This window comes from Pseudarthrobacter sp. MDT3-1 (assembly GCF_054510755.1).
Genome location: NZ_JBTNDX010000001.1, coordinates 113,713 through 227,774 on the forward strand (window position 1 = coordinate 113,713; position 114,062 = coordinate 227,774).

The window sequence follows — 114,062 nt, forward strand, 5'->3', positions numbered from 1 at the left end:
TACAAGGCGGCCGCGACCAGTTCGGCGTCGTCAATCCGCCGGAAGGCGAAGTCGGGCATCTTGCGCTCGATCAGGCCGGTGTCGAGATGCCCGGCGCGGACATCGTCGTCGTTGATCAGCAGCCTCAGGTACTCAACATTCGTATCGATGCCAAGGGCTGTGTAGCCGGCGAGTGCCGCGTCCAGGGTATCCAGGGCAACGGTGCGGTCCGGGCCCCACGCGATGACTTTGGAGATCATGGGATCGTAGCTGGAGGAGATCTCGAGCCCCTCGAGCAGGGCTGAATCCACCCGGATCATGCCGGCTCCGTGATCGGGCATTTCGTCCAGCAGGAGCACGGTCCCGGTGGACGGCATGAAGTTCCGCTCCGGGATTTCCGCGTAGACGCGGGCTTCGGCGGCGTGCCCGTTGAGTTCGACGTCGGCCTGGCGGAAGGTGAGTTCCTCACCGGCAGCGATGCGGACCTGCCATTCGACCAGGTCCACGCCGGTGACCATTTCGGTCACCGGGTGCTCCACCTGGAGACGGGTATTCATCTCCATAAAGAAGAACTCGTCAGGGGCCTCGTCGGAGACCAGGAACTCCACAGTTCCCGCGCCGCTGTAGTGGACGCTGCGGGCCGCCTGGCAGGCGGCCTCGCCGATCCGGGCCCGGGTGGCCCCGCCGTCGTGCAACGACTCCAGCAGCGGCGACGGCGCTTCCTCAATCACCTTTTGGTGGCGGCGCTGCAGCGAGCACTCCCGCTCCCCCAGATGGATCACGTTGCCGTGGTTGTCCGCCAGGACCTGGACCTCGATGTGCCGCGGCGTGCGGACCAGCCGTTCAAGGAAAAGGGTGTCATCGCCGAAGGCGCTCGCGGCGACGCGGCGGGCGGTGGCCAGCGTGGCTTCGAGGTCCTCGTGGCGCTCCACGATGTGCATGCCCTTGCCGCCGCCGCCCGCTGACGGTTTGATGAGCAGCGGGAACCCGACGGCGGGCGCGGCCTCCATGAGTTGCGCGTCAGTCATGCCCGGTTCGGCGATGCCCGGCACTACGGGGACTCCGTAGCCGGCCACGTGGTTCTTGGACCGGATCTTGTCGCCCATGACGTTCAGGGACTCAACGCCGGGGCCGATGAAGGTGATGCCGGCGGTTTCGAGGGCGCGGGCAAAATCGACGTTCTCGCTGAGGAAGCCGTAGCCGGGGTGGACTGCCTCGGCGCCGGTGTCGCGGCAGGCCTGGAGGATCGCCTCCATCTTCAGGTAGCTTTCTCCCGCGGCGGCAGGGCCAATCCGCACGGCGGTGTCAGCCTCGCGAACGTGGCGGGCCCCGGCGTCGGCGTCGCTGTAGACGGCTACGGAGCGGATGCCCAAGGCACGCAGTGTGCGGATGACGCGGCAGGCGATCTCCCCGCGGTTGGCGACGAGCACGGTGCTGAACAGCGGCTTCTGCCGGATTGCGGAAGGAACGGCGGGCATGGAAACGGTCATGGCTGGCTCACATCCGGAAAAGGCCGAAGGAGGTCTCCGGCAGGGGGGTGCGGGAGACGACGTCGAGTGCCAGTCCCAGGACGGTGCGAGTATCCGCGGGGTCGATCACGCCGTCGTCCCAGAGGCGGGCGGTGGAATAGTACGGGCTGCCCTGGTCCTCGTATTGCTGTTTGATCGGGGCCTTGAAGGCTTCCTCGTCCTCGGCGGACCATTCCTCGCCACGGGCCTCGTACTGGTCACGCTTGACGGTTGCGAGAACGCCGGAGGCTTGGTTCCCTCCCATCACCGAGATGCGGCTTGCCGGCCACATCCACAGGAAGCGCGGCGAATACGCCCGCCCGCACATGGAGTAGTTGCCGGCGCCGAAGGACCCGCCGATGACGACGGTCAGCTTGGGCACCCGGGCAGTGGCGACGGCGGTGACCATCTTGGCGCCGTTTTTGGCAATGCCACCCTGCTCGGAATCCCTGCCCACCATGAACCCGGAAATGTTCTGCAGGAAAATAAGCGGAATGCCGCGCTGGTCGCAGAGTTCGATGAAGTGCGCGCCCTTGAGCGAGGACTCGCTGAAGAGCACGCCGTTGTTGGCCACGATCCCCACCGGGTGCCCGTGCAGCCTGGCAAAACCCGTGACCAGGGTGGTGCCGTACTCCTTCTTGAACTCGTGGAACCTGCTGCCGTCCACCAGCCGGGCAATGACCTCGTGGACGTCGTATTGCGCGTTGACGTCCGTCGGGAGGGCGCCGTACAACTCCGCCGGATCCGCGAGGGGCTCGACGACGGTGTCCACATCCCAGGCAGGGGCAGCCGGCCTCGGCAGGGTGGAGACGATGTCCCGGACGATCTGCAGGGCATGCTCATCGTTCTCCGCCAGGTGGTCGGTGACGCCGGAGATTTTCGAGTGCACGTCACCGCCGCCCAGTTCCTCCGCCGTGACGATCTCCCCGATGGCAGCCTTCACCAGCGGCGGACCGCCCAGGAAGATAGTGCCCTGGTTCCGCACGATCACCGTCTCATCGCTCATGGCCGGAACGTAAGCGCCGCCGGCGGTGCAGGAGCCCATCACGGAGGCGATCTGCGGGATCTTTGCCGCGGACATCCTGGCCTGGTTGAAGAAGATCCGGCCGAAATGCTCCTTGTCGGGAAAAACTTCGTCCTGCTTCGGGAGGAACGCCCCGCCCGAATCCACCAGATAGATGCACGGCAGCCGGTTCTCCAGCGCTATCTCCTGGGCGCGGAGGTGCTTCTTCACGGTCATCGGGTAGTAGGTGCCGCCCTTGACGGTGGCGTCGTTGGAGATCACGAGCATCTGGCGGCCGTGGACCAGGCCGATGCCGGCAATAACCCCGGCTCCCGGCGAGTCGTTGTTGTACATGCCGTTGGCTGCCAGCGGCGCGATCTCCAGGAACGGGCTGCCATCATCCAGCAGCCGGTCAATGCGCTCCCGGGGCAGCAGCTTCCCGCGCCCCACATGGCGCTCCCGCGACTTCTCCGGCCCGCCCAACGCGGCCTCAGCCAGCCTGGTCCGGAGCTCGGCGGCCAGCGCGAGCTGGGCAGCGTTGTTTGCAGCAAACGCTTCACTTGCGGCATCAAGCCGGCTGGCGAGAGTCTCCATCGACTGCATCCGTTCGTCATCTATTGAAAGCCACCAAGGCTCCGGCGAGAGCCGGAAAAGCGAGCTCGGTTAATGCTTTATAACTGGAATTCAGGTTAGTCTTTATTAACTGTGATGTCCAACACAACAGGACATTGCTAGAATCTGCTGTTCCTAGGAGGAAAAGCGTGCCCACCACCCGACCGGTCAAGCCGTCCGCACCGGCCCAGTCTGAGCATCCGAACTCGGCAACACGACCCGTTTCGGCAGCCCAGGCCGCTTCCGCGACGCCGGCAGCTCCGGGAACACCCGCGGCCGCGGCAGCCCACGCAGCTCCCGGAACGCCCCGCAGCCAGGCGAAGGAGAACCGCCGCCAGGCGCTGCTTGCCGCCGCCGCGGGGCTCTTCGCCCTGCACGGATTCAACCGCGTATCACTGGAAGACCTGGGCGCGGCAGCGGGTGTCAGCGGCCCGGCCGTCTATCGCCACTTCCAGGGCAAGCAGGCGGTGTTGGGAGACCTGCTGCTTACCGTCAGCCGCGAGCTGCTCGACGGCGGCCGGCGCGTCATTGCCGAGACTACGGACCCTCTCGCAGCGCTCCGCCGGCTGGTGGGGTTCCAAGTGGAGTTTGCCCTTGGCAAGCCCGACGTGATCCGGGTGCAGGACCGGGATTTCAGCAACCTCAGTCAGAAGGACCAGTCCGAGGTCCGGACACTGCAGCGGAACTACGTGGAGATTTGGGTGGAGGTCCTGGCGCTGCTGCATCCGGGCACCGACGCCGTCGAACTGCGGATGCGGGCCCACGCTACGTTCGGCCTGATCAACTCCACGCCGCACTCGGTGCGGAACCACGGACGGAAAATCGCGCCCAAAACGGCCCGGCCGCTGCTCGAAAGCATGGCGCTGGCGGCACTCACGGTGAACGTTCCCCCGGCCTCCTGACCGGGACACGATTTCAAGAGCGGGCCCTCAGAGGCTCCCAGCCACAGGAGCGGCCTTGGCCCGCATTAGCGGTGCTGGGCAGCACCGCTAATGCGGGCCAAGACCGCACTTACGAATCACGACATGACGCAGGACGTTGCGCAGGCCCAGACCCGGGAGTTTTTGCCCAGATAAAGCGGTTCAAACGCCCCAAACCCGGATTATCTGGACAAAAAACTCGTGAGTTAGACCATCGTGAGCACCATGCCGGGTTCGGCCAGGATGGCGCCAACGTCGGCGAGGAACCTCGAACCCTGCTCCCCGTCCACCAGGCGATGGTCAAAGGACAGGCTCAGCGTCATGACCTGGCGCAGGGCCACCTCATCCTGGAATTCCCACGGCATTTTCCGCACGGCCCCCATGGCCAGGATGGCAGCCTCGCCGGGGTTCAGGATGGGAGTGCCCGCGTCGATGCCGAAGACCCCGATATTCGTGATGGAGATCGTACCGCCGGACAGGTCTGCCGGCGCGGTCTTGCCGGCCCGTGCCGTCTCGGTCAGCCCGGTCAGGGCTGCGGAGAGTTCCAGCAGCGACAGGGTATCCGCGTCCTTGATGTTCGGCACGGTGAGCCCGCGCGGAGTTGCGGCGGCGATGCCCAGGTTCACGTAGTTGAACTGCACGATCTCCTGGCTGACTTCCTCCCACCGCGAGTTCAGCGACGGGTTCCGCCGCAGCGCGATCAGCACAGCCTTCGCCACCAGCGTCAGCGGCGTGAGCTTGTAGCCGGAAAAGGCCCGGCTCGTCTTCAGCTTGGCCAGCAGGTCCATGGTGGGCGTGACATCCACCGTGAGGAATTCCGTCGCGTGGGGAGCCGTGAACGCACTTGCCACCATCGCGGCGGCCGTGAACTTGCGGACACCCTTGATAGGGGTCCTGACTTCCCGCCCACCCTGTGGCGCCAGTCCCGCGGGGAAAACCGAATCGGATACGGCGGAAAGATGGCGTACCGGTGCCGACAATTCGCCGCCGCCAACAAAATTCTGGACATCCTCCCGCGTGATCAGGCCGCCGGCTCCGGTGCCCGCGACCGCGGCCAGCTCGACGCCGAGGTCCTTGGCCAGTTTCCGGACCGGCGGCGTGGAACGTGGACGCTCCGCGGTGTCGGTTTCGACAGGCTCAAGCACAGGGTTTTCGGGTCTGACAGGCTCGGTTTCGACGAGCTCGGTTTCGACAGGCTCAACCACCGGGCCGCGAACAGGCTCAACCGCCGGGGTTGTGAAGGTGCGGGCCCGGCGGGCGGGACGGCCTGAGCTTTCGACAACGGCGCCGTACCCAACCAGGTTCGGCTCGCGTTTCGCGGTCCCCGCTGCAGCAGTGGCCGCCCCGGCGGGCGCAGCCCCTGAAGGTGAGGCGCCGCCGTCGTCCGCTACTTCGAAGGAGACGATCGGCTTGCCCACCTCCACGATTGTTCCCGGCTCTTCATGGAGCGCAGTGATCACGCCCGCGAAAGGTGACGGCAGCTCCACTACGGCCTTTGCGGTTTCCACCTCGGCGATGACCTGGTTCAGCGTCACCGTGTCCCCCACTGCCACCTTCCAGCTGAGGATTTCTGATTCCGTGAGGCCTTCGCCGAGGTCCGGGAGCCTGAATTCCTTGATCATGGTGGCGCTCATCCTTCCAACCCGCTGAGGGAGTTCGGGCGTCCGAGGGCGCGGTCCACGCCGTCGAGGATCCGGTCCAGGCCGGGCAGATGGTGCATTTCGAGCTTGGAGTACGGGTAGGGAATATCGAACCCGGTGATACGGACGGGGGCGGTTTCGAGGTGATAGAAGCACCGCTCGGTAATGCTGGCCGCAACTTCGGCGCCCAGGCCACCGGACTGGCCGGCTTCATGGGTGACCACCAGCCTGCCTGTTTTCCGGACGGATGCTTCAACGGTGGCGTAGTCCACGGGTGCCAGCGAGCGCAGGTCAATGACCTCGATGGAGATGCCTTCGTCGGCGGCCGCGGTTGCTGCGTCCTTGGCCGTCTTCACCAACGGCCCGTAGGCCACGAGCGTCACATCCGTGCCCTCGGTGACAACGCGGGCGGAGTCCATGGGCAGCGCGGTGCGCGGATCGATGCCCTCATCCACTTCACCCTTGTCGTGGTAGCGGCGCTTGGGTTCGAAGTACAGCACCGGGTCATCGGACAGGATGGCCTGCTGGATCACGGTGTGGGCATCCTGCGGGTTGGAGACGCTGACCACGCGGAGCCCCGACGTATGAGTGAAGTACGCCTCGGGCGACTCGGAGTGGTGCTCGGGTGAGCCGATGCCGCCTCCGAACGGGACGCGGATGGTGATGGGCATCTTCACGGCCCCCTGGGTGCGGTAGTGCAGCTTTGCCACCTGGCTCACGATCTGGTCGAAGGCAGGGTAGATAAAGCCGTCGAACTGGATCTCCACCACCGGGCGGTAACCGCGGTAGGCGAGGCCGACGGCGGTGCCCATGATGGCCGACTCGGCCAGCGGGGTGTCCACCACACGGTGGGTGCCGAAATCCTTCTGGAGGCCGTCGGTCACCCGGAAAACACCGCCGAGGGTACCGATGTCCTCGCCCATGAGGATGACTTTTGGATCGTTTTCAAGGGATTTGCGCAGGCCGGAATTGATGGCGCGGGCAAAGGTCATCTGGGTCATCAGCGTGCACCTTCTTCTGAGGTGGCTCCCGCGGGATCGCCGAAGGAAGCCAGGTAACGGGCGTAGTGGTCCTGCTGCCGGTCCAGCCACGAGTTGGGCTCGCTGTACACGTGCTTGAAGATGTCCATCGGCTCCGGATCCGGCATGCCGATGCAGCCTGAACGGAGTTCGCGGGCGACTGACTCTGCCTTGTTGTGAACGTGCTGTTGGACCTCATCCGTGAGGAGTCCTTTGCGTTCCAGCAGGGCCTTGACCCGCAGGATGGGGTCCTTCGCAGCCCAGTCCTCCAGTTCATTGGCGTCACGGTAGCGGGTGGGATCGTCGGCGGTGGTGTGCGGTCCCATGCGGTAGGTGACCGCTTCGATGAAGGTGGGTCCGCCACCGTGCCGGGCACGGTCCAATGCCACGCGCGTGGCTGCCATCACGGCCAGCACATCATTGCCGTCCACCCGGAGGCTCGGAATGCCGAATCCGGCGGCCCGGTCCGCGATCTGAATGTGGGACTGCAACCGCACGGGCTCCGAAATTGCCCAGTGGTTGTTCGAGCAGAAGAAGACCACGGGTGCCTGGAAGCTGGCGGCAAAGACCATGGCCTCGTTGACGTCGCCTTCGCTGGTGGCACCGTCGCCGAAGTATGTCACCGCCACCGAGTCCGCGCCGTCGTTCTGGATGCCCATGGCGTAACCGGTGGCATGCAGGGTCTGCGCGCCGATAATGATCTGCGGGGTGGCCATATTCACGGAGTACGGGTCCCACCCGGAGGAGGCCGTGCCACGCCACACCCGCGTAATGTCCGTCAGGTCCACGCCGCGGCAGTACGCCACACCGTTTTCCCGGTAGCTGGAGAAGACAAAGTCGTCCTCGCGCAGGGCCCTGCCGGAACCGACTTGCGCCGCCTCCTGCCCCAGCAACGGGGGCCAAAGTCCGAGCTCGCCCTGACGCTGGAGGGCGGTGGCCTCAACATCGATCCGCCGGATGACCGTCAGGTCCTCGTAGAGGGAACACAACTGCTCATCCCCGATGTCCTTCACCCAGGGATCGAACTCCGGGTGGCTGATCCGCTCCCCTGCCGGGGTAACCAGCTGGATCAGGTTCCTGTCTGTAGACACGATGGCACGCAACCTTCTCACGTCGTTTGACCGGAGCCTGGGGACTTGTGGTCCCGCCCGCCGCCGGCCGCCCGGGCGCCGTTGCCCCGGATAATTGTGACCCTACTCACAATGCTCAATGGGTACAACCACCGTGGCGGATACTGCGCATAATGCCCTGTTTGCACTGCCCTCACCGTGCTAACGTTGCGCATTATGCAAGCTTTGGATGGCACAGACACACGGCTGCTCTCGGCCCTTGCCCGCGACCCCCGGCGGACCGTGGTGGCGTTGGCCCAGAAGCTGGGGCTGTCCCGGAACACCGTGCAGGCGCGCATGGCCCAGCTGGAGAAAAAACACGTCTTCCTGTCGTTCGAACGGCGTATCAACCCGGCATCCCTGGGCTATCCGCTCATGGCGTTCATTTCCGTCCACGTCCAGCAGCAGAAACTGGGACAGCTGGCCCATGACCTCGCCGGCATTCCGGAAATCCTGGAAGGCTACGGCCTCACCGGCTCTGCTGACCTCCTGCTCCGGGTAGTGGCCCTGGATGCCGAGGACCTCTTCCGGATCAACGGGAAAATCCTGGCGTGCGATGGAGTGGACAGGACGGACACCGCACTGGCCATGAGCGAACTCATCCCGTTCCGCATCCAGCCGCTGCTCGAGCGGGGATCCGGAGACGCTTAGGGCCAGCGGCCCTTATTACCGCCCCGATACCCAGCCCCGGCGGGCTGGGTTATAGGCTGTTCCAAGGTGAATCCATGGGTGCCGTTCAGCGGGTCCCAACAATAAGGCAGGGCCAGTGCGTTGCCGGAAAGGCTCCATCGTGAGCAATCCTCAGGGACCGTACCAGCCGGTCCAGCCGGCGGCCTGGCCCGCGCAACCAACGGGGCAGCCCGGCAACCCCGGGGAGCATGGCGCGCCACCGCTGCCCGGCAACCCGCCACAGCACGGTGCACCCGGACAATACTCGTCCGAGGGGCCGTTCGGCCTGCCCGGACAAGAGCCCCCGGCACAAAGCCGCCGGAAGCTGTGGACCATCCTCGGCGTTGTGGGCGGTGTCCTGCTGCTGGCGGTCGTCGGCGTCCTCATCCTGGTCAACATTGTCAACGGAGCCACCAACCATGCCCGGGGCCTGGCTGACAGCTTCACCAAGCTGGTGATTGCCGGCGACAGTTCCAAGGCCTACGACGACTATCTTGACCCCGCCCTCCATGAGCAGCTGACCAAGGAGGACTTCATCGCCGGTATCAAGACCCTGGAGATGGACAGCACCTGCAAGACTGCCTATAACGAAGTCAAGGCCAGCACCGAGAACGGCACCAAGGCGGCCGACATCGCCGGCCTCATCACCTGCGACGGCGACAAGAAGATCGACCTCATCTACCGCTTCGAAGGCACCGACGAGCTGAAAATGATCAACATCAAGCTCAAGCCCCAGGCCTAGCGCCACACAACGCAAGCCCGCACCCCATCCGCACGGGGACATGGTCCGAATTGCTTCTACGAGGATCCCATCCGGGATCCCGCAGTTTGGCCGGGACATAACGTTCCCGCCTTACCGGAAGGATTCGGGCCATGCGTACTTCTCCGAACCGCCTTGTCGCCACCGTCTTCGGTGCCGTTTATCTTCTTGTCGGCCTCCTGGGTTTCGTGGTGACGTCCGGCATCGGCTTCTTCGCCACGGAGGGCGCCAACCTCATCATTTTTGAAGTGAATCCGCTGCACAATGTCATCCACCTCGCGATCGGCGGCGCACTTCTGTACGCGGGCCTGAAAAGCACGGCCATGGCCCGTACGGTCAACACCGGCGTGGGTGCCGTCTATCTCCTGGTCGGTGTGCTTGGGCTGTTCCTGCTGACCTCGCCACTGAACATCATCGCGCTCAACGGCGCCGACAACGTCCTCCACTTGGCCAGCGCAGTCCTGCTGCTGGGCGTGGGTCTGTCCATGGACAAGTCCGCAACAGCCGTCCGGGCCTAGCCGGCCATGGCTGCCGAGCCAGGAGAGGGATGGGCCGTCCCGGCCGTCCGGCTCTTCGGCGGCTTCGCAGGATTCGGGGCCGGCTCAGTGAACCTCGCCGTTTCCTCAAGCCTCCTCGCGTTGCCGAAAGTGTCCGGCTCCGTCTGGCAGCCAGCCCTGGCGGTCGTCTCCGGCGGCTGGGGAGCGGCCCTGATCCTCTGGACGGTCCTGGCCTTGCACCGCGGACGGATTGTCGGGTCCGGGCGGACCGTGGCGTTCCTGCTGACGGCATCCGGGGCGCACATGGCGGCCCTTGCCTTCAGCAGCGACACGTCCAGCCTTCACCTCAGCCACCTCGCGGCGCTCCTGCTGACGCTCATGATTGTCGCGTCGGGCGCCTGGCTGAAGGGGCGCCGGCTCCGGGGAATGGACGACGACGGCATGGCGCCCGCCGCTGCCCGCCCGGGAATCCTGCTGCTCACCGCTTTCGCCGGTGCCGTGCTGGTGGCCGGAATCGCGACGCCGGGACTCGCCGCTTCCACAGCGGGCCAGTTTGCGGTGCCGCATGGTCAGCACGGCGGTCCGGCCATGCCGGCGGGCCACCATCAGCGCTGACGCCACCGCCTTTTTGCGCTGACGCCACCGCCTTTTTGCGCTGACGCCACCGCCTTTTTGAACGTCGCCCCCAGCTGAGCGTCGCCTGCGGCTCGCCTGCAGCTGGAACGTCAGAGAGCCCCTGTGCCTTTGCGGCATAGGGGCTCTCTGACTGTCAGCCGGTTCCGAAGTCCCAGTTTGCTCCGGACTGTCGGCTTGTTCGGTACTCAGTCATCAATCAGTGGTCCACGGCTTTCTCCGCACCCACACCGGTCAGGGAGCGTACTTCCATCTCGGCCTGCTTGGCCGCGTCCTCGCGCTTCTTGTCCAGCACCGTACCCAGCCAGCCGAGCAGGAACGCCAGCGGGATGGACACAATGCCGGGGTTGCTCAAGGGGAAGAAGGCGAAGTTGGCCCCCGGGATCATGGAGGTCTTCAGGCCGGAAACCACCGGCGAGAAGGCAATCAGGACAATGGCCGAGCCCAGGCCGCCGTACATGCTCCAGACCGCACCCTGGGTGGTGAACCGGCGCCAGAACAGCGAGTAGATGATGGTCGGGAGGTTCGCCGACGCCGCGACTGCGAAGGCGAGCGCGACGAGGAAGGCCACGTTCTGGCCGTTGGCGAAGATACCGCCCAGGATGGCCATCACGCCGATGACCACCACGGTGCGCCGCGCCACCTTAACCTCGGTGTCGGCGTCGGCCTTTCCCTTGGAGATGACGCTGGCGTAGATGTCGTGGGCAAACGACGCTGCGGCGGTGATGGTCAGCCCGGCCACCACGGCGAGGATGGTGGCGAAGGCGACCGCGGAGATGAAGCCCAGCAGCAGCGGCCCGCCCAGGAAGAAGGCAAGCAGCGGTGCAGCCGAGTTGACCCCGCCCGGTGCGGACTTGATGGTGTCGGCACCCACGAGGGCTGCGGCACCGTAACCGAGCACCAGGGTGAACAGGTAGAAGAGACCGATCAGCCAGATGGACCACACCACGGACTTGCGGGCTTCCTTGGCCGTGGGGACGGTGTAGAAGCGCATGAGCACGTGCGGCAGGGCGGCCGTGCCCAGAACCAATGCCAGGCCCAGGGACATGAAGTCGAGCTTGGAGGTGTCAGACTTGCCGTACTGCAGGCCCGGGTTCAGGACAGCCGGGTTGCCGGCGGTTTCAACAGCCGCACCGAGGAGGCTGGAAAGGTTGAAGCCGTAGATGGCGAGGACCCAGAGGGTCATCACGGCAGCGCCGGCGATCAGCAGGACCGCCTTAATGATCTGGACCCAGGTGGTGCCCTTCATCCCGCCGATCAGGACGTACATGATCATCAGGGCGCCGACGACGATGATTACCAAGGCCTGTCCGCCCCAGTCGCTGATGCCCAGCAGCAGGGAAACCAGGCTACCTGCTCCGGCCATCTGGGCCAGGAGGTAGAAGAAGCAGACGACCAGCGTGGAGATGGCGGCCGCGATGCGGACCGGGCGCTGCTTGAGCCGGAAGGAAAGGACATCCGCCATGGTGAACTTACCGGTGTTGCGCAGGAGTTCCGCCACCAGCAGCAGGGCAACCAGCCAAGCCACCAGGAAGCCGATGGAGTACATAAAGCCGTCGTAGCCGTTGATGGCAATGGCGCCGGTGATGCCCAGGAACGAGGCAGCGGACAGGTAGTCGCCGGCAATGGCCGTTCCGTTCTGGGAACCGGTGAACGACCGCCCCGCAGCGTAGTAGTCGGCCGCTGTTTTGTTGTTCCGGCTGGCGCGCAACACAATCACCATGGTGACAGCGACAAACAGGCCGAAGATGCCCATGTTGAGCAGCGTCGTTTCCTTAAGGTCCGCAACGTCTACGGCCGTGGCAATTCCGATCATTTGGTCACTCCACTCACGGCGTTGCCGTCCTTATCAAACTCATGGCCTTCGATTTCGTTGCGGATCTCGGCCGCGATGGGGTCCAGCTTCCGGTTGGAGTAGCTGACGTACCAGCCGGTGATGGCGAACGTGGAGACGAACTGGAGCAGGCCCAGGATCAGGCCGACGTTGATGTTGCCCCACACTTTGGTGGACATAAACTCGACGGCGTAGTCAGCCAGCAGGACATACGCGAAGTACCACAGCAGGAATGCCACGGCCATGGGGAACACAAAGCTGCGGTGACGTTTGCGCAGTTCCTGGAACCGCTCTGTCGACTGGACCTGTTCGAAGTCCACGGACGCCGCTGCGTCCGGAGTGTGGGCATCGTTACCCATCGTTCCTCCTCATTGAGACTTGCTTGGTTCACACGGGCCAGCCTGCGGGCAGGATGCGGACAATGTGACTGCAATCACTCTGCGGTATGGCGGGTGTACATTCCAGAGCCATGGCCGGAACAGTCGCTCAACGGCTACGATGCTGCGACTAACGGCACCCGCCGCTACGCTGGGCACCATGCCGGACTCCCCCCTCCTGACTGCAGCCGCCGTTGCGGTGATCATCTTGGCGATCGCCGTCGTCGTCGGTGTTGGCATCAAGCTGCTCCGATCCTTCCGTGAGCTTGGCACCGACGCCGAACGCGCCACGTACAACACCCTCCACGCTGCATCGAGTGCCGGGCAGCATCTGCGTACGGGCCTCAATCCGGCGGGCGCCGCCAAGGCGAGCCGGCAGCTCAGGAACTTGCTGGGCTGTGATGCGCTGGCCATCACCGATACGGCCGGCGTGCTGGCCTGGGACGGTGCCGCCGAGGAACTGAAGCCCCGGTTGATGGAACTGGCTGCGGACGTCCTGATCGGCGGGCGGACGGCGGTGCTCCAGGCGCGGGACCTGGGGACGGGCCATGCCTCCGGAAGCTTCGCCGCCGTCATCGCGCCGGTCCGTGCGGGCTCACGGGTGGTGGGCGTCGTGGCGGCGTTTGCCCCGGCGGCGGGCGCAGGCCTGGTCCGTGCCACCAGCGAAGTGGCGGACTGGGTGGCCGTCCAGGTGGAGCTGGCTGAGCTGGACGCATCCCGGACGCTGCTGATGGAAGCCGAAGTGCGGGCGCTGCGTGCCCAGATCAGTCCGCATTTCATCTACAACTCGCTGAACGCGATCGCGTCGTTCATCAACACGGATCCGGAGCGGGCGCGCGAGCTGGTGGTGGAGTTCGCTGATTTTACGAGGTACTCGTTCCGGCGCCACGGTGACTTCACCACGCTGGCGGAGGAACTGCGCTGCATCGACCGGTACCTGCTGCTGGAGCGCGCCCGTTTCGGTGACCGCGTCCAGGTCAGCCTGCGGATCGCGCCTGAAGTCCTGAGCACCGTCATCCCGTTCCTGAGCCTGCAGCCGCTGGTGGAGAACGCCGTCAGGCACGGCCTGGAGGCCAAGGAAGGGGCGGGCCACATCACCATCACGGCCAATGATTCGGGCGCCTATGCGGAAGTGACCATAGAGGACGACGGCGTGGGGATGGACCCTGCCGAGCTCCAGTCGATGCTGGCAGGGCACCACGACGGCGACCACGTGGGGCTGCGCAACGTGGACGCCCGGCTCCGACAGGTTTACGGGGACCAGCACGGCCTGGTGATCGAGACAGCCCCGGGCGAGGGAACGCTGATCACCATGCGCGTGCCCAAGTCCCAGCCCGGCCACGACGCCTGAACGCCTGGTTTCCAAGGCGGCTAATGTAGGACCATGATTAATGTCCTCGTCGCCGACGACGAGTTACCCGCCGTGGAGGAGCTGGCCTATCTCCTGGGCAAGGATGACCGGATCGGGGTCATCCACCGGGCCATTTCGGGCACAGAAGCGTTGCGGGCCCTGAACACCGCAACGGTTGACGCCGTCTTCCTGGATATTCACATGCCCGCCGTGTCCGGCCTTGATGTTGCCCGCGCCATCGCGCGCAGCAGCAAGCCGCCGGTGGTGGTGTTTGTCACCGCGGACGAGGACTGCGCCCTGGAGGCGTTCGAGCTTGCCGCCGTGGACTACCTCCTTAAGCCCGTCCGGGCCGAGCGGCTGTCCCGGACGGTGGGACGGATCAGCGAGCTACTGCGCGACGGCGGCGGCCCCGCCCCCGAGATGATCACCGTTGACCAGGGCGGCACCACCAGGATGATCAGGCGCGACGACGTCACGTACGTCCAGGCGCAGGGCGACTACGCCCGGCTGCACACCGCGGATGCCAGCTATCTCATCCGGGTTCCGCTGGCAGACCTGGAGCAGCAGTGGGCCGAGGCCGGGTTTATCCGGACGCACCGGTCCTACCTCGTGGCGCTGAAGCATGTGCAGTCCATGAAGCTGACGGCGGACAAACCCAGCGTCTCGGTGGCCGGTGCCGGCCTGCCCATCAGCCGCCGCCACCTTCCCACGGTCAGGGAAAAACTGGAAGCCACCCGCATCCGGCCGCAGGCATGACCCGGGTCCGCGTCACCGCTCCGCGCTCGGCACCCCGGCCGGCCCGGGAGTCCCGCGAGGCGGCGGAGGAATCCGAGGTGGGGCAGGTCTTCGTCCGCTCCCTGATCCGTTCCCAGCTGCGGCTGGCCGTGGTGGTGGCCATCGGCTTTATGCTGGTCCTGTGCGCGTTCCCGTTGCTGCTGGCAGCCCTACCGGGCCTCGCCGAGACCCGGATCGCGGGGATCCCGTTCGACTGGATCCTGCTCGGTGCAGGCATTTATCCCGTCATCGGCCTCAGCGCCTGGCTGTATATCCGGACCGCCGCACGGAACGAGGCCCGCTACCGGGACCTGGCCGGGGACGAGTGACCACCTCATGAATCCCGCAGTGGGTGTGATCGCTCTCGTGTTGGTTTCGCTGGCAACGGCCGCTATCGGGTTTTACGGCCTGCGGATTTCCCGGACCACGGGCGATTTCTACGTGGCTTCCCGGACCGTCAAGCCATGGTGGAACGCCTCGGCCATCGGCGGGGAGTACCTCTCGGCGGCGAGTTTCCTGGGCGTGGCCGGACTGATCCTGCTGTCCGGTACCGACGCGCTGTGGTTTCCCGTGGGCTACACCGCCGGCTACCTGATGCTGCTGCTGTTTGTGGCCGCACCGCTGCGCCGCTCCGGCGCGTACACGATCCCGGACTTCACCGAGGCGAGGCTGGATTCGCGCGCGGTCCGCCGTGTGACCAGCGTGGTGGTGGTTGTGGTGGGCTGGCTGTACATAGTGCCTCAGCTCCACGGCGCGGCCTTGACCATCCGGATCACCACCGGGCTGCCGGCCTGGGTAGGCTCCGTGGCCGTGGTGGTTGTGGTGTGCCTGACAGTTGTGGCCGGAGGCATGCGCTCCATTACGTTTGTGCAGGCGTTCCAGTTCTGGCTGAAGCTCACCGCCCTTGCCGTGCCCGTCCTCTTCATCGTGTTCACGCTCGCCGGTGACGGGAGCGCCGCCGTGGCCCCCGCCGTCGTGAATCCCACCGGGCTGGCCCCCGCCGGGCCGTACCAGAACATCTCGCTGCTGGTGGCGCTGCTGTTCGGCACGCTGGGACTCCCCCATGTCCTGGTCCGCTTCTACACGAATCCGGACGGACACTCGGCACGGCGGACCACGCTGATCGTGCTCGGGCTGCTCTCCGTTTTTTACCTGTTTCCCACCGCCTACGGGCTGGTGGGGCGGATGTTCGCGCCCGAACTTGCCCGGTCAGGGCAGGCCGACGCGGTGGTTCTCCTCCTGCCGGGGCAGCTGATCGGTGGAACCGCGGGCGACCTGCTCTCAGCGTTGGTGGTGGCCGGGGCCTTCGCCGCGTTCCTGTCCACCACCTCGGGCCTGGTGGTCTCGCTGGCGGGCGTGATCAGCCAGGACGTCCTGGGCGGCAGCGTGCGGGGATTCCGGGTCGCCGCCGTCGTCTCCGCTGTGGTTCCGCTGGGATTTGCCGTGATGACTGATTCCCTGGCTCTGGCGGGCAGCGTGGGCCTGGTGTTCGCGTTTACCGCCTCCACTGTGTGCCCGGTGCTCCTGCTGGGCATCTGGTGGCGGGGACTCACCGATGCCGGCGCCATTGCCGGAATGGTGACCGGCGGCGTCCTCTGCGGCGGCGCCATGGTGTGGGGAACGGTCCTGGGCGCTGCCGGCACGCCCTTCTGGCTGGCCCAGCCGGCGGCGTGGACGGTTCCCGCCGCCTTCGCCGTGACGGTGATTGTCTCCCGGGGCACAAAACACCGGATTCCGCGGACCATGAGCCGCGTCATGACCCGGCTGCACACTCCCGAACGGCCGTTGGTGACCGAACGGTGAGTCCCGTGATCAGCTAACGGGCAGTCAGTCGATGGCCGCCATGAGTTCAACCACGCGGTCCAGGAAGGCATCAACCTGGGTCTCTTCGTAACCGTCCTTGCCCACGGCGGGACGGAAGACCACCCTGCGGACATTGTCCACGCTGAGCGGCTTGTCCTCTTCGAGGTAGCCGATCAGGTCGTAGCAAAGATTGTCCACGTCCAGGGTGTTGTAACTGCGGGCCTTCTTTTTTGACGGGCGCCGGAAGCGCTCGCCGTCAGGCCGGTGGAGGCGGCCCCGGAGGATCCCGGAGAGGCTGCCGATCTCCCGCAGCCAGGCATCCTCGCCCTTGGCGGCGATCAGTTCGTCCCGTTCGCGGCGGGCGAAGGCGTCTTCGAGCCGGTCCAGCGCTGCGTCGACGACGGCGGCAGCGTAGCCTCCCTTGACCGGGTCAAAGGAGACGCTCCGGACATCGGCGCTGGTGACGGCGTGGATGGCGGCCTTCGGCGTCTCGAGTGCCACCCTGGCCCGCTGGAGGAACTGGTCCACCTGTTTGGCGTTGTACCCGAATTCGTTGCCCCGCACGCGCTCAAACGACGCGGGGATTTTCCGTTGAAAGTCCAATGCCACTGTTGTTCCTTTGTTGCTTCAGCTGGGTCAGGTTACGCACCAGTCTATTGGCGCTGCCGGCGGTCCGGCGAAGATAGTCCGAGAGGGTCGCGTCAGACGCCCGCAACCAGTGCGAACAGCACAAAGGCCACGGGACAGGCGAAGACGATGGAGTCCAGGCGGTCCATGACGCCCCCATGTCCGGGCAGGATGCTGCTCATGTCCTTGATCCCGAGTTCACGTTTGACCATCGACTCGGCCAGGTCTCCTGCGGTGGATGCTGCAACGACGCCCACGGCGAGGACCACACCGACCCACCAGGGTTTGCCCAGCAGGAGAATGCTGGCAAGGATGCCGATCAGCATGGCCCCGGCAATGGAGCCGGCGAAGCCTTCCCATGATTTCTTGGGGCTGATCTTCGGGGCCATGGGGTGTTTGCCCAGCGATGCGCCCACGAGGTAGCCGAACGTGTCGTTCGAGACGACCAGCAGCAGCATCACGGCCACCTGCCAGGCCCCGGGCGGCACGGTTCCGCCAGGCCAGAGACCCACCGGGGTGGCGACGCCGACGGCGTGCAGCGGCAACGTGGCGAAACTGATGAAGAACGGGACCCAGCCCAGCGTGAACACGCCGGCAAAGATGCTGTTCGCTGATCCGGCAGGGTTCTCCACTGAACGCCAGAGGAGGACTGCCACGCAGCTCAGGAGCATGGCGAAAAGCAGGCTCTCAAGACCGCCGAGATAGGCGGCGAACGGCATGGCGACTGTACCCACCATGACCGGGACGATGGGCATCCTGGTCCCGTTCGCCTCCAGGGCACGGAAGATCTCCCAGACTCCGAAGACCGCGAACCCTGTGGTGACAGCCACGAATCCGAGCGGGAGGAAAACCAGGCCGCCCAGCACGCCGATCAGCATGGCCAGGCCCACCACAATGGCTGCCGGAAGATTCCGGCCGGCCTTGGGCGTCGGATTGCTCCGCAACTGTTTCCCCCTGGTGCGCGCCCTTTGGGTGGGCGCCTGCTCTGCCTGGCTCATCAGACTTCGAGCAGCTCTGCTTCCTTGCGCTTGAGCAGCTCGTCGATGCCGTCCACGTGCGATTTGGTCAGGCCATCCAGTTCCTTTTCGGCGCGGCTGCCTTCGTCCTCGCCGGCTTCGCCGTCTTTGACGAGCTTGTCCAGCGTTTCCTTGGCCTTGCGCCGGATGTTGCGGATGGAGATCTTCGCGTCCTCGCCCTTGGTCTTGACGATCTTGACGTATTCCTTGCGGCGTTCCTGGGTCAGGTCCGGGATGGTGATCCTGATGACGTTGCCGTCGTTGGAGGGGTTGGCGCCCACCTCGGAATCACTCAGGGCCCGCTCGATGTCGCGCAGTGCGGTTTTATCGAACGGCGTGATGAGGATGGTGCGCGCGTCCGGAATGGCGAAGGAGGCAAGCTGCTGCAGCGGGGTGGGCGAACCGTAGTAGTCCACCAGGACCTTGTTGTAAAGGCCCGGATTTGCCCGTCCGGTGCGGATCGAGGCGAAGTCTTCCTTGGCTACCTCTACCGCCTTGTCCATCTTCTCTTCGGCTTCGAGCAAGGTTTCTTCGATCACTGTCTCTCCTCAGAAATCAGTGCAGTCCGGGTACCGGTTCCCTGCACAATCTTGGTTCATGGTTCCTGGTTCCATTGTTGCCCGGTTGCGGGCATGGAACCGTGCTCAGATCATCCTAGCTGCAGCTACGGGGTCACCAGGGTACCGAGCTTTTCGCCCAAGATGGCGCGGGTGACGTTCCCTTCGCCTTCCATCCCGAAAACCACCATGGACAGGTTGTTGTCCTTGCACATGGTCATCGCGGTCTGGTCCATGACCCTGATGTCGCGGCGCAGGGCGTCGTCGTAGCTCAGCGTGTCCAGCTTCTCGGCAGTGGGGTCCTTCTTGGGATCCGCGGTGTAGACGGCGTCCACGCCGCTCTTGGCCATCAGAACGACGTCCGCGTGGACCTCCAGGGCGCGCTGGGCGGCCACTGTGTCCGTGGAGAAGTACGGCAGGCCGGCTCCGGCGCCGAAGATGACCACTCGGCCCTTTTCCATGTGGCGGATGGCCCGGCGGGGAATGTACGCCTCGGCGACTTGCCCCATGGTGATGGCGCTCTGGACGCGGGTTTCAACGCCGGCCTGCTCCAGGAAGTCCTGCAGTGCCAGGCAGTTCATGACGGTGCCGAGCATGCCCATGTAGTCGGCGCGCGAGCGGTCCATGCCGCCCTGGGACAGTTCCGCGCCGCGGAAGAAGTTGCCGCCGCCGACGACGATGGCAACTTCCACTTCGGGGACCGCTGCGGCGATCTGCTTGGCGACGTCGCGCACAGTGTCGGGATCAACGCCCAGCTTGCCGCCGCCGAAGACCTCGCCCGACAACTTCAGGAGGACGCGGCGCCTGCTTTTCTCTGGCTGGCTTGAAGAATTGACGGCTTCCATGGGTGCCTTCCCGTTGGTGAACTCTGAAAAAGGTTATCGTGCCGGGTGGCCAAAGGTCTCATCGGACGTTTCGCCGGTGCATGCAAAAGGGGCGGCCACCGAAGTGGCCACCCCTTTGCGGATTCGACTAGGAGCCGACGCGGAAGCGTGCGAAGGACGTGCCCTTGACGCCGGCCTCTTCGAGGACCTGCGCCACAGACTTCTTGGCGTCCTTGGCGAAAGCCTGGTCAACCAGGACCTCACCCTTGTAGAAGCCCGTAACGCGGCCTTCCACAATCTTGGACATTGCGGCCTCGGGCTTGCCTTCAGCCTTGGCGGTCTCTTCGGCAATGCGACGCTCGGACTCGACAAGGTCGGACGGAACGTCTTCGCGGGTCAGGTAGTTCGGGGACATCGCTGCGATGTGCACTGCAATATCGTGTGCGGCGGTGGCAGCGGCTTCGCCTTCACCCTCAACAGCGAACAGGACGCCGACCTGGGCCGGGAGATCCTTGGACGTCTTGTGCAGGTATGCGTCAACAGTGCCGCCCTCAATGCGGGACAGCTTGCGGACAACAACCTTTTCGCCGAGGATTGCGCCTTCTTCGACGACAACCTCGGACAGCGGCTTGCCGTCAACTTCGATGGCCAGGAGGGTGTCGAGGTCGGCAGCGCCGGACTCCACAGCCACGGCCAGGACCTTATCGGCCAGCTGGATGAACTTGTCAGCCTTGGCGACGAAGTCGGTCTCGCAGTTGACCTCGATCATCACGCCGACGCCGTTGCTGACCTTTGCGGCCACCAGGCCTTCGGCGGTGGAGCGGCCTTCGCGCTTGGTAGCGCCCTTGAGGCCCTTGATGCGGATGATCTCGATGGCCTTTTCGGCGTCACCGTTGGCTTCGTCAAGAGCCTTCTTGACATCCATCATGCCGGCGCCGGTGCGCTCGCGCAGAGCCTTGATATCAGCGGCAGTGTAGTTCGCCATGTGAACCCCTCTGTCTAGAAAATGTATGTGGTGTACGGACCGACAGGACAGCGGCTCACCGGGTGAGCCGCCATCCTGTCAGGTGCTCCGGCGCTGCAGGCAGCGCCGGAGAATCCGGATTTACTAGTGTTACTTGTCAGCGTCGGCGGCGGGAGCCTCGGCAGCAGCCGGAGCTTCCTCGGCAACCGGAGCAGCTTCTTCGGCTGCCGGAGCAGCTTCTTCGGCTGCCGGAGCGGCAGCTTCTTCAGCAGCCGGAGCAGCCTCAGCGGCAGGTGCTTCTTCAGTCTTGCTGCCTTCGAGGAGTTCGCGCTCCCACTCAGCCAGCGGCTCTTCCGGAGCTTCCGTGGTGCCCGTGGCGCGGTTGTGGCGGGCGATGAGGCCCTCAGCAACGGCGTCGGCGACAACGCGGGTCAGCAGGTTCACGGAGCGGATGGCGTCGTCGTTGCCCGGGATCGGGAAGTCGACTTCGTCAGGATCGCAGTTGGTGTCCAGGATGGCCACAACCGGGATGTTCAGCTTCTTGGCTTCGTCAACGGCCAGGTGTTCCTTCTTGGTGTCCACGATCCAGAGCACGGAAGGTGCCTTGGTCAGGTTGCGGATACCGCCGAGGTTGGTTTCCAGCTTGGTGAGTTCACGGCGAAGGAGCAGCAGTTCCTTCTTGGTGTACGCGGAACCGGCGACGTCGTCGAAGTCGATCTCTTCCAGTTCCTTCATGCGCTGGATGCGCTTGGAAACGGTCTGGAAGTTGGTCAGCATACCGCCGAGCCAGCGCTGGTTCACGTAAGGCTGTCCAACACGGGTAGCCTGCTCAGCGATGGATTCCTGGGCCTGCTTCTTGGTGCCGACGAAGAGTACGGTGCCGCCGTGTGCAACGGTGGCCTTTACGAACTCGTAGGCGCGGTCGATGTAGGACAGCGACTGCTGAAGGTCAATGATGTAGATGCCGTTGCGCTCCGTGAAGATGAATCGCTTCATCTTCGGGTTCCAACGACGGGTCTGGTGTCCAAAGTGGACGCCGCTGTCAAGCAGCTGGCGCATAGTTACGACGGGCATGCCGGCGCTCCTTCCGGCAGGTCATTCATGAGAGAGCCTTTCAGGCCCTCTTACCCTGCCAATAGTTGACGGTTAATTAGCGTGGCCCAAGGCGGGCCGTGCTCCTGGCATCCATTGCGACTCTCATCAGGACCGCGAGGCCCTGACCGCAAGAGACACAATCCTCCTCATACAAAGCCGGGGCTTCAGATTTGGAGGGCTGGATACGCGTAGTCAGTTGCTGCTCCCCCGCATTCCTGAATGAGGCGTGCCGACGCAAGCGTTGAGGGCACAGCAAACTGCTCCACCAAGTGTACAACAGGAGCCAATAGCCGAAGGACAACCCCAAGGCCTTCGACGGGCGTTTTCCACATGGCCGAAGTGCGCACTCCCGCTGCGGGATCCGGCACGCAAAGCTGGGTTTATGAAAGCAATACTTGCCCTCGCCGCTGTGCTGCTACTACCGGCCGCGGCGGCTCCAGCGCCGCGCGCCTCCTGGGAGTGGCCGCTCTCCCCCAGGCCCGCGGTGCTGCGCGCCTTTGACCCGCCGGACAAGCCATGGATGAGCGGGCACCGTGGCGTGGACCTTGAGGCGACGCACGCCGGCGTCCCGGTCACCTCGCCGGAGTCCGGCACCGTCAGTTTCGTGGGAGTAGTGGTGGACCGCCCCGTGATTACCATCGATCACGGGGGCGGCCTCCGCAGCAGTTTTGAGCCAGTCGGAAGCCCGCTCACGGCCGGGGCCGTGGTGGCGAAGGGCGAGATCATCGGAACGCTGCAACCCGGGCACTGCGGCGCTCTTGCCTGCGTCCACTGGGGCGTGAGGCGGGGGGACGCCTACGTCAATCCGCTCGAATTCGTCACCGACCTCCGCCCGTCCATCCTGCTGCCCCTGGGGCTGGACACTGGCTGACCGCCGAGCGCTGACGGCTGACGGCTGACGGCTGACGGCTGACGGCTCTAGACGATCGCCGAGATCCCGGTGATGGCGCGGCCGGTCACGAGGGTGTTGATCTCGTGGGTTCCCTCATAGGAGTAGATGGCTTCAGCGTCGGCAAATATCTTGGCCATCTCGAAGTCGGTCACGATGCCGTTGCCGCCCAGGAGGCTACGGCCGATCGCCACGCTCTCGCGCATCCCGGCGGTGGTGAATGCCTTGGCAAGGGCGGACTGTTCGTCCTTGGCCTGGCCGGCATCCTCCAGCTGGGAAAGCCGGACCATCATGCCCATGGAGCTGACTGCGTTCCCGAGGATCTGTACCAGCTGGCTTTGGACGAGCTGGAATGATGCCAGCGGGCGGCCGAACTGGTGGCGTTCCACGGCGTAGCGGCGGGCCACGTCGAAGGCTGCCAGCTGCTGTCCGACTGCCTGCCAGCCGACGGACAGCCGCGTGACCTTCAAGACCTTGTTGGTGTCGCGGAAGCTGTTGGCGCCCGCCAGCTTGAAGAAGTCCGGAACCACCACGTTCTCCAGGACGATGTCCGCGTTCTGTACGGTCCGAAGGGAGATCTTGTTTTCAATCTTGGTGGCGCTGAAGCCGGGCAGCGCCGTATCCACAAGGAATCCCTTGACCTGGTTGTCGGCGAGGTCCCGGGCGTAGACGACCACCCAATCCGAGAAAGTAGCGTTGCCGATCCAGCGCTTGGCGCCATTGAGGATCCACGTGTCGCCGTTCCGCTGTGCTGTGGTGCGCGTGCCGCCGGCTACGTCGGAACCTCCCAGAGGCTCCGTGAGGCCGAACGCGCCGATCTTCTTCAGCGAATAGATATCCGGGAGCCAGGCGTCCTGCTGTTCCTGGGAAGCCAGGGCTTCGATGGAGCCGGTAAACAGCCCGTCGTGCACGCCCATGAAGGTGGCGATGGAGGTATCGGCGCGCGTGGCCTCGGCATGGACCAGGCCGGCAAACAGGTTGGAGTAGCCCTGGCGCCGCACAGGGCTCACCAGGTCGATTTCGGCCAGCTTGGGAATGAGCTCCATGGGGAACTCGCCGCGGTTCCAGCAGTCCACGGCAATCGGCCGGACTTCGCGGGCGAGGAAGCCCCGGATCTCGGCGAGCCGGTCCTGCTCCTTGGCGGTGAGAAGCTGCTCGAAGGCGAAGAAGTCGCCGTCGGCGTACGGAAGGTTGTTGATGTCAACAGAGGCTTTGGACATTTGGTTCCCTCGCAAAGATCAGCAGCGCGGACAGGCCAGCCATGGCAGGACAGGCCGGGACTCAGCGGCTCGGTAAGTTACTGGTCAGTAACATACCGCAGATTGCGGGAAAACGAAAGAAACCGCGGCCGACGATCTCTCGTCAGCCGCGGTTCCACGATGGTTTGGTTCCTGCGGTGTCGTGCTTGGGTAGGGCTACTCGGACTTGAACCGAGGACCTTAGGATTATGAGTCCCGCGCTCTAACCAGCTGAGCTATAGCCCCCCTGCCCTTGCCGGCGTGGTCCGCGGAGGACTTCAGCTTCAGCAGGGCAAAAACACTCTAGCAAACAGTGGCGGGCATCAGGACCACACAGTCAGGGCGCCGGGGTCCGGGCAGGCTTGAGCGGGCCACTGCGAGACCGCTGTCAGAGGGCTTTGTCGTCGTAGCTTGCACCCCGGTAGAGGTCCTCGAAGGTCTGTAGCGTGCCCTCGATGCTGTGCGGTTCCACCATCCGCCGGCTGGCCTGGCCCATTGCCGCCCGTTCCTCGGCCGGCAGCTGGAGGATCCGCATGATCTTGGCTGCGAGGTCGTCGCTGTCGTTGGGTGTGAACAGATAGCCGTTCTCGCCGTCGCGCACCAGGTGCGGCAGTGCCATGGCATCCGCCAACAGGACGGGCGTGGAGGCAGACATGGCCTCAAGGGTCACCAGTGACTGAAGCTCCGCGGTCCCCGGCATGCAGAACAGGTCCGCCTTGATGTAGGCCTCCCGGAGGTCCTCATCGCTGGCCAGTCCCAGGAATTTCACCCGCTCCCCCAGTCCGAGCCGTTCCGCCTGCGCTTCAAGAGCGGCGTGGACTTCGCCGCCGCCCACAATTTCCAGGTGGACGTTGAGCTCCGCGGGGGTCTTGGACACGGCATTGATGAGCACGTCCACGTGCTTTTCCTCGGCCAGGCGCCCCACAAACACCACTGTTGGATGGGCGTGCGGTTCGATCACTTCGCCGGGCTGCAGCTCATAGGCTGCGGAGTCAATGCCGTTGGAGAGTGGGAGCACCTTGTGCAGGAAAGCGTGCTGGTGCATGGCCTTGGCCGCCAATGGTGTGGGCGTGGTGACGACGTCAGCCTGCCCCATGACCTTGCCCATGTCCTTCCAGGAGATCTTGCCGATGATGTCCTTGAACCACTGCGGGAACGGCAGGAACGGGTTCAGGTTCTCCGGCATGAAGTGGTTGGTCGCCACGATCCTGATGCCCCGCTTCGCCGCTTCGTAGAGGACGTGCTCGCCGATCATGTAGTGGCTCTGGATGTGCACCACATCGGGCTTGATCCGATCGAAAAGGAGGCCGATCTCCTTCTTGATTTCCCAGGGGAAGCAGATGCGGAAGTACTCGTGCGTGAAGACCCCGTGGGAACGGAGCCGATGCACGGTGGCCTCGGAGCGGAACTCGGTGAAGCTCGCGCCGTCGTCCGCACGGCAAGCCAGCACATGCACGTTGTGGCCGCGTCCGCTCATACCGTTGGCCAGCCGGTAGCTGAACTGCGCGGCCCCGTTGATGTGGGGCGGATACGTATCCGCGGCGATCAGGATGGTCAGGGGAGGCTGGTCAGAGGGCGTTGTCACGTGAAGAGCTCCTGAAGGTCACGGCACGGGCAGCTGTCGCTGGCCGCACCGGTTGGCCGCCGGCACGGTAGCGCGGGGCCTCTTGGAATCGGCTGGTCATGAAGGTGCGCGAGTTGGGTAACAAGCTAGTGGGACGCCCTGCCCGCCGCCTTCCGCGCATCTTTCCTGCGCTTGGTGACCTCGGGATGGTGCCTGGAAAGGGCGATCACCCCCACGATAGCAAGCGAAGCAGCCGTAGCCATGGCAATCGCCATCACGGCGTGGACGTCCGGGCGCAGCTCGCCCAGGATCACGATGCCGATGGCGATGCCCACGATCGGGTCGATGACCGTCAGCCCGGCGATGACAAGGTCCGGCGGGCCGCCCGAGTAGGCGCTCTGCACAAACCAGGAACCCAGGCCGCCGGCCGCCGCGATGGCCACCACCGAATACCACTGGACATTGAGCAGCGCCAGCCCGTTGGGGTCCAGCAGGTGCTTGCCGATGATGCGCGTCAGCACCGCGACAAAGCCGAACAGGACGCCGGCGCCGAGGATGTAGACAAACGCGCTCATCCGGCGCCGGAACATGACCGCCAGGGTGCCGAACACGCCGACGGCCAGTGCCAGCAGCAGCACGATGGTGAGCTCGTCCTCCTGGCTCACATGGTGGTTCTCCTGCGTCACGTTGACGGCGAGCAGGACAAAGAGTGCGGAACCTGTCACGCAGGCCGCGATGGACACCATGGTGGCCCGGTTGATGGTGATGTCCTGGTCGCGGGCGTTCACCACGGTGGTAATGACCAGCGCAATGGCGCCGATCGGCTGCACCACCGTCAGCGGCGCGGAGACCAGTGCCACCGCGTTCATTCCCATCCCGAGGCACAGCAGGAGAAGTCCCACCACCCACCGCGGATTGCGGAGCAGGCGGAGGAAGCCGTTTGAACTCAGCGCCAGCCCGCCGGTGTCGGCTTTGACGGCGCTCCCCTGCTTCTGCGCACCCAGGGCAAGGCAGAATGCCCCAAGCACCGCCAGCAGGACCGCCACCCATACCATCAGGCGGTGCCGCCGTCGTGATGGGACTGCTGACGGCCCTTCCGCAGAATGGCCCAGAAATAGTTGTACGCGGCAATCCAGTGGCCGGTGAGCCCAAGTCCCAGCACGATCCAGGCTGCAATGTACAGCGGCCCGGCAAACGGGGTGTTCAATCGCGACAGGACCAGCAGGGGTGTGCCCAGGAGCAGGAGTCCGGTGCGGACTTTGCCCACACGGCTCACTGGCAGGTCCGGGTGGCCCCGGAAGTAGGAGAGCGTCAGCACCAGGAGCACGGCGTCAGGCACCAGGAGTGCGGCCAGGTACAGCCAATGGACGACGCCGGCAATCACCAGGGTGACCGCCACCGCGATCAGGGCAAGCCGGTCAGCCAGCGGATCCATGACGCGGCCGAGCTTGGACGCCTGGTCGAAGCGGCGGGCCACGTAGCCATCAATCCAGTCGGTTCCCGCCATGACCACCAGGACCACAACGGCGGTCCCATATTCCTTCTGGGCCAGCACGAGCCAGACAAAAAGTGGTACGCCCATAAAGCGCAGCACTGTCAGGGCGTTGGGGATGGTGAAGACGCGGTCGTGGTCAACCTGGGGGCGGCCGGGCCGCGCACCAGCGCCGATGAACCTCAATCCGTCCCCCTTCCTTAGAGCCCAGTGTGACTTCAGAGCCCAGTGTGACGTGTTGTGTTGTTAGGGGTTCCGCAGCAGCCGGCGCAGGAGCACCACAAAGATAGTTGCGGAGGCTGCAAGTGCGGCAAGTGGCTTCCAGCGGACGCCGGCGCCGTCCGGGGATCCGGAGAAGTCAGCGAACTTTTGGCTGGCCTTGGCAGCGCCATGTTCGACGGCAGCCTTGCCCTCCCCCAGTTTTTCCTTGGCAGCGCCCAGCAGGAACATGGCCTGCGGCTTGATGTCGAGCTCGGTATCCAGTTCGTCGCGGATCTGGGCCAGGTGGCGCCGGCGCTGCTCCAGGCGGCGGTGAAGCTCGGGTTCGGAGGCCTGCGGGAACTCTTTTTTGTGCGCCTCGGCCTTGGCTTCCTTCTCGGCCTTGGCCTTCGCGGCAGCCTCGTCCTTGGCAGCCTTGGCGGCCTTGGCCTCCGGGCTGGCCGGATCGAGCAGCGCGGCGTTGAAGTCCGAGCCTTCCTTGGCGATGCCGAGATCGTGTTTGATGCCGCGGATGGTCTCGGCCGGGACCAGGGGCATGGCCTGCTTGAATTTGCGAACGCCGATCAGGCCGCCAATGAGGGCGATGACCAGGAACAGGGCGCAGACGAGCAGCGCGGCGAGCCACGCCGGCATGATGGTGGCCAGGCCCATAATGGCGGCCACGATCAGGCCAACCACCAGGAAAGCCACAAAAATAAGCGCAACGGCGAAGAAGGCTGCGGCGACACCTACCTGGATGCCCTTGCGCTTCAGCTCGATCTTGGCGAAGGCGATTTCATCGTTGAGTTGGCGAGGGGCCAGACGGAAAAGAAGTTTCAGCGTCCTGGGCAGCGCGGTGATCCGCAATCCCTGGCTGGTGCGCCCGGTGTGACGTCCGCTCATCGGTTCCCGCCTAACTTGTTGCGTAGTCTGCTGCCTGGTTGGTTCGGCATCCGTGTGCTGTGGGAGCCCGCGGCAGCACGGTCCCGCCCCCAAAACTATCATTCAGGTTCAGCGCAAACTTCCGGGTTGGCCGCACGGCGCGCCTGCAACCCCGGAAAGATGGAACTTCCGGGGCCTAGGATTGATCTCCGTGACCACTCCCTCGAATCCGGGCGATTCGCTGACCCGCCGCCGGAAACTGTTGTACATCCTCCTCCTCGGCGCCCTCACCGCGTTGGGTCCGTTCACGATCGACCTGTACCTGCCTGCGTTCCCGGCACTGGAAGCGAGCCTCGGGGTCACCGAGGCCCAGGTTCAGCTGACACTGGCCGGCACCACCGTCGGCTTTGCCCTCGGCCAGCTGGTGGTGGGCCCCTTCAGCGACAAGTTCGGCCGGCGGCTCCCGCTGATCCTGGCCACGGCCCTGCACATTGCCTCCTCCGTGGGAGCAGCCCTGTCCACCGATATCTCCACGCTGGGCCTCTTCCGCGTCCTCATGGGCGTGGGTGCTGCGGGCGGCGGCGTGGTGGCGATGGCAATGGTGCGGGACCTGTTCTCCGGCTATGCCATGGTCCGGATGTTCTCGCGCATGGCCCTGGTGAACGGGCTGGCACCGATCCTGGCACCGGTGATCGGATCGCAGCTGCTCCTGGTGATGCCCTGGCCGGGAATCTTCGTGTTCCTGGCCGGCTACGGCACCCTGGTGATCATCGCCGCGCTCGTTTTGGTCCGCGAAACACTGCCACCGGAGAAACGCGGCCTGACCGGAATGACCGCCGGCCAGCGCTACAAAGTTCTTTTTACGGACCGGATCTTCGTGGGCCTGTTGGTGGTGGGCGGCATGAACTTCGCTGGCCTCTTCACCTACCTGTCCGCGTCGCCGTTCCTGTTCCAGGACATTTTCGGGTTCTCGCCGCAGGAATACGGCCTGCTGTTCGGCATCAATTCCCTGGGCATTGTGGCCGGCGTCCAGACCAGCTCCAGGCTCATCCGTACTGTCCCGCCGCAATGGATCCTTGCTTGTTCCACAGCCTGGATGTTCCTTATGGCCCTGCTGATCGTGGTCTTTGACCAGGCCGGCCTGGGGCTCTGGGGTGTGATGGTTCCGCTCTGGTTCTACATCATGGGCGCAGGCTTTACATTCCCCTGCGTGCAGGTGCTGGCCCTGAGCAGCCACGGCGCACAGGCCGGGACGGCCGCGTCCCTCCTGGGTGCCGCGACCTTCCTGATGGCCGGCCTGGTTTCACCGGTGGCGGGGTGGCTGGGCATCACCAGCTCCACCCCCATGGGCGCCGTTCAGGCCGCTTGCATACTGGTGGCGATAGCGGGCCTCTGGCTGGTCGTCAGGCCCCGCAGCGTGCCCTCGATCCACTGAACCCCGTCGACCCAATGATGAAACCCACAAAACGCAAACCGCACCGCAACCCCCGGGGACTGTTCCTCGGGGCGGTGCTGGGCGCCGTCGCCGGTTACTTCCTTGGGCGCGTGTTCGGCAGTGGCGCCATCGGCATCATCCTCGGCGCGCTGGCAGGTGCTGCCCTGCTGTACCGGGTCAACCCGGGCCCCTGGAACCGTCCCTAGCTGTTGGGACGTGGCGCCAAATCCCGGTCCACCGGGGAGGGCCCACCCCTGCCGCCCGGGAGCTTTCCCACGATAAAATGAATCCGTGCCCCGCTGGCAGTTCCACTCGCCGCCCCCGGCCACATGGCAACGTTGCGACTCAGGCATATTGCCCATGTGGTGGGACCGGCTGTGCGCCCAAACCGGCCAGCAGTCCGCGGCCCTCTATGCCGCCGGACTCTTCACGGACGACCGGCGGCGGCCCATCGCGCAGTGGTTCAACGCCGCCTTCAACGCCGCCCTCCTGGTGGCCCCGGAGACCTCGCCTGAGTGGCCCGTGCAGCGCTTCGGGATCTTCTACGCACCACCGGCCTCCGGCTTCGTCCGCGTGTATTCAGCACCCCATGAATGGCATCCGCGCGAGCCCCGCAAGTACCCCACCGAGCAGGACGCCTTCCGCGCGGCCATTGCCGAGGCTGAGCGCTTCCTGCAGGTGGAAATGGACTTTGTGTGAATGCAAAAGATCCCCGCCCTCACAGAGGCCGGGGATCTTTTGTTTGTTTGCTCCTCCTGCTGGACTTGAACCAGCAACCCTTCGATTAACAGTCGAATGCTCTGCCAATTGAGCTAAGGAGGAATGAAGCAGGTACGACCTTAGCAAAGCTTTCCCAGGAATGGGAAATCGGCGGCGGTACACCACGAAATACCCTCCCCGGGTATAAAAAAATCCCCGTTCCGGAGATCCGGAACGGGGATTGTGCGCTCCTCCTGCTGGACTTGAACCAGCAACCCTTCGATTAACAGTCGAATGCTCTGCCAATTGAGCTAAGGAGGAATGAAGCGGGTACCAGCCTAGCAAAGACACCCGCTGGAAGCGAAATCAGGAGTGAAATCGGCGCGTTTCAGGCGTCCGAGCGCAGTGCCCGGCGCTCCATTTCGAGCATCATCAGTTCCCTGTTGAGCCGCTGGAAATCCTCCGGGTTCGCTGCCGGATCCAGCCGTTGCAGCTGGCCCATCTTGTCCGCCTTGACCCGCGTGATCTGGAGCTCGAACAGCCGGGACAGAATGTCCTTGCAGTACTTCTGGACGGCTTCAGCGGTGCTCGCGGGAAGCGGCACCACAGCAAGCTCGGACACCAGCGGCCGGAGGGGTTCCGGGACTTCGTGCATCACTTGTTCCACCCAGCGCAGGGGCTCACCGATAAGTCCGGGACCCGAGGCGCGCATGGCGTCGTGCACGGCCTGGAACGCCGGCGTTACGAACCGTGCGGCCGCGAAGCGCTCCCAGATGCCGCCGCCCAGAAGGGCGGACTCCTGCAGCGCCACTTCCAGCGCCTGCCGCTCCATGGAGGCCACGGGGTCCCGGGGGTCGGGCCGCTGGTAGGAAGGGACGGCGCCCGACGTCGGCCCGGCAGCCACGCCGGGTCCGCCCGCCTGGGCGGAACCCGCCGCGGCGGACGCCATCTGGCCCGGGGCACCGGCGGGCGTTCCCGGTGCAGCCGGCCCGCCCGGGGCGGCACGCTTCATGGCGACGCCCACAGCCCGGCTGACGTCTTCAACCGAGATGCCGAGCCAGCCGGCCAGTTCCCGGGCATACTCGGGCCTGATGGCTGCGTCGCGGATCTGCGCCACCACCGGAGCCGATTCCCGCAGCGCGGCCACCCGGCCCTCCACGGTGTCCAGGTTGTGGCGCCTGAGCGTGGCCTTGATGGCAAACTCGAACAGCGGCCGGCGCGTGGCGATCAGGTCCTGCACGGCGGCGTCGCCCCTGCTTTGGCGCAGGTCGCAGGGGTCGGCGCCGGTGGGCTCCACGGCAACATAGGTCTGGGCGGTAAAGCGCTGGTCTTCCTCGAAGGCACGCAGTGCCGCCTTCTGCCCGGCGGCGTCACCGTCAAAGGTGAAGATGACCTCTCCCCCGGTGCCGTCGTCGGATAGCAAGCGGCGGGCGATCTTAATGTGCTCGGTGCCGAACGCCGTGCCGCAGGTGGCCACCGCCGTCGGAATTCCCGCCAGGTGGCAGGCCATCACGTCGGTGTATCCCTCCACCACCACGAGCTGGCGGTCTTTGGCGATGCTGCGCTTGGCGAGGTCGATCCCGTAGAGCACCTGGGACTTCTTGTAGAGCGTGGTTTCGGGAGTGTTGAGGTATTTGGGCCCCTGGTCGTCCTCGTAGAGTTTGCGGGCGCCGAAGCCGATGGTGTCGCCGGCGATATCGCGGATGGGCCAGATGAGCCTGCCACGGAACCGGTCATAGATGCCCCGGTTGCCTTCGGAGAACATGCCCGTTAGCTTCAGCTCCTGGTCCGTGAAGCCACGGCCGCGCAGGTGCTTCAGCAGCGCATCCCAGCCCTGCGGCGCGTAGCCCACGCCGAACTGCTCCGAGGCGGCGCGGTCAAAGCCGCGGCCGAACAGGAAGTTCCGGCCTTCGGCGGCCCCGGGCGTCAGCAGCTGGGCGCGGAAGTACTCATCGGCGATTTTGTGGGCATCCAGGAGGCGCTGGCGCTTGCCCACTTCCTCACGGTTGGGGCCGGTGCCGCCGTCTTCGTAGCGCAGTTCGTACCCGATGCGGGCCGCCAGCTTTTCCACTGCCTCGTGGAAAGAGGTGTGGTCCTGTTTCTGCACAAAGGCGATGACGTCCCCGTCTTCGCCGCACCCGAAGCAGTGGTACCTGCCCACCTGGGGGCGCACGGTGAACGACGGCGACCGCTCGTCGTGGAAGGGGCACAGGCCCTTGTAGGTTCCCAGCCCGGCACCCTTGAGCGTGACGTAGCCGTCAACCACTTCCTTGATGTCCGTGCGCTGGCGTACTTCGTCTATGTCTTCACGTTTGATCAGGCCAGCCACAGAGCCATCCTAGTCGCGGGGTCCGACAGCGAACGCGTCGCTATGGCGTCTGTCACCACAGCGAGGGAAGGCTCCCCACAAGCCGTTCGTACATTGCCAGCGCCGAGCCGTCTGTCAGCGACGCCACCTGATCGATGACCACCCTGAGCCGCGCGCCGTCGTCGGGCGCGTCCCGCCAGTCAGCCGCGAACATCGGCTCCAGGTGGCGGTCCCCCGTGGCGTTCAGGGCGGTGACCAGCGCGTGCAGCACCTCGCGCTGGCGCTCGTAGATGGGCTGGCGGTGTTCGGTGGTCATCACAAACGTGGTGGCCAGGCCCTTCATCACCGCGATCTCCATGACCGTCTCGTCCGGGACCATCAGCTCGGCGCTGTACCGCGTGAGGTTTTCCGGGCCGTAGACGGCACGGGTGGCCTCCAGGGCGCTCTGGCAGAACCGGCCGATCAGCTGGCTGGTCATGTTCTTCAGGGCGGCCATGGACTTGCGGCTGCCGTCGGCCTCGCGGACCCACACGTCGGTGGCTTCCAACCGGGCCAGGGCGGCGTCGATCGCGGCGGGGTCGTTGTGCGGGAGGTACCACTGCTTGGCGTAGCCCACCACACGGGCCCGGTGGTCCGGGTTGTCCATCCAGCGCAGCTGGAAGTGCCCGGCCACGATCGCGTCCTCGACGTCGTGCACGGAATAGGAAATGTCGTCGGCCAGGTCCATAACCTGCGCCTCCAGGCACGAGCGGCGTTCCGGCGCACCCTCCCTGATCCAGTTGAAGATGGGCAGATCGTCCTCATAGGCGCCGAACTTGCTGGTGCGCTGGCCGTGGATCACCGGCGCGTTCAGCGCGGACCAAGGGTATTTGGCCGCGGCATCCAGGCTGGCCCTCGTGAGGTTCAGGCCGGCCGGGCGCCCGTCGGTGGCCAGGACCTTGGGCTCCAGCCGGGTGAGGAGCCGGAGGGTCTGGGCGTTGCCTTCGAAGCCGCCGATGGCATGCGCCACCTCGTTCAGGGCGGACTCGCCGTTGTGCCCGAACGGCGGGTGCCCCAGGTCATGGCTCAGGCAGGCGGTGTCCACCACGTCCGGGTCGCAGCCCAGGGCGCGGCCCAGTTCCCGTCCCACCTGGGCAACCTCGAGGCTGTGGGTCAGCCGGGTGCGGACGAAGTCGTCGGTGTCCGGGGCAACTACCTGCGTTTTCGCGCCGAGGCGGCGCAGGGCGGAAGAGTGCAGCACCCGGGCGCGGTCCCGCTCAAAGTCGGAGCGGTAGTTGTTTTTGGGCGGTTCCTCCACCCAGCGGGCGGAATCGTGGGCCTCGTAGCCGGGCAGGGCCTGCGCCGTGGTGCGCGTCTCAGCCACCGGAAACATCCAGCTCCGCGGCGGAGATGTCCTGGGACTGCGCGGCGTTCAGGGCACGGGATTCCAGCCAGTCCTTGGGCAGGGCCGGCTTTTTGGGCGAGCCTGCGCGGCCGCGCGGGCCTTCGGCATCCACGCCGGGGTACGGCGAGCCCAGGTCCAGCTGGTCCAGCGTGTCGCGCAGCACCTCCAGGCTGGTCACCATGGCCAGTTTGGTCCGCAGTTCACTGCCCACCACATAGCCCTTGAAATACCAGGCCATGTGCTTGCGGATCTCCCGGAGCGCTTTGCCTTCATCACCGAAGGTTTCCACCATCAGCTCAGCGTGCCGGTAGACGCTCTCGGCCACCTTGCCCAGGTCCGGCTGGTGGCGGACATCGCTTCCCTCGAAGGCCGCCATCAGGTCGCCGAACAGCCACGGGCGGCCCTGGCAGCCACGGCCCACCACCACGCCGTCGACGCCGGTTTCGCGGACCATCCGGACAGCATCTTCCGCGGACCAGATATCGCCGTTGCCCAGGACAGGGATGTCCGGGAGCGCCTCGCGCAGGCGGGCGATTGCGGTCCAGTCGGCCTGGCCGGAGTAGAACTGCGCAGCGGTGCGGCCGTGGAGAGCGACGGCGGCGACCCCGGCATCGCGGGCGATCCGGCCGGCGTCGAGGTACGTCAGGTGGTCATCGTCGATGCCCTTGCGCATCTTGATGGTGAGCGGGACATTGCCCTTGGACGCTTCCTTGACCGCGGTCTGGACAATCGAGGTGAAGAGATCGGTCTTCCAGGGCAGGGCGGACCCGCCGCCGCGCCGGGTCACCTTGGGAACGGGGCAGCCGAAGTTCAGGTCGATATGGTCCGCGCGGTCCTCTTCGACAAGCATGCGCACTGCCTGGCCCACGGTAACGGGGTCCACGCCGTACAGCTGGACGGAGCGGACTTTTTCGTCGTCGTCGTGCGAGATGATGCGCAGGGATTCGGGTGTGCGTTCAACGAGGGCGCGTGAAGTGACCATCTCCGCCACGTACAGGCCGCCGCCGTATTCACGGCACAAACGACGAAAAGCGGAGTTGGTGATGCCCGCCATGGGAGCCAGGATCACGGGGGTGTCCACCGTGATGGGGCCCAGCTTCAGGGGCGGGAGTTCCAGCTTGGGGGCGGGAGGCGTTGCGGTAACAGTCACCTGTCCATTGTCGCAAAGGCGGGCAAATCGGCGCGCCGAGCCCATTTGGGTCGCCATGGCTTCGTTCAGTTGCCGTTCAGCCGCGGTCTGCCCGGCGCCCCCTCCAGGTGGTGGCAGGATCGGCGGAATCTTCCGTGGACTGCCGTGACCGCCTCTCAAAGGCGGCCGCTGCGAGCGCACCGGTATCGCCGACGTCGTCCGCGTTGATGGAAGCAGCGCCCGAGGTGCCATCGGGGCGGCGGTCTTCGTCCGGGACGCCAATGGCGGGCTGACCCGCCGTCCTGACGCCGGTGGCCTTAACCACCAGCACGGCGATCAGGGTGGTTACGGGGATGGCGAGGACCAGGCCTATGGAGCCGACGAGGGTGCGGATGACTTCCTCGGAAAGCTCGGCGCTGGTCAGGGTGTCCCCCAGCGGCCGGTTGTACAGCATCACGATGATCAGGATGGGCAAGGCTGCGCCGGCGTAGGCGAACGCGATGGTGTACACCGTGGAGGCGATATGGTCCCGGCCGATCCGCATGGCCGAGGTGAAGAGTTTGCGGGCGCTGGTGCCGGGAGCCAACTCGTAGAGTTCCCAAACGGCGGAGGACTGCGTGATGGTGACATCGTTCAGGACACCGAGTCCGGAGATGATGAGGCCGCACAGGATCACCCCGGAAATGGAGATGTTGGCCGAGGTATTGATGAGGGTGGTGGCGTCATGGCTGCCCACCCCGGCCAGGTTGGCGGCGTCGGTGGCCCAAGCTGCCAGCAGCGCCGTGATGGCCAGGCCGAACATGGTGCCCAGCAGTGCCGTGGATGTCCGCGCGGAGAAACCGTGGGCAAAATACAGGACCCCGATCATGATCACCGTTGACCCCACCAGCGCCAGCAGCAGGGGAGGTTTTCCCTCCACCAGGCCGGGCAGCATAAAGCCGGCAAGGACGAAGTACGCGCCCACCAGCCCCAGGAGTGCCCGGAATCCACGCCAGCGCGCCACCGCGATGACCACCAGGGCATAGAGGAGCGCCAGTATCACGATGGGCAGGGTCCGGACGAAGTCAACAAAGATGTAGCTCGGGGACCCCTGCGACGCCGAGGCGCCCTGGGCGTTGGAAAGGTTCAGGTACCTGATCTGGTCACCCGGTTTCACGCCGTGTGATTTCGCCACATCCGGACTGATCACCACTTTGACGGGGCTGCCGCCCTGGTCCGGTTCAGTAAAGGCAAACATGCAGTCGGAGCCGGCGGGGGCGGGCTGGCCGCTGGTGTCCGAGGATTGGCCAGGGGCGGTGGAGCCCTGCATGCAGCTTTCTTCCACGACGCTCTGGATCTTGCCCGTATCGAACGTGACGCCGGGCGCCGCCGAATAGGGGCTGGCAAGGGAGATGCCGTCCTTGGACCCGGACGGCCACAGCATGGCCATGCCCGCCAGGGTCAGAAGCGTCAGCGGCACCAGCACCGCGGCCAGGATGCGGTTTGCCTTCCGGCGGGCAGCAATCGCCTGGGCCGTCGGCTCCGAATGATCTGTTGAAACGTGGGTGTGACCGGAGCCCATCAGCAGTTGAACCTCATACCTTGAACTCTACGTCCGGCGCCTTAAGGTTGGTAAATGGCAGGAACCGGGAGGAACCACGCGTGACGGACCGCAGGACTGAATTCCATACCAACGAACCTGCTGCGAGGCGGGAGGCGGCGCTCACTGTGCTGGCGGCCGCCGGGATAACGCGGGGCGTGGCACTGGTCCTGCACGGGGGCAAGGCACACAGCTTTGAGCCCGTGGAGGCCCGCCACCTGAGCCCGCTGCGCATGGTCACGTTCGCCCGTCACCTGCACCGTGCCGGGAAGGACCACGGGCTGGCGGTGTGGTCCCTGCGGAACAGCGTGCGTGGCTGGAACGGGCCGGACCGGTCCGCACTGCAGGATGCCCGCTGGGCCCTCCAGCAAATGAGTGCGCAGTACCCTGGGGTTCCCGTGTATCTGGTGGGGCACTCAATGGGCGGCCTCACCGCAGTGAGTGCCGCGGACGATCCGCAGGTGGACGCCGTGGTGGCGCTGGCCCCGTGGCTCGGCCCGGAGACACCCGCCACCCCGCTCGCCGGACGAAAGGTCCTGATTGTCCACGGCACGGGAGACCATATGACCAGCCCGTCCCAGTCCTTGGCGTTTGCGCGCCGAGCCACCGGGACAGCAGCCTGCATGCAGTATGTTTCGCTGCGCGGTTCCGGGCATTTTATGGTGCGCCGCGGCCGGCTGTGGCACACGTTGGCCACCGGTTTTGTGATGAAGGCTTTCGCCGAGCGCACCGGGTTCACACACCAGGCCTCGAGCAAGCTGACTGAGCTGGTGCCCGGGTCCGCCGCCGAGGTGGCCCTGTGAGCCCTTTTCCGTGGCCGGAGTTCGCGGCGTCGCTGCCCTGGACAGCACTGGCGGTCCTGGCGGTCCTGGCGCTGACGTTTGGTGTGGCCGTCCGGCAGGGCCGGCACTCGGTGATGGACGTCGCGTGGGGCCCCGGCTTCGTTGCGGTGGCCGTGGTGTCCTGGTTCCTGTCGGCCGGATCGGGCGATGACACCCGCCGGGCCTTGTTGCTTCTGCTGACGGCGGTCTGGGGGTTGCGGCTGGGCGGCCATATTGGCTGGCGGGCGCGCGACGGACATGAAGACCCGCGCTACAAGGCCCTGCTGGACCCGGCGCCCGGATCCAGGAACGCGTTCGCGCTCCGCCGTGTCTACCTGCCGCAGGGCGTGGTTATGTTTTTTGTGACCCTGACGCTGCAGGTGGGGATGTTCGCCACCGGGCCTGTCGGGTGGGTGGCCGTGCTCGGCGTCCTGCTGTGGGTGACGGGGTTTGTGTTCGAGACCGTGGGCGACTGGCAGCTGGCCCGGTTCAAGAAGGATCCGTCCCGCCGCGGCACGGTGTTGGATACCGGTTTGTGGCGGTATACCCGGCATCCCAACTATTTCGGCGACGCGGCTATCTGGACGGGGCTGTTCCTCATCGCCGCAGACTCCTGGCCGGGCATCCTGACCATCCTGTCCCCGGCACTGATGGTGTGGACGCTGGCCGGGAAGACCGGGAAGCCCTTGACGGAAAAGGCGATGTCCGGGCGGCCCGGTTACCGGGAATACGTCGAGGCAACCAGCGGCTTCATCCCGTGGCCGCCTAAACGCCGGTAACCTCCCCCGGGTGGGGTCAGTCCGAGACGATCAGCGTTTCGGCACCGGCCTGGCGCGCCTTGCCGGATTCCAGCAAGGGCTCGACGGCGGCGCGCAGCGCGGTCATCGAATCGTCCAGTTCCAGCATGACCGGGTGCTGGTACGCGAGGAGCGAGAGCAGGTCACGGACGGCGGCTGCGGCGTCGTCTGCCTCAAGCGCGGGTTCGTGGCCCACAAACACATCCGTGGCCTTTGCGCCCTGGGCCGAAGCATCCGCCGTCGGGTCCTGGGCTGCCTCCGCATAGCTCACCGCAAAGGCACGGATCCGGCCCTTCTTGCTGGGGGAAACCCCGGCGCCAAAGGCGGATCCCGGCTCGGCGCGCAGCACCAGCGCACCGTGGGCGCCGGTGAGGTCATCCAGGAACAGCTTCTGCACCTGCCCCACCGACAGCACGCCCGGCGAATCCCAGCCGTGGATCGACGTGTAATACCGCCCCACGACGTCGGTCAGCTCAACCGAGCCGGTGGCGAGGTCCATCACGACGTCGGAGCCGGCGTTTTCGTCGTTGGCCAGCCCGCCGCCGTCGTTCTTCGCAGGGAACACGGGCAGCTTGAGTGCGCCCGGCTCCACCACCACCAGCCGGGAACGCTGGATGGGCGCGAGCCCGAACGCCTCGGCGAACGCGGCCCCCGGAGTGCCCGGCTGCACTTTCGCGCGCAGCCGGGTAACGCCCGACGGCGCCTGCTCGGCTTCGCGGCGCAGCATGGTCAGGAGCGTGGCACCGATGCCGGCGCGGCGGTGATCGCGCGCCACCTCGATGTAGGTCCACAGCCGCTCCGGGTGCAGCGAGGCCTCGTAAACCACGCCCGCCGCCACCGGAATGCCGACGCCGTCAATGACGTCCTCGGCCACGATGCAGCGCCGCCAGGGGGTGCCGTCCGTGCCGGCTGAGGAGACGGTCAGGGCACCGCGGAACTGCCGGGCCTGCTCGGTCTCCGGGCCGCCCCAGATTTCCAGCAGCGTCAGGTCATCGCCCTCACGCCATTCGCGGTATTCGATCGCCATGCTCAGGCGCCGATCAGGCGGGCGGCCAAGTAGCCTTCCACCTTGTCCAGCGAGACGCGTTCCTGGCTCATGGAGTCGCGTTCACGGATGGTCACGGCCTGGTCCTCGAGGGTGTCGAAGTCCACGGTGATGCAGAACGGGGTGCCGATCTCATCCTGGCGGCGGTAGCGGCGGCCGATCGCGCCGGCGTCGTCGAAGTCGATGTTCCAGTTCTTGCGCAGCTGCGCGCCCAGGTCCTTGGCCTTCGGCGAGAGGTCCTCGTTGCGGCTCAACGGCAGCACCGCAGCCTTGACGGGGGCCAGGCGCGGGTCAAGGCGCAGGACGGTACGGACGTCGACGCCGCCCTTGGCGTTGGGTGCCTCGTCCTCGGTGTACGCGTCCACCAGGAACGCCATGAAGGAACGGGTCAGGCCTGCGGCCGGCTCGATCACGTACGGGGTGTAGCGCTCGTTGGTGGCCTGGTTGAAGTAGCTCAGGTCCTGGCCGGAGGCCTTGGAGTGCGTGGAGAGGTCGAAGTCGGTGCGGTTGGCGATGCCTTCGAGCTCGCCCCATTCGGAGCCCTGGAAGCCGAAGCGGTATTCGATGTCCGTGGTGCCCTTGGAGTAGTGGCTGAGCTTGTCCAGCGGGTGCTCGAAGAAGCGCAGGTTCTCTTCCCGGATGCCCAGGCCGGTGTACCAGGACATGCGCTCTTTCATCCAGTACTGGTGCCACTCTTCGTCCGTGCCGGGCTCGACGAAGAACTCCATTTCCATCTGCTCGAACTCACGGGTGCGGAAGATGAAGTTGCCCGGTGTGATCTCGTTGCGGAAGGACTTGCCGATCTGGCCGATGCCGAAGGGCGGCTTCTTGCGGGAGGTGGTCAGGACGTTGCTGAAGTTCACGAATATGCCCTGGGCCGTTTCGGGGCGCAGGTAGTGCATGCCTTCGTCGCTGGCCACCGGGCCGAGGAAGGTCTTGAGCAGGCCGGAGAACTCCTGGGGGTCGGTCCATTCGCCGCGCGTGCCGCAGTTGACGCAGGCAATGTCCTTCAGGCCGTTCTCGGCGGGGCGGCCCTTCTTTTCCTCGTACTCTTCCTCGAGGTGGTCCGCGCGGTAGCGCTTGTGGCAGGAGAGGCACTCCACGAGCGGGTCCGAGAAGACATCAACGTGGCCGGAGGCTTCCCATACCTGGCGGGGCAGGATGACGGAGGAATCCAGGCCCACCACGTCCTCGCGGCCGCGGACCATGGACTGCCACCACTGGCGCTTGATGTTTTCCTTCAGCTCGGCGCCGAGGGGTCCGTAGTCCCAGGCAGAGCGCGAGCCTCCGTAGATTTCACCGGCCTGGAACACAAAACCCCTTCGCTTGGAAAGGGAAATGACCTGGTCGAGTACGGATTTTGCTGCCATGGTGGACTCCAATTTCTACAGGGCCGCTGGGTGCGGTCCGCGGGTATCTGGCCCCGCTGCACGTGGGTGCATCACCGCTGGGTGCGGGCGGGGCGGGCGAAGGAACAAGTTGCAGAGAACTGCGTGTCCTAGCCTACCGGCCGCTGCCTCCGGAAGGCGCCCCGCGGCCACGGCAGTGTGGCCAGGATGATGGCGGCCAGCGTCAGCAGTGTGCCCAGGACGGTGGCCGGGGCCACGACGCTCCCGGGGGCCGGCACCAGGAGGTCCAGCCCCAGGGAGCCAAGGAGCTGTCCGGCGATCATGCCGAGCCCGGTCACCAGCACTCCCAGGCTCCGATGCCCAGCCGGTCCACCAGCAGCCCGCTCAGGGTCTGCCCCGTCACCGCGGCCACGGTAAACAGTGCCACACCCAGGATGCCCACGGTGAAGGACGCGCGAAGACAAATAGGGCACCGATGCCGCCGGCCAGCACGTACACGGGCGGGAAAGCCCGGGTCCGGACGGCTGGCAGGATCCTGGCCAGGCCGGCGCGGCCGGATCAGGGAGATCAGGACATCACCACCAGGTCGGTGCTGAAACCCACCACGGCCGAGGCGATGCCGTCGTTGAGCCGGACGCCGAGGGCCCCGTTGATCCGGCCCTGGACGGGAATGGCCAGTCCCGCGCCGACGGCCAGCGGGAGCCCCGCGAAGCGCGGCAGCCGTGGGGTGTGGGTCATTGAATTCACCTTACGTCAGGCATTATTGCTTGTATGAGCAACCAGGACATTCAAGAGATCCCCATCCGCGACAGCATGATCCGTCTTGGCCAGCTCCTGAAGCTCGCCAGCCTGGTGGAGGACGGCGTGGAAGCCGCCGAGCTGATCAAAAATGGACTCGTCAAGGTCAACGGCGAGATCGAGGACCGCCGCGGACGCCAGCTGCACAACGGCGACACCGTCACCGTCAACGGGCAGACCGTGCAGGTTGTGGCACCGGAAGCCTGATTAACAGGCCTGGCCCAGCCCCAGACGGTGAGGACAGCGTAAGCGGCCGGCGGCACTGTGCCACCGGCCGCCGTCGTACGTTTATTTGTTCAGCACCTCGTGCGTCAGGAACTCGGAGACGTGCCCGATTTCCTGCTGGTTGATGCCGTGCCACATGCCCGTGTATAGGACCTTGGTGAGCTTGACGTGCCCGCGCACCCAGCCCATGGTGTACTCGATCTTGTCGGGCGTGATCACGGGGTCCTGCTGGTCGCGGCCCCAGAAGAGCGGCACTGTACCGTCCAGTTCGCCATCCTTGAACGTGGGGTCCCCGTCCGCGTTGACCACAAAACCGGAAAGCCCGACGACGGCGGCGTAGTCAGCGGGGCGCTGCCGGAGCAGCGTGGTGGCCATCGCCATTCCCATGGAAAAGCCGAGCAGCGTCACCGTCGGGTGGTCGGCCTTGACGGTGTCAATCCAGTCCTGCACGTAACCGGCGCCAGCTTTGACGGCGTCGAGCGTGTATTCGATGGAGGCCGTCAGGGGGAACCACATAAACCCGGGGCCCGTAGCCAGGGGCGCCCGGAGCGAAGCAACTACAAAGTCTTCGGGAAGCATATCCGCCAGGCTAAGCAAGTCCTGTTCGTTGGCGCCGTAGCCGTGGAGCAGCACCAGCAGCGGCTTTCCGGTGCGCTGGTCCTCCGGCCGGGACCACAGAACAACGGGGGCGGGAAATACTTGGGCGTCAGTCATGGTTCCATTCTTACAGTTACCCGGCGGTAACTACCTACGGTGGCGTAGCTTGTGAGCAAGGAGGCAGGATAGGACCGTGAATGACACAAAAGCCATGCAGAGCCCGCCCAGGGCCACGGAAGCCCACCCCTGGAGCCGCTATGTGGCGATGGGAGATTCGTTCACCGAGGGCATCGGCGACCCGGACCCCACAAGCCCCGGCGGCTTCCGCGGCTGGGCGGACCGCGTGGCCGAGGAACTGGGCAGGGGCCAGGCGGACTTCGCCTATGCCAACCTGGCCGTCCGCGGCCGGCTGCTGCAGCAGATCGTGGACCAACAGCTCGCTCCGTGCCTGGCGCTTAAGCCGGACCTGATAACCCTTTCCGCCGGCGGCAACGATCTCATCAGGCCGGGCGGCGACCCCGACGCCCTCGCCGAAAAACTTGATTCAGTGGTCCAGATCCTGGCCATGGGCGGCGCCACGGTGGTGCTGTTCAACGGTCCGGATACCGGATCCTCGGTCCTGGGACGGATCCGCAGCAAGGTGGCCATCTACAACGAGAACCTCCGCACAGTGGCCGCCCGCCATGACGCCATCATCGCCGACATGTGGTCGCTCAAGCAGCTGAACGATCCGCAGATGTGGGACGAAGACCGCCTGCATTTTTCGCCGCTGGGACACCACACCATCGCCGCCATGGTGCTGGAATCGCTCAACGTGGACCACACGCTCGAGCCTCTCCGGCCCAAGCCCCTGCCCACCCGCACGTGGCGGACAGCCCGCTCCGAGGACCTGGTGTGGGCCCGCGAGTACTTTGTCCCGTGGGTGGTGCGGCGGCTGCGCCACCGCTCCTCCGGCGACGGAATCACCGCAAAACGCCCGACGCCGGGACCCGTGTTCGGCCCGGGCGTTCCGTTGGGTTCCGGCGAGGGGCCGCTGGGCACCATCGACGCCCGGCGCTAGCGGCGGCCCGGCGTGACCGGCGGCCCGGCGTGACCCCGGGACAGCTCCCCCGGACGGGCATGAATCCGGATGAGGTAGTGCGGCGGCGGCTTCACGCCCAACGGCTGCGCGGGCCCGGCCTGGGCGCCCCGGAGGACGCCGTCCGGCACTCGCTGGCTGTCCAGACGCAGGAGTTTCCTTACGCCCGCTGGAGCCTGGCGCAAAGGACCGGCAGTCTTGGACCTGCCGTTGGGGCCCCGTCTCACCGGGTTGCTGCCACCTCGACTTCGGTGGCCACAGCCGCGGAGGTGGAGGAGGCGGTGTCCGACGGGCGCATCCTGCGCACCCATATCCTGCGGCCCACCTGGCATTTTGTGCACCGCGAGGACCTTCGCTGGCTGACGGCCTTGTCCGCGCCGCGGCTTCACCAGGGCAACGCGGGCATGTCCCGGCAGACCGGGATTGATGCCGCCGCCGCTGACCGGAGCGGACAGGTCCTGGCCGAAGCCGTCCGGGGCGGCTCACACCTGACCCGCGAACAGCTGGCCTCGCGGCTGCAGGACGAAGGGTTCGCGGCCACCGGCTTCCAGCTGGCCTACCTGATCATGCACGCCGAGATCAGCGGAATCCTGACCAGCGGGTCGCCAGTGCGCAGCCGGGGCGGGTCCCTGAAGCAGACCTACGCCCTTTTTGACGAGCGTGTACCTGCCGGCCCGCCCGGGCCTCCCACCCGGGCCGAAGCGCTCAGCGAGCTCGTCCGGCGCTACTTCACCAGCCGCGGTCCGGCCACCGTCAAGGACTGCGCCGATTGGTCCGGGCTCACCATGGCCGACGTGCGCCTCGGCCTCCAACAGACCCTGGCGGCTGCTCCCGAAACGCTGGCAACGTTGGTGATTGACGGCGTCGAGCATTATTTCGACGCCGGCGCGGAGGGCGGTTCGGAGGCCGGCAACGCCACGGCCGCGGCAGGACCGCGGATCGACCTGATCCAGTGCTACGACGAATACGTGATGGGCTATTCAGCAACGCGGCACTATCTGGGCGGCAGCGCTCCGGCGTTCCCGGTCGCCGGGGATCCGATGCATGTGGTGCTGCTGGACGGGCGGATGGCCGGCTGCTGGCGGCACACCATGTTCTCCGGCCGCTGTGAGCTGGATATCCGGCTGTCCGCTGCCGCGGACCGGGCCACGGAAGATGCCGTGCAGGACGCCGTGGACCGGTACGGGGCCTTCCTGGGGATCCCGGCCGCGCGTGTGGGCTCCGGGGTTAAGCTGGAAGGACACATATGAGAGGCGCTACACCGTGAACAGCTTGTTTTTCTGGATCATCATTCTGTCGTTCGTGATACCGATGGCGATGCGGATGTACCGGAAATCCGTGAACAAACGGAACCAGGAGCAGAGCTTTTCCGGCCGCTACCCCGAGCAGTTTCCAGGCGGCGGGCAGTACCCGGGCAGCGATCAGTACCCGGGGCCGCAGAACAAGCAGCCCCGTGACGGCTACACGCAGCAGGATTACATGAGTGGCGGCTTCCGGCAGATCATGAGCCCGCAGCCCCTGCCGCCGAGCCAGCCGTTGCCGCCCATGCAGCCGATTCCTTCTGCGGATCAGCAGTTCCCGCCGTACGGCCAGCCGCAACCCAACGGCCAGCCGGTGCCGGAGCAGCGCGCGGAAGCACCGCAGCAGCCTGCCGCCCCCGGCATTCCCCTGCCGCCGTCGGGCCCGCAGGGATACCGTGCCCGCAAGCTGGCCGAACTCGACCAGCAGTACAGCAACGGCGAGCTGGCCATGGAGGACTACATGAAGCGCCGCTCCGACATCATGAACGGCTGATCGCTTAGTCAGCGCGAAAGGACACTTGAGGCCCTGATTCCAGGGCCTCAAGTGTCCTCTCGCGTTTAAGGGCAGGGGCTCAAGTGTCCCCTGGCGCTTAGATCAGGAACGTGTCTCGGAGCTGGACGCCGAGCTGGCCGATCTCGGTCAGGAAGCCGTCGTGGCCGATCGGGGCCTCAATAACGTGCACGTCCACGTCGCCGGGGAGCGCGTCAGCCAGTTCACGGGACTGGGACGGGAAGTACAGCCGGTCGCTGTCCACCGCAGCCACGAAGAACCTGGCAGTGGCCCGGCCCAAGGCCTCGTTCAGCGAGCCCCGCCCGCGGCAGACGTCGTGGCTCATCAGGGCGTCGGTGATGGCGATGTAGCTGTTGGCATCAAAGCGCCGCACCAGCTTTTTGCCCTGGTGGTCCAGGTAGCTTTCCACCTGGTAGCGGCCCCGCTCCCCCAGCGCTGCCGCCTGGAACGGCGATTCGGGGTGCTGGGCCGACCGGCCGAAGCGGCCATGGAATTCCTCGGCGGAGCGGTAGGTGATGTGCGCGATGCGCCGTGCCAGGGCCAGTCCGTCCTCCGGCAGCGGACCGCCGTAGTAGTCGCCGTTGTTAAAATTGCTGTCCTGGCGGATGGCGAGCGTCTGCGCCTGGGCGAATGCGATCTGTTCGGCGGTGCTGGCGGCACCGATCGAGATAACGGCGCACCGCTGAACCCGTTCCGGATAGGTGACCGCCCATTCCAGGGCCCGCGCGCCGCCCATGGAACCGCCCAGCACGGCGTACCAGCTCGGGATTCCCAGCTGGTCAGCCAGCCTGGCCTCGGCCGCGGTGGTGTCCCGCAGCGTTACCAACGGAAAGCGGGACCCCCACGGCTTGCCGTCCGGGGCATCCGAGGACGGCCCAGTGGAGCCGTAGCAGCCGCCCACGATGTTGATGGAGACCACAAAGAACCGGTCCGTGTCCACCGGCGCACCCGGCCCGGCCAGCTGTTCCCACCAGCCGGGCTCGTCGCTGTCGCCGCGCGTCACGTGTGTGCTTCCGGTCAGGGCGTGCTCAATCAGGACGGCGTTGGAGCCGTCCGCGTTGAGGGTTCCCCACGTTTCATAGCCGAGGGTGACTTCCGGGAGGTATCCGCCGGCTTCGAGCTCGAGTCCGCCAATACTGGCGTAACGGACCACACCGTTCCCGGGTTCTGCGGTACGGGAAATCGTAATCGTCATGGAAGGACCTTTTCTACGCGCTTGCCCACCGTCAATTGACCGGCAGGCCAGGTCCTCACCCGGGGCACCCCGCCGCAAAAGAGGGTTGCCGGCCAGCAAGCCGGGGCTGTCGCTGGCACTCATGACCTGCTTCGAGTGTACGAACAGCCCCGGTCTATTGCTAAGCGTGTGACTGGTTGTGACTTCGCGGGAGCCCTACTGCGGCTGGCCTGCCGCGTCTTTGTTGGGCTCCGCCGCACCCTTGGCCGCCCGGAAATGTCCACTCCTGACGCATCAGGATTCCGGTAAGGCTACCCTTAGCTGAGAGCCGGATCACAAAGTGCCAAGATGATGGCATGCGCATGGATCACGTCTCTTACGCCTGTGAACAAGATGGCCTCGTTGCCACCACCGAACGTATCTCGTCCGCCCTTGGCGTTGAAGCCGTGAAGGGTGGCGTGCACCCCCGGTTTGGAACCCGGAACATGATTATTCCCCTCGCGGGCCATAAATACCTGGAAGTCGTGGAGGTCCTGAACCACCCGGCATCGGACAAGGCTCCCTTCGGGCAGGCTGTCCGGGCCCGATCCGAAGCCGGCGGCGGCTGGATGGGCTGGTGCGTCGAAGTGGACGACCTCGCTCCGTTCGAAGACCGCCTGGGCCGTGCCGCCGTCAACGGCAACCGCAAGTTCCCGGACGGCCGCGAGCTGGTCTGGAAGCAGATCGGCATCCTGGGCCTGATCGCGGACCCTCAGGTCCCGTACATGCTCAAGTGGGAGGGTGACCCCGCCTTGCACCCGTCCAACGCCTATGAGAGCAACGTCAAGATGAGCTGCCTGACCATAGCCGGTTCCGCCGAACGCGTGACGGAATGGCTGGGCGAGCCCGTCGAGAAGCCGCTGGAGGATGTGGCCGTTGACTGGGTGGCTCCGCATGGAACCCCGGGCATCCTGTCAGTAACCTTCGAAACCGCTACCGGAGCAGTCACCATCTGATTGCACGTTCAATAGCTTCGGCCGCCATCAGCGGGTGCCAATGATGCCACCCACCGATGGCGGCCGAATCCTTTTAAGCTGGACCTGAGCCGGACAAACCCCCTTAGCCCAGGCCCACAGCCCTGCCAAAGAGGCTGAAGCCAACGAAGGCAACGATGTCCAGCAGCGCGTGTGCGATAACCAGCGGCATCACCCGTTTGGTCTTTGTGTAGAGCCAGGCGAAGACCACACCCATCACTGCGTTGCCGATGAACGGCCCGAAGCCTTGATAAAGGTGGTAGCTGCCGCGGAGCATCGAGCTAGTGAAGATGGCCAGGGGCATGCTCCAGCCGAACTTGCCGAAGCGGTCCAGGAGGTAACCCACCACAATGACTTCTTCCACGATGGCGTGCCGCAGCGCGGACAGGATCAGGACGGGAACCGTCCACCAGTATGAGTCGAGCGCGCTGGGGATGATGGCGGTGGTGATCCCCAGGGCACGTCCCGCTGCGTAGAGGCCCAGCGACGGGATCCCGATCAGCGCCGCGAGGCCAAAGCCCTGCAGCAGGTCACGGCCCGGCCGGGCGAAGTTGAACCCCAGCTTCCGGAAGGCGGACCAGCCTTGGGGGCTCACTCCGGCGCCGGATTGCCGCTGGTCCGTAAGGAAGTAGATGACCAGCAGCACGGGCACGAGGGCGAAAATGATGTCCAGCAGCTGGTAGGTGAGATCGAAGTATTCGCGGGGGCTCTGTGACCGGTTCAGCGTGGACGTGCCTTCGGCCAGCGGTGCACGCGTCATCTTGTCCAGCAGCTGCACCACCGAGTAGACGGCGGACTGCCCCAGGGACAGACCCAGCACAATCCAGACTTCAATCCGCAGCCGACGGCGGGAGGGAACCAACATGGTTCCATCTTGCCTTTAGTTTCTGGTTCTTCGCTGATTCGGGGGTGGCCAGCTCGCCGGGGCTGACCAAAGTGAGAGAGCGTCCGCCGAAAACGCACCAAAAGTGAGAGAGCATCCTCGGGGCGGCACCTATGCTTGGGGCTTATGAGCGCGCCAGGGAAAATCTTCATGATCCGGCACGGCCAGTCCGCGGCCAATGTCGATACGTCCATCTACAACAGGGTCCCGGACTACCGGATTCCGTTGACTCCCCTGGGCCTGGCGCAGGCCACGGCGGCCGGCGAACGGATCCGCCGCGAGCTGGACGGCCGCCAGGTCTGCGTTTATGTATCGCCGTACCTGCGGGCGCACCAGACCCTGGAGGCACTCAACCTTGGCAGCCTCACGGAACGGGTGATCGAAGAGCCACGCCTCCGTGAGCAGGACTGGGCCAATTTTCAGATCACCGGCGATATCGAGGACCAGAAGGAACTCCGCAACGCCTACGGCCATTTCTTCTACCGGTTCCGGGAAGGCGAATCCGGCTCCGACGTCTACGACCGGATCTCGTCGTTCATGGAGACGCTGTATCGCCACTGGTCTAAGCCGGACTACGCCCCCAACACCTTGCTGGTGACCCACGGGCTCACCATGCGGCTGTTCTGCATGCGCTGGTTCCACTGGTCGGTGGAGTATTTCGAATCACTCAACAACCCGGACAATGCCGCGGTGCGGACCCTTCTGCGCACCGACCTGGGCAAGTACGAACTCGATATTCCGTTCAGCCAGTGGGTGGACCGCCGGGTGGACGAGACCGTCCTGGATGCGCCGCCGATGATCTTTTAGGGGTTGTTGCTGGTCACTTAGTGCGGAGCCACGATCACTTCGGTGCCGTTGGCTTCGAACGCTGCCTTGTCCTCCGCGGAGATACCGGAGTCGGTGATCAGGCGGTTGAACGCGTAGCCGTCCATGGTGGCGAAGGCTCTGACGCCAACTTTGGAGGAGTCGGCCAGGACATAGGAAACCCGGGCCCGGCTGGCCAGCAGGGCATTCACTGACGCTTCACCCTCCCCCGTGTTGGTGGGGCCTACCTCGGGGTCGATGCCATTGACGCCGATGAAGGCGATGTCCATGACCACCTTTTGCATGATGATGTCGGTGTACGGGCCCACCAGTTCGTAGGAGCGGGGGTTCAGGATGCCGCCGGTCACCATGACTTTGATGTTGGGGCGGACAGCCAACTGCGCAGCGATATTGATGGCGTTGGTAACCACCGTCAGGGTGGGCTGGTTGGCGGGAGCGTTGAGGTCCTCCCGCGTTGCCAGGATCTGCGCGAGGGCCGTGCTGGTGGTGCCGCCGCAAAGCCCGATCACCGCGCCGGGTGAAATGAGCGCCGAAGCCGCCTGGGCAATCTGTTCCTTGGCTTCGGCGTGGTCGTCACGGTTGTACCGGCCGGGGAGGTCGTACGCCAGGGCGCCGGTGGTGGCTCCGCCCCGGGTGCGGGTCAGCAGCCGTCGCTTGGCCAGGCTGTCCAGATCACGCCGTGCCGTGGCCGGCGATACACCCAGCGTGCCCACGATTTCTTCCACCTCCACCTGGCCGGTTTTGGCGAGGATATTGAGGATGGCCGTCAAGCGGTCAGTGCGGGTCATGGGGGCCTCTCAGCGATCAAACAGTCACCAGAATATGACGTTATCTGATCATAACAGTTCGTAACAATCATTTTGCGTCAACAAATCGGAGTCTGGCTACCGTGCCCGCGCACCGGCCCGCCACACACCGTACGTCAGCGGCATGCCCGGGCGGTAGGCGAGGTGCGTGGCGGAGGGGGCGTTGAGCATGTGCAGGTCTGCCCGGTGCCCGACGGCGAGCGAACCCACCGCCCGTACGCCGTCGGCGTCGTGCCCTGCCTCCCGGTGCAGCGCCAGCGCGCCTCCATAGGTTCCGGCACGCACCGCTTCGTGGACGCTCAGGCGCATCTGCAGGACGGCCGTAGCCACGTTGAACGCCATGGAGCTGGTGTAGGACGTACCCGGGTTGCAGTTGGAGGCCAGCGCCACCTGCACCCCGGCGTCCAACAGTTCGCGCCCCGGGGCCAGCGGCTGCCGGGTGGAAAGATCGCACGCGGGGAGGCAGGTTGCGACGGTGCCGCGGTCCCCCGTGCCTGTGTCCGGATTCCAGGCGGACCAGCTTTCCGCCAGCGCCGCCACATCACGGGCCGACAGGTAGTTCACGTGGTCCACGCTGGCTGCCCCGAGTTCCACCGCGAGCTGCACGCCGGGACCCTCGCCGAGCTGGTTGCCGTGGACGCGGATCCCCAGCCCGGCGGCCCGGCACGCCTCCAGCACACGGCGGGACTGCTCGACGTTGAAGGCTCCTTCCTCGCAGAACACGTCCGCCCACCGGACGTAGGGCCGGACGGCGTCAAGCATGGGCCCGCAGACGAGGTCGGTGTAGGCCTCCGCATCGGTGCCCGCGGGTACCAGGTGGGCGCCCAGGTAGGTGACTTCGTCTGCGACGGTGGAGGCGATCCGGGCGATCCGGGCCTCGTGCTCAATGTCCAGCCCGTACCCGGTCTTGGTTTCGACGTAGGTGGTGCCCTGCGATACGGCCTCGGACACGCGCGCCATCGCCAGCCGGGTGAGGTCGAAATCGGAGGCCCGCCGGGTGGCGTCCATGGTTACGGCGATGCCGCCGGCCGAATACGACTCCCCTGCCATCCGCGCCTCGAACTCCGCAGTGCGGTCGCCGGCGAAGACCAGGTGCGTGTGCGAATCCACCCAGCCCGGCAGCACGGCCCGGCCGCCGGCGTCCACGGCGTCATCGGCCGCCGGCGCATCCGCGGCGGAACCGAGCCAGGCGATCCGTTCGCCCTCGATCACCACGGCGGCATTCCTAAGGACGCGGTGTTCCAGGTCCTGGGTCATCAGCTCGGCGATATTGGTGATCAGGGTGCTCATAGGTTCCATTGTTCAGCGCCGGATGGACCAGCGCGCGGCGGCCAGCGCCTCCGCTGTCCGGGATGCCGGATGGTGGGCCGCGCCGGAACTGTGCCCGGCGCTGTGCCCGGCGCCCTGTCCTGCCAGGATTTGCGCGGCGGCGAGCTCCGCCATGGCCGATGAGGTCTGGAAACCGTAACCGCCCTGACCGGCAAGCCAGAAGAACCCTGGGGCTTCGGCGTCGAAACCGGCTACCGGGACGCCGTCGGCTGCCTCGGTCCGGAGCCCCGTCCACGCGCTCCGTACTCCGCGGATTCCCAACGTGGTCAGCTGGTTGAGCCTCACGATCAGCCGCTCGATATCGCCGGGCCGCGGCCGGGCGTCCTCCGGTCCGCTGGGCACCGTTTCCGACGGCGAGATCAGCACGTGCTCCCCCTCGCGGCGGAAGTAGAACGAATTGTCCGCTGCCGCCACCATGGGGCTGTGCTCGGGCAAGGGACGTTTGACGTCGACAACTGCCGCAGTGCGCCGGTACGGCTGCAGCCCAAGTTTCTCCACCCCGCTGATCACCGCGATTTCATCAGCCCAGGCGCCCGCCGCGTTGACCAGCACCCCGGCTTCGAAAGCTTCCTGCCCGGCGCCGATCTCCCAGCCCGAGCCCAGCCGCTGGGCGGAATGTACGCGGGCCCCAGTGATGATGTCGGCGCCGGCGGCTTCTGCACGCTGCCGGTGGTCGGCCAGCAGCAGCGGGGCGTTGCAGCCGAAGGATCCGGTGTCCAGGCCGGCGGCGGAGAAAGCCCCGGGGACCAGCGCAGGGCAAAGCTCCAGTGCCCGGTCATGCGTGATGGGACTCATGTGGCCGCTGGCCTCGGCGCGGACGGACTCCTCGGTGCCGATGAGCATAAAACTCCGCGGCGTCAGGACAGGTTCGGGCAGTTGCGCGTCCCGGGCCGCCATCAGCTCCAGGGTCCGGACCGTGAGTTCCTGGACCACCTCAGGGCCGTAACTCGGAATAAGCTGGCGGGCGGAGCGGGAGGACGTGTGGTACGCCAGCTCCTGCTCCGCTTCCACCAGCGCCACGCTGCAGCTGCCCGCGAGCGCGGAGGCCAGGGACAGGCCGGCGATGCCGCCGCCCACAATCAGGACGTCGTAGTGTGCTGCCATGGCTCCATCCTTGCAGAGTTGCTCTGCGGCCGCGCCGGGCACCCACCAGGGGTTTAGCGCGGCTGGGTTAACCCGGCTGGGTTAGCCTGCTACCGCCGCACGGCTGGCGACGAACGCACCCACGCACGCTTCGACGTCGTCCGCTGAGTGCGACGCTGAAAGCTGCACACGGATCCGGGCGGCGCCGCGCGGGACTACCGGGAAACTGAACGCGGTGACGAAGACGCCGTGCCGGAGCATCTGGTCCGCCACGTTGGCGGCCATCACGGCATCCCCGAACATCACGGGAACAATCGCGTGTTCGCCGTCCAGGAGTTCGAAGCCCTCCTCGGTCATCCGGCGGCGGAACAGCCGGGCATTATCGAACAGCCGGGTCCGCAGGTCACCGGAGTTCTCCACCAGGTCAAGCGCCTTGATGGTCGCGGCGACGATCGCGGGGGCCAGGGAGTTGGAGAACAGGTACGGGCGCGCTTTCTGGCGGAGCATGGCCACCACTTCACTGCGGCCGGACACGTAGCCGCCGGACGCGCCGCCCAGGGCCTTGCCGAACGTTCCGGTGTAGATGTCCACGCGCCGGGACACGCCTGCGTGCTCCGGGGTTCCTGCACCGGTGGCACCCATAAAGCCGACGGCGTGGGAATCGTCCACCATCACCAGGGCGTCGTGCATCTCGGCGAGGTCGCAGATGGCTTCCAGCGGTGCCAGGTAGCCGTCCATGGAGAACACACCGTCGGTGACAATGATCTTGCGCCGGGCATCCTTCGCCTCAACGAGCCTGGCCTCGAGCTCCGCCATGTCCTGGTTCGCGTAGCGGAACCGCTGGGCCTTGCAGAGCCGGATGCCGTCGATGATGGAGGCGTGGTTGAGGGCGTCGGAGATGATGGCGTCCTCAGGGCCGAAGAGGGATTCGAAGACGCCGCCGTTGGCATCAAAGCAGCTGGAGAACAGGATGGTGTCCTCCGTGCCGAGGAACCTGGAAACCCTGGCTTCCAGCTCCAGGTGCAGGTCCTGGGTGCCGCAGATGAAGCGGACGCTGGCCATGCCGAAGCCCCGCGAGTCCATGGCCTGTTTTGCCGCGGCGATGATGTCCGGGTGGTCCGCAAGGCCCAGGTAGTTGTTGGCGCAGAAGTTCAGGACGGTGGCGCCGGGCTGGCCGATCTGCCCTGCCGTGATGTGGCTGGACTGCGGGGAGTTGATGCTGCGTTCGGTTTTGAAGAGTCCGGCGGTGCGGATGTCGTCCAGCTCAGCCTGCAGCTGGTCCTTGATGGAGGTGTACATGGTGCTCCTTAGAGTTCGGTCCAGTCGAGGACAACTTTTCCGCCGACGCCGGCGCGGGCGGTGGCGAAGCCTTTTTCCCATTCTGCGGCGGGCAGCTTGTCCGTCACTACCGCTGAGATGCCGGCGTGCAGCACGGGGTTGGAGGAGAGCATGGCGCTCATGGCGTACCACGTCTCATACATTTCGCGGCCGTAGATGCCCTTCAGCGTCAGCATGTGCGTGACTACTTTGCCCCAGTCGATGGTGATGTCCTGGCTGGGCAGGCCGAGCATGGCAATGCGGCCGCCGTGGTTCATGTTGTTGATCATCTCAGGCAGCGCGGTGGGGTGGCCGGACATTTCCATGCCGATGTCGAAGCCCTCGCGCATGCCGAGTTCACGCTGGGCATCCTTGACGCGCGTGGTGGAGACGTCGATGGTGAGGTCCACGCCGAGCTGGCGTGCAAGCTCGAGCCGTGGCTGGGAGACATCGGTGATGGCGATCTTGCGCGCCCCGGCGTGGCGGGCCACGGCGATGGCCATCAGGCCGATGGGTCCTGCCCCGGTGATGAGCACGTCCTCGCCCACCAGCGGGAAGCTGAGGGCGGTGTGCACGGCGTTGCCGAACGGATCGAAAATCGCGCCGAGTTCCGGTGTGATGGAGGGGTCATGGTGAACCCAGACGTTGGTCTCGGGGATGACCACGTACTCGGCGAAGGCGCCGTCCCTCTGCACACCGACGCTGACGGTGTGGATGCACATGTGGCGGCGGCCTGCGCGGCAGTTCCGGCAGATCCCGCAGACCACGTGGCCTTCGCCGGATACGCGGTCCCCCACTTTGACGTCGCGGACGCCGTCGCCGATTTCCACCACTTCACCGTAGAACTCATGGCCGGCGATGAGGGGTGCCTCGATCATGCTCTGGGCCCAGGCGTCCCAGGACTGGATGTGCAGGTCGGTGCCGCAGATCCCGGTGGTTATGACCCGGATCTTGACGTCGTTGGGGCCGGCCTCGGGCTCGGGCCGGTCAACCAGCTCGAACCCGGCGTGTGCACCGGACTTGTAGAGTGCCTTCATTGGCTTCCTGACTGTTGGCAGCGCCCGCGGCCAGCGGGTGTGGTCTCCCTTCATTAGAGCCATTTCGAAGCATTAGCACAAGCAGAATTCTCTCAATCGACGATGAAGTGTTCTCTAATGCATAGACTGGGCGGATGGAAATTCATCAGCTGGAAATCCTCCGCGAACTCGGAGCCCTGGGCAGCGTGAAGGCGGTGGCGGAGACGCTGATGGTCACGCCCTCCGCGGTGTCCCAGCAACTGGCACTCCTGCAGCGCAATGTTGAGGTTCCGCTGACCCGGAAGGAGGGCCGCAACCTGGTGCTGACCGAGGCCGGGCAGGTGCTCGCCGACGCCGGTGCCGCCGTCGTCAGTGCCATGGCGGACGCCCGGACAGCCATCGGCGCCTATCACGGCTCGCCGGTGGGCACCGTGACCATCAGCGGTTTCCACAGCGCGGGGCAGGCGCTGTTCGCGCCGCTCGCGCGCATGCTGGACGCGCCCGGCCAGCCGCGGATCCAGCTTTCCGACGAGGACGTGGCGCAGCAGGACTTCCCGGCGCTGACGGCGCGGTACGACCTGGTGCTGGCGCACCGGATGGACCACAGCCCGCGCTGGCCGGAGGAGCGTGTTGCGGTGATTCCGCTGGCGCACGAACCGCTGGATGTTGCGTTGCCGGCAGGCCATCGCTTGGCCCGCCAGGGCACTCTCACCGCGGCCGACGTCGTGGGCGAACCTTGGGTGACCAGCCACACCGGATACTCCCCCGCCGACGTCCTGTCCGCCGTCGCGGCCGTCTCCAGCAAGGAACTGAACATCGTCCACCGGATCAACGACTACTCCACCGTGGCCGCGCTGGTGGCGGCGGGGGGTGTGGTGGGCCTGCTGCCGCGGCATACGGCGCGGCCCGTGCTCAACCCCGGCATTGTGCTGCGGCCGCTGGAGGGCATCAGCACCCGGCGGCGGATCGACATCCTGGCCCGGCCGGAGAACCTGAAGCGCCGCTCTGTGATGATTGTGTGCGAGGCGCTGCAGGCGATCATGACCGGGCTGGTGGAGCAGGGCTAACCCAACTGAGTAGCACTAACTGTCGTTTTCAGGGCTCAGAACGACAGTTGGCGCTACTCACTTGGTGGCAAGCCGCTTGGCGTGGCCGAGGCCCTTGCCCAGCCCGTGGCCGTGCCCCTTGCCCATTCCTTTTCCGATGCCCAGGCCCGGACCGGTGCCGGCGCCCTCCACGATCTGCCGGGCGGTGGCGTTGTCACCGTTCTTCACGCCGGAGACCCTGACGGCCTCACCCGTGGCGATTTCCGCGATGGTGACCTCTGACCGCTTCAGCCGTTTGCCGTCGTCGCCCGTTGCCGGGGAACCGTCCGCGGCCGGGGCAGGGAACTTGATGATCCTGGTCTCTGCGTTGACGGCGTAGGTCTGGGTGAAGCCGTCCTCGCTCTTGACGGTGAGCGAGGTTTCGCTGACGGCCTCCACGGTGCCCTGCTGGGTCAGCACGGTTTCGAACGTCCCGTCCGCCTTCTTCACCACACTTTCACTGTGCAGGTGCTGCGGGCGCTGGGCCTTGGCCGGCTTCTCCTGGCCTTTAGCCTTGTCCGATTTCCCCGGTTCGGAGGCTGACGGCGACGGCGTGTCTGTAGCGGACCAGGCGATGGCGACTCCTGTGCCTGTCAGCGCCAACGCCACCACGCCGGCCAGCAGCGCCTTGCGGATTCTCAAAGATTCTTGGACCGACATGGCCATTCCTCCCACAGCACGGGCAGGGCTCCGGCGCCCTGGATCTTCAGTGTAGAACCGGCAAGCCCCGCTGAACACGGGTACTTTTTCGCGCGGATGCGAGTACTTGAACGCCAAACTGGGTCGCAGTAGATGTCGTTATGAGCGCTCATAACGACATCTACTGCGACCCCGATGGGTTAAATCAGGTGGCTTAGCCCTCGACGCCGAGCTTCGAGAGGATCAGCTCCTTGACGCGGCCGGCGTCGGCCTGGCCTCGGGTGGCCTTCATAACGCCGCCGACGATCGCGCCGATCGCCTGGAGTTTGCCGGCGCGAATCTTGTCCGCGACGTCAGGCTGCGCGGCGAGGGCTGCATCGATGGCTTCCAGGAGGGGGCCGTCGTCGGAAACTACGGCGAGGCCGCGCTTCTCCACGATCTCCGCCGGGGTGCCTTCACCGGCGAGCACGCCGTCCAGTACTTCGGTGGCCATCTTGTTGTTGATCTTGCCGTCCTCGACCATCCGGTTCAGCTCCACGATAGTGGCGGGCTGGACGCCCAGCTGGCCGGGATCGACGTCGGCGTTCTTGGCGCGGCCAACGATCTCGCCCATCCACCACTTACGGGCGACGGTGGCTGTGGCGCCGGCAGCGATGGTTTCCTCGATCTCATCCATAACGCCGGCGTTGACGACGTCGCGGAATTCCAGGTCCGAGTAGCCCCAGTCCGACTGCAGCCGCTTGCGGCGGGCCGCCGGCGGCTCGGGCAGCGTGGCGCGGAGTTCCTCCACCCATTCGCGGGAGGCGACGATCGGAACCAGGTCGGGCTCCGGGAAGTAGCGGTAGTCATCGGCGTCCGACTTGGGCCGGCCCGAGGTGGTGGTGCGCGTGTCCTCGTGCCAGTGGCGGGTTTCCTGGATGATCGGGTTGCCGGCATCCAGAACGGCTGCGTGCCGCTGGATCTCGTAGCGGACGGCGTGTTCGACGGCGCGCAGCGAGTTGACGTTCTTCGTTTCGGAGCGGATGCCGAAGCGTTCGCGGCCGTGCGGGCGCAGCGAAACGTTCGCGTCGCAGCGTACGTTGCCGCGTTCCATCTTCGCGTCCGACACACCAAGGTTCTTGACGATCTCCCGGACCGCGGCCACGTAGGCCTTGGCCAGCTCCGGGGCTCGGGAACCCGCACCCTCGATGGGCTTGGTGACAATCTCCACCAGCGGAACGCCGGAGCGGTTGTAGTCCACCAGCGAGAAGTCGGCACCCTGGATGCGGCCGGCGGCCCCGCCCATGTGCGTGAGCTTGCCGGCGTCCTCTTCCATGTGGGCGCGCTCGATCTCCACGCGGAAGATGGTCCCGTCCGAGAGTTCGATGTCCAGGTAGCCGTCGTACGCGATGGGGTCCTCGTACTGTGACGTCTGGAAGTTTTTAGGAGTGTCCGGATAGAAGTACTGCTTCCGGGCGAACGTGCAGGATTCAGCGATCTTGCAGTTCAGGGCAAGGCCGATCTTGATCGAGGACTCGATCGCGACCCTGTTCACTACCGGCAGCACGCCGGGCATGCCCAGGTCCACCTCGTTGACGTTGGTGTTCGGCTCATCGCCGAAGACGTTGGGCGCGGAGGAGAACATCTTGGACTTGGTGTTGAGTTCCACGTGGACCTCAAAACCCAGGACGGGATCGTACTTCTCCATGGCCTCTTCGAAGCTCAGGGTTGCGTCAGTGCTCATTATTTTGCCTCCTTGGCTGCTACAAGGGTCTCGACCAACGCAGGGGCCTTATCCAGGAGCGGGCCGCCCCACTGTGCCTCAAGCAGGGATTCCAGGACCGCGCCTACCCGGTAGAGCCGGGCATCCTCGCGGGCCGGAGCCAGCAGCTGGATGCCGACGGGAAGGCCGTCCTCGTCTGCCAGGCCGCCGGGCAGGGTCAGCCCGGGCACGCCTGCCAGGTTGGCGGGGATGGTGGCGACGTCATTGAGGTACATCGCCAGCGGATCATTCAGTTTCTCCCCAAGCTTGAACGCCGTGGTGGGCGCCGTGGGGGAGATCAGGACGTCGGCCTGCGCGAACGCGGCCTCGAAGTCACGCTGCACCAAGGTGCGGACCTTCTGGGCAGACCCGTAGTACGCGTCGTAGTAGCCGGCGCTCAGCGCGTAGGTACCCAGGATGATGCGGCGCTTGACTTCGTCGCCGAAGCCGGCGGCGCGCGTGGCTCCCATAACGCGTTCGATGGTCATGGGCCCGTCCTTGGGCAGGACGCGCAGGCCGTACCGGACGCCGTCGAACTTTGCCAGGTTGGAGGAGGCTTCGGACGGCATGATCAGGTAGTAGGCGCCGAGGGCGTACTGGAAGTTGGGGCAGGACACCTCAACAATTTCCGCGCCGGCCTGCTTCAGCAGTTCCAGGGATTCGTTGAAGCGGTTCTCGACGCCGGCCTGGTAGCCCTCGCCGTGGAGTTCCTTGATGATGCCGATCCGCATGCCTTCGACGTTGCCCACGCGGGCAGCGGCGACGAGGTCTGCCAGGGGGTCGGGCAGGGACGTGGAGTCAAAGGGATCATGCCCGCCGATGACCTGGTGCAGCAGCGCCGAGTCCAGGACGGTGCGGGAAACCGGGCCGATCTGGTCCAGCGAGGAAGCCATCGCGATGGCACCGTAGCGGGAAACGCCGCCGTAGGTGGGCTTGACTCCCACGGTGCCGGTGACGGCGCCGGGCTGGCGGATGGACCCGCCGGTGTCCGTGCCGAGCGCCAGCGGGGCCTCAAAAGCAGCAACGGCCGCGGCCGAACCGCCGCCGGAGCCCCCGGGGATCCGGTCCAGGTCCCATGGGTTGCGGGTGGGGCCGTAGGCGGAGTGCTCGGTGGAGGACCCCATGGCGAATTCGTCCAGGTTGGTCTTGCCCAGGATGGGCATTTTGGCGGCACGGAGGCGCTTGACCACCGTGGCGTCATAGGGGCTGTGCCAGCCCTCGAGGATCTTGGAGCCTGCCGTGGTGGGCTGGCCGATGGTGACGATGAGGTCCTTGACCGCGATCGGCACGCCGGCGAGTACGTGGAGTTCCTCGGCCGCGGCACCGCCGGCGGCGCGGATGGCGTCCACCTCGGCGGCGACGGCGAGCGCTTCCTCCGTGTTGACGTGCAGGAACGCGTTCACGCCGCGTTCGCCGCCGTCGACAGCTGCGATCCGGTCCAGGTACGCCTGCGTGACCTCGACGGAGGTGACCTCGCCCGCGGCCAGCATGCCGGCCAGCTGCGCGGCGGACAGGCGGATGAGTTCGTTGGTGTCAGTCATGGTTATGCCTCATCCAGGATTGCCGGGACCTTGAAGCGGTTCTCATCGGAATCCGGAGCCCCCGAGAGTGCCTGCTCCGCGGTGAAAGTGTGGCCCACAACGTCCTCGCGGAACACGTTGGTCAGCGGGATCGGGTGGGAGGTTGCCGGGACGTCATCACCGGCGGCTTCACTCACGGACTTCACTGAATCAACGATGACGGCGAGTTCGCCGGCCATCCTGTCCAGCTCTTCAGCACTCATCTCGATGTGAGCGAGCTGCGCGAGGTGCGCAACATCGTCACGGTTGATCGCAGCCATGGATCTCCCCTGCAAGTTCGGATTGTTTTCCGAACCAGTCTAGTGGGGAAACGTCAGTGCCCGTCTGACGACCCCCAGCGGGCGTCAGACGGGCACCTCGGTGCCGTGGTCCCGGTCACGGGGACCGGCCACAGGCAGCTACAGACTAACCGATCCCGATGGCTCCCGTCAGCATTCCCGCACCCAACATGACGAGGGAAACCACTGCGGTGCGCCACAGGACCTTTTTGTGGTGGTCGCCGAGGTCCACCTTGGCCAGCGAAACCAGCAGCAGGATGGCCGGAACCAGCGGGCTCTGCAGGTGGAAGGGCTGGCCGGTGATGGAGGCACGCGCCATCTCCGCGGCGCTGATCCCGTAGTGTGCGGCGGTCTCGCTGAGCACGGGCAGGACGCCGAAGTAGAAGGCGTCGTTGCTCATGAAGAACGTCATGGGGATGCTGAGGACGCCGGTGATGACGGCCAGGAACGGTCCCATTTCGGTCGGGATGATCTGGACCAGCCACGCGGACATGGCCTCCACCATTCCGGTGCCGGTCAGGACACCGGTCAGGACTGCGGCCGCCATCACCATGCTCACCACGGCCACGATGGACGAGGAGTGGGCCACGAGCTGCGCGCCCTGTTCCTTGACGTTGGGGAAGTTCACGACCAGCGCGATGGCCGACCCGACCATAAAGACGAACGGCAGCGGGACGAGATCGGCCACGAGCATCACCATCACGGCGACCGTCAGGCCAAGGTTGAACCAGAACAGTTTCGGGCGGAGCGTGGAGCGGTTGGGGTCCAGGGCGGTGTCGGCCAGCCCGCCGTCCTGTTCGTCCACCAGCGTTTCGGTGCGTTCCAGGACAGCCACTGACGAACCTTCCGGAGAGTAGCCGCCGACGGCGGGACTTCCGGTTCCGGGGGTACGTGACCCACTGCGGCCGGTACCGGCGGAGGCAGCGGCGGTGCCGCCGTCGGAAGCGCCGCCGTCGAACTTTTCGGCAGTGAACGGCTCTGCCGTGTCCGGCGTTCCCCAGATTTCCGGTTCAGTGGCGCGGAGGCGGTTGCGTTCCTGCAGGCCCAGGAGCCAGGCGAAGCCGAAGACCACTACCAGGCCGGCGATGAGGGACGGGATCATCGGGACAAAAACGTCGTTGACGTCCAGGTGGAGCGCGGTGGCGGCGCGGGCAGTAGGACCGCCCCACGGCAGGATGTTCATGGTGCCGTTGGCCAGGCCGGCCACGCACGTGAGGACAACAGGGCTCATCTTCAGGCGCAGGTAGACCGGCAGCATGGCGGCGGTGGTGAGGATGAAGGTCGTGGAGCCGTCGCCGTCCAGGGAGACTGCGGCCGCCAGGATCGCGGTGCCGAGCACCACCTTGGCGGGGTCATTGCCGAGCTTGCGGAGGATGAACTTCACCAGCGGGTCGAACAGCCCGACGTCGATCATCAGGCCGAAGTAGATGATGGCGAACATCAGGAGTGCCGCCGTGGACGTCATGGACTTCATTGACTCCAGGACCATGTCCCCAATGCCCAGTCCGGCGCCTGCGAAGAGGCCAAAAACGGTGGGGACGATGATCAGCGCCAGTACTGGCGTCAACTTCTTCGTCATGATCAGCACCATGAATACCGCGATCATTGCGAATCCAAGTAATACCAGCACGGCCGGCTCCTTCTTGTGAACAACGCCACCGCAGTGTGACGCGTGCTACAGACATTAGGGTGGCGGGCGTCACGGCCGTGCCTTTGGTTCAATTGATTGGCATACTGCTTATTCCGAGCATTTTGCGCATTGTGCTCACACCCGGGCCCGAGGAAGGGAGGACCATGCCACGTTCTGCACGCACACCGCCTTTGCGGTTCTCCACGCAGACCCTCCTCCTTCAGCTGGGCGTGGTCCTGCTGGTGGTGCTGCTCAGCGCCGCCGTCCACGCCTGGCTGACCTACGACCGGGTGGGCCGCGAGGCGGAAAACCAGGCCCTGACGCTGGCCCGCGCCGTCGCCGCGGATCCCTCCGTGCAGGCTGACGTGCTGGCCATCAGCGCGGGCGCGGGCACTCCCCCGCCTGCCGTGCTCCGCGGCGGCCCGCTGATGGCAGCCGCCGAGGCGATCCGGACCCGGACCGGGGCACTGTTTGTGGTGATCACCGACGAAACCGGCCTGCGCCTGGCGCACCCGGATCCGGACCGGCTGGGCGAGAAAGTCAGCACCGACCCGTCCGAGGCCCTCGCCGGCCAGGAGGTCACCACCAGGAACACCGGGACACTGGGCCCGTCTGCCGGCGCCAAGGTTCCTGTTTACGCACCCGGCACTGGCACGGGCACCGTCGTGGGCGAGGTCAGCGTTGGGTACTCCATGGAGAGCGTGGGCCAAAGCGTTGCGCGCGACATCGGCCCGGTGGGGCTGACCGCCGCAGGTGCGCTGTTGGCTGGCGTGCTGGCCTCGTTCCTGCTGCGGCGCCGGCTCCAGCGTCTAACGCTGGGGCTGGAGCCCGAGGAAATCAGCACGCTGGTCCACGACCAGGTGGCTGTGCTGCAGGGCGTGGACGACGGCGTCATCGGCGTTTCGGCCGACGGCAGGATCAGCGTGTTCAACGCAGCCGCGCAGCGCCTTTTGGAGCAGCCGGACCTTTCCGGGACGCCGTGGGCCAAAGCTCCTGTGCCCGAGCAGCTCAGGGCGTTGACCCGGCCGGACGCTGCGGAGGCGGACGCCATCGAACTGGTAGCCGGCGGCAGTGTCCTGGTGGCCAGCGCGCGCAAGGCCCTGCATCGAAGCGAGGACCTGGGCTGGGTGGTGATGCTCCGGGACCGCACCGAACTCCAGCAGCTCACCCGGCAACTCGACGCCGTGGGCACCATGTCCACGGCCCTGCGCGCCCAGCGCCACGAATTCGCCAACCAGCTGCACACCATCACCGGCCTCATGAGCATCGGGCAACACCAACAGGCCCGCGAGTACCTGGCCGGGCTGGCCGCCACGGGGCCGCTGAAGTTCCCGGTGGACCAGGCGGAACTGTTGCAGGACCCCTACCTGCAGGCCTTTGTGGGTGCCAAAGGTGTGGAGGCCGACGAGCGCGACGTGACGCTGCGGATCGGCCCCGAAACCCTGGTCCGCGGCCAGGTCACCGAGCCGCAGGACGTGACCACCGTACTGGGCAACCTGATCGACAACGCGGTGAACGCCGCCGTCGCCGGCTCCTCCCCGGACCGCTGGGTGGAGCTGGAGGTGCTGGATGAACCGCACGACGACGGCGGGACGCTGCACATCGTCGTCGCCGATTCCGGCGACGGGCTGGCCGCCGGGACGGACGCGGAAGCGGTCTTCGCCGAGGGATTTACGACGGCGGCTGGCCCAGTAGTGCCGGCTCCGGCGGCTGCCGGTGGAAGGAGTGGCGGGCGGAGTGGCGGGCAGGGGCTGGGCCTGGCCCTGGCCCGGAAGCTGGCCCGGCGCCGCGGCGGGGACGTCCGCCTGCTGGAGCCGGGGACACCGGGCGGACCCGGTGCCGTGTTTATGGCTTCCCTGCCACGCACAACGGCCGGGACCACCGCCGGGACACCTGCGGGGACCCAGGATTCAGCTGGAAAGGACAATGATGCCTGAGGATTTCAGGGTGCTGATTGTGGACGACGATTTCCACGTGGCCAAGCTGCACGCAACGTATGTGGATTCGGTGGCGGGATTCCTGGCGCTGGCGCCGGTGGGGTCGGCGTCCCTGGCGCTGCAGGCGATCCACAGCCTCCGCCCGGACCTGGTGCTGCTGGATGTCTACCTGCCGGATGCCTCAGGCCTCGACCTGCTGCAGCAGCTGGACGTGGACACCATGATCCTCAGTGCCGCATCGGACGCCGAGTCGCTGCGGAAAGCGTTCCGCCGCGGCGCCCTCGGGTACCTGTTGAAGCCCTTTACGGCCGAGTCGCTCTCGCAGCAGCTACGTTCGTATGCCCGGTACCGCAGGCTGCTGGGCCAGCCCGGGGCCCTGGACCAGGGGTCCGTGGAGCGGGCCAAACGGGCGCTGATCCCGGGGGACGTGACGCCGGCGGCCAAACCCCGCTCCGCCACCGAGGCCGCGGTGTTGGAATCGCTGGTTGCCGGCGAACAGTATTCGGCGGTGGAAGTGGCCACCCGCGTGGGGGTTTCCCGGGCCACGGCGCAAAGGTACCTGTCCTCGCTGGCCGACGACGGCGCCGTCGACATCCAACTGCGCTACGGAACCACCGGACGCCCGGAACACCGCTACAGCCTCCCGCCGGCCTGAGGCCCCACCCCTTGAGCGCGAACGGACACTTGGGGCCCGGAATCCAGGGCCCCAAGTGTCCGTTCGCGCGCGGGGGTGCGGGCGGATGCGCTAGCTGGCGCTCTTCTGGGCCACGAGCTCGATTTCGACGAGCATCTTCGGGTCAAGGAACGGCAGGACGTGCACGAGGGCCAGCGTGGGGCGGATCTCGCCGAAGACTTCGCCGTGGGCGCGGCCAGCTTCTTCCCATTTGCTGATGTCCGTCAGGTACAGCTTGGACTGGACCACGTCTTCGAAGCTGAAGCCGGCATCGGCCAGGACCGCGCCGAGCTTCTGCAGGATGTATTGGGTCTGCGTGTAGAAGTCCTCGTCCACAATGCCGTCCTCGCCGCTGGCGGCCGTGGCGGAAATATAGAGCGTGTTGTCCACCTGGACGGCACGGGAGTAGCCGAGGGTCTGCTCCCAGACGGAGCCGGTGCCGAATATTTTGCGCATGGTGGGCCTTTCAGTGCCGAAAACGAGTCGGCACCACTTTAGGTTGGCTGGATGTCAAGCCGGTAAACCAGCAGCTTTATGTCGGTGCCCGGAATCAGCCAGTCACGCTCGGGGACTCGTTTGAAGCCTGTCTTCCGGTAGAGGCCATGGGCGCTCTCCCAGGTCCCGCCGGTGGTGAGGGCCACGCCCGTGATGCCCTCCAGCGATTTCGCATGCTCAATGATGGCTTCCACCATGGCCTTGCCTGCGCCGCTGCGCTGCACCGCCGGATCCACCACCAGCATCCGGAACTCCAGCTCATCCGGCAGGGCGATGTCGGCGAACGGTTCACCTGCCAGTGCCAGCGTCACGGAACCCACCACCTGCCGGTCCCGCTCGGCAACCCAGATCGTGGCCTTTGCCGCACGTGCGGCAACATCCTGGATCTGCTGCATATAGGGATGGTCCGCGCTGTCGAAATACCCTGCTGCCAGGTACGAGTCCACGGTGATCGTGGCGATGGCCTGGAAGTCTGCCTCAACGGCCGGTCGGATGGTTATTTGCGATTGCACCTGACAATGTTAGTGGGGCAGCACCGTCACAGCGGAAACTTGCCGGACAGGGCCAAGGTCCCGGCGCAGGTCCAGGCGGCCAGCCTGTCCTCGTCGGCGGGTCCGCCGTCCAGCGGACTGGCCAGCCGGGGACGCCGGACCCAGCAACCGGCTTCCTCGGCAATCAACGCACCGGCGGAGAAGTCATGTTCGTTGAGCCCGCGTTCGCCGTAGGCGTCGTGGGTCCCGTCAGCCACCATGCAGAGATCCAGCGCTGCAGAGCCCAGCCGCCGGACGTCGGCAAATCCATCCATCAGGCTGCCCAGCAGCGCAGCCTGCTCGGCGCGGATGGCGGGGTCGTAACTGAAGCCGGTGGCGAGGATCTGCCCGGCGCGGTCCGGCGCCGGGCCCTGGAGCTGGGTCACCCGGCCGCCTTCTTCCAGCCACGCACCCTGGCCGCGGGCAGCGTAGTAGACGCGGCCCAGCGCCGGGGCGTTGACGACGCCGGCCAGCCAGACGCCGTCGGCATCCGCCACTGCCACGGAGGTGGCGTAGTAGACGATGTTCCGGATGAAGTTGGTGGTACCGTCCAGCGGGTCGATGGACCAGCGGTAGCCGGTGGGTGCAGCGGGCCGGGTGGTCCCATGCTCCTCCCCCGTGATGGTGTCCTGTGGACGGGCGGCCGTGATGGCATCCCGGACGGCATTCTCCGCGGCGACATCAAAGGCCGTAACCCAGTCGCCGGCGTCGCCCTTGTTGCTGACGTCAAGCGTCTCGCCATTGCGGGAAGCCAGCACGGCGGCGCCGGCGGCGGCTGCTTGCCGGGCCACCGCAAGCAGTTCGGTGTTGAGATCCGGATGGCTCATTCGGCTGCCTCTTCTGATTCTGTGGGCGTTGGTATGGGCGTGGCTTCGGCAGCGGGGGCCGGGCCGTTCGCAAGGAGCTCCCGGAAGCCGTCCTCGTCCAGGACCGGAATTCCGAGCTGTTCGGCTTTGTCCAGTTTGGTGCCTGCGCTTTCGCCGGCGACGACGTAGCTGGTGTTTTTGGAGACCGAACCGGCCGCTTTGCCGCCCCTGATGAGGATGGCTTCCTTGGCCTCGTCCCGGCTGAAGTTCGGCAGGGAGCCGGTAACCACAATGGTCAGACCTTCCAGCGTGCGCGGCGTGGATTCGTCGCGCTCATCCGCCATGCGGACCCCGGCCGCGGCCCAGCGGTCAACGATTTCCACGTGCCAGTCCTCGGCGAACCATTCCTTCAGCGCGGCCGCGATGGTGGGCCCCACGCCGTCCACATGGGCCAGGTCCTCCTCGGAGGCGTTCCGGATGCCGTCCATGGTGCCGAACGCGGTGGCCAGGGCGCGTGAGGCGCGGGGGCCAACGTGCCGGATGGACAGGGCAACGAGCACCCGCCACAGCGGCTGCGTCTTGGCTTTGGTCAGTTCGTCGAACAGCTTGTTCGTGGTTGCCGTGGGCTTGGATGGCGTCTTGGCCGTTGCCTTTGTCCAGAAGTACGGGACCAGGTCCCACGTACCCGTGCCCACGCCCTTGTCGCGCTTCTCCCGCCAGACCAACACGCCTGCCAGTTTGTTCCGCAGCTCGTCCAGTCCGGAATCCGCAGCCAGTTCAAACAGTGCGGACTCACTGGTCAGGATGCCGTCGCCGGCCGGTTCCACCCTTCCGCCGTTGGTGGCTGGATCCGCACCCGGTCCGGAGGTCAGCGCGATGGCTGCCTCCCAGCCCAGGGCCTCGATATCGAAGCCGCCGCGCCCGGCCAGATGGAAGACGCGCTCCCGAAGCTGCGCCGGGCAGGAGCGGGCGTTGGGGCAGCGGATGTCCACGTCCCCTTCCTTGGCCGGTGCCAGCGGTGTGCCGCAGGCAGGGCATTCGGTGGGCATCACGAAGTCCCGCACCGGCGGTTTCTGCTGGTCGCGCAGGGCGAGCACCGGCCCCACAATTTCCGGAATGACGTCCCCGGCCTTCCGCAGGACAACGATGTCGCCGATCTTCACACCCTTGGCCTTGACCACATCCTGGTTGTGGAGCGTGGCCATCTCCACGGTGGACCCGGCCACCTTGACGGGCGTCATGATGCCGTACGGGGTGACGCGTCCGGTGCGTCCGACGTTGACTGCAATGTCCAGCAGTTTGGTGTGGACTTCCTCCGGCGGGTATTTATAGGCCACGGCCCAACGCGGCACCCGGGTGGTGTAGCCCAAGGCACGCTGGGTGGCGAGATCGTCAACCTTGACCACAATGCCGTCGATTTCATGCATAAGGTTGTGCCGTTGTTCGCCATAGCGCTTGATGAAGGCAAGGATCTCCGGCAGGCCCCCGAGAACCTCGAAGTACGGACTGACGGGAAGGCCCCATTGTTCCAGCACGGCGTAGGTCTGGGACTGGCTCAGGGTTTCCAGCCCTTCGCGCGCACCAATGCCATGGACAAACATCCGCAACGGACGCTTGGCGGTTTCCGCCGGATCCTTTTGCCTGATCGAACCGGCGGCGGCATTCCTGGGGTTGGCCAGCGGCGCCTTGCCGGCTTCGATCAGTGCCTCATTGAATTCCGCAAAAGCCTTGGAAGGGATAAAGACCTCGCCCCGGATTTCCACCTCCGGGGGAAAGCCGGTGCCCGTCAGTTCCGTCGGGATTTCCTTGATCGTCAGGACGTTGTGGGTGATGTCTTCACCCGTGGTTCCGTCACCCCTGGTGGCCGCCCGGACCAGTTTCCCGTCGCGGTACAACAGGTTGACTGCGAGGCCGTCAATCTTCAGTTCCGTGAGCCACGCGAGCTGAGCCGTGTCCCCCAGCTTGCTGACGCCGGCCTCGGCTTTGGTGATCCAGGCCTCCAGCTCCTCCAGGGAAAAGACGTCCTCGAGGCTATACATCCGCTGCAGATGTTCGACGGCGGCGAACGCGGCTGAGACTTCCCCGCCAACCTCCTGCGTAGGCGAATCATTGGCTACCAACTCCGGATGCAGGGCCTCGATCTCCTCCAGGCGCCGGAACAGTTCGTCGAATTCAGCGTCGGAGACCAGGGGTTCGTCCTCCTGGTAATACGCAAACCGGTACTTCCTGACCAGGTCCGTCAGGTTCTCATATTCTTCGCGCACTGACCCGGCGGGGACGGCGTCCGGCTCGGTTAGTTCCTCAGTGCTGTTTGCTGTTTCCTCTGCGGGGACCGGTGCTGTGCTCACAGACCTATCTTGCCTTACCGCCCCGACATTGCGCCCAAACGCCCGGTGGGCATGGAACGCCCCCATGTAGGTAGCAGTAACTGTCGTTATGAGCGCTCATAACGACAGTTACTGCTACCTAGTTGGGAAGGGCGGGGCTGGCAGGGTCAGTGTGAGGCGAGGCGGTTCCGGCTCCACCAGGCGAAGGCGAGGCCGGCGACTCCCACCAGCAGCACGCCCGCCATGATGGCCAGCAGGCCGGGGCCGCCGAAGAGGCCGGAGCCGTCGTTCCGGGAAACGGCGGCAGCCTGTGTGGGCTTGGCCGACTTGGTGACTGGCTTGTTCCAGTTCGATTCCGTGGACGGGGGTACGGACGACGGCGGGCTGGGGATGGTGGTGCTGGGCGCGGCCGACGGCGATTCCTCAGTCGGCGAAACGCTCGGTTCCGGGGCGAGGGTGGCAACCGGTACCGGTGCTGGCGCCACGGGCGGCGGCGGCGGGGGCTCGATCACGGGGGCCGCCGACGTCTGCGTCGGGGATGGAGTTGAGGTGTCCGTCGGCCCGGGCTTCTGATTGCCCGGCTCACAATTAATGATGCACAAACCCGGTGCCGGTTCGCCGTCGTCGGCCTGCGCCGGGGCCGCCGCAGAAAGGCCAACCAGGAGCGCCAGCACCGCAGCCACCGCAGCAGCTGAAACGTCGCGGAGCACGGATGAGGATCGGATCATGGTTACCTTTTCGACAGCGCGCGGCACCCCTTCCGCGGCGAAACAGTGTTTCCGGTAGTCTCCTACAACGCGCCACGGGCCTGCAAATCCGTTGGATTTACGGCCCGGTGGAAGGCAACGGCTCAGCCCCTGTTTTCCGGCGGCAGGGCAATCTGCAGTTTCCGTGCCTTGCCGCGTCCCACGATGTAGCCGCGGCCAGGTATGAACTCCGGACTGACCCGGCCCAGCGACGTGTTGAGCAGGCTGTCCCCTTCGATGTCCCCCGGGTTGATGAGCAGGCCCCGGCGTCCGGATTTGAAGGGCTGGGCCAGGGACCAGGCGGAGGACCAGGTTGACGTTTCCGATTCCCCGATGACCCACTGGTCGGCCTTGATGGAGGCCGACACGAGCTGCGAAACGCCCGATTCCGCAACGGTATCCGTGAACTCGGTCAGGCCTTCGATGAAGATCTTCAGTTTCCCGGGGTTCCCGGAGGAGTGTTCGGTGAGGTCCTCGATGATCTCAGCCAGGTCATCGGCACACCCACCACCGAACGGTTCCAGAGCGGCAGCGACGCTACTGCGGAGCGGCGCGAGCCGATGTACACCAACTCCGTGTCCGGATTGGATCGGCGCAGCGCGTACGCCAGGGTCACCAGCGCCACCGTCCCGCCGGTCCGCCACGGGATCGAGTCGATGAGACCGCCGATCGTCCGGGCGGCCGCTGCGGCCGCAGGCGGTGTGGCAGGTGGACCTGCGGGTTCGTGGGCGGGGTGTGCAGGAGCCAGGCTGGCCGCTGCCTCCGGCTGTCCTGGAGCGTTCGCCTGTGCCGCATCGACCGGTGCCGGAGACGCGCCAACAGGTGCCGCGGGGACGGCGTGATCTTCCTCTGGTTCGTCCCGGACGGCTGCGTCCTCGATGCTGCGGACAACAGTCCGTTCCCAGAGGTGGTCGTAGCTGCCGGTCATTTCGTGGGCCGGGACCTGATCAGGATATGTGGGTTCCGGGGCGGGCTTCATGTCCGGCTCGGCTTCCGGGGCTTCGGCAGCAAAATTGGAGTCGTCGTCCAGGAGCCCCATCACCGTTTCTGCCTAGACCTCCCGGTCATGCTCCGGCGCTGGTTCAGACGCAGGTTCAGGTGCAAGTTCAGGTTCCGGCTCAGCTTCCGCCTCAGGTGCAGTTTCCGGCGCGGGTTCAGAGTCAGGCTCCGCTACCGTTTCAGTGACCGGTTCAGCGTCCGCTACGAGGACGACGCCGCCGACAGCGGTGGGTGCCTCGACCTCAGCGGGTGTGGCCAGCCGGAGCCGCCACCTCGTCCGCCGGAGTTCCGGTGAGCGACACTGTCAGCGACTCCAGCAGGACCACGCCATCGCTGAGCGGCAACGCGGGCCCGGGCTGGCCGTTTCCGGCCACAGTGAGGCGGTACCACTCGGGTGTGTCCAGGCGGCGCTCCGTCCAGGTGGTGACGTCCCTCCCGTTCAGGTCCACCGGGCCGCCGGGCAGCTGCACGGTCAGGTCCAGGTCGCCGCGGAGGAAGATCCGGAGCGCGTCACCGGAATCCACTATCCCGAACGACGGTATCTGCGCCAGGGAAACGCCGAAACTGCTGGTGACGGCGTGGAGCACTTCGTGGCTTCCGGGGCGTGCTCCAGCAGTTCCCACAGGGACTGGACCAGGGCAGGCGGGGGTCCCGGGACCCAGGAGGACCACAGTGTTGGCCCGGACAACACCGAGCCAAGTGCCCGCGGCGTATGTTGCGGTGGCCATGTCAGTGTTCCCCTCTTCCGTCGTCCCGGCCGGCCGGCCGGCTGGCGTCAACAATCCGCCCCCGGGGCAGGGTGACCTCTTCCGCGGCATCAGCGGAGGGGCGGGGCGCCGTGGTGGCGATGCCGCCGTCGTTCATCACGTTCCTGGCGTCCACCACAATGACGGTGACGTTATCCCTTCCGCCGTTGCGGAGCGCGGCCTGGATCAGGGCATCCACCGCGTCCTGCGGATGGCCCACGGTGCTAAGGATCCGGAACATGTGCTCATCCGTCAGCTCTGCGTTGAGCCCGTCCGAGCAGACCATGATCCGGTCGCCTTCCTCCACGGGCAGGAGCCAGTAATCAGCCTCGGTCTCGTCCCCCGTGCCCAGCGCCCTCGTGACAACGTGGCGGCGGGGATGGACGGTGGCCTGCTCAGGCGTGATTTCACCGGCATCCACGAGTTCCTGGACCTCCGAATGGTCCACGCTGACCTGCTCGAAGTGCCCCTGGCTCAGCCGGTACGTGCGGGAATCCCCGATGTTCATGACCAGCCAGTACGGCATGCCCATCTGTTCCACCACAACGGCTCCGGTGAGCGTGGTCCCGGCGCGGGCACCTGTCACCTCCCGGATGGAACTGTCGGCGCGGAGCAGATATTGCTGGAGCACTGCCGCCGTGATGCTGCGCTCCCCGGTAGCGAGCTGCGGCATGGCAGCCAGGGCGCGCACACACATGCCGCTGGCAATCTCGCCGGCTTCGTGTCCGCCCATGCCGTCTGCCACGGCGAAGACGGGGTCGGAGGCGATGAAGGAATCCTCGTTCAATTCCCGGCGCAGCCCGCGGTCCGTTCCGCAGCCGTAACTGAGGCTGAGGCCGGTTCCGTGGTCTGCGTCAGCTGGGTCACTGGCGGGCTGTGAGTTCATGCTTGTCCTAGGTGGAAGGAACGGTCACCAAAGTGGACAGTGGATCCCGGGCTGACAAAAGCGGGCACGCCCGGCTGCAGTGGGGTGCGCCGTCCGTCCGGTGTTGTGACGGCGCTGCCGTTGGTGGAGTTCCGGTCCGTCACCCAAATGCCGGCACCGTCGGTCAGCAGGTGGAGGTGCGTCTTGGAGATCGAGCGGCCGGGATCACTGACCGCCAGGAGCTGGGCCTGCTGCTCCCCCGCCTGGCCAAGGGGGTTCCTGCCCAACAGGACGTTGCGGTCGAGACGGAAGTCCCGGCCGTCGTCGAGCTTTAACCGCAGCACGGCGACGGGCGCCGCATTCGTTGCGCCGCCGCGCATCTGCGTGCGGTCGAGGTCGTCATCGGGATGGAACTGGGCGCCCGGCGCGGGAACGGCAGGGGCCGCGTACGGGACATGCGGCTGGAAAGGAGTGGACGACGGCGGCGCGTCCGGCTGGGGTGCGAACGACGGCGGCGCGGCTGACGGTTGAGCCGTGTACGGCTGCGGGGCGTACGGCTGCACGGGTTGTTGGACCGGCGGCTGTTGGGCGGACACAACCTGGGGCGGCTTTGCGGCCCCGGCCACAGGCGACGCGACCTGCTGGACAGGCGGGAGTTCCAGGGGCGCGAAACTGTACGGGCCCTGGATGCCGCCGGACGTGATGGGGTTCCGGCCGTCCTTGACGTCGAACACCAGCGTTTTGGCCACGGTGTCATGCCAGCCGCGGAGCCCGCCGTTGCGGTCCCAGGTGTTGGAAACCACCACCAGCACGGCCCACACCGCGCCGACCAAAAGCAGCGGTCCGAGGATGAAGACAGCCACATCGAACCATTTGAAAATGACGATGGCCACGGCGGCCAGGAGCGCCAGGATGATGCCCGCGCCGGTGATGAGGCCGCGCAGGAACACTCCCCCGGCGCCGGGGGCGTAACCATCCTTGTCAGCGCTGCGGATGCCCATGACGTGGTTGCCGAGGGTCTTCCCGGACCGGCCTTCCATGCCCACCAGGACCGCCAGGTAGACCAGCGTCAGTCCCAGGCCGATGCTGCCGAACAGCACCAGCGAACCGGTGTCATAGATGATGAAGCCGCCGCTTTGGGTGCGGGTGATTCCCGCGAATCCGATGGCGAAAGTCACCACCAGGACCGCGATGGGGGCCAGCCAGTCGAGCACTGCTGCGCCGAGCCGTTTCCCCGCCGTGGCCGGAACAAGCTCAAGATTGGCTGCCATTCCCGTTCCTCCCCCTGGAGCCGTTTGTACTACCGGGATAGTACCGGGATTCTGGCTGGCGTGCGCCGCCGCACGCTCCTTCATGGCCCGCTGTGCATGGTCCACGTTGCGTCCGCTGCGTGCCGCCCTGTTGGGCAGCGGAGCACCGCACGCCGGACAGAACGTGGCGCCGCCCCGGATCAGTTGCTGGCACTGCTGGCAGCGCTCGGCCTCGTTCATCATGAGTCAGTGGGGTTCTTCCTGCCAGGGTTCCGCATAACGGTGGACTCATCAGGCTCGGAAGCCGCCGCCGCCGTCCCGGATCCGCTGTCCTGAACTGCCGGATTCGGGGTTCCGGCACCGTCCGGGCCGGTCCCCACCCTACCGGTGGCGGACCGCCATCCGGGGGAACCCTGGCCGGACGGACGCACCAGCGGGCCCAGCCCGAGCCTGGTACCGCGCAGCTTAAGGGCGTTGCGGCCATCAGCCAGCAGCGACCGGGGCGAGAAGCGGGCCTGCTGGCGGCGCCAGAACCCCAAAGTCCCGGCCATCTCCTTCAGCGAGCCGTCCACGATGGTCCAGTATTCCCGGACCTCCTCCTCGCTGGGCTGGCCGGCGCCGAAGATGGAGGCATCCGCACGGTGCGCCAGCATGGTGGGGGTCTGCCCGGTGGCCGGGAACGAGTCAGCAAGCACCACTGCGCTTTCGCGCCGGGTTGCACGGGTGTCGATGCCGGCGCCCAAATCCGAGGCGAGGCTCACCACCTCGTTCCAACCGCCGCCCACACGCTGGGCCGGGTGCCCCTCCGTGAGGCGGGCCTTCCGGCGTCGTGATTTAAGGAGCGCGATCAGCAGCAGCGGCAGGGCAAGGATGGACAGCGGGATCAGGGCAATGCCCAGGGCCCCGAGCAGGGCACCCCAGAAGAGCCACGGATTGTTTTTCTTCTCGTCGGCGTCCGGCGGGATGGGGACGTTGTCCTTGGGCGGTGTGGGGTCGAAGCTGACCCAGCCCACCCGGTCGAAGGCCACCTCAACCCAGGCGTGGACGTCCTTGCCCGTGACCTTTACCTCGCCGGCGCCGTTCTCGGGGCTGGTCGGCTCGAGGTAGAAGCCCATGACGACGCGTGACGGGATGCCCAGGTGGCGGAGCATCAGCGACATGGACACGGCATACTGCTCGTCGTCGCCGAGCATCTGCTTGGCGGTCAGCAGGTTCCTGATCCGCGACGAGCTGTGTCCGGAAACGCTGGGCAGCTGGCCGTCAGCCACCAGGCCGTTGCTGAAGGCGCCCGTCTTTTGGAAATGCGCCTCGATCTGGCGGACCCGGTCAATCGCGGTGGGCGCATCGGCCGAGAGGTCGTTGGCCTGTGACCCCACCACCGGCGGGACCTCGACGGCGTCCGGCAGCGTAATCTTCGCGAAGTCGTACTGTGTCAACTGACCGTGTTCGAGCTTCACGGGATCGGACACCTGGACGCTGTAGGAATCGCCCTTGGACAGGCCCTGCGTGGTCACGGCCGTGTCTGTGCCTGCGTTGAAGTACAGGCCCGACGCCGCGGCGGAGGCGCTCTGGTCAAAGCTCAGGCCGGTGGTCTTCCGGCCTCCCGGGAGTAGCCCTGGTAATCCTCGATGGTGATGTCGATGGAGTAGTCATTCGAGGGGACGATGCCGGAGGTGTCGGCCAGGGTGTTGATGGATTCGGTGTCGCCCACCTTGCTGAAGCTGCCGGAGCCGTTGGGATCCATGTTGTAGTTGGCGCCGTTGAAGGCATCCAAAGCCCCCAGCCGGACACGGCCGTCCCGGGGCAGTCCTTTGACCACGAACAGGGTGTCGTCTTTCTTGTCCTTGACGAACGTCCGGAAGCTTGCCAGGGGCGTGACGTAGTCCTTGGGATCGAACGGCGGAACCACCACGTTGCGCAGGACCTTGCGGTCACCGCTGGCGGTGACCAGGGGCGCCGCCACCGCGGTAATGGCGACGTTTGCGGCGATCACGGCAGCGGCCGTGCCCGGCCGGCGGAGCTTGGCCCGCTGGGCTGTGGCCGCATCGGTCTGCGGACGGTTGACTGAGACTTTTCGCGTGTCGCTGCGCCGCAGCGCGTCACGGCGGAAGGTGGCCCAGGCAATCGCAATGACGGTGAGATCGATGCCGCGCTCCACGGTGAGGAAGGCAGCGTTGGTGCTGAAAGCTATGCCCGTGACGAAAAGCCCCAGAACGGGAAGCAGTGGCCAGTAACGATCTTGTTGTGGCGCTTCTTGAGACCGAATTTCCCCAGCAGTGATGTCACAGCGTTACTAATCCCTCAATTGTGTCGCGGCCCCCAGTGCGGCCCCCCAAAGACCCGATACCGGGCTCTCTGTTCCCCGCGTCAGCCTACCGAAGCATGGCTGCGGCCGCGATGGGGAGCGCCCCCCTAGCGCTGCGGGACAGGCCGCCGCCACGGTCGACTATAGCGTGATACGCCAACAACTGGATAAACCCGCAGGTCGCGGCCGGGGACGGTAACCGGCTAGTCGAGGACCAGGCCTTTTCCTTGACCGCGTGCCAGAAGCACGGGATGGATTTCGCCGAACCCGCGGACATTTTCAGCAGGCTGCGGAACGAGAATGAAGCGCTTGTCCTGGTCCAGCGCGGATGCAGTCATGGAGTCGATCAGGACCGTTCCCGGATCCGCCAACGTGGTAAGCCGGGCGGCGAGGTTGACTGTGGGGCCGTAGATGTCCCCGAGCCGGGACAGGATCCTGCCCCAGACCATCGCCACCCGCGCTTCCGGCAGGATCTCGTCTTCGGTGAACGCCTGTGCCAGGGCCAGCGAGATCTCGGCACCGGCAGCCGGCGTTTCCGCGATATACAGGACTTCGTCGCCTACGGTCTTGACCAGCCGCCCGCCGCCAACGGAAATGATCTCGGCGCATTTGTTCTCAAAGCGCTGGACCAGCCGGGCGAGGGTCTTTTCATTCATCCGGCGGGAGAGACTCGTATACGAAACCAGGTCAGCAAAGCCGACAGCGCGGGCCAGCGGCAGCGGGGCGTCGTCTTCGTCCCCGTCGCGGCCTTCTTCGCTGGCCTGCAGGCCGGCCTCGGCGCGCACGGCCAGGCGTTGCACGCCGGCATTGAGCTGCCGCCGCCACGAATAGACCAGCATCTCCTCCAGCGCGTCCAGCAGGGAGGGCAGTTCCTTCACCAGGCGCTTGCGGGCCACAGCGTCGGTGACGCCCTGCTCGTGGACCATGTCCTCCACCAGGGCCTCGATCTGCCAGACCACCATGCGGTCTGTCATCTGTCCGATGGACCGGGTCACGGAGATGGCGGCCTCTTCGGTCAGCACCCCGGTGCGGACCAGATCAACCACGGTGGACAGCGCAGCCTGATCCCGTTCGGTGAAGGCGACGTCTTCGTCGCCGAAGTTCGGGAAGCCGAGGGCACGCCACAGCTTACGGGCAGAAAGGAGGGACAGCCCTGCGCCGGCGGCCACCTCACGGCGCCGCAGCTTCCGTTCGCCGCCCAACAGCCGGGCCTCGAGAGCCTTGGCAGCCACTCGTTCCGGAGAGAGTGTGCCTGTCGCCGGGTGGGCGGCTTCGGGCACGGCGGGAGCCGGCAGGTCCGCTTCGTCCCGCTGGTCCTCATCGTTCATCGTCTCCACCTTCTCTCAACTCCCACGGCAGCACTTCGTCTGTGTAATCCGATATCTCATCAGTCCCCGGGTCCCCGCCCACAGGCAGTTCGTCAATCGCATCCAGCACGAAGTCCCGGAACCGCACTGCTTCCGGGACGTCCTGGATGTTCACCACACCTTGGTACCCGGTTTCCAAGGATATATTCCCGGAGCGCAATATGCGCTGCAGCACCGACTGGTGGACCGTCACGTTGCGGATCGACGCGAGGTTGACCTGCTCGTCCCGGCGCCGCACCATGCCATAGCGGGCAATAATCCGCCGGCTCGTGAGGATGTACCGGGTTGCCTGCCACCGCAGGAGCCGAGGCAGGCAATATGCCAACCATATCCACGCAGCGGCCAAGACGCATGCAAGGACGATCCAGGGTGTCCAGTCAGCGGAAGCCACCGGCACCGGCCGGGTAGCCTCGCCCCGCACGGTCCAGGCACTGGCAAAAGCTGCAGCGGCCGGTGCGGCAATAAAGGCTGCGGCCGGGCCGACCAGCTTCCTCGGCTGCGGGCGGGTGATCGTAATGACCTGCTCGCCCGGCACGAGGCCTTTACGCATAGCCGCTTTCAGCGCCCTGGCCTGGCGGGGTCCACGGGCGCAGGTGGACAACATCGCCGGCGGTGACCACATGCTCGCGGCGATCCTTGTCCACCACCAGCAGTGAGCCGTACTCGTCCAGCCTCGAAGCGTGCCCGATGATCTCGTGGTCACCGGGCAGCTGCGCGCGCACTTGCTTGCCCAGCGTCGCCATGGCGGACTCCACCCGTTTGTGGAGCGAAGGGCCGCCGGCAATCCCGGCGGCGGGGTCGCCGTCGGCATTGCAGAAGCTGCGGTAGAGCACGGCGAAATGGGCGAGGTAGCTCTTGAGCAGCACGGTCCGATCAACAGTCAGCGGTTCTTCCAGGGCAACCGACGTCGCTGTGGGCACCGGGAGTTCCGACGCGGTCAAAGTCACGTTCAGGCCGGTCCCCAAAATGACCGGAGGAACAGAACCGTCCCCCATGGGCCCCAGCTGGGCCAGGATCCCCGCGATCTTGCGGCCACGGACCAGGACATCATTGGGCCACTTGAGCTCGGCCGGAAGGCCCGCGGTCTCAAGAAGCGTCTGCCGCAGCGCCAGCGCGCCCAGCAGTGATAGCCACGAATACGTGTGCGTGGGCAGGGGCCTGCCCTCGGCATTGGCGGGCCGCAGGACCAGGGACACCGACACGGAGCTCAGCGGCGGCGCTTCCCACCGCCGGTCCAGGCGTCCGCGGGCAGCGGTCTGGTACTCGGCTGTCAACACCGACAGGTCCGGCCACTCCTTTGGCTCAACCGTCACCGAGCGCAGGAGGTCCGCGTTGGTGGAACCGGTGGAGTCCACCACCACCACCTTGGCGATGCCGGTGGCCGCCAGGAAATCCTGGTCCGCCAAGGCTCCACGATCCAACGGATTTCCTGGGGTGTGTGCGTCATCCATGGTTGAATCCTATCGACTCAGGCGCCGCCGCTGGCTGTTCCCACAGCCACATGACTGGAACCCGCAGCTCAGAGGAATATGTCCGGAACCAGGCGATCCTCCGCGGCCCCGAGGCTGTACGGACGGAAGTCGGTGACACCCGCCGCGCGGAGCACCTGTTCGTCCGTGTAGAAGTTGCCGCTGGGTGCACCGGCGCCGGCCAGATTGCCGCCGGTCAGGACGGCGTGGGCTGCGTCGGCCATGATCTGTGGTCCGCGCGCGGCCTGGACGATCTCCTGGCCGCCGGGCATGTTCCGGATGGCCGCGGTATCGATGAGGGTGCACGGCCAGAGCGAGTTGACGTTGATTCCGTCGGCCTTGAGTTCTTCGGCAAGGCCCAGCGTGGTGAGGCTCATCCCGTATTTGGCCATGGTGTAGGCCAGGTGCCTGCCTGCCCAGTGGGGGTCAAGGTTCAGGGGCGGCGACAGCGTCAGGATGTGTGCGTGGGCCGATTTGCGCAGGGCGGGCAGTGACAGCTTGGACAGCAGGAACGTGCCGCGGACATTGATGTCCTGCATCAGGTCGTAGCGTTTCATGTCCACGTCGTCGGTGGTGGAGAGATCGATCGCGGATGCATTGTTGAGCACGATGTCGATCCCGCCGAAGCGTTCGACGGCGGCCGCCACGGCTCCTGCGACGTCTTCGTCGCTGCGCACATCACCGACGATTGCCAGGGCGTGGCCCCCGGCGGCCTCCACCTGCTCGGCGGCGCTGAAGACGGTGCCTGCCAGCTTGGCGTGGGGCTGGCCGGTCTTGGCCATCAGGACAATATTGGCACCGTCCTGTGCCGCCCGGGTGGCAATGGCCAGCCCGATGCCGCGGCTGCCGCCGGACATCAGAATGGTGCGGCCCCGAAGGGACCCGGCGGCCTGGTACGGCGTTGCGGCAGTGGACCGTGCGTCGTTGCTGGAAGTCATGGCTCCACTGTAGCCGAGGTATGTTACTGGTGAGTAACATAGGGCTGACCGCTGGAAAGTGCGGAAAATTGTAGGTTTTCTACAGTCGTCCCACACAGATGCGTCATTAGACTAGCCAGCAGGGTTCGTCTTTTGTGTGGAATCTACTTAAATCCCGCACCTGACCTGCCAGTTACCACCGCACGCTGCACCACATTGTTACAGCACCAATCTGCTACAGAGCCGGAGACACTTGATGAGCCACGATCTGACAACGACAGCGGGAAAGATCGCCGATTTCCGCGACCGCCAGGCCCGTGCAGAACAACCCTCCGGCCCCGAAGCCATCGAGAAGCAGCACGCACGCGGCAAGAACACTGCCCGCGAGCGCGTGGACCTGCTGCTGGACGAAGGCTCGTTTGTGGAGCTTGACGCGCTGGCGGTGCACCGCTCCACCGCCTTCGGCATGGAAAAGAAGAAGCCGCTCGGCGACGGGCTGGTCTCGGGCTACGGCACCGTGGACGGGCGTCCCGTTGCCGTCTACAGCCAGGACTTCTCGGTCTACGGCGGATCGTTGAGCCAGGTCAACGGCGAGAAGATCGTCAAGGTCCAGGAATTCGCCCTGCGCAACGGCTGCCCCGTAGTGGGCATCCTCGACGGCGGCGGTGCCCGCATCCAGGAAGGTGTGGCCTCCCTTGCCATGTTTGCCGACATCTTCCGCAATAACGTCCACGCTTCCGGCGTCGTCCCGCAGATCTCGCTCATCATGGGACCGTCAGCCGGCGGCGCGGCCTACTCCCCCGCCCTCACGGACTACGTGGTGATGGTGGACAAGACCTCGCACATGTTCATCACGGGGCCGGACGTCATCAAGACCGTCACGGGCGAAGACGTGGACATGGAAACCCTCGGCGGCGCCCGCCAGCACAATGCCAACACAGGCACCTCCACGTACCTCGCCTCCGACGAAGCCGATGCCATCGATTTCGTCCGCGAGCTGCTGGACTTCCTGCCGTCCAACAACCTCGCCGAGGCCCCGGTGCTGGAGCACCAGCAAGAGCTGGAGATCAACGACGACGACCTCGCCCTGGACACGCTCGTCCCCGACTCTGCCAACCAGCCGTACGACATGCGCACAGTCATCGAACAGATCGTTGACGACGCACACTTCCTGGAGATGCAGTCCCTGTATGCCCCCAACGTCATCATCGGCTACGGCAGGGTTGAGGGACACACCGTGGGGATCGTGGCCAACCAGCCGCTGCAGTTCGCCGGCACGCTGGACATTGCAGCCTCGGAGAAGGCCGCCCGCTTCGTCCGGAACTGCGACGCCTTCAACGTCCCCATCATCACCCTGGTGGATGTGCCCGGCTTCCTGCCCGGCAAGGACCAGGAGTTCCAGGGCATCATCCGCCGCGGCGCCAAGCTGCTGTACGCCTACGCCGAAGCCACTGTCCCCAAGCTGACGGTCATCACCCGCAAGGCTTACGGCGGCGCGTACATCGTGATGGGCTCCAAGAAGCTCGGCGCGGACCTGAACCTGGCGTGGCCCACGGCGCAGATCGGCGTGATGGGTGCCCAGGGCGCCGTCAACATCCTGTACCGCCGCGACCTGGCCGCCGTTGCGGAGGCCGGCGGGGACGTTGAGGCCCGGCGCGCCGAGGTCATCCGCCAGTACGAAGAAGAGTTGCTGAACCCCTACCAGGCCGCCCAGCTGGGCTACGTGGACGCGGTCATCGCACCGTCCGATACCCGGGGCCAGATCATCAGGGGCCTCCGCGCCCTCCGCGACAAGCGGGCGAGCCTGCCCACCAAGAAGCACGGGAACATCCCGCTGTGATCGCGAAAGATCCGCTGGTCGGAGCCCCGTTGGTTGAGCCTGTCGAAACCAATGCGCCCGCCGATGCCCCCGTGCTCTCTGTGGTCAAAGGGCAACCCTCGGCCGAGGAACTCGCGGCGCTGACCGCCGTCGTGCTTTCCCTGGGCAGCGCGGACGCCGTGGCCGACGGGAAGCCCACCGCCCGTGACTGGGTGCGCCGCCAGCAGCTGCGGCTCGCCCCGACGCCGGGTCCCGGCGCCTGGAGGCGGAGCCGGGGTTAGGCTCGTGGGGTGACTACCGAAGCCGCCCCCGCCGCCCGTCCGCACTCCGCCATCGATGCCGTGGCGGATGACTATACCGACACGCTTATCCGCCTGAACCCGTCGCTTGCCACCGAGTTGGGGCTGCCGGGGCATGAGACCGAGTACCCGGATTACTCCCCCGCCGGCATCGCTGGTTTCGCAGCGGAAGCCCGCAAGGCCCTTGCTGCCCTGGAGGGCCTCGCGCCCCAGGACGACGTCGATACCGTCACCCTGGACGCCATGCGGGAACGGCTGGGCCTCCAGCTGGAAATCCACGAGTCCGGCTGGGACGTGGCGGAGCTGAACAACATCGCCTCCCCCGCACAGGACATCCGGGCCATTTTCGACCTGATGCCCACAGACACCGCTGAGCACTGGGAACACATCGCCGGCCGCGCGCTGAACGTCGGGGGCGCCCTCCGCGGCTACACCGAATCACTGCGCCAGGCCCGGGACGCGGGCAAGGTCGCGGCCGAACGCCAGGTTTCAATCGTCATCGAGCAGACCACCAAATACGCCGCCGAAGACGGCTTCTTCGCCAAGCTCACCACCGAGGCCCGGACTGCGGACGGTCCCCTGCCGGGCGAAACGCAGGAAACGCTCGACGCCGGCGCTGCCGCTGCCCGGCGTGCCTACCGGGAGCTCGCGGAGTTCCTCCGCACGGAACTGCTCCCTGCCGCGCCGCAGCAGGACGCAGTTGGCCGGGAACGCTACGCCCTGGCCTCGCGCTCCTTCCTGGGCGCCGCCGTCGACCTCGAAGAGACCTACGCGTGGGGAGTCCAGGAACTCGACCGGCTCATCGCCGAGCAGGAAAATGCTGCGTCCATCATCAAGCAAGGGGCCAGCGTCGAGGAGGCCAAGGACGTCCTCAACAACGACCCTGCCCGCCAACTCAAGGGAACGGAGGCCCTCAAGGCGTGGATGCAGGAACTCTCGGACAAGGCAGTTGCTGAGCTTGCCGGCGTGCACTTCGAGATCCCGGACGTGATGAAGAAGCTTGAATGCCTTATCGCCCCGACCGACGAGGGTGGCATTTACTACACGGGCCCCTCGGATGACTTCAGCCGTCCCGGCCGGATGTGGTGGTCAGTTCCTGCCGGCGAAGACACTTTTACCACCTGGGCCGAAACCACCACGGTCTTCCATGAAGGCGTCCCCGGCCACCACATGCAGGTGGCCACCGCCACCTACCGGCGGGAACTGCTGAACAAGTGGCGGCGCAACATCTGCTGGACCTCCGGCCACGGCGAGGGCTGGGCCCTATACGCCGAAAAGCTTATGCAGGAGCTCGGGTACCTGGCCGATCCTGGCGACCACATGGGCATGCTGGATATGCAGCGGATGCGGGCGGCCCGCGTGGTGTTCGACATCGGCGTCCACCTGGAACTGGAGATCCCCGAACGCTGGGGTAGCGGAACATGGACCCCGGAGGCGGGCTACGAGTTCCTCAAGGAAAACCTGCCCATCAGCGAAGGCCAGCTCAAATTCGAATTCACCCGCTACCTCGGCTGGCCCGGCCAGGCCCCGTCCTACAAAGTGGGACAGCGCCTCTGGGAACAGATCCGGGCCGACCTCGAAACCCGGCCCGGCTTCGACCTCAAGGCCTTCCACACGCGAGCGCTGAACATCGGCTCCGTAGGCCTCGATACCCTCCGCCGGGCGCTGCTCTCTTAGGTCTCTCGTGGCCCCGGCGGGGCCCGCATCCTCGGCGTGCTGCTCCTTCGTCGCTCTGACGCACGCTGCCGGATGCGGCCCCCACCGGTGATTGAGCCTGTCGAAATCCCCTCCTCGGTGAGACTCTTGCCACATCCGGGCTGGGAATAACTTCACAATTGCCTTGTAGGGCGGCGGATTTAGAGGGATTCCCGGGCTTTGAACGCGATTGGGCAGCGTAACATTTCTCAACATCTGTTCGCCGTGATAAGAAACCCGGGCCTAGCGTGTTCTGGTGAGCACTCAAACCCGCACCCCCGAATCCGCAGGAAAGACCGGCTTCCAGCTGCCCACGTGGGCCGGCTCGTTCGGTTTCCAGATCATCGCCGCCCTCATTGTGGGCCTTGGCCTCGGCCTGCTGGCCAAGTACACGGGCAGCACCAAGGCAGAGCCCAACGGTCTCGGCGCCACGCTGCAGACCATCGGCTCCAGCTACGTTTCACTGCTGCAGACCGCGGTGGTTCCGCTGATCTTCACCGCCGTGGTGAGCTCGATCTCGAACCTGCGCCAAGTCTCCAACGCCGCCAAGCTGGCCTGGAACACCCTGCTGTGGTTCGCCATCACGTCCCTGATCGCCGTCGTGATCGGCATCGGCCTCGGCGTGCTCCTGCAGCCCGGCGCCAACACCGGCATCACCCAGGAGGCCAAGTACGCCGGCAAGTCCGGTGACTGGTGGTCCTTCCTGATCGGGCTGTTCCCCAAGAACTTCCTCGGCCTCGGTGCCAGCTCCACCGTGACTGAAAGCGCCACCGCGGCCACCACAGTCAGCACCTCCATCAGCTTCAACGTGCTCCAGATCCTGGTGATTGCCATCGCCGTCGGCGTCGCCGCCCTCAAGGTCGGCAAGGCTGCCGAGCCGTTCCTGAACCTCAACGCTTCGGCGCTGGCCGTCATCCAGAAGGTCCTCTGGTGGATCATCCGCATCGCCCCGCTCGGCACGGTGGGACTGATCGGCAACGCCGCGGCCGTATACGGCTGGGACACCATCGGCGCGCTCGGCAAGTTCACCTTCGCCATCTACGTTGGCCTGGCCCTGGTGCTGTTTGTGGTTTACCCGACGCTGATCCGCTCGCACGGCCTGTCCGTGAAGCAGTACTTCTCCGGGGTATGGCCCGCCGTGCAGCTCGCGTTTGTGTCCCGCTCCTCGATCGGAACCCTGCCGCTGACCCAGCGCGTCACCGAGCGCAGCCTGGGTGTTCCCCGCGCCTACGCTTCCTTCGCCGTACCCCTGGGGGCCACCACCAAGATGGACGGCTGCGCCGCGATCTACCCCGCGATCTCCGCCATCTTTGTGGCCCAGTTCTTCGGCGTCCAGCTGGAAGCCAGCCACTACCTCCTCATCGCGCTCGTCTCGGTTCTCGGTTCCGCCGCAACGGCCGGCACCACCGGCGCAGTCGTAATGCTCACCCTGACGCTCTCCACGCTGGGGCTGCCCCTGGCCGGCGTGGGACTCCTGCTGGCGATCGATCCCGTCCTGGACATGGGCCGCACCGCGGTCAACGTCGCGGGCCAGGCACTGGTCCCCACCATCGTGGCCAAACGGCAGGGCATGCTCGACGAGGCGCTCTACAACGCACCCCGCAACGGCACTCCGTTTGTGGACGACGACGCCGACTCCTCCGCCGCGGATCCTTCCGCCATCGCCGGAGGTACTGACTCTCCGGAAGCCGGACGCGAACTGGCCGACGCGAAGGCCTGACCCACAGCTCGAACAGCAAACAGGAGAAGTCCCCGGGAAGTGCTCCCGGGGACTTCTCCTTATTCTGTGCCGGGATTCGCTCAGCCCGGCCTCTTGTTAGCGGCCGCCACCTCCGATGACTCCGTTCTGGACCGCCTTGGTCACGGCGTCGGCCTCGGCCTGGGTCAGCTTGCCGTCGGTGACGGCCTGGTCCAGGCGCGTCTTCAGGGCCGCGGCGCGATCTGCCTGCTTGGCGGTGCGCAGCTCTTCAAGCGCCGCCGTGACCTTGGCCTCGTCGATGCCGAGCGTCGCCGCGAGGGACTTCGCGAGCTCGGCCTGCTTCGCGGCCGGGTCCGGCCGGGTTCCTTCAGTTCCGTCGGCCGGCGGGGTGGTGGGCTTGTTGGCCTCGCGGTAGGCCTTCAGGGCCTCCGTCACCTTGGCCTCGTCCACGCCCAGCTTGGTGGCAAGTTCCGCTGCGTCCACGCCGCGGAAGCCGCCGTGGCCATGGCCGCCCCGCAAGCCCTTCCCTTCAGCTGGGGCAGTGCCGGTGCTCCCGTCGGCTGAGGCGCTTGAGCTGGCGCTGGGGGTGGGCGTCGGCGTCGTGGTTGCGGACGCCATGCCGGCGACGCCGATCCCGGCGCCAAGGGCCAGCGCGGTGCCCGTGAGGCCAAGGGCAATTCTCTTTGTGCGTACCATTCTTGTCTCCTGGATCTGCCGTCCGGTGACGGCTGGTGAAGATGTCCCAGACGGGACTCTTCCAGTCTTCGGCGGCAGGTTCAGGCTCAGCTGTCGGGAACCTTTCATCTTCCTGTGAATCAACTTGCGCGGCGTGCAAACTTGCACGTAGTGTAATTTAATGCCCGAACTTCTCTCGCGCCGTGAGCTGAACAAAGCCGCCACCCGCCAGGCCATCACCGATGCCGCTTTGACCCTGCTGCGCGCCCGGGGACCCGGGAATTTCACGGTGGAAGACATCGCCGAATCTGCCGGGGTCTCGCGCCGCACCTTCTTCAACTACTTCAGCAGCACCGAGGCCGCGCTGGCCTCCATGACGCACGGGTTCCTGGACAACGCCCTTCAGCAGTTCCGGCAGCGGCCCACCGACGAGCCCATCCTCGAATCGGCGCGCGCTGCCCTGATGCAGCTGGCCGACCCCATGACGGTGGCGCCGCTGGCTGAACTCTTCACCTTCACCCAGGACAACGCGGTCCTGTCCCGGTCCGAACTTGAGGCGTGGGACCACTGCACCGAAGAGATCATCACCGCGGCCCGGGAGCGCTTCGCCGGAACCCCGGGCGCCGTCGTCGACGAACTGTACCTGCGCGCCCTCGCAGGCTCCGTCATCTCCTGCGGGAAGGCGGCCATGGACGTGTGGTTCGCCCGATGCGGCGCCGATCTCTCCCCCGCATCACTCGCTGTGCTGCGGCAACTGCTCATTGACGCCATGGGCCACCTCGGCTCCGGCTTCGGCAGCCCCGTTCCGGCAGCCAGCCCCTCCGCGACGTCCACAACCGCCACTACCCACCTCAACAAAGAACGGCTCTGACATGGCCCTGCTGCTCTACCGCCTCGGCAAGTTCTCCTACCGCCACCGCTGGCTGGTTATTTCGCTCTGGCTCGCGGCGCTCGTGGCCGTCGGCGGCTCAGCAGCGGCCTTCCACGGCACGCTGTCCAACAACTTCCAGATTCCGGGCACTGAGACGCAGCGGATCGCGGACAAGCTGAAGCAGGAACTGCCGGCAGCGTCGGGCGGCTCTGCCACGATCGTCTTTGAAGCCCCGGAAGGCGGCTTTACTGACGGAAGCCGCGCCGCCGTCACTGCCTCCCTCACCAAGCTTGGGGAACTGCCTGACGTCAAGGCCACGGTGGATCCGTTCGACACGCAGGCCCAGCTGGACCAGGCCGGGCATGAAATCGCCGACGGCGAGCAGCAGCTCACCGCGGGCAAGGCCCGCCTCGATGCCTCACGTGCCGAGCTCGACGCCGGCACCGCGCAGCTGAACGACGCGGAACAGCAGCTCGCCGCCGGCGGCGCAACCCCAGCCATGGTCGAGGCCAAGCTCGGAGCGCAGATGGCCGCCCTGGCACAGGGCCAGGCGCAGCTCGACGCCGGCACACAGGAGTGGGAGGACGCCAAGGCCAAGCTCGATCTGGGCAAGCGGCAGGCGGAGGCATCCGGCGGGATCCGGTTTGTCTCGGCGGACGGCCAGGCTGCCGTGGCACAGGTGCAGTTCAACACCTCCATCAACGCCCTCACCCCGGCGGTGCGCCAGCAGGTCCAGGACATCGCGCATGAGACTTCGTCCGTGGGCGTGACGGCGCTGGCCAGCAAGGAAATCACCGAAGACATTTCAGAACTCTTCGGCACGGCCGAAATCATCGGCATCGGTGTGGCGGCCCTGGTCCTGATCCTGATGCTGGGGACGCTCATTGCCGCGGGCCTGCCGCTGCTGATGGCCGTCATCGGCGTCGGTGTCGGCGTGGGCATCACGTTCGCCCTGTCCGGCGCCTTCGAGATGAGCTCCATCTCCCCCATGCTCGCGCTGATGCTTGGCCTCGCCGTGGGCATTGACTACTCCCTGTTCATCGTCAACCGGCACCGGACCCAGCTGCTGGCAGGCATGGACCCCGAGGAATCCGTGGCACGCGCCACCGGAACCTCGGGCAACGCCGTGCTTTTTGCCGGCCTGACGGTCATCATCGCCCTGGCCGCCCTGGTGGTGCCCGGGTTGCCGTTCCTGAGCGTGATGGGCCTGGCAGCTGCCGGCACCGTCGCGGTGGCCGTCCTGGTGGCGCTCACCCTGACCCCGGCCCTGCTGTCCCTGATCGGCCGGCGCATCATTTCCCGGCGGGCCTGGGCCAAGGCCGAGGCCCACAACGCCGAGGCCGGCCACGAGGTTGCCGACGAGGCCAAGGATGAGGAAAACAGCACCCGGGGCTGGGGCGGCCTGGTTACCAGGCACCCCGTCGTGGCGCTCGTCGCCGGCGTACTCGTGCTGGGAACGCTGGCCCTGCCCGCCGCGCAGCTCCAGTTGGCACTGCCCGACGGCGGCTCCGAACCGGTGGACTCCGAGGCCTACCAGGCCTATGACGTCACCGCCCGCAGCTTCGGCGAAGGCGTCACCGGACCCATTGTGGTGGTGGGTGAATTCCCAGCCGGCCTGGACGAAGCCCAGGCCCAGGAACTGCAGTATGACGTCGCGGACCTGATCCGGGGCGTGGACAACGTGGTGGCAACAGTGCCCGTGGCACTGAGTGAAGACGGCCGCACCGCCGTGTTCCAGGTCATCCCGGCAGAGGGGCCCGCCAAGGCCGGCACAGTGCAGGTGGTGAGCGAACTCCGCGAACGCGGCACCCAGATCCAGGCCGAAACGGGGGTCACCATCGGCCTGACCGGGCAGACCGCCGGCAACATCGACGTCTCCACAAAACTCGGTGACGCCCTGCCGCCGTACCTGGCGATCGTCGTCGGGCTTTCCCTCATCCTGCTGCTGCTGGTATTCCGCTCCATCGTGGTTCCCCTCCTGGCAACCGGCGGTTTCCTGCTGTCCCTGGCCGCCGCGTTCGGCCTGGTGGTGGCCGTCTACCAGTGGGGCTGGCTGGGCGGCGTGTTCGACGTCGCCAATCCCGGCGCGGTGCTGAGCTTCCTGCCGATCATCCTGATCGGTGTGCTGTTCGGCCTGGCGATGGACTACCAGGTGTTCATCGCGTCCGGCATGCGTGAGTCCTATATGCATGGCGCGCCGGCCAAGAAGGCCGTACGCATCGGCTTCAGCCATGCCGGCGCCGTGGTGACCGCCGCGGCGATCATCATGGTCAGTGTGTTCGCCGGCTTCATCTTCAGCCACCTGACCATGGTCCGGCCGCTGGGTTTCGCCATGGCGTTCGGTGTGCTGCTGGACGCGTTTGTGGTCCGCATGACCATCGTCCCTGCTGTGATGTACCTGCTCGGCGAGAAGACCTGGTGGCTGCCGAAATGGCTGGACCGGATCCTCCCGGATGTGGACGTGGAGGGCGCCCGGCTGGAACGCCGCGAAAACGAGCCGCAGAAGCTGACCGAGCCCGTCCACTAGGCTAAAGCGGTGACCCGCCTCATCCTCGCCTCCCAGTCCCCCGCCCGCACCAAGCTCCTGGCCGACGCCGGTATCCGGCACTCCGTGCTGGTCTCCGACGTGGACGAGGACGCGGTCCAGGCGCGCTACGGCGTCACGGATCCGCACGATACCGCGCTGCTGCTGGCCCGCGCCAAGGCCGAGGCGGTAGCCGCGTTGCCGGAAGCGGAGGGCGCGCTGGTCATTGGCTGCGACTCCGTCTTCGAGTTCGACGGCGAGGCGCACGGCAAACCGTACACGGCCGCCGTCGCCCGCGAACGGATGCTGCGGATGAGCGGCAACAGCGGTGTCCTGCACACCGGGCACTGGCTGGTGGACTGCCGCGCGACGGCAGCCGATGACGAGCCCGCCGAGATAGGCACCGACGCAGCGGCCGACGGCGGCAGCCCGGCACCGGGATCCGGCGCCACGCTCGGGGCGGTCGCCTCCGCCGAGGTCCACTTCACGGAGATGGATCCGGAAGAGATCGACGCGTACATCGCCACGGGCGAACCGCTGCACTGCGCCGGCTCTTTCACCATAGACGGCCTGGGCGGGGCGTTCATCCGGAAGGTGGACGGGGACCCGCACGCCGTCGTCGGGCTGTCAGTCTCCACGCTGCGCGGTCTCCTCGGGCACGCAAACGTACGCATCACGGACCTGTGGTCCGCCGAATAATTGCGGCGATTTTCCGACCAATTGTAGGTTCCCTACAAAGCTGCGCCCGTTTACACGCGGAAACCGCAAGTAATATCGGCGGAACCCACAAAATCGCGCTAGGCTCCCTGAAGGAAAGAAGGAGACGCCTTGTCAGCAAATTTGGAGCAGTCCGCTAGTCCCGTGCAATCGAACCTCACCAAGGTGCTGATCGCAAACCGAGGCGAAATCGCAGTGCGCATCATCCGCGCGGCTCGCGACGAGGGCATTGCCTCCGTGGCTGTCTACGCTGATCCGGACCGCGACGCGCTCCATGTCAGGCTGGCCGACGAGGCCTACTCCCTCGGTGGCAACACCGCCGCGGAGTCCTACCTGGTGATGGACAAGATCATTGACGTTGCCCGCCAGTCCGGTGCCGACGGCATCCATCCCGGTTATGGCTTCCTCGCCGAAAACGCCGAGTTCGCCACCAAGGTCATCGCGGCCGGCATCACCTGGATCGGCCCGTCCCCCGAGGCCATCTCGGCCCTCGGCGACAAGGTGCAGGCCCGCCACATCGCGGAGAAAGTGGGCGCACCCCAGGTCCCCGGCACCGCCGATCCTGTGCAGTCCGCCGAGGAAATCCTCGAGTTCGTGGACAAGTTCGGCCTGCCCGTGGCCATTAAGGCAGCCTTCGGCGGCGGCGGCCGCGGCATCAAGGTGGCCCGCACCCGCGAAGAAATCCCGGAGCTCTTCGAGTCTGCCGTCCGTGAGGCCACTGCAGCCTTCGGCCGCGGCGAGTGCTTCATCGAACGCTTCCTGGACGCCCCTCGCCACGTCGAAACGCAGTGCCTCGCGGACGCCCACGGCAACGTCGTGGTCATCTCCACGCGTGACTGCTCGCTGCAGCGCCGCAACCAGAAGCTCGTTGAAGAAGCACCTGCCCCGTTCCTCACCGAAGAGCAGAACCGCCGCCTCTACGAATCCTCCAAGGCGATCCTGAAGGAAGCCGGTTACCTCGGCGCCGGAACCTGCGAGTTCCTGGTTGGCCAGGACGGCACCATATCCTTCCTCGAGGTCAACACCCGCCTCCAGGTGGAGCACTGCGTCTCCGAAGAGGTCACGGGGATCGACCTGGTCCGCGAACAGTTCCGGCTGGCGCGCGGCGAGGAGCTCGGCTACGGCGACCCCGAGGTCCGCGGCCACTCGTTCGAATTCCGCATCACCGGCGAGGACCCGGGCCGCAACTTCATGCCCGCCCCCGGCACCATCACCACCCTGAAGAACCCCACAGGCCCCGGCATCCGGATCGACTCCGGCGTGGAGGAGGGCGATGTCATCAGCGGCAACTTCGACTCGATGCTCTCCAAGCTGATCGTCACCGGCGCCACCCGCGCCCAGGCCCTGCAGCGTTCGCGGCGCGCCTTGGAGGAAATGGTGGTGGGGGGCATCCCCACTGTTATCCCGTTCGACCTCGCCGTAGTTTCGGACCCGGCTTTTGCGCCCGCGGAAGGGCCTTTCAGCATCCACACCCGCTGGATTGAAACCGAATTCGTCAACAACATTCCCGCCTGGACGCCGGACGGAACCGCTGAAGCCAGTGGCGACGCCGGTGAACGCCAGCGCGTGGTGGTTGAAGTGGGGGGCAAGCGCCTCGAGGTTGTCCTGCCGGCCTCCCTTGGTTCGATCGGGGTGGGTCCCGCCGCCGGCGCGAAGTCCAACAAATCCAAGAAACGCCTCCGTTCAGGCGGAGCGGCTGCGGCCGCCGGCGGCGACGCGCTGACCTCCCCGATGCAGGGCACCATCGTCAAGGTTGCCGTGGCCAACGGCGACGTTGTGTCCGAGGGTGACCTGGTGGTGGTTCTCGAAGCGATGAAGATGGAACAGCCCCTGACCGCGCACCGTTCCGGCATCATCACCGGACTCAGCGCAGTGGCCGGTGAGACGGTTTCGGCCGGTGCCGTCATCGCCACGATCGAAGACTAGACCCTGCCGGAGGCCCCCATGCTCGCACCCAGTTTTGAAGAAGAAGTAGACCGCTACCACCTGGCGGTTCCGGAAATCACCCGCGGGAATCCCGGTGCCGTCAAGGACCTGTATTCCAGGCTCGACGACGTCACGCTGGCCAACCCGTTCGGCGGCATCGCACGTGGCTGGGCCCAGGTGGAGGCCCGGCTGGACCAGGCATCCCGGCAGTTCCAGGACGGCGAGATGCTCGGGTTCGACACCATCACGTCCTACACCGCACGCGACACGGCCTACCTGGTGGAAACGGAACACTTCCGTGCCCGGCTGGAGAGCGCCGCAGCGCCAGAGGAATTCGCGCTCCGTGTGACCAGCATCTTCCGGCGCGAAGAAGGCTACTGGAAGCTGGTCCACCGCCACGCAGACCCGGCCGCGCAGCCGCAGTCCCGGCGATCCTTCGCGCAGCCTGCCAGCCACTGACAGCAGTCGTGCCTACGGCGCCGGGGCTGTGCTCCGGCGCCAACCGCAGGCTGGCGCTGCGTCCTCTGGCGTTGAGCTGGGGCGAAAGGCACACTTAGCGTGTGAAGCCTTTCCTCCTCCTTGCCACCCGGGCTGAAGACGCCGCCGCCGAGGAAGAGTATGAGGCGTACCTGACGTATGGCGGGCTGACCCCTTCGCAGCTGAGGCGTGTCCGGCTTGAGGCCGCTCCCCTGCCGCAACTGGACCTGAACGATTACTCGGCGGTGATTGTGGGCGGCAGTCCCTTCACGTCCAGCGATCCGGCAGACCACAAGAGCGAAACCCAGCACCGGGTGGAGCGGGAACTGGCCGGGCTGCTGGACCGGATCGTGGCCCAGGACTTTCCATTCCTGGGCGCATGCTACGGGGTGGGGACTCTGGGCAGGCACCAGGGCGCCCTGATCGACAGGACCTTCGGCGAACAGCTGGGCGGGGTGGAAATCGAGCTGACGGAGGCGGGGCTCACGGATCCGCTCCTGTACGGGATGCCACGGCGTTTCACCGCCTTCACCGGGCACAAGGAGGCTTGCACCAGATTGCCCTCCCACGCGGTGCTGCTGGCATCCTCCCAGGCCTGCCCCGTCCACATGTTCCGCATCAAGCAGAACCTGTACGCCACGCAGTTCCACCCTGAGCTGGACGCGGAGGGCCTGGTGACCCGGATCGACATCTACCGCCACGCCGGCTACTTCCCGCCGGAGTCCGCCGAGGAACTCATGGCGGACGCGCGGACGTACACCGCCACCGAGCCCATGAAGATCCTCCGCAACTTCGTGGACCGCTACGCCAACTGAGCCTGCGGACGGGTGGCGAGCGCCGCCGCCGTGCGTTCCTCCGCGGTTGGTCCCGTCCGGACACAGCAAGGCCCGGCACGCTCCCCGCAATAACGGGGAACACGCCGGGCATTTCTGTCAGCAACCGGGCTGGAACGCCCGACGGCGGGGCCTCAGGCTACGTTGTTCTCGTAGTCCAGGTCGCGGGTTTCCTTGCTCACGAACAGCGCAATCAGCGTCAGCACCGACATCGCGGTCAGGTAGACACCCACCAGGACCGGGCTGCCGTCGGCCAGCTCCCAGAGCGCGACGGCGATGAACGGAGCCACGGCAGCACCCAGGATGCTGGACACGTTGTAACTGACGGCGGATCCCGTGTAGCGCACATTGGTGGGGAACAGTTCCGGCAGCAGCGCACCCATGGGGCCGAACGTGAGGCCCATCAGGGAGAAGCCGATGACCAACAGGGCCATGGTGCCCACGAAGCCGCCGCTGAACAGCGGGACGAACAGGAGGCCGAAAACGAAGATGCCGCCGGTGACGGACAGCAGCATCTTGCGGCGGCCGTATTTCTCCGCCAGCGGTCCGGAAACCAGGGTGAAGATGCCGAAGAAGACAACGCCGGCAATCAGCATCCAGAGGAAGTCGTTGCGGGTGAAGCCCAGGCCGGGAACAAATGCTGCCGCGGCGGCCTCGGACATCGGCTTGCCGGCCTTCTCGGCCGCAGCCCTGGCGGCATCCACGTTGGAGGCACGGGTGCCGTAGGTCAGCGTGAACGTGGTCATCAGGTAGAAGAGCACGTACGTGGCGAGCATGATGAACGTGCCCAGGATGAGCGGACGCCAGCTGGTCTTGAAGACCCGGGCCAGCGGCAGCTTGGCCACCTCATTGGATTCGAGCACCTTGGTGAAGGCAGGCGTTTCGATCAGCTTGAGGCGGACGTACAGGCCGATGATCACCATGACGGCGCTGAGCAGGAACGGCACGCGCCAGCCCCAGGCCAGGAAGTCGGCCGGTGTCAGTGTATAGCTGGCCACCAGGAAGATCACGTTGGCGATGATGAAGCCGATGGGTGCACCGAGCTGCGGGAACGTGCCGTAGATGGCGCGCTTGTTGGCCGGGGCGTTTTCGGTGGCCAGCAGGGCCGCGCCGCTCCATTCGCCGCCGAGGGCGAGGCCCTGGGCGAAGCGCATAACAACGAGCAGTGCCGGAGCCCAGAATTGCCAGCCCGGGACCAGCGCGGTGGGCAGGCAGCCGATCAGGAAGGTGGCAATGCCCATGGTCAGCAGCGAGGCCACCAGGGTGCCCTTGCGGCCGAACTTGTCGCCGAAGTGGCCAAAGACGATGGATCCCAGCGGGCGGGCCACGAAGGCCACCCCGAAGACAGCGAAGGAGCTGAGCAGCTGGGTGGTCTCGTTCTGGTTGGGGAAGAACAGCGCCGGGAAGACCAGCACGGCGGCGGTGGCGTAGACGTAGAAATCGTAGAACTCAACGGTGGTGCCGATCAGGCTGGCCACAATCACGCGGCCGCGTGAGTTCACCGCCTTGGGGGATCCTTGCTCCGCGGTGGTTTGCGTAGATGACATATGAACACTTTCCTGAGAACCGGCCGGGCCTGGTGAGACCCGGCGCACAGTAGTTAGAGTTCGATACTAGTTCCAGCCGTCCAGTCAATGGACAAAAGGTCCATCATGTGGACTAGTGGCACATGTCTCATCCTTCGGTCCGTTAACACTCCCTCACGCTGCGGGCCGGCTGCCGATAGGCAAATGTCACAGCGCGTTAACATACCGCGACTGTCCACGAAACGCGCGTTCTCTACCGTGGAAGAACAACATCCCCCATGAGGAGGTCCACCGTGACTGTTGACCGCAACGCAGATGCCGGCACCGGCAATTCCGTAGATATAGACACCGACCCGCTGCACGGAGGCGTGTCCTCATCCGCCAGCGCGCAGCCCTCCACCCGTACAACCGACGCCCCCGCCCTTGAATTCCGCCCTGGCCGCTGGATCGCCAACTGGAACGCCGAGAACAAAGAGCAGTGGGAGTCCGCCGGCCGGGCCATCGCCCGCCGCAACCTGAACTGGTCCATCTTCGCCGAGTTCCTCGGCTTTGTGGTCTGGCAGCTCTGGTCCATCGTGGTGGTCCAGCTGCCGGCAGCCGGCTTCACGTTCACCACCTCGGAAATCTTCTGGCTGATCTCCATGCCGAGCCTGGTAGGCGCCACCCTCCGGATCCCCTACACCTTTATGGTTCCCCGCTTCGGCGGCCGGAACTGGACCATCGTGTCCGCGCTCCTGCTCCTGATTCCCGCCGTCGGACTGGGACTTTGCGTCTCCAATCCGGAAACCCCGTTCGGTGTCATGCTGCTCGTGGCAGCACTTGCTGGCTTCGGCGGCGGCAACTTCGCCAGCTCCATGGCCAACATCACGTTCTTCTACCCGGCACGGGAGAAGGGCTGGGCCCTTGGCCTGAACGCCGCCGGCGGCAACATGGGCGCTGCCGTCGCGCAGCTCGCCGTCCCGATTGCGATCACCCTGCTCGCCGTCGGCAGCGTCAACCTGCCGATGGCCGGCTGGATGTGGATCCCCTTCATCCTGATCGCCGCCTTCGGTGCCTGGAAGTACATGGACAACCTCACCAGTGCCAAGGGTGACGTGGCCGGCTCGGTCGCGGCACTGAAGGAACCGCACCTGTGGATCATGGCACTGCTGTACATCGGCACCTTCGGTTCGTTCATCGGCTTCGCCGGCGTGTTCCCCAAGCTCATCAAGGACTACTTCCCGGCGTTCTCCTCCATCGGAGTCGGCACCGTGGCACTCTCGCTGGCCTTCCTCGGCCCGCTGGTCGGTTCACTCGCCCGCCCCTACGGCGGACGCATGGCTGACCGCATGGGCGGGGCCCGGATGACCGTGGCAGCATTCGCCGCCATGGCCGTCATCACCCTGACCATGATCTGGACCCTGCCGCTGAAGAACTTCTGGCTGTTCCTGGTCCTCTTCCTGATGCTCTTCACGGCCAGCGGCTTCGGCAACGGCGCAACCTACCGGATGATCCCCATCATCTTCGCAACGTCCAGCCGGGCTGCGAAGTCCGGTGCCAGCACTGTTGAAACCCAGCGGCTGGCGTCATCGGCCCTCGGACTGATCTCGGCCATCGGCGCCTACGGCGGCTTCGTCATCCCGCAGGTCCTGAACGCCTCCAACACGGCCAGCGGTTCCTACACCCCGGCCTTCTACGGATTCGTCGGAGCCTATGCAGTAATGCTGGCGGTCTGCTGGTTCTGCTACATCCGCAACGCCAACCGAAATGCGATGGGACACGTCTAACATGACCAAAAGCGCCGACACGCACTGCCCTTACTGCGCCCTGCAGTGCGCCATGACGCTCACGTCACCAGCGGTACTGACCCCGGCTTCCAAGCCGGGGTCAGTACCCGTGCCGGCTGAATCCGCAGCGCTGGCCGCTGCGGACGCCACCCTGAAGGCCCCCCTCCTCGAAGTGAGCGGCCGGGACTTCCCCACCAACCGGGGCGGCCTCTGCCGCAAGGGCTGGACCTCAGCCACGCTCCTCAACCACCCCGGACGGGTCACCGAACCCCTGCTCAAGGGCGCCGACGGCGTCCATCGCCCCATCGGCTGGGACCAGGCCCTGGCGCTGGTCACCACCGCCGTGAAGGACACACAGGCACGCTACGGGAAGGACGCCGTCGGGGTTTTCGGCGGCGGTGGCCTCACCAACGAGAAGGCCTACATGCTGGGCAAGTTCGCCCGCCTGGCCCTGGGCACCTCACGCATCGACTACAACGGCCGCTTCTGTATGTCCTCCGCCGCGGCCGCCGGGATGCGCGCCTTCGGCCTGGACCGCGGCCTCCCGTTTCCGCTGGCAGACCTGGACTCGGCCAGCACCATCATGATGCTCGGCTCCAACGTGGCAGAAACCATGCCGCCGTTTGTGCAGCACCTCCAGGGAGCCCGCGACGCCGGCGGGCTGATCGTGGTGGATCCGCGCCGTTCAGCCACGGCAAAGTTCACATCCGACGGCGGCGGCCTTCACCTCCAGCCCCTGCCGGGCACCGACCTCACCCTCCTGCTGGGCCTCTCGCACGTGATCATCCACGAAGGCCTGGCAGATGACGACTTCATCGCGGCACGCACCACCGGCTACGAGGCCGTGGTCCGCAGCGTCAACTCGTTCTGGCCCGAACGCGTCCAGTCCCTCACCGGCGTCCCGGCGGAGCTCATCCGGGAAACCGCCCGCAGGCTCGCCGACGGTGCGGGCAAGGGCGGCAGCTACATCCTTACCGGACGCGGCGTGGAGCAGCACGTGGACGGCACGGACACCGCCACCGCCGCGATCAACCTCAGCCTCCTCCTGGGCCTGCCCGGCTCACGGCGCAGCGGCTACGGCACCCTCACCGGCCAGGGCAACGGCCAGGGCGGCCGCGAGCACGGCCAGAAGGCCGACCAGCTCCCCGGCTACCGGAAGATCACCGACCCCGCCGCCCGCGCCCACATGGCCGGCGTCTGGGGCGTCCCGGAGGAAACCATTCCTGGGCCGGGATTGCCCGCCGTCCAGTTGCTGAAGTCGCTGGGACAGCCCGACGGCGTCCGGTGCCTTTTTGTGCACGCCTCCAACATCGCGGTGGCCTCCCCCGATGCAAACGCCGTCATCGCCGGGCTCCGCAGCCTGGACTTCCTGGTGGTCTGCGACTTCTTTATGTCCGAGACCGCCGCCGAAGCCGACCTCATCCTCCCGGTCCTGCAGTGGGCCGAGGAGGAGGGCACGCTCACCAACCTCGAGGGGCGCGTCCTCCGCCGCCGCCAGGCCCTGCAGCCGCCGGCCGGCGCACGCAGCGAACTGTGGATCATGGCCCGGCTGGCAGAAGCGCTCGAGGCCCCGTCCACGTACAGCGAAGATCCGGAAACAGTCTTTGAGGAACTGCGGCTGGCCTCCGCCGGCGGGCACGCCGACTACTCCGGCATCGACTACGCGATGCTGGACCGCGGCGAAGCCGCCTACTGGCCGTACCCCGTGGGGAGCACCGGCACGCCCCGGCTGTTCCTGGACACGTTTGCCCACTCCGGCGGCAAGGCGGTCATGACCCCGGTGACGCCCCGGCGTCGTCGTACGCCGGCCCCCAACCCGGACCCGGGCGCGAAAACCATGACCCTCATCACCGGCCGCCTCCTGGAGCACTACCAGTCCGGGACGCAGACCCGGCGGGTGTCCGAGCTGCTGGCCACCCAGCCCGAAGCGAAAATGCAGATCCACCCCGCCGCGGCGGCCGCCATGGGCATCACCGAAGGCGCCTTTGTCTCGGTGGCCAATGAACGCGGCGAGGTGTTCTGCAGGGCGGAACTCAGCACCGCGATCCGGCCCGAGACAATCTTCCTGCCGTTCCATTTCCCGGAACTCGAAAGCGCCAACCGCCTCACCGAGGCGGCAACGGATCCCATCTCCGGGATGCCCGAATTCAAGTTCAACAAGGTGTGGGTCCGGGCGGTCGCAACCGGACTTCAGAACAGTGTTCTTCAGACATCGGAGGCCTCATGAGTGAGCAGATTGTCATTGTTGGTTTCGGCCCCGTGGCTGCCCGCCTGATCGATGAACTGCTGCCCGCGGTCCGCGACGGGCACGTCAGCCTCACAGTCGTGGGCGAAGAAGCCGAGGCCGCGTACAACCGTGTACTGGTGGCCGACCTCGGCGTCGGACGCACCACCGCCGATGCCCTGGCCCTCTCCGACGCCGCAGCCCTGGCCGCCGACGGTGTGGACGTCCGGCTCGGCGTGCGGGTCCGCCGCGTGGACCGGGCCCGACAGCAGGTGATCCTTACAGACGGGACCTCCGCCCACTATGAGCGGTTGGTCTTCGCCACGGGTTCCCGGCCCGTCATCCCCAACCTGACCGGCATCAACCCGGATCCGGCTTCCCCCGTCCTCCCTGCGGGCGTCACCGCGCTCCGGGATCTCCGCGACGCTTCGGTTTTGCGCGCAGCGGTCGACGGCGGCAAGCGAGTTGTGGTGCTGGGCGGCGGCGTCCTGGGCCTCGAGACAGCCCTCGCGGCTGCCGAGGAAGGCGCCACGGTTACGGTGGTGCACAACGGGCCGCACCCGCTGGGACGCAACATCGACCGGGGCGGCGGCGCGGTCCTCGCGGCCAGCCTGCGCCGGTGCGGCGTGCGGATGGCCGGCAACGCCCGGTCCACCGGGGTGGAGCACAACGCGCCCGACGGCGGATTCTCGGCACTGCTGCTCAATGACGGTTCGGCGATCGACGGCGACCTCCTGGTCCTCTCCTGCGGCGTCCGTCCCCGGACCGAGCTGGCCGAAGGCTGCGGCCTGTCCGTTGGTGCTGGCATCCTGGTGGACCACCGGCTCCGTGCCCACCACGAGCCGCACATCTTCGCGATCGGCGACTGCGCCGAGGTCCGTTGCCCGGATCCGGCCTGCAACGAGTGCCGCACCGCCAAAGGCCCGTCCGGTCTGGTGGGACCCGGATGGCGGCAGGCCGAATGGCTGGCCGAATACCTGACGCTGCTGGCTAACGGCACGCAGGAAGAGGCCGACGCGCTGCAGGAGCTGCCCCAGGAACAGGCCGGCGTGATTGTGCTGAAGGCACGTGGAATGAACATGGCTGTGGCCGGCGACAACGGTGCCGAACCGTGGGATGAAGACGTTCTCACCGCCGGCGCCGTGAACGGCCGGCAGCGCCTTCAGATCGCCCAGTGGGCCGATCCCGAACACGGCCGCTACGTGAAGATGACCACCCGCGGTGGAGTGCTGGAAGGCCTGGTGGCCGTGGGTATGCCGCGGACCGCCGCCGAGCTCGTGGGACTGTTCGAACGCGGTGCCGAACTGCCGGCCGACAGGTCACTGCTGCTCCGGCTCGATGGCCCGGACCAGCTGGCCGCGTCCGGTCCCGCCGATCCGGAAGGAACCGTGTGCCGCTGCGCCGGAGTCAGCGGCACCAAGATCCAGGGTGCCGTGGCGGATGGCTGCTCCACCGTGGCCGAGGTGTCCAAGGCGACCCGCGCCGGCACCGGCTGCGGCGGCTGCCACGAGGACATCAAGGGGCTCATCGAAAAACACTTCCAGGCGGCTCCCGCCGCCTGACTTGTCCTGAAGCCAGGAAGCCCGGACGTGTGCGCGTCACGGAATCGGACCCGGAACGGATGGCAGGTAGCATCGGGGCCATGAATGCCGACGAAGAAGACGACATCACCGAAGAACTGCTGGCCGACGCCGGGAAGCTGACCGGACTGAGCCTGGAACTCTTGGGCCTTGATCCGCACCCGGATGACTTGACGCCGGAACAGAGGCTGCAGTTCGAGCCGGAAGACCTGGACGAAATGGCGGCTGTCTCGCCGGAAGACCGGAAAACCGCTGTGAGCCAGACACTCCTGCTGGCAGGCCTTCTGTGGAACTCGTCGGGCCTGCTTGTGGACCAGCTCTTCCGCGATCTCGGGACCATGACCGCACTGGATGCCGTCACTTCGTCCGACGTCGCCGGTTCCGCTGTGCTGTCCTCGCTGCCGCCTCAGTTCGCCACCAGCTACGACGCGACGTTTACCCGGAAGTTCCTCGTGGTCGCTTCCGATGTGACGGCATCGCTGGTCCGCGGCTGGACAGCCCCCGGATGCCTCGCAGCAGAGCTCGCCGTCCACTGCCTGCTCGATCAGGCGGAAATCACCGAGGACATCTATGAACTCGACCTCCCGAAAGACTGGCGTGCTCAGGTCGAGGAAGTCCTGTTGGAGGAGGCGGAGAGTCCAGCCCTCTACTCGGACAGCCCCGACATCCCGGAAATAGACGCCGGGAAGCAGCGTATCGAGGGCTGGTTCACCCCCTTTACTTCCGGCAGCACCGTGCCGCCCTACGCCCTGGCCTAGGCGTCGAGGCCGGGAATCCGGGCGGTCTTTAGGCCGGAGCCTTCGGAATCATGATCCACAGCGCGATGTAGACCAGCTCGCCTATCCCCACCAAGCCAAAGATCACAAAGCCGAGCCTGACCAGGAACTTAGGGATCCCGAATCGGGCTGAAAGGGCGGCGCATACGCCGCCGATGATTTTTCCGCGGCGTGGCCGCTCCAGTGCTGTAGTCATGCGGCCACGCTACCGGAGAATGCCAGCGATAGAGACTGCCGAGTCCCTCGGGTTTCGACAAGCTCAACCACCGGGGCTCGACCACCAGCGGGACCTGCTACATGTGGACGTGCAGGCGCCGGGCCGCTTCGGAGATGGACCCGCTCAGCGACGGGTAGACGGTAAAGGTGTTGGCGACGTCGTCGACGTGGAGCTTCTGGGTGACTGCAAGGGAAATGGCGAAGATCAGCTCGGAAGCGTTCGGCCCCACCACAACACCGCCAATCACGGTGCCGGAGCCCTTACGCGCGAAGATCTTGACGAAGCCGTCCTTGTGGTTGCGCATTTTGGCGCGGGCATTGCTCTTGAGCGAGAGTTTGACGATGTCGCCCTGGTATTTGCCGGACTGGATCTCGGCCTCGGAGACCCCCACATTCGCGATCTCGGGTGAGGTGAAGATGTTGGACGCCACCTGGTGAAGCTTGAGCGGCATAACGCTGTCGCCCAGGAAATGGGCGATCGCGATCCGGCCCTGCATTGCGGCCACCGAGGCCAAAGCCAGCACGCCGGTGCAGTCGCCCGCGGCGTAGATGTTCGGCGCCGTGGTGCGGGAGACGCCGTCGACCTTTATATGGCCGCTCTCGGTGAGGGCCACGCCGGCCTCTTCAAGGCCTATGCCGGCGGTGTTCGGGATGGAACCCACGCAGACCAGGCAGTGGCTGCCGGTGACTTTCGATCCGTCACCGAGGGTGACCACCACGCCGTCGTCGGTCCGCTCGACGGTTTCGGCACGGGCGCGGGACAGGACGCGCACACCGCGGCGCTCGAAGACTTCCTCCAGCACCTCCGCGGCGTCGGTGTCCGAACCGGGGAGCACCCGGTCGCGGCTGGAGATCAGGGTGACTTTGGAGCCCAGGCCGTTGTAGGCGGAGGCGAACTCGGCACCGGTCACACCGGAACCCACCACAATCAGTTCCTCGGGAAGCTCGTCAAGGTTGTAGATCTGCGCCCAGTTCAGGATGCGTTCCCCGTCCGGCCGCGCGGTGGGCAGCTCGCGGGGGTGCGCGCCGACGGCCAGCAGAATGGTGTCCGCTTCCACGATTTCGGTGCCGTCAGCGGTCAGGACCTCGATGGTGTGGTTGTCCAGGAGCTTGCCCGAACCCAGCAGGATGCGTACGTTCTGGTGCTCCAGCCCAGTGGAGATGTCGGTGGACTGTTGGCGGGCAAGGCCCAGCAGGCGGTCGTTAATGTGTTTGAGGTCGGCGCGCATCGCCGGCACAAAGTCGCCACCGTCGACGTCGAACTTCACTCCCAGCTCGCCCGCCTCACCGACGCGGGTCATCAGATCCGCCGTCGCGATCAGGGTCTTGGAAGGCACGACGTCGGTCAGCACGGCCGAGCCGCCCATGCCCGCGCGTTCGATGATGGTGACCTGCGCTCCCAGCGAGGCAGCGACCATAGCGGCTTCGTAGCCGCCGGGGCCACCTCCGAGGATTGCGATCCGGGGGGAGCTGAAATCAGGGTGCGTAGTCACAATCAACCATTCTCGCGCATCTGCGCAGGGACCACCAATAAAAGAGTGGCCCGTCACGGTGCCGTCTGCGGCCCGGCGCGACGCTGTTGCCACTGTGCACAGCGGCACCGGCACGATAACTTGTACCAGTGAGTAATACAGACTTCCAGAACACGGACCCTTTCGCCGCCGCGCGCTCCGCCGCTGAGTACATCGCGCAGGAGACCGGGGTGGACAATCACGACGTCGCGCTCGTCCTGGGCTCAGGCTGGGCTGAAGCCGCCGACCTCATCGGCGAGACCACGGCCACCCTGACCGCCGACACTGTCCCGGGCTTCCACGCCCCGGCCGTGGAAGGACATGTGGGCACCATCCGCTCGGTCCTTACCAAAGAGGGCAAACGCGCGCTGGTCCTGGGTGCACGGACGCACTACTACGAGGGCAAAGGCGTCCGCGCCGTGGTCCACGGCATCCGCACCGCGGCCGCTGCCGGCTGCAAGACACTGGTCCTCACCAACGGCTGCGGAGGGCTGAACGAAAGCTGGACGCCCGGCACCCCGGTGCTCATCAAAGATCACATCAACCTCACCGCCACGTCCCCGCTTGAAGGCGCAACGTTCGTTGATCTGACGGATCTGTACAGCTCGCGCATCCGTGCCCTCGCCCGTGAAGTGGACTCCTCGCTGGAGGAAGGCGTCTATGCCCAGTTCAGCGGACCGCATTACGAAACGCCGGCCGAAGTCCAGTACGCCAAGCGGATCGGCGCGGACCTGGTGGGCATGTCCACCGCATTGGAAGCGATCGCCGGCCGGCACGCAGGCATGGAAGTGTTCGGAATTTCGCTGGTCACCAACCTCGCAGCCGGCATCAGTGCCATGCCTCTCAGCCACCAGGAAGTCATCGGGTCCGGCCAGGCCGCCGGACCGCGGATTTCCAAACTGCTGGCTGGGATCATAGCCAAGCTTTAGGACAACGCGGGGTCACTAAGCGCCCAATGGAGGCTTTCCCATGGGCGTCTAGTGACCCCCCGTTGCTGTAGGGCTGGTCAGGTTCGCGGACCGACGAGCTGCAGGACGGTGGACTCCCGGGCCTCGGGAAACCGGCGCTCGATGGACTGGGCGATCCCGGCAATGCTCTGCCGGGACAGCTCAGTCCGCCAGGTGACTTCGGCGTGGCGCATGGTCTGCGAAATAAGGCAGGTGCGCGCGTAGTCGGCGTCCATGCTCCCGCCCGGGGCGTCCTTGGCGATGCCTTCGCACCGGAAGGCATGGTCATTTCCTTCGATGGCCAGGACCACGTCAAGGACGGAAATCCGCTCCGGACGCCTGGCCAGCGAGAATCCGCCCCGCGGGCCGGATACCGAGGTCAGGATCCCGGCCCGCACCAGCGCTTGGAGCTGTTTGTTCAGGTACGCGGCGGGAAGCTTGTAGAACTCTGCCAGCCGTGCACTGCTGACAGCCTCCCCCGGCGCGGTCCAGGACATGTTGACGCAGCTATGCAGCCCCCATTCAACGCCCTGCCCCAGTTTCATATTCGCGACATTACTTGTCCAGAAAATTTCCTGCAAGGATTTCGCTGCTTTCCGCTGTCACAGGCGAGTGTTCAGGCACAGTTCCTGAACCAATGACGATAGCGTTGACCGCATGACGTCCTCCGATGCCGCTTCCTTGTTCAGCCAAGCCCGCGAATGGGCGGCCAAAGATCCGGATCCCGCCACAGCCGCAGAGCTCACCGAGCTGCTGCAACTCGCGGAGGAGGGCTCCCCCGCAGCGTCACAGGAGCTGGCCGACAGCTTCAGCGGCACCCTGCAGTTCGGCACCGCAGGCCTCCGCGCCGCCCTCGGCGCCGGGCCGAACCGGATGAACCGCGTGGTGGTGCGCCGTGCCGCCACCGGCCTCGCCGACTTCCTGGTTGAGGCGGTGGGTGAAGCCGCCCCCGGGACCCGGCCACGCGCCGTCGTCGGCTATGACGCCCGCTATAACTCCGACATCTTCGCCGAGGAAACAGCGGCCATCTTTACGGCCGCCGGGATCGAAACGTTTCTGATGCCGTCTGCGCTGCCCACCCCGCTGCTCGCTTTCGCTGTGCGGGCCCTCGATTGCGACGGCGGTGCGATGGTGACGGCCAGCCACAATCCCCCGCAGGACAACGGCTACAAGGTGTACCTGGGCCGCCATGCCGTGGAGGACAGCGGCCGCGGTGCGCAGATCGTGGCGCCCTACGACGCCAGGATCGCCGCGCGGATCGATGCCGTGGGCGCACTGGAATCCATCACCCTTGCGGCGGACGGCTGGACTGTCCTGGACTCGTCGGTGGCTGCGGATTATGAACGCGCGACGGCGGCACTCGCCGATGCGGCCCGCTTCCCGTCCCGTGATCTGCGGATTGTCCTGACGCCCATGCACGGTGTCGGCGGCGAGACTGCCGTGGCGGTGCTGAATGCTGCCGGCTTTGCCGATGTGACCCTGGTGGCCGAACAGGCGGAGCCGGATCCCGACTTTCCCACGGTGAACTTTCCCAATCCGGAGGAACCAGGCGCCCTGGACCTGGCCCTGGAGACCGCCGCCCGCGTCGACGCCGATATTGTCCTGGCCAACGATCCGGATGCGGACCGCGCTGCAGTGGCGGCGAAAGATCCGGACACCGGCGCGTGGCGCATGCTGCGCGGCGACGAAGTGGGCGCGCTGCTGGGGGCACACATTGTGGCCCGGCTGGCGGCTGGCGCTGACGAAGCGTCCGGCAGTACGGTTGAAGCAGGCGGTGGTGACGGGGCCGGCGTCTTCGCCAATTCGATTGTGTCCTCGCGCCTGCTCTCCCGCATCGCTGCCGCGGCAGGCTACGCGCATGAGGAAACGCTGACCGGGTTCAAGTGGATTTCCCGGGTGCCCGGGCTGGTCTACGGCTACGAGGAAGCCCTGGGCTATTGCGTGGCACCTGGACTGGTCCGGGACAAGGACGGGATCTCCGCCGCTGTCCTCATCGCGGAGATGGCTGCCGCCGCCAAGGCGGTCGGGAAAACCATCTTCGACACCCTGGACGAGCTTTACCTTCAGCACGGGCTGCACGCCAGCGACCAGCTGAGCATCCGGGTGGCGGATCTGGGCCTGCTGGACGCCATGATGAACCGGCTCCGGGTGAGCCCGCCCGATTCGTTCGGTTCGTCCGCTGTTGAAACTTTTGTGGACCTGGCCGAAGGGAGCGAGCACTTGCCGCCCACCGATGGCCTGCTGTATCTGACCCGGGACGAGACCCGGGTCATCATCCGGCCCAGCGGCACCGAGCCCAAACTCAAGTGCTACCTGGAAGTCATCCTTCCAGTTGAGTCAGCGGCCGAGCTGCCGGAGGCCCGGCAGGCAGCCCGGACTGCCCTGGACAATGTGGTCGACGATGTCCGCGAGGCCATCGGGCTCTGACGGGTCGTTAGACCGCGACTTCGATGAAGCCGTCGGAAATGCGGGTGCTGAACGTTTCCAGGCGCACGGTGGCGGTTCCGAAGCATTCGCCGGTTTCCAGGTCGTAGACCTCTTTGTGCAGCGGCGAAGCGATGGTGGGGCGTGTGCCGCGTGAACCCAGAATGCCGCGGGCCATCACGTGGGCGCCGGTGGCTGGATCTTCGTGGGCCACGGCAAAAACCTCACTGGGGCCGGTCCGGAAGAGTGCCACCTGGCGGCCTTCAATGAGGGCTGCTTCGCCCCAGGCAAGCTCAAGCTCGTCTACGGCGCAGACCCGGTGCCACGTCGCGGTGTCGGCGGCGAGCGCCCCAAGTTCCAGTGTTGCCGTCATGTCCGGCTCCTCTCCCCGTGCTTGATTGGCCACCTTTATGGCCGTACCAAACAATTTAGGCAACGGGTGTTTCAAAGGCGTGCAGTGAATGTGTCCGGCGCGTAAAAGAGACCTCACCCGATCGGAAACGCGTTCGTGATGCAGAAGTTAAGCCTACGAAACAAAAGGGAAACTGAAGCGAAACTGCGACTACCTAGTCTGAATGCATACCTCGTCAGAGAAGGTCGCGGAATTCCGTCTGCGGCCCATGCGAAAGGCCCACAGTGACCGAACAGACTTCAAGCACAGAGAACACGCGCCGCATCGTCGTCGCCGGTGGCGGCCCCGCCGCCCACCGCTTCGCCGATGCCATGCATTCCCGTGGCCTCGAAGGCTGGCACGTCACGGTCCTCACGGAGGAAGCCCACCTGCCCTATGACCGGGTAGCGCTCTCCAAGGCCCTCACGGACACCGGTGTCGACCTGACGCTGGGATCCGCGTCGATGTGGGACCACGCTTCCCTGGAGCTGAAGACCGGCGAGCGCGTGGTGAAGATCAACGCCGAAGCCAAGACGGTGGAGACCGCCGCCGGCAACACCTTCGAATACGACGACCTGGTGGTCGCAACCGGCTCGAATGCCGCCCGCCTGCCCATCCCCGGCAACGAGCTCACCCACGTCTACCGCACGCTCGAAGACGTCTGGGCCATTAACAAGTCCATCACCGAGCTCACGGAAAAGCTCGGCCGCAAGGTCAATGCCGTCACCATCGGTGGCGGGCTCCTCGGACTCGAATCGGCCGCCGGCACGGAGCAGCTCGGCGCCACGCCGATCGTCATCGACGGTTCGCAGTGGCTGATGGCCACGCAGCTGGATGAAGGAGCGGGCCAGGCAATGGGCCGGCTCATCAAGGCCAAGGGATTCGAAGTCCACGGCGGCGTCTTCCCCTCCGAAGTCCTCTCCGACGACGAGGGCCAGGTCACCGGTGTCCTCATGGCGGACGGCCGCATCATCGACGCAGACATGGTGATCGTCGCCATCGGCGTCCGGCCCCGCGACGAACTCTTCCGCGCCGCCGAGGGCGACGAACAGGTGTTCAGCCTGGGCCAGCGTGGCGGTGTGGTCATCGACGACTCCTGCGCCACCGAGGTACCCGGCATCTGGGCCATCGGTGAAGTGGCCAACTTCGGAGGCATGTGCCTGGGCCTGGTGGCCCCCGCCAACACCATGGCAGAGATCGTGGCCGACCGCCTGCACGGAGGCGAGGCCACCTTCCCCGGCTTCGACACCGCCACCAAGCTCAAGCTCTCCGGCGTGGACGTAGCCAGCTTCGGTGACGGATTCGCCAAGACCGAGCACTCGCTCGAAATCGTTTACGCCGACCCCGCCCGCGGCGTCTACCAGAAGATCGTCACCACCGACGATGCCAAGACCCTCCTGGGCGGCATCTTCGTGGGCGACGCCAGCCCCTACACCAGCCTCCGCCCGCTCCTGGGCCGCGAACTCAGCGCCGAGCCCGGCGCGTACCTCACGGCAGCGGGCGGCGGTGAAGCCCCGGACACCGAGCTCCCGGACGACGCCATCCTGTGCTCCTGCAACAACGTCTCCGCCGGAACCATCCGCGACACCGTCAACGGGTGCGGTGCCTGCGACGGCAACGCCCCCGTCCAGGAGCTCGGCGAGCTCAAGGGCTGCACCCGCGCCGGGACCAGCTGCGGATCCTGCGTCCCGATGCTCAAGAAGCTGCTGGAAACCGAACTCACCAAGTCCGGCGTCGAGGTCTCCAAGGCACTCTGCGAGCACATCGAACTGTCCCGCCAGGAACTCTTCGACGCCATCCGCGTCCTGGAACTGACCTCCTTCGAGGAGATCATGGCCAAGTACGGCACCGGCGCCGGCTGCGACATCTGCAAGCCCACCATCGCCAACATCCTGGCCAGCCAGAACAGCGCCTACGTCCTGGACGCCGGCCGCGGCACCCTGCAGGACACCAACGACCGCGCCCTCGCCAACATGCAGAAGGACGGCACCTACTCGGTGGTCCCCCGCATCGCCGGCGGCGAAATCACCCCCAAGAAGCTCGGCGTCATCGCTGCCGTGGCCGAGAAGTACAACCTGTACACCAAGATCACCGGCGGCCAGCGGATCGACATGTTCGGCGCCCGGCTGGAAGAGCTGCCGGAAATCTGGAAGGAACTGGTGGACGCCGGCTTCGAATCCGGCCAGGCGTACGGCAAGAGCCTGCGCACCGTGAAGTCCTGTGTTGGTTCCACCTGGTGCCGCTTCGGTGTCCAGGACTCGGTGTCCATGGCCATCCAGCTCGAACTCCGGTACCGCGGCCTCCGCAGCCCGCACAAGCTCAAGATGGGCGTCTCCGGCTGCGCCCGCGAATGCGCCGAGGCCCGCGGCAAGGACGTGGGCGTTATCGCCACGGCCGACGGCTGGAACCTGTACGTCGGCGGTAACGGCGGCGCCACCCCGGCCCACGCCCAGCTGCTGGCCAAGGACCTCGACGACGAAACCCTGCTCAAGTACATCGACCGCTACTTCATGTACTACATCCGCACGGCGGACCGCCTGCAGCGCACCGCGCGCTGGCAGGAAGAGCTCGACGGCGGCATCAAGCACGTCGAGGACGTGGTGGTCAAGGACACCCTGGGCATCGCCGAGGAGCTCGAAGCCGCCATGGCCAAGCACGTTGACACCTACGTGGACGAATGGGCGGACACCCTGAAGGACCCCGAGCGTCTGCGCCGGTTCCGTTCCTTCGTCAACGCGCCTGACCAGAAGGATGACTCCATCACCTTCGTTTCCGACGAGCGTGGCCAGATGCGCCCTGCCACTGCGGAGGAAAAAGGCAAGGTCCTGATCGGCGCCTCCATCCCCATGCGGCCCCGCGCCGAGAACGAGGTATAGCCATGCAGCTCAGCATTGATCTCACCGGCCGCGAAGTCCTGGTCACCGGATCCGACCACGCCGCCCGCCAGGCGGTCCGCCGCTACGAGGCCGCGGGCGCCGTCGTCTACCGCCTCAGCACCCCTGCGGGTGCAGCGCATGACGGCCCGCTCCCCGAGCGTCCGTTCCTGGTCGCGGCGGTCGACGACGGCCAGCCCGGCTGGGAGTCCCTGCTCGAGCGCTGCGCCGCCACCGGCATCCCGGTGGCGGCCGAGCCGGCCGCCGGACCGGTCGGCCACGTCACCCTGGTGGGCGGCGGACCCGGCACCACCGAGCTGCTGACCGTCGCCGCCGTGAAGGCCCTCCGCGATGCGGACGTGGTGTTCTTCGACCGGCTGGCTCCCTGCCAGGACCTGCCGGACCTGACCTCCGCCGAACTGGTGGATGTGGGCAAGAAGCCCGGCCACCACAAGGTGGGCCAGGCCGACATCGAAAAGCTCATGGTCGAAAGTGCCCTCGCCGGCAACAACGTGGTCCGCCTCAAGGGCGGCGACCCCTACGTCTTCGGCCGTGGCGGCGAGGAAGTTGCCTCCTGCGTGGCGGCGGGTGTGCCAGTCCGTGTCATCTCCGGCGTCACCAGCGCGATCTCCGTGCCGGCGGCCGCCGGCATCCCCGTCACGCACCGCGAGGTCAGCCACATGTTCACCGTGGTCTCCGGCCACGCGCCGCTGACCGAAAAGGAACACACGCACCTGGTCGGACTGGGCGGCACCATTGTGGTCCTGATGGGCATCGGCACCCTGCACCAGCTCGCGGCCGGGCTCCGCAAAGCCGGTATGCGCTCCGATATGCCCATGGCCGTCGTCGAACGCGGTTACCGCCCCGGCCAGCGCACCACCATCGCGGACCTGGGCACCATCACCTCCGCCGCTGCAGGGTGCAGCAATCCCGCTGTGCTGGTCATCGGCGAGGTGGTTCGCGTGGCGGAAGCCAACCGCGGGCATGCTGAGGCCGCCGCCGACCTCGACCGGCTGGCGGCCTCGCTGCTCGGTTCATGAAAGGATTGACCCCCATGACCGCACTGGCACCCGCTGAACCTGCCCAGCTTGAAGAGACCTCCGGGCCGGAGGCTGCGGACTCCCCGCTGGAGGGCTTCCGCATCGGAGTCACCTCGCACCGTCGCTCCCGGGACCTCATCGAGGCCCTGGAACGCCGCGGCGCGGAAGTACTGCACGCGCCGGCCCTCAAGATCGCCCCGGTGCAGGAGGACATCCGCCTCATCGAGGACACCAAGGCCATCATCGACGCACGCCCGGACCTGTGCATCGCCACCACGGCGTACGGCATGCGCCGCTGGTGCGAAGCTGCTGATTCCTTTGGGATCGGTGAGCAGCTGCTGGAAACCCTCGGGGCCTGCCGGATGTTCGTCCGGGGCCCCAAAGCCCGCGGCGCCGTCCGCGCGGCCGGACTCGCCGACGTCGGAATCAGCAGCGACGAAACCACCGCAACGCTGGTGGATATGCTGCTCGCCGAAGGCGTGCGCGGCAAGACCGTGGCCGTGCAGCTGCACGGCTACACGGACGTCCGGCAGCTGGAACGCCTGCGGATGTCCGGCGCCACAGTCCTGACGGTCACCCCCTACCGCTGGGTAAAGCCCGACGGCGAAGACCGGCTTCCGCGCCTCATCGAGGCTGTGTGCAGCGGCAACCTGGACGTGCTCACCTTCACCAGCGCCCCCGCCGTCGACGCCATGTGGAGTACAGCCCACGAAATGGGCGTCTACAAGCAACTCATCGAAAGCCTCAAGATCAACGTCACCACGGCAGTGGTGGGGCCCGTCACGGCCCAGCCCCTGCTCGACGCCGGTATCTCGCCGCTCGTTCCGGAACGGTTCCGGATGGGCGCCCTCATCCGGCTGGTGTGCGAGCACCTCGCCCTGAACCACGTCCGGCGGCTGGACACCGCGTCCGGCAACCTTGAGCTGCGCGGCCGCAGCCTGCGGGTCGACGGAGCGCAGGTTGAGCTGGCCCCTGCGCCGCTGCTGCTGCTGCGTGCCCTCCTGGGGGCCGGTGGGGCCGTGCTTTCCCGGGAATCGCTGTCGGAGCTGCTCGAGCTGAAGGGCTCGGTCCACGCCCTGGACATGACTGTCAGCCGCCTGCGGTCATCACTGCCGGACGGCCGCCTGGTGGAGACGGTGGTCAAGAGGGGTTACCGGATCCGCGTCTAGGGACGCGCTCCGGCCGCCTTTGTGTCAGTCCGGAGCGCAGGGAGAGGTACGTCACGGGTTTTGTTACCGGCCGGTAAACGCTGGCGAACAAAGGGTGTTCTCCCAGCAACAGCGGGGAAACACGCCTGAAAAGCCCGCCGCCTACGCTGGGATTCATCACGAAGTCCCGGCCGCTCCAGCGGCCGCCAGCGAAAGGGCCAGCACATGTCCGCTCCGGCACCGTCCACCTCAGTTTCCCCGGCTCCGCGCATCGTCATCGCCGGGGCAGGGCCCGCCGCACAGGCGCTGGTCCGCCAGCTGGACGGTGCACGCTTCCGCGGCACCGTCACCGTCCTCAGCAACCGGGACGACGCTCCCGCCGAACTCCTGGAGCTCGCAGAGCTGCCACAGGTATCCGTCCGCTTCGGCCAGCCAGCGAGCTTCATCGACGCGGAGAACCGCTCCGTCACCACCGCCGACGGCATGGAACTGGGCTACGACGAACTGGTCATCGCCACCGGATCAGCGCCCGTCGCGTCCCCCGTGGCGGGCGCCGGCCGCTGCCTGAGCTACTCCACGATCGACGACGCCGCCCGGATCGGCGACGCCGTCAAGGAAGTGACGCGGGAACTGGGCCGGCGGCCACTGGGAATCCTTGTGGGAACCGGCGCGGCAGCGGGCCAGGCCGAAGCAGTGCTGCGGTCCCGCGGCGTCAGGCCCATCCGCACAACGGTCCGGCCGGCCGCCGTGGTGCACTCCATCCACGGCTCAGGCCTGACCGCCTCCGGGGTTGTCTTCGAGGACGGCAGCAGCATGAACGGCGACCTGGTTGTCCTGGCCGAAGAGCGGGTTGCCCGCGACGGACTCGCCGCCAGCGCCGGACTCGCCACTGCCCCCAACGGCGGAATCGCCATCAGCAAGGACTTCAGGACATCGGTCTCCGGCATCTGGGCGATTGGTGACGCCGCAGCGTTCGACGGCGTCCGGCTGGGACTGCTGGTCGCCGCGGCTTCTGCCGCCGGAGCCTGCGCCGCGCAGCTGATGACGGCTACATCAGCGGCGGAAAGCCTGGCAGCCCGCGTTGTGGAAGGCGTGACCACGGGTGTGGCGGAGCGCGTGCCTGCGGCCGCGTAAGCGTCCGCCCGCCGCGACACCCGCTGTGACAAGATGGTCACCTGAACAGCCACGCAGCGTGTGGCTCCGGCGGCCCACAAGGCCACATGGAAAGGACCATCATGAGCAACGCAGCCACTCCTGCCGACCAGACTGGAGCCGGTACGGTCTCAGCGTCGGGCAACATCGCTTCCTATATCGACCACACGCTCCTCAAGCCCGAGGCCAGCGAAGCGAAGATCCTCAAAGTGTGTGCCGAGGCTGCCGAGTACCACTTCAAGTCGGTCTGTGTGAATCCCGTCTGGGTCAAGACGGTCAAAACCGCGCTCAAAGGGTCCGGTGTACTGACGTGCTCGGTGATCGGTTTTCCCATGGGTGCCACGCCCAGCGACGTGAAGGCTTTTGAAGCCCGCGGCGCAGTGCTGGACGGTGCGGACGAAATCGACATGGTCATCAACATCGCGGCCGCCCGCGCCGGTGACAAGGGTGCGCTGGTGGACGATATCTCCGCCGTCGCGGACGCGGTTCACGCGGGCGGGGCCATCCTGAAGGTCATCATCGAAACCGCATTGCTCAGCGATGACCAGAAGGTTCTTGCCTGCCAGGCGTCCGTTGAAGCCGGGGCGGACTTCGTCAAGACGTCCACGGGGTTCAACGGCGGGGGTGCCACGGCCGAGGACATCGCCCTGATGCGCCGCACCGTCGGCCCCGATCTCGGCGTCAAGGCGTCCGGCGGCGTACGTTCCCTGGCCGATGCGCAGGCTATGATTGCTGCAGGTGCAACACGTATTGGTGCCAGTTCCGGCATCGCCATCGTCAAGGGTGAACAGGGTTCATCCGGCTACTGACGCCGGCCCGGAGCCGCCACAGTTTGAGCCCCGCGGGGCCGAGGAGGAACGAATGTCCAGCAAGACCACAGAGTCCGGCAACGCCACGGTACAGACCCCCCAGAACGAGAACAGCCTTCTGGGCAGCGTCCTTCTGTTTGTACCCATTATGGCGCTGTTCCTGGGCTCCATCTACTCCCTGTCCTTCCTCACGCTCGGCAACCCGTGGCCGATGGCCGCCTGCCTGGGCATGTTTTTCCTGGCGTTCTGGATCCCGCAGACCATCACCGGTCGCTCCGATTCAGCCGGCGGCAAGTAAGCACCCTCTGTTACTCAAAAGGCTGGGGCCCCGGATCATTTCCGGGGCCCCAGCCTTTTAAGTCACATACGCCTGGATACTGGCCGCTCGAGGACCGGCCGCGTCAGCCCGCGCCAAGCAGCCGGCTGACCGCGGTATTTCCGATCGCCATGGCGGCTGGGAAATGTGTTTTCGCCAACGACCAGGCCGCGACGCACATGCCCACCATCGCGTAGGCGCTGACCGGGATCAGCACCAGCCACTCGCGCCGGGAACCTGCGCTGCCCAGCAGCGGCAGGGAAAAGGCGCCGTTGGCTTTCCAGACGTCGTTGAGCACCGGCAGCTTCCGGAGGAACTTTGGTGGCTTGATGACGATCGGCCAGAGCAGCGGCACGCCCCCGGTGGTGATCATGTCCCCCACTATGTGGACCACTACCCCGCTCAGCATCGACACAGGCAGCCAGGTCCACTGCTCCGGCGCGAACCAGGTCACCAGTCCGGCCATGGCCAGGGCAAAGATCCAGTTGCTGATAAATCCCGACTTGGGAAACAGCTTCAGCGCCTTGGCCGCAATGTTGATCATGAACATGCACAGCAGGCCGGCACCCACGGACAGCAGGCCCCAGTCCGTCTGCAGCTGGAACTGCCCGGCCATCATGGCCAGCAGCACGAAGAACGCCGCACCGAGCACCGAGTGGGTGCCTTGCCGGTGTCCGCCGCTGGCGTTCTCAATACCCACGGCGATCAGGTTGGACAGCGGCGGCAGCGAGTTGGCCACGGTGCTGTGGCGGTGGTCCCAGTCGCACACGAGCGCTGTCCCCGCCGTCGCCATCCCGCCGATGAGGATTCCCGTGGCGTCCAGCGGATACCAGCCCAGCGTGTACGGACCCGTTGAGGCAATAGCTACCCACGCCGCGGCTCCCGACGCGGCGTGATGTCCTCCCATCAAGCTCTAACTCACCACCAGTGGCGCGTCGGAGAAGATGTTGCGGATAACCCCGTTGGCCCACTCCAGGATCTCGGCGTCCTGCAGGTCGCGGCCGCCGATCCTTGCCGTCTTGGGCTTCGGTATCAGCACAGCGTCCAAGGCCGGCTTGGACTGGGAACCCGGGTACATCCGGGTCAGCCGCATCAGTTTCGACTCCG

103 protein-coding genes, 3 tRNA genes, 3 pseudogenes and 1 riboswitch (2 of these 110 only partly in view) are annotated in these 114,062 nt (G+C 66.3%); of the genes and pseudogenes, 46 read left to right on the forward strand and 63 right to left on the reverse strand.

Going from position 1 to position 114,062, the window contains the following annotated elements; translation table 11 throughout:
* Positions 1–1,469, reverse strand: partial view of an ATP-binding protein gene (locus tag ACX80X_RS00550; protein ID WP_252613674.1) — the 5' portion only. The gene continues 742 nt to the left of window position 1, outside the view; only the first 1,469 of its 2,211 coding nucleotides appear in the window; it begins with the start codon at positions 1,467–1,469; the stop codon falls past the left edge of the window.
* Between the two features lie 7 nt (positions 1,470–1,476).
* Positions 1,477–3,084: a carboxyl transferase domain-containing protein gene (locus tag ACX80X_RS00555; protein ID WP_252613675.1), complete on the reverse strand. Its 1,608-nt coding sequence runs from the start codon at positions 3,082–3,084 to the stop codon at positions 1,477–1,479.
* Positions 3,085–3,251: 167 nt separating this feature from the next.
* Here ACX80X_RS00555 and ACX80X_RS00560 point away from each other — a divergent pair, with 167 nt between their 5' ends.
* Positions 3,252–4,004, forward strand: coding sequence for an SACE_7040 family transcriptional regulator (locus tag ACX80X_RS00560; RefSeq protein WP_308216177.1), 753 nt, complete (start codon positions 3,252–3,254; stop codon positions 4,002–4,004).
* A gap of 224 nt (positions 4,005–4,228) precedes the next feature.
* On the opposite strand, the gene ACX80X_RS00565 is transcribed toward ACX80X_RS00560, so the two are convergent.
* Genes ACX80X_RS00565 through pdhA form a run of 3 tightly spaced genes read right to left on the reverse strand, consistent with a single transcriptional unit; the run spans position 4,229 to position 7,772 of the window.
* Positions 4,229–5,656, reverse strand: a complete 1,428-nt coding sequence (locus ACX80X_RS00565) for a dihydrolipoamide acetyltransferase family protein (RefSeq protein WP_252613676.1) — start codon at positions 5,654–5,656, stop codon at positions 4,229–4,231.
* The gene (locus tag ACX80X_RS00570; protein WP_058929524.1) at positions 5,653–6,663 is read right to left on the reverse strand and encodes an alpha-ketoacid dehydrogenase subunit beta; all 1,011 of its coding nucleotides are present in this window, start codon (positions 6,661–6,663) and stop codon (positions 5,653–5,655) included. Before ACX80X_RS00570 ends, ACX80X_RS00565 begins: the two co-directional genes overlap by 4 nt.
* Entirely contained in the window at positions 6,663–7,772 is a 1,110-nt protein-coding gene (gene pdhA / locus ACX80X_RS00575) for a pyruvate dehydrogenase (acetyl-transferring) E1 component subunit alpha (RefSeq protein WP_252600002.1), read from the reverse strand. Before pdhA ends, ACX80X_RS00570 begins: the two co-directional genes overlap by 1 nt.
* A gap of 195 nt (positions 7,773–7,967) precedes the next feature.
* On the opposite strand from pdhA, the gene ACX80X_RS00580 reads away from it, so the two are divergent.
* From ACX80X_RS00580 to ACX80X_RS00595, 4 genes are all read left to right on the forward strand, one after another.
* Positions 7,968–8,441, forward strand: a complete 474-nt coding sequence (locus ACX80X_RS00580; RefSeq protein ID WP_058929526.1) for an Lrp/AsnC family transcriptional regulator — start codon at positions 7,968–7,970, stop codon at positions 8,439–8,441.
* A gap of 139 nt (positions 8,442–8,580) precedes the next feature.
* Complete coding sequence (locus ACX80X_RS00585; protein WP_252607875.1) at positions 8,581–9,201, forward strand: hypothetical protein; 621 nt, start codon at positions 8,581–8,583, stop codon at positions 9,199–9,201.
* Between the two features lie 131 nt (positions 9,202–9,332).
* Positions 9,333–9,737 (forward strand): DUF4383 domain-containing protein, encoded by a 405-nt coding sequence (locus ACX80X_RS00590; protein ID WP_252564878.1) that lies wholly within the window; start codon positions 9,333–9,335, stop codon positions 9,735–9,737.
* 6 nt (positions 9,738–9,743) lie between these two features.
* The gene (locus ACX80X_RS00595; RefSeq protein WP_252607874.1) at positions 9,744–10,331 is read left to right on the forward strand and encodes a hypothetical protein; all 588 of its coding nucleotides are present in this window, start codon (positions 9,744–9,746) and stop codon (positions 10,329–10,331) included.
* Between the two features lie 217 nt (positions 10,332–10,548).
* Here ACX80X_RS00595 and ACX80X_RS00600 read toward each other — a convergent pair whose 3' ends face one another.
* The gene (locus tag ACX80X_RS00600; RefSeq protein WP_252599999.1) at positions 10,549–12,165 is read right to left on the reverse strand and encodes a solute symporter family protein; all 1,617 of its coding nucleotides are present in this window, start codon (positions 12,163–12,165) and stop codon (positions 10,549–10,551) included.
* Positions 12,162–12,542 (reverse strand): DUF485 domain-containing protein, encoded by a 381-nt coding sequence (locus ACX80X_RS00605; protein ID WP_252599998.1) that lies wholly within the window; start codon positions 12,540–12,542, stop codon positions 12,162–12,164. The genes ACX80X_RS00600 and ACX80X_RS00605 overlap by 4 nt, the downstream gene beginning before the upstream one ends.
* A 178-nt stretch (positions 12,543–12,720) precedes the next feature.
* Here ACX80X_RS00605 and ACX80X_RS00610 point away from each other — a divergent pair, with 178 nt between their 5' ends.
* Genes ACX80X_RS00610 through ACX80X_RS00625 form a run of 4 tightly spaced genes read left to right on the forward strand, consistent with a single transcriptional unit; the run spans position 12,721 to position 16,488 of the window.
* Positions 12,721–13,911, forward strand: a complete 1,191-nt coding sequence (locus ACX80X_RS00610) for a sensor histidine kinase (RefSeq protein ID WP_252607873.1) — start codon at positions 12,721–12,723, stop codon at positions 13,909–13,911.
* 33 nt (positions 13,912–13,944) lie between these two features.
* The gene (locus ACX80X_RS00615; protein WP_058929530.1) at positions 13,945–14,667 is read left to right on the forward strand and encodes a LytR/AlgR family response regulator transcription factor; all 723 of its coding nucleotides are present in this window, start codon (positions 13,945–13,947) and stop codon (positions 14,665–14,667) included.
* Positions 14,664–15,014, forward strand: a complete 351-nt coding sequence (locus ACX80X_RS00620; protein WP_252599996.1) for a DUF485 domain-containing protein — start codon at positions 14,664–14,666, stop codon at positions 15,012–15,014. Before ACX80X_RS00615 ends, ACX80X_RS00620 begins: the two co-directional genes overlap by 4 nt.
* A 7-nt stretch (positions 15,015–15,021) precedes the next feature.
* Positions 15,022–16,488 (forward strand): sodium/solute symporter, encoded by a 1,467-nt coding sequence (locus ACX80X_RS00625; RefSeq protein WP_252599995.1) that lies wholly within the window; start codon positions 15,022–15,024, stop codon positions 16,486–16,488.
* 24 nt (positions 16,489–16,512) lie between these two features.
* On the opposite strand, the gene ACX80X_RS00630 is transcribed toward ACX80X_RS00625, so the two are convergent.
* The 6 genes from ACX80X_RS00630 to rpsB form a co-directional block, all read right to left on the reverse strand.
* Positions 16,513–17,097, reverse strand: coding sequence for a DivIVA domain-containing protein (locus tag ACX80X_RS00630; RefSeq protein WP_252607872.1), 585 nt, complete (start codon positions 17,095–17,097; stop codon positions 16,513–16,515).
* Between the two features lie 92 nt (positions 17,098–17,189).
* Positions 17,190–18,113, reverse strand: coding sequence for a phosphatidate cytidylyltransferase (locus ACX80X_RS00635; RefSeq protein WP_252599993.1), 924 nt, complete (start codon positions 18,111–18,113; stop codon positions 17,190–17,192).
* Complete coding sequence (frr, locus tag ACX80X_RS00640; RefSeq protein WP_056348274.1) at positions 18,113–18,670, reverse strand: ribosome recycling factor; 558 nt, start codon at positions 18,668–18,670, stop codon at positions 18,113–18,115. The genes ACX80X_RS00635 and frr overlap by 1 nt, the downstream gene beginning before the upstream one ends.
* Positions 18,671–18,795: 125 nt before the next feature.
* On the reverse strand, positions 18,796–19,533 hold the full coding sequence (gene pyrH / locus ACX80X_RS00645; RefSeq protein ID WP_252599992.1) for a UMP kinase: 738 nt from the start codon (positions 19,531–19,533) through the stop codon (positions 18,796–18,798).
* A gap of 127 nt (positions 19,534–19,660) precedes the next feature.
* On the reverse strand, positions 19,661–20,497 hold the full coding sequence (tsf, locus tag ACX80X_RS00650) for a translation elongation factor Ts (protein ID WP_141139971.1): 837 nt from the start codon (positions 20,495–20,497) through the stop codon (positions 19,661–19,663).
* Between the two features lie 129 nt (positions 20,498–20,626).
* Positions 20,627–21,550, reverse strand: coding sequence for a 30S ribosomal protein S2 (rpsB, locus tag ACX80X_RS00655; protein WP_459310942.1), 924 nt, complete (start codon positions 21,548–21,550; stop codon positions 20,627–20,629).
* A 403-nt stretch (positions 21,551–21,953) separates the two neighbouring features.
* On the opposite strand from rpsB, the gene ACX80X_RS00660 reads away from it, so the two are divergent.
* Positions 21,954–22,442 (forward strand): murein hydrolase activator EnvC family protein, encoded by a 489-nt coding sequence (locus tag ACX80X_RS00660; protein ID WP_252599990.1) that lies wholly within the window; start codon positions 21,954–21,956, stop codon positions 22,440–22,442.
* 47 nt (positions 22,443–22,489) lie between these two features.
* Here ACX80X_RS00660 and ACX80X_RS00665 read toward each other — a convergent pair whose 3' ends face one another.
* The 6 genes from ACX80X_RS00665 to ACX80X_RS00690 form a co-directional block, all read right to left on the reverse strand.
* Positions 22,490–23,680 carry an acyl-CoA dehydrogenase family protein gene (locus ACX80X_RS00665; RefSeq protein ID WP_252613681.1) on the reverse strand — a complete coding sequence of 397 codons (1,191 nt, stop codon included), beginning with the start codon at positions 23,678–23,680 and terminating at the stop codon, positions 22,490–22,492.
* A gap of 190 nt (positions 23,681–23,870) precedes the next feature.
* Positions 23,871–23,944 (reverse strand) — tRNA-Ile (locus tag ACX80X_RS00670).
* A gap of 142 nt (positions 23,945–24,086) precedes the next feature.
* Positions 24,087–25,283: a glycosyltransferase gene (locus tag ACX80X_RS00675; protein ID WP_459310944.1), complete on the reverse strand. Its 1,197-nt coding sequence runs from the start codon at positions 25,281–25,283 to the stop codon at positions 24,087–24,089.
* Positions 25,284–25,408: 125 nt separating this feature from the next.
* Positions 25,409–26,317, reverse strand: coding sequence for a DMT family transporter (locus tag ACX80X_RS00680; RefSeq protein WP_459310946.1), 909 nt, complete (start codon positions 26,315–26,317; stop codon positions 25,409–25,411).
* Positions 26,317–26,940 (reverse strand): CDP-alcohol phosphatidyltransferase family protein, encoded by a 624-nt coding sequence (locus ACX80X_RS00685; protein WP_252599986.1) that lies wholly within the window; start codon positions 26,938–26,940, stop codon positions 26,317–26,319. Before ACX80X_RS00685 ends, ACX80X_RS00680 begins: the two co-directional genes overlap by 1 nt.
* 60 nt (positions 26,941–27,000) lie before the next feature.
* Entirely contained in the window at positions 27,001–27,855 is an 855-nt protein-coding gene (locus ACX80X_RS00690) for a phage holin family protein (RefSeq protein ID WP_252599985.1), read from the reverse strand.
* A 190-nt stretch (positions 27,856–28,045) separates the two neighbouring features.
* On the opposite strand from ACX80X_RS00690, the gene ACX80X_RS00695 reads away from it, so the two are divergent.
* From ACX80X_RS00695 to ACX80X_RS00705, 3 genes are all read left to right on the forward strand, one after another.
* The gene (locus ACX80X_RS00695; protein WP_252599984.1) at positions 28,046–29,269 is read left to right on the forward strand and encodes a multidrug effflux MFS transporter; all 1,224 of its coding nucleotides are present in this window, start codon (positions 28,046–28,048) and stop codon (positions 29,267–29,269) included.
* 14 nt (positions 29,270–29,283) lie between these two features.
* The gene (locus ACX80X_RS00700) at positions 29,284–29,475 is read left to right on the forward strand and encodes a hypothetical protein (protein ID WP_252599983.1); all 192 of its coding nucleotides are present in this window, start codon (positions 29,284–29,286) and stop codon (positions 29,473–29,475) included.
* Positions 29,476–29,560: 85 nt separating this feature from the next.
* Positions 29,561–29,968: a hypothetical protein gene (locus ACX80X_RS00705; RefSeq protein WP_252607866.1), complete on the forward strand. Its 408-nt coding sequence runs from the start codon at positions 29,561–29,563 to the stop codon at positions 29,966–29,968.
* A gap of 50 nt (positions 29,969–30,018) precedes the next feature.
* On the opposite strand, the gene ACX80X_RS00710 is transcribed toward ACX80X_RS00705, so the two are convergent.
* From ACX80X_RS00710 to ACX80X_RS00735, 6 genes are all read right to left on the reverse strand, one after another.
* A tRNA-Asn gene (locus tag ACX80X_RS00710) sits at positions 30,019–30,091 on the reverse strand.
* Positions 30,092–30,216: 125 nt separating this feature from the next.
* A tRNA-Asn gene (locus tag ACX80X_RS00715) sits at positions 30,217–30,289 on the reverse strand.
* A gap of 67 nt (positions 30,290–30,356) precedes the next feature.
* Positions 30,357–32,297: a DNA primase gene (dnaG, locus tag ACX80X_RS00720; protein WP_252613683.1), complete on the reverse strand. Its 1,941-nt coding sequence runs from the start codon at positions 32,295–32,297 to the stop codon at positions 30,357–30,359.
* A 52-nt stretch (positions 32,298–32,349) separates the two neighbouring features.
* Entirely contained in the window at positions 32,350–33,648 is a 1,299-nt protein-coding gene (locus ACX80X_RS00725) for a deoxyguanosinetriphosphate triphosphohydrolase (RefSeq protein WP_252599980.1), read from the reverse strand.
* Positions 33,632–34,810: a tRNA dihydrouridine synthase DusB gene (gene dusB / locus ACX80X_RS00730; protein ID WP_252599979.1), complete on the reverse strand. Its 1,179-nt coding sequence runs from the start codon at positions 34,808–34,810 to the stop codon at positions 33,632–33,634. The genes ACX80X_RS00725 and dusB overlap by 17 nt, the downstream gene beginning before the upstream one ends.
* A gap of 76 nt (positions 34,811–34,886) precedes the next feature.
* Positions 34,887–36,350 carry a YibE/F family protein gene (locus ACX80X_RS00735; RefSeq protein WP_252613684.1) on the reverse strand — a complete coding sequence of 488 codons (1,464 nt, stop codon included), beginning with the start codon at positions 36,348–36,350 and terminating at the stop codon, positions 34,887–34,889.
* A gap of 80 nt (positions 36,351–36,430) precedes the next feature.
* Here ACX80X_RS00735 and ACX80X_RS00740 point away from each other — a divergent pair, with 80 nt between their 5' ends.
* Together ACX80X_RS00740 and ACX80X_RS00745 are read left to right on the forward strand one after the other, a co-directional pair.
* Entirely contained in the window at positions 36,431–37,171 is a 741-nt protein-coding gene (locus ACX80X_RS00740) for an alpha/beta hydrolase (RefSeq protein WP_252613685.1), read from the forward strand.
* Positions 37,168–37,968 (forward strand): DUF1295 domain-containing protein, encoded by an 801-nt coding sequence (locus ACX80X_RS00745; RefSeq protein WP_252613686.1) that lies wholly within the window; start codon positions 37,168–37,170, stop codon positions 37,966–37,968. Before ACX80X_RS00740 ends, ACX80X_RS00745 begins: the two co-directional genes overlap by 4 nt.
* A 16-nt stretch (positions 37,969–37,984) precedes the next feature.
* On the opposite strand, the gene ACX80X_RS00750 is transcribed toward ACX80X_RS00745, so the two are convergent.
* From ACX80X_RS00750 to ACX80X_RS00760, 3 genes and pseudogenes are all read right to left on the reverse strand, one after another.
* Entirely contained in the window at positions 37,985–39,013 is a 1,029-nt protein-coding gene (locus tag ACX80X_RS00750; protein ID WP_252613687.1) for a GNAT family N-acetyltransferase, read from the reverse strand.
* 2 nt (positions 39,014–39,015) lie between these two features.
* Positions 39,016–40,401, reverse strand: coding sequence for a glycine--tRNA ligase (locus ACX80X_RS00755; RefSeq protein WP_252599974.1), 1,386 nt, complete (start codon positions 40,399–40,401; stop codon positions 39,016–39,018).
* A gap of 128 nt (positions 40,402–40,529) precedes the next feature.
* Positions 40,530–41,118 (reverse strand): annotated as a pseudogene (locus ACX80X_RS00760) (DMT family transporter).
* 33 nt (positions 41,119–41,151) lie between these two features.
* On the opposite strand from ACX80X_RS00760, the gene ACX80X_RS00765 reads away from it, so the two are divergent.
* Positions 41,152–41,385, forward strand: a complete 234-nt coding sequence (locus ACX80X_RS00765) for an RNA-binding S4 domain-containing protein (RefSeq protein ID WP_104063054.1) — start codon at positions 41,152–41,154, stop codon at positions 41,383–41,385.
* Between the two features lie 81 nt (positions 41,386–41,466).
* Here the strand turns inward: ACX80X_RS00765 and ACX80X_RS00770 are convergent, their stop codons facing one another.
* Positions 41,467–42,117: an alpha/beta hydrolase gene (locus ACX80X_RS00770; protein WP_252599973.1), complete on the reverse strand. Its 651-nt coding sequence runs from the start codon at positions 42,115–42,117 to the stop codon at positions 41,467–41,469.
* A gap of 94 nt (positions 42,118–42,211) precedes the next feature.
* On the opposite strand from ACX80X_RS00770, the gene ACX80X_RS00775 reads away from it, so the two are divergent.
* The 3 genes from ACX80X_RS00775 to ACX80X_RS00785 are packed head-to-tail and all read left to right on the forward strand — an operon-like array spanning position 42,212 to position 44,872.
* Positions 42,212–43,060, forward strand: a complete 849-nt coding sequence (locus ACX80X_RS00775) for an SGNH/GDSL hydrolase family protein (RefSeq protein ID WP_459310990.1) — start codon at positions 42,212–42,214, stop codon at positions 43,058–43,060.
* 59 nt (positions 43,061–43,119) lie between these two features.
* On the forward strand, positions 43,120–44,328 hold the full coding sequence (locus ACX80X_RS00780) for a winged helix DNA-binding domain-containing protein (RefSeq protein WP_459310949.1): 1,209 nt from the start codon (positions 43,120–43,122) through the stop codon (positions 44,326–44,328).
* Between the two features lie 13 nt (positions 44,329–44,341).
* Positions 44,342–44,872: a hypothetical protein gene (locus ACX80X_RS00785; RefSeq protein WP_252599972.1), complete on the forward strand. Its 531-nt coding sequence runs from the start codon at positions 44,342–44,344 to the stop codon at positions 44,870–44,872.
* 97 nt (positions 44,873–44,969) lie between these two features.
* Here the strand turns inward: ACX80X_RS00785 and metX are convergent, their stop codons facing one another.
* The gene (gene metX / locus ACX80X_RS00790) at positions 44,970–46,085 is read right to left on the reverse strand and encodes a homoserine O-acetyltransferase MetX (RefSeq protein WP_252599971.1); all 1,116 of its coding nucleotides are present in this window, start codon (positions 46,083–46,085) and stop codon (positions 44,970–44,972) included.
* 12 nt (positions 46,086–46,097) lie between these two features.
* Positions 46,098–46,212: riboswitch (SAM riboswitch) on the reverse strand.
* 208 nt (positions 46,213–46,420) lie between these two features.
* Between metX and ACX80X_RS00795 the strand changes: the two genes are divergently transcribed.
* Complete coding sequence (locus ACX80X_RS00795; protein WP_056348211.1) at positions 46,421–47,059, forward strand: VOC family protein; 639 nt, start codon at positions 46,421–46,423, stop codon at positions 47,057–47,059.
* 103 nt (positions 47,060–47,162) lie between these two features.
* Here ACX80X_RS00795 and ACX80X_RS00800 read toward each other — a convergent pair whose 3' ends face one another.
* On the reverse strand, positions 47,163–47,942 hold the full coding sequence (locus ACX80X_RS00800) for a CPBP family intramembrane glutamic endopeptidase (RefSeq protein WP_252613688.1): 780 nt from the start codon (positions 47,940–47,942) through the stop codon (positions 47,163–47,165).
* Between the two features lie 144 nt (positions 47,943–48,086).
* On the opposite strand from ACX80X_RS00800, the gene ACX80X_RS00805 reads away from it, so the two are divergent.
* Positions 48,087–48,767 carry a histidine phosphatase family protein gene (locus tag ACX80X_RS00805; RefSeq protein ID WP_252599969.1) on the forward strand — a complete coding sequence of 227 codons (681 nt, stop codon included), beginning with the start codon at positions 48,087–48,089 and terminating at the stop codon, positions 48,765–48,767.
* A 17-nt stretch (positions 48,768–48,784) separates the two neighbouring features.
* Here the strand turns inward: ACX80X_RS00805 and ACX80X_RS00810 are convergent, their stop codons facing one another.
* The 5 genes from ACX80X_RS00810 to tdh all read right to left on the reverse strand — a co-directional run bounded on the left by ACX80X_RS00810 (position 48,785) and on the right by tdh (position 54,357).
* Positions 48,785–49,573, reverse strand: a complete 789-nt coding sequence (locus ACX80X_RS00810; protein WP_459310952.1) for a DeoR/GlpR family DNA-binding transcription regulator — start codon at positions 49,571–49,573, stop codon at positions 48,785–48,787.
* A gap of 96 nt (positions 49,574–49,669) precedes the next feature.
* Complete coding sequence (gene hutI / locus ACX80X_RS00815) at positions 49,670–50,881, reverse strand: imidazolonepropionase (protein ID WP_252599967.1); 1,212 nt, start codon at positions 50,879–50,881, stop codon at positions 49,670–49,672.
* 12 nt (positions 50,882–50,893) lie between these two features.
* Positions 50,894–52,024, reverse strand: coding sequence for an NAD(P)/FAD-dependent oxidoreductase (locus ACX80X_RS00820; protein ID WP_459310954.1), 1,131 nt, complete (start codon positions 52,022–52,024; stop codon positions 50,894–50,896).
* An 81-nt stretch (positions 52,025–52,105) separates the two neighbouring features.
* A complete protein-coding gene (locus tag ACX80X_RS00825) occupies positions 52,106–53,302 on the reverse strand; it encodes a glycine C-acetyltransferase (protein WP_459310956.1) in 1,197 nt (398 codons plus the stop codon).
* Positions 53,303–53,310: 8 nt separating this feature from the next.
* Positions 53,311–54,357 carry an L-threonine 3-dehydrogenase gene (gene tdh, locus ACX80X_RS00830; RefSeq protein WP_252599964.1) on the reverse strand — a complete coding sequence of 349 codons (1,047 nt, stop codon included), beginning with the start codon at positions 54,355–54,357 and terminating at the stop codon, positions 53,311–53,313.
* 134 nt (positions 54,358–54,491) lie between these two features.
* On the opposite strand from tdh, the gene ACX80X_RS00835 reads away from it, so the two are divergent.
* Entirely contained in the window at positions 54,492–55,403 is a 912-nt protein-coding gene (locus ACX80X_RS00835; protein WP_252599963.1) for a LysR family transcriptional regulator, read from the forward strand.
* Between the two features lie 57 nt (positions 55,404–55,460).
* Here ACX80X_RS00835 and ACX80X_RS00840 read toward each other — a convergent pair whose 3' ends face one another.
* The 5 genes from ACX80X_RS00840 to ACX80X_RS00860 all read right to left on the reverse strand — a co-directional run bounded on the left by ACX80X_RS00840 (position 55,461) and on the right by ACX80X_RS00860 (position 61,289).
* The gene (locus ACX80X_RS00840; protein ID WP_252599962.1) at positions 55,461–56,081 is read right to left on the reverse strand and encodes a hypothetical protein; all 621 of its coding nucleotides are present in this window, start codon (positions 56,079–56,081) and stop codon (positions 55,461–55,463) included.
* A gap of 193 nt (positions 56,082–56,274) precedes the next feature.
* Complete coding sequence (gatB, locus tag ACX80X_RS00845; protein ID WP_252599961.1) at positions 56,275–57,783, reverse strand: Asp-tRNA(Asn)/Glu-tRNA(Gln) amidotransferase subunit GatB; 1,509 nt, start codon at positions 57,781–57,783, stop codon at positions 56,275–56,277.
* Entirely contained in the window at positions 57,783–59,342 is a 1,560-nt protein-coding gene (gatA, locus tag ACX80X_RS00850; RefSeq protein WP_252599960.1) for an Asp-tRNA(Asn)/Glu-tRNA(Gln) amidotransferase subunit GatA, read from the reverse strand. The genes gatB and gatA overlap by 1 nt, the downstream gene beginning before the upstream one ends.
* Before the next feature lie 2 nt (positions 59,343–59,344).
* The gene (gene gatC / locus ACX80X_RS00855) at positions 59,345–59,641 is read right to left on the reverse strand and encodes an Asp-tRNA(Asn)/Glu-tRNA(Gln) amidotransferase subunit GatC (RefSeq protein ID WP_056348187.1); all 297 of its coding nucleotides are present in this window, start codon (positions 59,639–59,641) and stop codon (positions 59,345–59,347) included.
* Between the two features lie 145 nt (positions 59,642–59,786).
* On the reverse strand, positions 59,787–61,289 hold the full coding sequence (locus ACX80X_RS00860) for a CitMHS family transporter (RefSeq protein WP_252599959.1): 1,503 nt from the start codon (positions 61,287–61,289) through the stop codon (positions 59,787–59,789).
* 164 nt (positions 61,290–61,453) lie between these two features.
* Between ACX80X_RS00860 and ACX80X_RS00865 the strand changes: the two genes are divergently transcribed.
* On the forward strand, positions 61,454–63,226 hold the full coding sequence (locus ACX80X_RS00865; protein WP_252599958.1) for a sensor histidine kinase: 1,773 nt from the start codon (positions 61,454–61,456) through the stop codon (positions 63,224–63,226).
* Entirely contained in the window at positions 63,219–63,881 is a 663-nt protein-coding gene (locus ACX80X_RS00870; protein WP_141139938.1) for a response regulator, read from the forward strand. The genes ACX80X_RS00865 and ACX80X_RS00870 overlap by 8 nt, the downstream gene beginning before the upstream one ends.
* A gap of 90 nt (positions 63,882–63,971) precedes the next feature.
* Here ACX80X_RS00870 and ACX80X_RS00875 read toward each other — a convergent pair whose 3' ends face one another.
* From ACX80X_RS00875 to ACX80X_RS00940, 14 genes and pseudogenes are all read right to left on the reverse strand, one after another.
* Positions 63,972–64,355 (reverse strand): RidA family protein, encoded by a 384-nt coding sequence (locus ACX80X_RS00875; protein WP_252613692.1) that lies wholly within the window; start codon positions 64,353–64,355, stop codon positions 63,972–63,974.
* Between the two features lie 38 nt (positions 64,356–64,393).
* A complete protein-coding gene (locus ACX80X_RS00880; RefSeq protein WP_252607852.1) occupies positions 64,394–64,906 on the reverse strand; it encodes a GNAT family N-acetyltransferase in 513 nt (170 codons plus the stop codon).
* Between the two features lie 26 nt (positions 64,907–64,932).
* The gene (locus ACX80X_RS00885) at positions 64,933–65,751 is read right to left on the reverse strand and encodes an inositol monophosphatase family protein (RefSeq protein WP_252607851.1); all 819 of its coding nucleotides are present in this window, start codon (positions 65,749–65,751) and stop codon (positions 64,933–64,935) included.
* Complete coding sequence (gene ligA / locus ACX80X_RS00890) at positions 65,748–68,078, reverse strand: NAD-dependent DNA ligase LigA (protein ID WP_308293009.1); 2,331 nt, start codon at positions 68,076–68,078, stop codon at positions 65,748–65,750. Before ligA ends, ACX80X_RS00885 begins: the two co-directional genes overlap by 4 nt.
* 146 nt (positions 68,079–68,224) lie before the next feature.
* Entirely contained in the window at positions 68,225–68,785 is a 561-nt protein-coding gene (locus ACX80X_RS00895) for a hypothetical protein (RefSeq protein ID WP_252599954.1), read from the reverse strand.
* 122 nt (positions 68,786–68,907) lie between these two features.
* Positions 68,908–69,524, reverse strand: a pseudogene (locus ACX80X_RS00900) (FtsK/SpoIIIE domain-containing protein); the annotation flags it as partial.
* 520 nt (positions 69,525–70,044) lie between these two features.
* Positions 70,045–70,530, reverse strand: a complete 486-nt coding sequence (locus tag ACX80X_RS00905; protein WP_252599953.1) for a hypothetical protein — start codon at positions 70,528–70,530, stop codon at positions 70,045–70,047.
* Between the two features lies 1 nt (position 70,531).
* A complete protein-coding gene (locus ACX80X_RS00910; RefSeq protein WP_252607849.1) occupies positions 70,532–71,434 on the reverse strand; it encodes a PP2C family protein-serine/threonine phosphatase in 903 nt (300 codons plus the stop codon).
* Positions 71,431–72,684, reverse strand: coding sequence for an RDD family protein (locus ACX80X_RS00915; protein WP_252607848.1), 1,254 nt, complete (start codon positions 72,682–72,684; stop codon positions 71,431–71,433). The genes ACX80X_RS00910 and ACX80X_RS00915 overlap by 4 nt, the downstream gene beginning before the upstream one ends.
* Positions 72,685–72,902: 218 nt before the next feature.
* A pseudogene (locus ACX80X_RS00920) lies at positions 72,903–74,896 on the reverse strand (transglutaminase-like domain-containing protein); the annotation flags it as partial.
* Positions 74,897–75,171: 275 nt separating this feature from the next.
* Positions 75,172–76,296, reverse strand: coding sequence for an adenylate/guanylate cyclase domain-containing protein (locus tag ACX80X_RS00925; protein WP_252601144.1), 1,125 nt, complete (start codon positions 76,294–76,296; stop codon positions 75,172–75,174).
* Positions 76,286–76,885, reverse strand: a complete 600-nt coding sequence (locus ACX80X_RS00930; protein WP_459310960.1) for a PH domain-containing protein — start codon at positions 76,883–76,885, stop codon at positions 76,286–76,288. Before ACX80X_RS00930 ends, ACX80X_RS00925 begins: the two co-directional genes overlap by 11 nt.
* Entirely contained in the window at positions 76,878–77,786 is a 909-nt protein-coding gene (locus tag ACX80X_RS00935; RefSeq protein ID WP_459310962.1) for a biotin--[acetyl-CoA-carboxylase] ligase, read from the reverse strand. Before ACX80X_RS00935 ends, ACX80X_RS00930 begins: the two co-directional genes overlap by 8 nt.
* Before the next feature lie 68 nt (positions 77,787–77,854).
* Positions 77,855–78,742, reverse strand: coding sequence for an SDR family oxidoreductase (locus ACX80X_RS00940; protein ID WP_252601140.1), 888 nt, complete (start codon positions 78,740–78,742; stop codon positions 77,855–77,857).
* 235 nt (positions 78,743–78,977) lie between these two features.
* Here ACX80X_RS00940 and ACX80X_RS00945 point away from each other — a divergent pair, with 235 nt between their 5' ends.
* From ACX80X_RS00945 to ACX80X_RS00960, 4 genes are all read left to right on the forward strand, one after another.
* Positions 78,978–80,561, forward strand: a complete 1,584-nt coding sequence (locus tag ACX80X_RS00945; RefSeq protein ID WP_252601138.1) for an acyl-CoA carboxylase subunit beta — start codon at positions 78,978–78,980, stop codon at positions 80,559–80,561.
* Positions 80,558–80,821 carry an acyl-CoA carboxylase subunit epsilon gene (locus ACX80X_RS00950; RefSeq protein ID WP_252566216.1) on the forward strand — a complete coding sequence of 88 codons (264 nt, stop codon included), beginning with the start codon at positions 80,558–80,560 and terminating at the stop codon, positions 80,819–80,821. The genes ACX80X_RS00945 and ACX80X_RS00950 overlap by 4 nt, the downstream gene beginning before the upstream one ends.
* A gap of 9 nt (positions 80,822–80,830) precedes the next feature.
* The gene (locus ACX80X_RS00955) at positions 80,831–82,516 is read left to right on the forward strand and encodes a DUF885 domain-containing protein (RefSeq protein WP_252601137.1); all 1,686 of its coding nucleotides are present in this window, start codon (positions 80,831–80,833) and stop codon (positions 82,514–82,516) included.
* 274 nt (positions 82,517–82,790) lie between these two features.
* On the forward strand, positions 82,791–84,254 hold the full coding sequence (locus tag ACX80X_RS00960) for a dicarboxylate/amino acid:cation symporter (protein ID WP_252601135.1): 1,464 nt from the start codon (positions 82,791–82,793) through the stop codon (positions 84,252–84,254).
* A 96-nt stretch (positions 84,255–84,350) separates the two neighbouring features.
* Here ACX80X_RS00960 and ACX80X_RS00965 read toward each other — a convergent pair whose 3' ends face one another.
* Positions 84,351–84,929: a hypothetical protein gene (locus ACX80X_RS00965; RefSeq protein ID WP_459310964.1), complete on the reverse strand. Its 579-nt coding sequence runs from the start codon at positions 84,927–84,929 to the stop codon at positions 84,351–84,353.
* Between the two features lie 160 nt (positions 84,930–85,089).
* Between ACX80X_RS00965 and ACX80X_RS00970 the strand changes: the two genes are divergently transcribed.
* The 6 genes from ACX80X_RS00970 to ACX80X_RS00995 all read left to right on the forward strand — a co-directional run bounded on the left by ACX80X_RS00970 (position 85,090) and on the right by ACX80X_RS00995 (position 92,238).
* On the forward strand, positions 85,090–85,779 hold the full coding sequence (locus tag ACX80X_RS00970; protein ID WP_252601132.1) for a TetR/AcrR family transcriptional regulator: 690 nt from the start codon (positions 85,090–85,092) through the stop codon (positions 85,777–85,779).
* 1 nt (position 85,780) lies between these two features.
* A complete protein-coding gene (locus ACX80X_RS00975; protein WP_459310966.1) occupies positions 85,781–88,306 on the forward strand; it encodes an MMPL family transporter in 2,526 nt (841 codons plus the stop codon).
* A gap of 9 nt (positions 88,307–88,315) precedes the next feature.
* Complete coding sequence (locus tag ACX80X_RS00980) at positions 88,316–89,002, forward strand: Maf family protein (protein WP_252601128.1); 687 nt, start codon at positions 88,316–88,318, stop codon at positions 89,000–89,002.
* A gap of 129 nt (positions 89,003–89,131) precedes the next feature.
* Positions 89,132–90,946: an acetyl/propionyl/methylcrotonyl-CoA carboxylase subunit alpha gene (locus tag ACX80X_RS00985; RefSeq protein ID WP_252613700.1), complete on the forward strand. Its 1,815-nt coding sequence runs from the start codon at positions 89,132–89,134 to the stop codon at positions 90,944–90,946.
* An 18-nt stretch (positions 90,947–90,964) separates the two neighbouring features.
* Positions 90,965–91,405, forward strand: a complete 441-nt coding sequence (locus ACX80X_RS00990; RefSeq protein WP_058929593.1) for a YybH family protein — start codon at positions 90,965–90,967, stop codon at positions 91,403–91,405.
* Between the two features lie 101 nt (positions 91,406–91,506).
* A complete protein-coding gene (locus ACX80X_RS00995) occupies positions 91,507–92,238 on the forward strand; it encodes a glutamine amidotransferase (RefSeq protein WP_252601124.1) in 732 nt (243 codons plus the stop codon).
* A 152-nt stretch (positions 92,239–92,390) separates the two neighbouring features.
* On the opposite strand, the gene ACX80X_RS01000 is transcribed toward ACX80X_RS00995, so the two are convergent.
* Positions 92,391–93,803, reverse strand: a complete 1,413-nt coding sequence (locus ACX80X_RS01000) for an MFS transporter (protein WP_252601121.1) — start codon at positions 93,801–93,803, stop codon at positions 92,391–92,393.
* Between the two features lie 272 nt (positions 93,804–94,075).
* Here ACX80X_RS01000 and ACX80X_RS01005 point away from each other — a divergent pair, with 272 nt between their 5' ends.
* The 4 genes from ACX80X_RS01005 (at position 94,076) to ACX80X_RS01020 (ending at position 100,110) form a co-directional block, all read left to right on the forward strand.
* Complete coding sequence (locus ACX80X_RS01005) at positions 94,076–95,548, forward strand: MFS transporter (protein ID WP_252601118.1); 1,473 nt, start codon at positions 94,076–94,078, stop codon at positions 95,546–95,548.
* Position 95,549: 1 nt separating this feature from the next.
* Positions 95,550–97,775, forward strand: coding sequence for a molybdopterin oxidoreductase family protein (locus ACX80X_RS01010; RefSeq protein ID WP_252613701.1), 2,226 nt, complete (start codon positions 95,550–95,552; stop codon positions 97,773–97,775).
* On the forward strand, positions 97,772–99,334 hold the full coding sequence (locus tag ACX80X_RS01015; protein WP_252607841.1) for an FAD-dependent oxidoreductase: 1,563 nt from the start codon (positions 97,772–97,774) through the stop codon (positions 99,332–99,334). The genes ACX80X_RS01010 and ACX80X_RS01015 overlap by 4 nt, the downstream gene beginning before the upstream one ends.
* An 80-nt stretch (positions 99,335–99,414) precedes the next feature.
* Positions 99,415–100,110 (forward strand): hypothetical protein, encoded by a 696-nt coding sequence (locus tag ACX80X_RS01020; protein WP_252607840.1) that lies wholly within the window; start codon positions 99,415–99,417, stop codon positions 100,108–100,110.
* Between the two features lie 28 nt (positions 100,111–100,138).
* On the opposite strand, the gene ACX80X_RS01025 is transcribed toward ACX80X_RS01020, so the two are convergent.
* Positions 100,139–100,324, reverse strand: coding sequence for a PspC domain-containing protein (locus ACX80X_RS01025; protein WP_056348113.1), 186 nt, complete (start codon positions 100,322–100,324; stop codon positions 100,139–100,141).
* Positions 100,325–100,421: 97 nt separating this feature from the next.
* Positions 100,422–101,837 carry an NAD(P)H-quinone dehydrogenase gene (locus ACX80X_RS01030; RefSeq protein ID WP_252601108.1) on the reverse strand — a complete coding sequence of 472 codons (1,416 nt, stop codon included), beginning with the start codon at positions 101,835–101,837 and terminating at the stop codon, positions 100,422–100,424.
* 128 nt (positions 101,838–101,965) lie between these two features.
* On the opposite strand from ACX80X_RS01030, the gene ACX80X_RS01035 reads away from it, so the two are divergent.
* On the forward strand, positions 101,966–102,784 hold the full coding sequence (locus ACX80X_RS01035) for a purine-nucleoside phosphorylase (protein WP_252607839.1): 819 nt from the start codon (positions 101,966–101,968) through the stop codon (positions 102,782–102,784).
* A gap of 77 nt (positions 102,785–102,861) precedes the next feature.
* Here ACX80X_RS01035 and ACX80X_RS01040 read toward each other — a convergent pair whose 3' ends face one another.
* Complete coding sequence (locus ACX80X_RS01040) at positions 102,862–103,347, reverse strand: RrF2 family transcriptional regulator (RefSeq protein WP_252601102.1); 486 nt, start codon at positions 103,345–103,347, stop codon at positions 102,862–102,864.
* A 112-nt stretch (positions 103,348–103,459) separates the two neighbouring features.
* Between ACX80X_RS01040 and ACX80X_RS01045 the strand changes: the two genes are divergently transcribed.
* Positions 103,460–105,229, forward strand: coding sequence for a phospho-sugar mutase (locus tag ACX80X_RS01045; RefSeq protein WP_252607838.1), 1,770 nt, complete (start codon positions 103,460–103,462; stop codon positions 105,227–105,229).
* 7 nt (positions 105,230–105,236) lie between these two features.
* Here the strand turns inward: ACX80X_RS01045 and nirD are convergent, their stop codons facing one another.
* Positions 105,237–105,599, reverse strand: a complete 363-nt coding sequence (gene nirD, locus ACX80X_RS01050) for a nitrite reductase small subunit NirD (RefSeq protein ID WP_252601097.1) — start codon at positions 105,597–105,599, stop codon at positions 105,237–105,239.
* Between the two features lie 263 nt (positions 105,600–105,862).
* Between nirD and nirB the strand changes: the two genes are divergently transcribed.
* The 6 genes from nirB (at position 105,863) to ACX80X_RS01080 (ending at position 112,937) form a co-directional block, all read left to right on the forward strand.
* Positions 105,863–108,493, forward strand: coding sequence for a nitrite reductase large subunit NirB (nirB, locus tag ACX80X_RS01055; RefSeq protein ID WP_252601094.1), 2,631 nt, complete (start codon positions 105,863–105,865; stop codon positions 108,491–108,493).
* A gap of 2 nt (positions 108,494–108,495) precedes the next feature.
* Complete coding sequence (gene cobA, locus ACX80X_RS01060) at positions 108,496–109,530, forward strand: uroporphyrinogen-III C-methyltransferase (RefSeq protein ID WP_252601091.1); 1,035 nt, start codon at positions 108,496–108,498, stop codon at positions 109,528–109,530.
* A 14-nt stretch (positions 109,531–109,544) separates the two neighbouring features.
* Positions 109,545–110,699 (forward strand): uroporphyrinogen-III synthase, encoded by a 1,155-nt coding sequence (locus ACX80X_RS01065; protein ID WP_252601088.1) that lies wholly within the window; start codon positions 109,545–109,547, stop codon positions 110,697–110,699.
* A 204-nt stretch (positions 110,700–110,903) separates the two neighbouring features.
* Complete coding sequence (locus tag ACX80X_RS01070) at positions 110,904–111,812, forward strand: FAD-dependent oxidoreductase (protein WP_252601085.1); 909 nt, start codon at positions 110,904–110,906, stop codon at positions 111,810–111,812.
* Positions 111,813–111,913: 101 nt separating this feature from the next.
* A complete protein-coding gene (gene deoC, locus ACX80X_RS01075; RefSeq protein ID WP_252601082.1) occupies positions 111,914–112,639 on the forward strand; it encodes a deoxyribose-phosphate aldolase in 726 nt (241 codons plus the stop codon).
* A 52-nt stretch (positions 112,640–112,691) separates the two neighbouring features.
* The gene (locus ACX80X_RS01080; RefSeq protein ID WP_252601080.1) at positions 112,692–112,937 is read left to right on the forward strand and encodes a SoxR reducing system RseC family protein; all 246 of its coding nucleotides are present in this window, start codon (positions 112,692–112,694) and stop codon (positions 112,935–112,937) included.
* 103 nt (positions 112,938–113,040) lie between these two features.
* On the opposite strand, the gene ACX80X_RS01085 is transcribed toward ACX80X_RS01080, so the two are convergent.
* Positions 113,041–113,862: a metal-dependent hydrolase gene (locus ACX80X_RS01085; protein ID WP_252601077.1), complete on the reverse strand. Its 822-nt coding sequence runs from the start codon at positions 113,860–113,862 to the stop codon at positions 113,041–113,043.
* Positions 113,863–113,868: 6 nt separating this feature from the next.
* A protein-coding gene (mfd, locus tag ACX80X_RS01090) for a transcription-repair coupling factor (protein ID WP_252613702.1) crosses the window boundary here: on the reverse strand, positions 113,869–114,062 show its end. It continues 3,487 nt past the right edge of the window; the window shows 194 of its 3,681 coding nt (coding positions 3,488–3,681); its start codon lies beyond the right edge, outside the window; it ends in the stop codon at positions 113,869–113,871.

Bases quoted from the DNA above. Each gene is read 5' to 3' on its own strand.
- ACX80X_RS00615 (WP_058929530.1), top strand. From the start codon at position 13,945: ATGATTAATGTCCTCGTCGCCGACGACGAGTTACCCGCCGTGGAGGAG.
- ACX80X_RS00750 (WP_252613687.1), bottom strand. From the start codon at position 39,013: ATGGCGATCGAATACCGCGAATGGCGTGAGGGCGATGACCTGACGCTG.
- ACX80X_RS00735 (WP_252613684.1), bottom strand. From the start codon at position 36,350: ATGGGCTCCGGTCACACCCACGTTTCAACAGATCATTCGGAGCCGACG.
- nirD (WP_252601097.1), bottom strand. From the start codon at position 105,599: ATGACGGCAACACTGGAACTTGGGGCGCTCGCCGCCGACACCGCGACG.
- ACX80X_RS00665 (WP_252613681.1), bottom strand. From the start codon at position 23,680: ATGTCCAAAGCCTCTGTTGACATCAACAACCTTCCGTACGCCGACGGC.
- ACX80X_RS00680 (WP_459310946.1), bottom strand. From the start codon at position 26,317: ATGGTATGGGTGGCGGTCCTGCTGGCGGTGCTTGGGGCATTCTGCCTT.
- ACX80X_RS01045 (WP_252607838.1), top strand. From the start codon at position 103,460: ATGACGTCCTCCGATGCCGCTTCCTTGTTCAGCCAAGCCCGCGAATGG.
- metX (WP_252599971.1), bottom strand. From the start codon at position 46,085: ATGACGATTACGATTTCCCGTACCGCAGAACCCGGGAACGGTGTGGTC.
- ACX80X_RS00555 (WP_252613675.1), bottom strand. From the start codon at position 3,084: ATGGAGACTCTCGCCAGCCGGCTTGATGCCGCAAGTGAAGCGTTTGCT.
- ACX80X_RS00825 (WP_459310956.1), bottom strand. From the start codon at position 53,302: ATGTACACCTCCATCAAGGACCAGCTGCAGGCTGAGCTGGACGACATC.
- ACX80X_RS00930 (WP_459310960.1), bottom strand. From the start codon at position 76,885: ATGCGTAAAGGCCTCGTGCCGGGCGAGCAGGTCATTACGATCACCCGC.
- ACX80X_RS01000 (WP_252601121.1), bottom strand. From the start codon at position 93,803: ATGTCATCTACGCAAACCACCGCGGAGCAAGGATCCCCCAAGGCGGTG.
- ACX80X_RS00990 (WP_058929593.1), top strand. From the start codon at position 90,965: ATGCTCGCACCCAGTTTTGAAGAAGAAGTAGACCGCTACCACCTGGCG.
- ACX80X_RS00970 (WP_252601132.1), top strand. From the start codon at position 85,090: ATGCCCGAACTTCTCTCGCGCCGTGAGCTGAACAAAGCCGCCACCCGC.
- tdh (WP_252599964.1), bottom strand. From the start codon at position 54,357: ATGAAGGCACTCTACAAGTCCGGTGCACACGCCGGGTTCGAGCTGGTT.
- ACX80X_RS00840 (WP_252599962.1), bottom strand. From the start codon at position 56,081: ATGTCGGTCCAAGAATCTTTGAGAATCCGCAAGGCGCTGCTGGCCGGC.
- ACX80X_RS00820 (WP_459310954.1), bottom strand. From the start codon at position 52,024: ATGGCAGCACACTACGACGTCCTGATTGTGGGCGGCGGCATCGCCGGC.
- ACX80X_RS00725 (WP_252599980.1), bottom strand. From the start codon at position 33,648: ATGTTTCCGGTGGCTGAGACGCGCACCACGGCGCAGGCCCTGCCCGGC.
- ACX80X_RS00945 (WP_252601138.1), top strand. From the start codon at position 78,978: ATGAGCCACGATCTGACAACGACAGCGGGAAAGATCGCCGATTTCCGC.
- ACX80X_RS01025 (WP_056348113.1), bottom strand. From the start codon at position 100,324: ATGACTACAGCACTGGAGCGGCCACGCCGCGGAAAAATCATCGGCGGC.
- ACX80X_RS00915 (WP_252607848.1), bottom strand. From the start codon at position 72,684: ATGGCAGCCAATCTTGAGCTTGTTCCGGCCACGGCGGGGAAACGGCTC.
- ACX80X_RS00910 (WP_252607849.1), bottom strand. From the start codon at position 71,434: ATGAACTCACAGCCCGCCAGTGACCCAGCTGACGCAGACCACGGAACC.
- rpsB (WP_459310942.1), bottom strand. From the start codon at position 21,550: ATGCCCGTCGTAACTATGCGCCAGCTGCTTGACAGCGGCGTCCACTTT.
- ACX80X_RS00775 (WP_459310990.1), top strand. From the start codon at position 42,212: ATGCAGAGCCCGCCCAGGGCCACGGAAGCCCACCCCTGGAGCCGCTAT.
- ACX80X_RS00690 (WP_252599985.1), bottom strand. From the start codon at position 27,855: ATGAGCGGACGTCACACCGGGCGCACCAGCCAGGGATTGCGGATCACC.
- ACX80X_RS00800 (WP_252613688.1), bottom strand. From the start codon at position 47,942: ATGTTGGTTCCCTCCCGCCGTCGGCTGCGGATTGAAGTCTGGATTGTG.
- ACX80X_RS00565 (WP_252613676.1), bottom strand. From the start codon at position 5,656: ATGAGCGCCACCATGATCAAGGAATTCAGGCTCCCGGACCTCGGCGAA.
- ACX80X_RS00935 (WP_459310962.1), bottom strand. From the start codon at position 77,786: ATGGATGACGCACACACCCCAGGAAATCCGTTGGATCGTGGAGCCTTG.
- ACX80X_RS00795 (WP_056348211.1), top strand. From the start codon at position 46,421: ATGCGCATGGATCACGTCTCTTACGCCTGTGAACAAGATGGCCTCGTT.
- ACX80X_RS00965 (WP_459310964.1), bottom strand. From the start codon at position 84,929: ATGGTACGCACAAAGAGAATTGCCCTTGGCCTCACGGGCACCGCGCTG.
- ACX80X_RS00780 (WP_459310949.1), top strand. From the start codon at position 43,120: ATGAATCCGGATGAGGTAGTGCGGCGGCGGCTTCACGCCCAACGGCTG.
- ACX80X_RS01070 (WP_252601085.1), top strand. From the start codon at position 110,904: ATGTCCGCTCCGGCACCGTCCACCTCAGTTTCCCCGGCTCCGCGCATC.
- ACX80X_RS00870 (WP_141139938.1), top strand. From the start codon at position 63,219: ATGCCTGAGGATTTCAGGGTGCTGATTGTGGACGACGATTTCCACGTG.
- pyrH (WP_252599992.1), bottom strand. From the start codon at position 19,533: ATGGAAGCCGTCAATTCTTCAAGCCAGCCAGAGAAAAGCAGGCGCCGC.
- ACX80X_RS01010 (WP_252613701.1), top strand. From the start codon at position 95,550: ATGACCAAAAGCGCCGACACGCACTGCCCTTACTGCGCCCTGCAGTGC.
- gatB (WP_252599961.1), bottom strand. From the start codon at position 57,783: ATGAGCACTGACGCAACCCTGAGCTTCGAAGAGGCCATGGAGAAGTAC.
- hutI (WP_252599967.1), bottom strand. From the start codon at position 50,881: ATGAGCACCCTGATCACCAATATCGCCGAGCTGATGACCCAGGACCTG.
- ACX80X_RS00620 (WP_252599996.1), top strand. From the start codon at position 14,664: ATGACCCGGGTCCGCGTCACCGCTCCGCGCTCGGCACCCCGGCCGGCC.
- ACX80X_RS01080 (WP_252601080.1), top strand. From the start codon at position 112,692: ATGTCCAGCAAGACCACAGAGTCCGGCAACGCCACGGTACAGACCCCC.
- ACX80X_RS00770 (WP_252599973.1), bottom strand. From the start codon at position 42,117: ATGACTGACGCCCAAGTATTTCCCGCCCCCGTTGTTCTGTGGTCCCGG.
- ACX80X_RS01065 (WP_252601088.1), top strand. From the start codon at position 109,545: ATGACCGCACTGGCACCCGCTGAACCTGCCCAGCTTGAAGAGACCTCC.
- ACX80X_RS00895 (WP_252599954.1), bottom strand. From the start codon at position 68,785: ATGATCCGATCCTCATCCGTGCTCCGCGACGTTTCAGCTGCTGCGGTG.
- ACX80X_RS00595 (WP_252607874.1), top strand. From the start codon at position 9,744: ATGGCTGCCGAGCCAGGAGAGGGATGGGCCGTCCCGGCCGTCCGGCTC.
- ACX80X_RS00600 (WP_252599999.1), bottom strand. From the start codon at position 12,165: ATGATCGGAATTGCCACGGCCGTAGACGTTGCGGACCTTAAGGAAACG.
- ACX80X_RS00805 (WP_252599969.1), top strand. From the start codon at position 48,087: ATGAGCGCGCCAGGGAAAATCTTCATGATCCGGCACGGCCAGTCCGCG.
- ACX80X_RS00940 (WP_252601140.1), bottom strand. From the start codon at position 78,742: ATGACTTCCAGCAACGACGCACGGTCCACTGCCGCAACGCCGTACCAG.
- gatC (WP_056348187.1), bottom strand. From the start codon at position 59,641: ATGGCTGCGATCAACCGTGACGATGTTGCGCACCTCGCGCAGCTCGCT.
- deoC (WP_252601082.1), top strand. From the start codon at position 111,914: ATGAGCAACGCAGCCACTCCTGCCGACCAGACTGGAGCCGGTACGGTC.
- ACX80X_RS01085 (WP_252601077.1), bottom strand. From the start codon at position 113,862: ATGGGAGGACATCACGCCGCGTCGGGAGCCGCGGCGTGGGTAGCTATT.
- ACX80X_RS00905 (WP_252599953.1), bottom strand. From the start codon at position 70,530: ATGGCCACCGCAACATACGCCGCGGGCACTTGGCTCGGTGTTGTCCGG.
- ACX80X_RS00605 (WP_252599998.1), bottom strand. From the start codon at position 12,542: ATGGGTAACGATGCCCACACTCCGGACGCAGCGGCGTCCGTGGACTTC.
- ACX80X_RS00765 (WP_104063054.1), top strand. From the start codon at position 41,152: ATGAGCAACCAGGACATTCAAGAGATCCCCATCCGCGACAGCATGATC.
- tsf (WP_141139971.1), bottom strand. From the start codon at position 20,497: ATGGCGAACTACACTGCCGCTGATATCAAGGCTCTGCGCGAGCGCACC.
- ACX80X_RS00875 (WP_252613692.1), bottom strand. From the start codon at position 64,355: ATGCGCAAAATATTCGGCACCGGCTCCGTCTGGGAGCAGACCCTCGGC.
- ACX80X_RS00580 (WP_058929526.1), top strand. From the start codon at position 7,968: ATGCAAGCTTTGGATGGCACAGACACACGGCTGCTCTCGGCCCTTGCC.
- ACX80X_RS01040 (WP_252601102.1), bottom strand. From the start codon at position 103,347: ATGAAACTGGGGCAGGGCGTTGAATGGGGGCTGCATAGCTGCGTCAAC.
- gatA (WP_252599960.1), bottom strand. From the start codon at position 59,342: ATGACTGACACCAACGAACTCATCCGCCTGTCCGCCGCGCAGCTGGCC.
- ACX80X_RS00590 (WP_252564878.1), top strand. From the start codon at position 9,333: ATGCGTACTTCTCCGAACCGCCTTGTCGCCACCGTCTTCGGTGCCGTT.
- ACX80X_RS00810 (WP_459310952.1), bottom strand. From the start codon at position 49,573: ATGACCCGCACTGACCGCTTGACGGCCATCCTCAATATCCTCGCCAAA.
- ACX80X_RS00835 (WP_252599963.1), top strand. From the start codon at position 54,492: ATGGAAATTCATCAGCTGGAAATCCTCCGCGAACTCGGAGCCCTGGGC.
- cobA (WP_252601091.1), top strand. From the start codon at position 108,496: ATGCAGCTCAGCATTGATCTCACCGGCCGCGAAGTCCTGGTCACCGGA.
- ACX80X_RS00755 (WP_252599974.1), bottom strand. From the start codon at position 40,401: ATGGCAGCAAAATCCGTACTCGACCAGGTCATTTCCCTTTCCAAGCGA.
- ACX80X_RS00925 (WP_252601144.1), bottom strand. From the start codon at position 76,296: ATGAACGATGAGGACCAGCGGGACGAAGCGGACCTGCCGGCTCCCGCC.
- ACX80X_RS01015 (WP_252607841.1), top strand. From the start codon at position 97,772: ATGAGTGAGCAGATTGTCATTGTTGGTTTCGGCCCCGTGGCTGCCCGC.
- ACX80X_RS00700 (WP_252599983.1), top strand. From the start codon at position 29,284: ATGATGAAACCCACAAAACGCAAACCGCACCGCAACCCCCGGGGACTG.
- ACX80X_RS00885 (WP_252607851.1), bottom strand. From the start codon at position 65,751: ATGAGCCATCCGGATCTCAACACCGAACTGCTTGCGGTGGCCCGGCAA.
- ACX80X_RS01020 (WP_252607840.1), top strand. From the start codon at position 99,415: ATGAATGCCGACGAAGAAGACGACATCACCGAAGAACTGCTGGCCGAC.
- ACX80X_RS00610 (WP_252607873.1), top strand. From the start codon at position 12,721: ATGCCGGACTCCCCCCTCCTGACTGCAGCCGCCGTTGCGGTGATCATC.
- ACX80X_RS00660 (WP_252599990.1), top strand. From the start codon at position 21,954: ATGAAAGCAATACTTGCCCTCGCCGCTGTGCTGCTACTACCGGCCGCG.
- ACX80X_RS00570 (WP_058929524.1), bottom strand. From the start codon at position 6,663: ATGACCCAGATGACCTTTGCCCGCGCCATCAATTCCGGCCTGCGCAAA.
- ACX80X_RS00625 (WP_252599995.1), top strand. From the start codon at position 15,022: ATGAATCCCGCAGTGGGTGTGATCGCTCTCGTGTTGGTTTCGCTGGCA.
- ACX80X_RS00635 (WP_252599993.1), bottom strand. From the start codon at position 18,113: ATGAGCCAGGCAGAGCAGGCGCCCACCCAAAGGGCGCGCACCAGGGGG.
- ACX80X_RS00975 (WP_459310966.1), top strand. From the start codon at position 85,781: ATGGCCCTGCTGCTCTACCGCCTCGGCAAGTTCTCCTACCGCCACCGC.
- ACX80X_RS00865 (WP_252599958.1), top strand. From the start codon at position 61,454: ATGCCACGTTCTGCACGCACACCGCCTTTGCGGTTCTCCACGCAGACC.